The sequence below is a fragment of the Saccharopolyspora sp. NPDC047091 genome, from assembly GCF_040643635.1.
Lineage (GTDB): Bacteria > Actinomycetota > Actinomycetes > Mycobacteriales > Pseudonocardiaceae > Saccharopolyspora_C.
Genome location: NZ_JBEYUS010000018.1, coordinates 1 through 86076 on the forward strand (window position 1 = coordinate 1; position 86076 = coordinate 86076).

Consider the following 86076-nt stretch of genomic DNA (forward strand, 5'->3'; position numbering starts at 1 on the left):
AGAAATCGCTGTCCTCGCGAGGAAGCAGCTGAGAACCCGCTGCGGTGCCGGTGTCTTGGGTGGTCGTTGGCTCAGCGGCTTCGCCGCTGACAGGACACCGACAAGACCCGTCGGGCGGGTTCGGCGACGGGCGGTCGGCGAGAATTCCGCTGGGAACCCGTGGGTGGTCCGGTTGCTCGGGTGGTCGGCGGCTCGGCGGCTTCGCCGCTGACAGGGAAAGCCGAGACCCGGCTGGCGGGTTCGGAGGTGGGTGGTGAGCCGGGTGCTCGGTGGGCGTCAGGCGACGTAGAGGCGTTCGCGGACCTCGCGGACGCGCGGCCACCAGGCGGCGAGGCGTTCCGCATCGGCGAGGGCGGCGCGGGCGGCGGCGTTGTCGCGGCGGGCCATGTGCGCGCGGGCCAGGGTCGCGAAGTCGTCCGCCTTGGACAGCGGCGAGGAGGCGTGGTCCGCCCCGGACGCGGCCAGCCGCGCCGCCTCGTCCGCATCGCCCTCCAGCAGCGCCAGCAGCCCCTTCGTCCCGTTCAGCTGGTGCGCCGGGTAGCCGAGCGAGATCGCGTCCTCCAGCGCCTTCCGCGCGATCGGCAGCACGTCGGCGGCGGGCAGCTGGTCGGATTCCGCGGCGCAGCACCCCAGGCCGGCCAGGCCCGCCAGCGCGTAGGAGAGCTCGCGCGGCGCCAGGTCGACCGCCGCGATGTGCCCGCTGAGCTTCAGCACCGCATCCGCGTACTCGCCGCGCGCCTCGTGCATCGTGATCCGGCAGTTCACCGCCACGTCCAGCTCGGGGTGCAGCGCGGAGAGCCGGTTCACCACCACCTGGGCGCGTTCGACGTCCCCGTCCTGCAGCGCTTCGTGCGCGCGCGCCGCCAGCGGGGCCGCCAGGAACTCGCTGCGCCGCGGCTCCTCCAGCCGCGGCAGGCCGAACAGCAGCCAGCCGGTGGAGGTGCTCAGCGGTTCCCGGCGCGGCCACAACTTGTAGATCATCAGCGGGGTCACGGCGATCAGCAGCCCGCGCCCGAACGAGCCGTCCGCCAGCAGCCAGCACGCCAGCACGGCACCGATCCCGGCCACCGCGGACGTCACGCCCGCCAGCCAGCAGCGCAGGATCACCGGGCTGCGCCACGGGCCGATCTCGGACGCCAGCTCCAGCGGCAGCGCCCGCAGCGTGATCGTGGTCCGCCCGACCCGCCAGCTCGCGATGCCGTGCAGCGAACCGATCACCACGTGCCGGATGCGCAACCCGAAGATCGCGGCCCCGGCCAGCAGCCCCAGCTGCGTGACCATCGGCAGCGCGATGACCCCGGCCAGCGCGCCCAGCACGCCCCGGCCGAACCCGCCGGCACCACCGCCCGCGAGACCTTCCACGACTCCCACGGCCACCAGGCCGGCCAACGCGGCCACCACCCACGGCCGCAGCCACTGACGCAACGTCCCCATGAGCAGGGGACCTTACGGAACGATCCCCGCGCACACCGCCGTTTTCGGTGCAGAGCCCGTCTCGACCGTCCTGCGCGGCAGGGGCTCGACCGTCGTGCGCAGCACGGGATTCCGGGCGCGCCCGCGGAGATCCGGCCCGCACCGGCCACCCGATAGGCTGATCCGCAGCGGCCGGTGGACCGAGCTCGGGGACGCGGTTCCGCCGCCCGCCAACGGATCTTCGAACAGGATGAGGGACTTCTGTGGCACCGGTTTCGGCAGGCGGTCCGCGCGGCACCCGGGTCGGCGGCGCGGTCCTCGCGCTGCTCGCGTGCATCTCGATGGTGAGCGGCTGCTCGCGGGTCATCAGCGGCACCCCCACCACCGCGGGCGGGCCCGCCGTCGACGACGTGGCCGGGCTGCCCGCGAGCAACGGGCCCACCGGTCCCCGCGACGGCGTCGCCGACGCCGACCTGCCGGTGGAGGGCACCGACCACGGCGAGATCGACGGGGTCGCCCGCAACGCCGTCTCCGACGTCCAGGACTACTGGAAGGTCGTGTTCCCCGAGGCCTTCGACGGCAAGCAGTTCGACGCGGTCGGCAAGTTCGTCTCCTACGACTCCACCGCGCTCGGCGGCGAGCTCTGCGGCCAGCAGACCCGCGGGCTGTCCAACGCGTTCTACTGCGGCAAGGAGGACTTCGTCGCCTGGGACCGCGCGGACCTGCTGCCGCGGCTGGAGAACAGCTTCGGGCCGATCGCCGTGGTCACCGTCCTCGCCCACGAGATGGGCCACGCCGTGCAGCAGCGCGCCGGGACGATGGCGGAGAAGGACTCGACGCTGGTCTCCGAGCAGCAGGCCGATTGCTTCACCGGTTCCTTCTTCCGGCACGTGGCCGAAGGCGACGCGAAGCACTTCCAGGTCTCCACCGGCGACGGCCTGAACAAGGTCATGGGCGTGCTCAGCTACATCCGCGACACCCCCGGCGAGAGCGACTTCACCGGCGCCGACGCGCACGGCAGCGCCTTCGACCGGGTCACCGCCTTCCAGTTCGGCTTCAGCGACGGGCCGAAGCGCTGCGCCGAGATGGACGCCGACGACGTCAAGCAGCGCACCACCCAGTTCCGGTTCTGGAAGCAGGCGCAGGAGAGCGACCTGCCGGTCGACGAGAAGAACCTGGCCGCCGTGCAGGAGAGCCTCCGGCAGGTCTTCAAGGACACCGGGGCGCTGCCGCCGCACCTGGTCACCGAACCGCTCGCCTGCACGGGGGTGCGCGGGACGAGCCCCGTCGCCTACTGCCCGGGCACGAACACCGTGTCGCTGAGCCTGGACGACCTGCAGCGCATCGCGACGCCGCCCGCGAAGGACGACGCGAACTCCGGCTACGGCGACTTCGCCGCGTACGCGCAGGTCGCGTCGCGGTACGCGCTGTCCGTGCAGGAGGCCGCCGGGCTGCCGCTGACCGGGCAGAACGCCGGCCTGCGCACCGCCTGCATGGTGGGCGCCTGGAGCGGGCTGCTGGTGGAGGACCCGATCGGGCAGCGCAACCCGGTGGGCGAGCTGCGGATGGCGCCCGGTGACATCGATGAAGGGGTGGCCGCGCTGCTCGGCGACGACAGCCTCATCGCCGCCGACGTCAACGGCGACCAGGTGCCTGCGGGCTTCGCCCGCATCGAGGCGTTCCGGCTCGGGTTCCAGGACGGCTTCGCGCCGTGCAGCACCAAGTACTCGACCTGATCCCCGCCGGGTGAATGGCCCATCGGGCCGATCTTGCGAGGCGAACGGGGCACTCACCCGGTCGCCGGGCCCGGCTCGCCGCGCCGGGTTGGGCCGTTCGGCGTGCAACGGGCGTTCGGGCCGCGCGTCCTCCGGACATGGCTGGATGGCGGGAACTCGGGTGGGACGGGTTGATCAACGGGCGCGAGCTGGGCGGGCTGCCGGTGCGCGACGGATACGTGCGCTGGGGTGCCGTCGTCCGCGCCGGGAACCCGGTGCGGCTCAGCGCCGACGGCTGGGCCGCGCTGTGGGCGCACGGGGTGCGCACCGTCGTCGACCTGACCGACGGCGTCGAGGACGGTCCGGACCGGGCGCCGCGGCCCGCCGGGCTCAGCACGCTGCACCTGCCGCTGGACGACCCGGCGGACACCGAGTTCCAGGACCGCTGGGGCGGCGCGCTGTCCTGCACCCCGCTGTACTACCCGGCGTTCGTGCGCCGCTACCCGCGGCGGCTGGCCGAGGTGGTCGGCGCGATCGCCACCGCCCGGCCGGGCGGGGTGCTGGTGCACTGCGGTAGCGGGCGGGACCGGGCCGGGCTGGTGGTGCTGGTGCTGCTCGGCCTGCTGGGCGCCGCGCCCGAGGTCATCGCCGCCGACCACGCGCTCAGCCACGCCCCGCTAGGCGCGCTCGCCGCCGCCGAGGGCAGGCCGGACGACGCCCCGGAGATCCGGCGGCTGCTCGCCGCGCACGGCAGCAGCACCGCCGACGTGGCCCGCGAGGTCGTCGAAGCCCACGACCTGGCCGCCGAGCTGCGCGCGGCGGGCCTGACCGGCGGTGAGCTCGCCGCGCTGCGCGAACGCGCCCTCGGCCGCGTCCGCCCGGCCCGCCCCGACCGGCCCATCGACACGCCGTTCCTGCACGGCTGAGCGCCACCCCGCGGCGGAGTCCTGCGCTCGGCGCCGAGCGGCTCGCCACCCGTTCCGGCGCGGCCGGACGTGGTTCCGGGGCGGCCGGGCGGGGGACGTCCCGCACGTCACTGCCTGACCGGCGGAAAACCGGTGGCGGCGTTCTCTATCCTGGACCGAAGTATGGGTACGTCACCTGTGAGCTCCCCGCTGGCCGATCTGCGCGACCGCCTGCCCGAGCTGATGTTCAACGACCAGCGCAGGCTCCGCCGCCGCATCGAAGGCGCCCGCAAGATCCGGGACGCCGCGGCGCTGGACTCGGCCACCGGCGAGATCGCCGCCGAGGTCGCCGCCGCCGAGCAGCGGGTCGAACGGCGCCGCGCCGCGGTCCCGCGCATCACCTACCCCGAGCAGCTGCCGGTCAGCGCGCGCCGCGACGACCTGCTGGCGGCGATCCGGGACAACCAGGTGGTGATCGTCGCGGGCGAGACCGGCTCCGGGAAGACGACGCAGCTGCCGAAGATGTGCCTGGAGCTGGGCCGCGGCATCCAGGGCGGCATCGGGCACACCCAGCCGCGCCGGATCGCCGCCCGCACCGTCGCCGAACGCGTCGCCGAGGAGCTCGGCACCGAACTGGGCGAAGCGATCGGCTACCAGGTGCGGTTCACCGAGCGCGCGGGCGAGTCGACGCTGGTGAAGCTGATGACGGACGGCATCCTGCTCGCCGAGATCCAGCGGGACCGGCTGCTGCGCCGCTACGACACGCTCATCATCGACGAGGCGCACGAGCGCAGCCTCAACATCGACTTCATCCTCGGCTACCTCAAGCAGCTGCTGCCGCGCCGCCCCGACCTCAAGGTGATCATCACCTCGGCGACGATCGACCCCGACCGGTTCTCCCGGCACTTCGGCGACGCCCCCGTCGTGGAGGTCTCCGGCCGCACCTACCCGGTCGAGGTCCGCTACCGGCCGCTGGTGGAGGAACCGGACGACCCGGACCTGCCCGCCTACGAGCGGGACCAGACGCAGGCGATCTGCGAGGCCGTGGACGAGCTCGGCGCCGCGGGCGACGGGGACGTGCTGGTGTTCCTCAGCGGCGAGCGGGAGATCCGCGACACCGCCGAGGCGCTGGAGCAGCTGAAGCTGCGCAACACCGAGGTGCTGCCGCTGTACGCGCGGCTCTCCGCCGCCGAGCAGCACCGCGCGTTCCAGCCGCACACCGGCAGGCGCATCGTGCTGGCCACCAACGTCGCCGAGACCTCGCTGACGGTGCCCGGCATCAAGTACGTGATCGACCCGGGCACCGCCCGCATCTCCCGGTACAGCTTCCGCACCAAGGTGCAGCGGCTGCCGATCGAGCCGGTGTCGCAGGCGTCGGCGAACCAGCGCAAGGGCCGCTGCGGCCGCGTGTCCGAGGGCATCTGCATCCGGCTGTACTCCGAGCAGGACTTCGAGTCCCGCCCCGAGTTCACCGATCCGGAGATCCTGCGCACCAACCTCGCCTCGGTGATCCTGCAGATGACCTCGCTGGGGCTGGGCGACGTCGCCGAGTTCCCGTTCCTGGAGCCGCCGGACCGCCGCCAGATCACCGACGGCGTGAACCTGCTGCACGAGCTCGGCGCGCTGGACACCGGCGAGCAGGAGGGGCAGCGCAAGCTCACCCCGGTCGGCCGCACCCTGGCGCAGCTGCCCGTCGATCCGCGGCTGGCCCGGATGGTGCTGGCCGCGGACCGCAACGGCTGCCTGCACGAGACGCTCGTCATCGCCGCCGCCCTGTCCATCCAGGACCCGCGGGAGCGGCCCGCCGAGCACCAGCAGGCGGCGGGGGAGAAGCACGCGCGGTTCACCGACGAGCAGTCGGACTTCCTGGCGTTCGTGAACCTGTGGAACCACCTGCGGGAGCAGCAGCGCGCGCTGTCGTCGAACCAGTTCCGCAAGCAGTGCAAGGCCGACTTCCTCAACCACCTGCGGGTGCGGGAGTGGCAGGACCTGTACTCGCAGCTGCGGCAGATGACCAAGTCGCTGGACATGACGCTCAACGACAACCCGGCGGCGCCGGAGCTGGTGCACCGCTCACTGCTGGCCGGGCTGCTGTCGCACATCGGGCTCAAGGACGTCGACGAGAAGAACGAGAAGAAGCAGAGCGGCCGGCGCCAGCGCGGGGCCACCGAATACCTGGGGGCGCGCAGCGCCAAGTTCGCGATCTTCCCCGGCTCGGCCCTGTTCAAGAAGCCGCCGCGGTTCGTGATGTCCGCCGAGCTCGTCGAGACCTCCCGGCTGTGGGCGCGGGTCAACGCCCGCGTCGAACCCGAGTGGGTGGAGCAGCTCGCCGGGCACCTGGTGAAGCGCAGCTACAGCGAACCGCACTGGGAGAAGAAGCGGGCCGCCGTCGTCGCCGCCGAGAAGGTCACGCTGTACGGGGTGCCGCTGGTCGCGGACCGCAAGGTGAACTACGGGCGGGTCGAACCGGAGCTGTGCCGGGAGCTGTTCATCCGGCACGCGCTGGTGGAGGGCGACTGGGACACGAACCACCGGTTCTTCCACGACAACCGCGCCCTGCTGGCCGAGGTGGAGGGTCTGGAGGAACGCGCCCGCCGCCGGGACATCCTCGTCGACGACGAGACGCTGTTCGAGTTCTACGACCAGCGGGTCGGCGCCGAGGTCGTCTCGGGCAGGCACTTCGACAGCTGGTGGAAGAAGGCCCGCCGCGAGCAACCGGAACTGCTCGACTTCGAGAAGTCCATGCTCATCAACCAGGAGTCGGCGCGGGTCACCGACCACGACTACCCGGACGCCTGGCAGCAGGGCGGCCACCGGCTGGAGCTGACCTACCAGTTCGAGCCGGGGGCCGACGCCGACGGCGTCACCGCGCACGTCCCGCTGGCGGTGCTCAACCAGATCGAACCGGCCGGGTTCGACTGGCAGATCCCGGGCCTGCGCGAGGAGCTCGTCGTCGCGCTGATCAAATCGTTGCCGAAGTCGTTGCGGCGCAACTTCGTCCCGGTCCCCGACCACGCGAAGGCCGCGCTGTCCCGGATGCCCGCGCTGCAGGGCGACCTGGTCGGGGCGCTCAGCGACCAGCTGCGCCGGATGACCGGGGTGACGGTGCCACCGGGCGAGTTCGACGTGGATTCGCTGGCCGACCACTTGTCGATGTCGTTCCGCGTCATCGACGGCGACGGGAAGAAGCTCGCCGAGTCGAAGGACCTGGGGGAGCTGAAGCGGCGGCTGCGGCCGAAGCTGCGCGCCGAGATCTCCGCGGCCGCGGGCACCGTGGAACGCGCCGGGCTGGACTCGTGGAACTTCGGGGAGCTGCCCCGCACCTTCGAGCAGGACCGCGGCGGGAACGCGGTGAAGGCCTACCCGTCGCTGGTGGACGAGGGCGACTCGGTCGCGGTCCGCATGTTCGACACCGAGGCCGAGCAGCGCCGCGCGCTGTGGGACGGCACCCGGCGGTTGCTGCTGCTGAACCTGCCGTCGCCGGTGAAGTCGTTGCAGCGCGGCATGAACGCCCGCACCCGCGTGGTGCTGGGCACCGCCCCGCACGGCGATCTGGGACTGCTGCTGCAGGACTGCGCGAGCTGCGCGGTGGACAAGCTCGTCGCCGACGCGGGCGGTCCGGTGTGGAGCCAGGACGGGTTCGCGGCGCTGCAGGCGAAGGTGCGCGCCGGGCTCGGGCCGGTCACCGCCGACACCGCCGCCAAGGTGGAGAAGGTCCTGGACGCGGCGCAGCGGGCCCGTTCGGCGCTCGCCGACCGGGCGCAGGCGATGCCGGCCGATTCGCGCGCCGACGTCGAGGAGCAGCTGTCCGGGCTGCTGCACCCCGGGTTCGTCACCGAGACCGGGTGGGCGCGGCTGCCGGACGTGGAGCGCTACCTGCGGGCCGTGGAGCAGCGGCTGGAGAAGGTCCAGCACCACCCGCAGCGGGACCGGCAGTGGCTGGCGCAGGTCGACGAGGTGCGGGACCGCTACCTGGACGCGCTGGACGCGGTGCCGGACGGGCACGCGCCCGCGCCGGAACTCCTCGACGTCGGCTGGATGATCGAGGAGTTCCGGGTCTCGCTGTTCGCGCAGTCGATCGGCACCCCGAAGGCGGTGTCGGCCAAGCGGATCCACCGGGCCCTGGACAAGGCGCTGCGCTGATCAGGTGGCGGGGGAGACGGTGAGCCCGAGCGCCCCCGGCCCGGCGTGCGCGCCGATGATGGCGCTGGTCTCGGCGACGACGACGCGGCGGGACTGCGGGAGCTGGGCGCGCAGCTGCTCGGCGATCTCGTGGGCGCGTTCGCCGTACTGGAAGTGCTCGATGCCGATGTCCACCGGCCCGTCTCCCGCGCGGGTGACCGCTTCGCGGATGGCCTTCTTCAGCGCCCGCTCCGGTCCGCGGCCCTTGACCATCGGTTCCAGGATGCCCTCGCGCAGCACCAGCACCGGTTTGATGGACAGCGCCTGCCCGAAGAAGGCCTGGGCGCGGCCCACGCGGCCGCTGCGGCGCAGGTACTCCAGGGTGTCCACGTAGATCATCTGGGTGGTGCTGCGCAGCCTGCGGTCCAGCACGCCGAGCACGCCCTGGATGCTGCCGCCCGCGGCGGCGGCCTCGGCAGCGGCGATCACCGGGAATCCCATGCCGAGCCCGCACAGCCGCGAATCGACCACGAACACCGGCAGGCTGATCTCCTCCGCGGCGGTGCGCGCGGACTGGCAGGTCTGGGAGAGGCCTTCGGAGATGTGCACGGACACGATCGCCTCGGCCCCGGAGGAGGCGGCGTCGTTGTAGTTCCAGAAGAACGCGGGTGGCGGCGGTGGTCCCGTTTCGACGTGGGTGCCGTCGCGCATCGCCTGCGCGAGTTCCGCGTGCGGGATGCGGCGTTCGTCGTTCTCCTGGTCGCCGATCGTGAGTTCCAGCTGGATCACGCAGATCTTCAGCTGCTCGGCGACGTCGGGTGGGATCGAGGCGGTGGAGTCCGTCACGATGGCGACGTGGTGGTTCATGGCGTGCAGGCTAGTCACTTGTGAAAGTTTTCAGATCTTGGCCGGGGGAATTCCCGGGGCGGACTTCCGCGGGACTGGTGGGAAGTCCTGACGGCGACGTGAGTACCGTCACGGGAAACCTCGGTTGCGCAGGGGCTACCGGCAAGTAACATCCGGGGTGGGCGGCGTCACTGTGCCACCACCAGTGCGCCATGGCAAGGTCGAACTTCCCGGTAGCGGTGTCATCGCACCGACCGGAAGCCCCGCGCAACCGCGCGAAACGCAAGCGAAGCCGACGTGAAGTCCGCAGGAGGTCGAAGAGGACCCATGAACATCGTCGTCCTGGTGAAGCAGGTGCCCGACACGTGGTCCGAGCGCAAGCTCAAAGACTCCGACCACACGCTCGACCGCGAGTCGGCGGACGCCGTGCTGGATGAGATCAACGAACGTGCGGTGGAAGAGGCGCTGCTGATCAAGGAGGCGCAGGGTGGTGAGGTGACCGTCGTGGCCATGGGCCCCGACCGCGCCACCGACGCGATCCGCAAGGCGCTGTCGATGGGCGCGGACAAGGCGGTGCACCTCTCCGACGAGGCGCTGGCCGGTTCCGACGCGGTCTCCACCGCGAAGGCCCTCGCGAAGGTCGTCGGCACCGTCGACTCCGTGGACCTGGTGCTCGCGGGCAACGAGGCCACCGACGGCCGCGTGGGCGCGGTCCCGGCGATGCTGGCCGAGCTGCTGGGCCTCCCGCAGCTGACCTACGCGCGCAAGGTCACCACCGACGGCTCGACGATCAGCATCGAGCGCGAGACCGACGCGGGCATCATCAGCCTGGAGGCGAACCTGCCCGCGGTCGTGTCGGTCACCGAGAAGATCAACGAACCGCGCTACCCGTCCTTCAAGGGCATCATGGCCGCCAAGAAGAAGCCGGTCTCCGTGCTGACGCTGGCCGACGCGGGCATCGACGCCTCCGAGGTCGGCCTCGCCGGCGCCGGGTCCAAGGTCGTCGAGTCCGCGCCGAAGCCGCCGAAGCAGGCCGGCCAGCGCGTCAACGACGAGGGCGACGGCGGCACCAAGATCGTCGAGTTCCTGGCCGCCGAGAAGCTGGTCTGAGTCCTAGGTTCGCGAGGAGATAAAGACATGTCTGAAGTTCTGGTCCTCGTCGACCACTCCGGCGGCGAGGTCAAGAAGGTCACCCTGGAGCTGCTGACCGCGGCCCGCCGCCTCGGCGCGCCGTCCGCGGTCGTCGTCGGCGAGCCCGGTGAAGCGGGCAAGCTGGCCGACGTGCTGGCGTCCTACGGGGCCGAGAAGGTGTACGCGGCCGAGTCCGCCGACACCGCGTCCTACCTGGTCACCCCGGCCGTCGACGTGCTCGCGTCGCTGGTCGGCTCGGCCTCCCCGGCCGCGGTGCTGGTACCGGGCTCGATCGACGGCAAGGAGATCGCGGGCCGGCTGGCCGTGCGGCTCGGCTCGGGCCTGCTCTCGGAGGTCGTCGACATCGACGGCGACGGGATCGGCTCGCACTCGCTGTTCGGCGGTACCTACAACGCCAAGGCGCAGGTCACCACGGGCACGCCGGTCGTGACCGTGCTGCCCGGCAGCGTCGAGGCCGAGCAGGCCGCGGGCGCCGGTGCCCAGGAATCGGTCGAGGTGCCCGCGGTCGACGGCGCGAAGAACGCCAAGATCACCGGTGTGCAGCCCGCCGAGGCCGGGGACCGCCCCGAGCTCACCGAGGCCTCCGTGGTCGTCTCCGGTGGCCGCGGTGTCGGTTCGGCCGAGTCGTTCGACGTCGTCGAGAAGCTCGCCGACTCGCTCGGCGCGGCGGTCGGCGCGTCCCGCGCCGCGGTCGACTCCGGCTACTACCCGCACCAGTTCCAGGTCGGGCAGACCGGCAAGACCGTTTCGCCGCAGCTGTACATCGCCCTCGGGATCTCCGGCGCCATCCAGCACCGCGCCGGCATGCAGACCTCGAAGACGATCGTGGCCGTCAACAAGGACGCCGAGGCGCCGATCTTCGAGATCGCCGACTACGGCGTGGTCGGCGACCTGTTCAAGGTCGCCCCGCAGCTGACCGAAGAGGTCGGCAAGCGCAAGGGCTGAGCCCTCCACCGCGCAGCGAACGGGCCGCACCTCCTCGTGGGGTGCGGCCCGTTCGCGTGCGTGCGGCCTCGCGTGTGCGTGCGGCCTCGCGTGTGCGTGCGGCTTCGGGTGCGTCCGGTCTCGCGTGCGTCCGGTTTCGCGCGGGAGCGGCCTCGTGCGCGCCCGGCCTCGCGGGGCTCCGGCTCCGTGTGCGTCCGGCCTGGTGTGCGTCCGGCCTCCCGGGGGTGCGGCGCGTTCGCGGGCCGACGGGCCGCCCGCGCCGCGCCGGTGGTGGGCCGGGCCGCGGGTCAGCGGTGCTCGTCGCGGCCTTGGCAGGCGAGCTTGTCGGCGCGCTCGTTCTCCGGGTGGCCGTTGTGGCCCTTCACCCAGTTCCACCGGACCTCGCCGTGCCGCTGCACCTCGGCGTCCAGGCGCTGCCACAGGTCCGCGTTCTTCACCGGCTTCTTCGCCGACGTGAGCCAGCCGTTGCGCTTCCAGCCGCGCATCCACTCCGAGATGCCCTTGAGCACGTAGGTGCTGTCGCTGAACACGTGGACCTGCGGCACCGGGCGGTTCAGCGCGGCGAGGCCTTCGATGACCGCGGTGAGCTCCATCTTGTTGTTCGTGGTGGCGGGCTCCCCGCCGTGCAGCTCGCGCTCGTGGTCGCCGTAGCGCAGCACCACGCCCCACCCGCCGGGGCCGGGGTTGCCGCTGCACGCGCCGTCGGTGAACAGTTCCACGAGGTTCCGGTCGGGCTCAGCCATCCCGCCAACCTACTTCCCGCCTCGCCGCGGCCCGCGAGCCGCACCGCATCGATCGAGTACCGCGCATTCACCGAAAGTTCCTGCTGCGTGCCCTCGTCCGATCTACTGCACTTCCTGCGCGCGGCGATACACCTGCAGGCATGTCCGAGTCGCAGCTGCTTGCCAGCACCGCGCCCGCAGGATCGCCCGCCACCGACGGCGCCCACTACTCGCTGCTCGTCGCCAGGGACACCGAGGAGGTGCGGGCCGCCCAACGCCTGCGCTACCAGGTGTTCGCCGAGGAGATGGGCGCCACCGTGCACGCCGACCTGCCCGGCGTGGAGACCGATCCGTTCGACGACTTCTGCGATCACCTGATCGTCCGCGACGACCGCTCCGGGGCGGTCGTCGGGACCTACCGGATGCTCCCGCCGGAACGCGCGCACGCCGCCGGGAAGCTGTACTCCGAGGGCGAGTTCGACCTGGGCTCGCTCACCTCGCTGCGCCCGGCCCTGGTCGAGACCGGCCGGTCCTGCGTGCACCGCGACCACCGCTCCGGCGCGGTGGTGAGCCTGGTGTGGGCGGGGATCGCCCGCTACATGCTGCTGTCCGGCCACACCTGGCTCGCCGGGTGCGCCTCGGTGCCGCTGGACGACGGCGGGCCGCTCGCGGCGAAGGTGTGGGACACCGTGTCCGCGAAGCACGCCTCGCCGGCCGAGCTGCAGGTGCGGCCCTACCTGCCGTGGGACCCGGACGGGGTGCCGCGCACCCACCGCGGGCCGATGCCGCCGCTGCTGAAGGGCTACCTGCGGCTCGGGGCCTGGGTGTGCGGGCCGCCCGCGCACGACCCGGAGTTCGGGGTCGCGGACTTCTTCGTGCTGCTCAACTTCACCGAGATCGACCAGCGGTACCTGCGGTTCTTCCTGGGCGCGGCGGCATGACGCACCCGTGGTTCCCGGAGTCCCCGTGCGGGCCCGGGTGCCTGCCGGGGCCGGGCGCTCCGCGGGCGGGCACCCACCTGGTGGTGCTGCGGCTGTCCCGAGCGGTCGTGCTCGTGCTGCTGGGGATCGTGCTCGGGGTGGTGTTCGCGCTGCTGCGCGGACCGCTGCGCACCGCGCTGGTGCGGGCCTGGTTCCGGGCGCTGCTGCGCGCGTTCGGCGTGCGGTTCGTGGTGCGCGGCGAGATCGGCGGCGCGGGCTGCCTGGTCGTCACCGACCACGTGTCCTGGCTGGACGTGGTGGCGCTGATGGCGGTGCGGCCGATGCGGCTGCTGGCGAAGACCGAGCTGCGGGACTGGCCGGTGGTGGGGCCGCTGGCGACGCGCGTCGGCACCCTCTACATCGACCGGGAGCGGCTCTCGGCGCTGCCCGCGGCGGTCGGGGCGATCGCGGGCGCGCTGCGCGGCGGTGCGGTCGTCGGCGCCTTCCCGGAGGGCACCACGTGGTGCGGGCGGGCCGCCGGGCGCTACCGGCCCGCGGTGTTCCAGGCCGCGCTGGACGCGGGCGTGCCGGTGCGGCCGGTGGCGCTGCTGTTCCGCACCAGGGCCGGGGAGCCGACGACGGTGGCCGCGTTCGTCGGGGCGGCGACGCTGCTGGAGTCGGTGCTGGCGGTGGCGCGGGCGCGGGACCTGGTGGTGGAGTTCGACGTGCTGCCGGAGCTCCCGCCCGGCCCCAGAGCGGACCTGGCCCGCCGCGCCCAGCACGCCGTCACCCGAGCCACCTCCGCAGCGGACCACCACCCCGCGAACCAGCCCCACCCCCCACTCCCGACAGCAGCCTGACCACCGACGAAGAAGCGACCTCGAACCGAGCACCGCGAGCAGTGTCCTCCTCCTGTCAGCGGCGCAGCCGCTGAGCCGCCGACCACGCATGCAACCGGCACCGCAGCGGGTTCTCAGCGCTTTCCTCGCGAGGACAGCGTTTTCGCCTGTGGCGGAGCCACCGGTGAAAACGATCCCGCAGCGAGGAAAGCGCTGAGGTTCCGCCACCCGCCCCCGAAGGAAAGCCCCCAGGGGAATTCCTCAGCGGTGGCCGAAGGCTTGGACGAAGGCGGGGGCTAGGTCCCAGAACCCCGGATCCCGCAGCATTCGGTCGAATTCCGCCAGCTCGTCCTCCGCCACCCGCCCGTCGGCGAGCAGCCGCCGCGCGGACATCGCCACGCCGCGCCGCCAGAACTCGGCGAGCTCGGTGCCGCCGCGCAGGTGCCAGGTGCCGGTGCGCGCCCCGACGTCCCGGTAGCCGAGTTCGAGCAGCGATCCGGGCTGGCGCCGGGACCAGCCGCTGTCGGTGCCCACGACCTCCTGCAGCAGGTCGCTCCACTGCTGCAGCACCCGGCGGTACACCGGGTTCGGCGAGCCCTCCAGCGGGAACCAGCCGAACGATTCGACCAGCACCACGCCGCCGGGCCGCAGCCAGTTCCGCATCCGGCGCAGCACCTCGTCGCGTTCGCGGAGGTGGGACAGCACCAGCCGGGCGTGGATCACGTCGAACGACTCCGGCGGGAACGCGTCGCGGACCACGTCGTGGCGCAGCACGGTGAGGCCGGGGCGCTGGTGGCGTTCCAGCAGCGAGGTCTCCACGTCGGTGGCGACCACTTCTCCGTCGGGGAGGTGCTCGCACCACCAGCGGGCGATCGACCCGGAGCCGGCGCCGATCTCCAGGCAGCGGGCGTCGGGCCGGGTGCCGAGTTCGGCGAGCAGGCGGGTGGTCTCGGGGTCGAAGATCCGGCACAGCAGGTCGAGCCGCGCCTCTTCGTCGGCGTCCAGGGCGAACAGGGTGTCGCCGTACTTCTCCATCGTCCTCTTCCTGCCGTCGCGGGCGGCCCGGGTGGTCCCGGTGCGCCGAGGTTCGCTCATTCCTCGCCGGTGTAGGCGGCGAGGGTGCGGTCGGCGGCGGCGCGCGCTTCCGGTTCGGGGGTGCCCGCGGCGACGCTCGCCGCGTACCAGGCTTCGGACCCGGCGCGCAGGAACCGCAGGCCTTCCTCGGACGCGAGCCACTGCGGGCCTTCCTCCGGGGTGATCCCGCCTTCGGGCGCCAGGTGGGAGGCGAGGCCGAGCAGCATCGAGTCCCAGCCGAGGCCGACCGCGCCGGGCCCGTACTGCGCCCAGCGTTCCGCGGACACGTGCGCCACGTGCTCCAGCTCCAGTTCGGTGCCGCCGTCGGCGGCGCGCAACCGCACCTCGATCCAGCTCACCTCGCCGCCGAACTCCCAGGTCGCGGCGAAGGAGTGCGGCGGGTCGCAGCGCTGCACGGTGCCGCCCGCGTGCCCTTCCAGCTGGTAGTGGCCGCCGAGTCGCAGGTCTCCGCTGATCGGCAGGAACCAGCGCGCGATCCGGTCGGCGTTCGTCACCGCGTCCCAGACCTCGTCGAGCGGCGCGTCCAACCGTTCGGTGAGCACCGCGACCCGCGCTGGTCCGGTCGCGAGTTCGCGGGTGCCGACGGTGCGCCGCACCGAGTCCAACTGCTGCTGGGCATCGACCATGACCTGCTCCTCCGTGGTGGCGGCTCGCTCCGGGACCAGCCTAGGAGCGACCGCGGGCGTCCGGCCCGGCGCGCGGGGCGCACCGCCGAACGGTGGACCCGGCTGGACTTCGACCGGGGTGCAGGTTGCAGGCTCACCGGGTGACGATCGACGACGAAGCCACCGAGTCCGCCCGTCCGCCGACCAGCGCGCTGTGGAGCCCGCAGCGGCGGAACTTCACCGCCGGGCTCGTCCTCGTCATCACGCTCGCCGCGTTCGAGGCGATGGGCATCGGGACCGCGCTGCCGACGATCGTGCGCGAGTGGGGCGCCGAGCAGTGGTACTCGTGGCCGTTCACGATCTTCATGGCCGCCAGCGCCATCGGCACCGTCGTCGCGGGCCGGGTGTGCGACCGGCGCGGCCCGGCGGTGCCGCTGCTGGTGGCGATGCCGACGTTCGCGGTGGGCCTGGTCATCGCCGGGTTCGCGCCGGGGATGGCGGTGCTGCTGGTCGCCCGCGCGCTGCAGGGGCTCGGCGCGGGGGCGCAGATCGTCGCGCTGTACGTGCTGATCGCCCGCGTCTACCCGGAGCGGGACCGGCCCGCCGCGTTCGGCGCGCTGTCCGCGGCGTGGGTGGTGCCCGCGCTGCTCGGGCCGGTGGTGGCGGGGGCGTTGACCGAGCACGTGGGCTGGCGGTGGGTGTTCCTCGGGCTGGCGCCGCTGATGGTGCTCGGGGCGCTGCTGCTGGTGCCGACGGTGCGGCGGATCGGTTCCGAGGGCGAACCGGAGGCCGCGCCGGTGCCGGGGCTACCGCTGGCGGCGGTGGGGGCCGCGGCCGGGACCGTCGGGTTGAACTGGGCGGCGCAGGACCTGTCCGGTTCGGCCGGGGGAGTGCGGTGGCCGGTGCTGGTGGCGGGCCTGGCAGGGCTGCTGGTGCTGGTGCCCTCGCTGCGGGTGCTGCTGCCGAGCGGTACCGGGACCGGGCGGCCGGGCATCCCGGTGATGGTGCTCGCGCGGGGGCTGCTCGCCGGGGTGTTCTTCACCGCGCAGGCGTTCGTGCCGTTGACCTTGTCGGTGGTGCACGGGTTCTCGCCGACGGCGGCGGGCGTCCCGTTGACCGTCGGTTCGCTCGGCTGGTCGGTCGGGGCGCTGTGGCAGAGCCGCCGGGCCGGTGCGCGCCGGGAGCACCTGGTGGGAGCGGGTCTGGTGCTGGTGGCGATCGCGGTGGCGGGGTTGGTGCTGATCGCCCCGGCGGGCGGTGCGGCGTGGCCGGTGTTCGTGCTGTGGTCGCTCGGCGGGGTCGGGATGGGGCTCGGCGTGGCGAGCACCTCGGTGCGGGTGCTGGGGCTGTCGGCGCCGGAGCAGCGCGGGTTCCACTCCTCGGCGCTGCAGATCTCGGACATGCTCGGGCAGGCGCTGCTGGTGGGGCTCGGCGGCGTGCTGGTGGCCGCGCTGGCCGTGCCGGGAGCGGCCACCGCGGGGGTGGTGCCGCTGGACCTGGGGCTGGCGGTGATCGCCGCGCTCGGCGCCGTCCGCGTGTTCCGCGCCGGTCGGGCGTGACCGAGCCCCTGGCACGGCGAGTCGGTCGACGAGCCTGCATTACCCTGGTAGGGCGATGACTTACCTCGACCACGCCGCCACCACGCCCATGCGGGCGGAAGCGGTCACGGCGATGAGCGAGGCGTTGGCCCGGCTGGGCAACGCCTCGTCCCTGCACACCTCGGGCCGCCGGGCCCGCCGCGCCGTGGAGGAGTCCCGCGAGACCATCGCGACCGCGCTCGGCGCCCGGCCCTCCGAGGTGCTGTTCACCGGCGGCGGCACCGAGAGCGACAACCTCGCGGTGAAGGGCATCTTCTGGGCCCGCCGCGGCCAGGACCCGGCGCGCAACCGGGTGCTGGCGTCCGCGGTGGAGCACCACGCGGTGCTGGACACCGTGGAGTGGCTCGCCGAGCACGAAGGCGCCGACGTCACCTGGCTGCCCGTCGACGAGCACGGCCGGGTGCGTCCGGAGGCGTTCGAGGAGGCGCTGCGCGCCGACCCCGACCGCGTCGCGCTGGCCACCGTGATGTGGGCGAACAACGAGGTCGGCACCGTGAACCCGATCCCCGAGCTCGCCGCGATCGCCGCCCGCTACGGGGTGCCGCTGCACACCGATGCGGTGCAGGCCGTGGACACCGTGCCGGTCGACTTCGCCGCTTCCGGCGCGGCCGCGCTCACCATGACCGGGCACAAGGTCGGCGGCCCCTACGGCGCGGGCGTGCTGCTGCTGGCGCGCGACGTGCCCTGCACCCCGCTGCAGCACGGCGGTGGCCAGGAGCGGGAGGTGCGCTCCGGGACGCTGGACGTGCCCGGGGTGATCGGCCTGGCCGCCGCGACCCGCGAGGCCGTCGAGCAGCGCGCCGCGCACGTGCCCGCGGTCGCCGCGCTGCGCGACGAACTCCTCGCCGGGGTGCGCGCCGCGGTGCCGGACGTGGTGCTCAACGGCGACCCGGACCTGTCGGTGGCGGGCCCGGTGCCCGCGCGGTTGCCCGGCAACGCGCACCTGACCTTCCTCGGCTGCGAGGGCGACAGCCTGCTGATGCTGCTGGACGCGCACGGCATCGAGTGCTCCACCGGTTCCGCCTGCACCGCGGGCGTCGCCGAACCGAGCCACGTGCTGCTGGCGATGGGGGCCGAACCGCGGGCGGCGCGCAGCTCGCTGCGGTTCTCCTTGGGACACGACTCCACCGGCGCCGACGTGCGGGCGCTGACCGAGGCCATCGGGCCGGTGGTGGAACGAGCGCGCAACGCCGGGCTGACCGGGTTGCGCCGGGCGGCGGCGAAGACGACCGCCACGACGGAGGTGTGAGGCAGTGCGAGTACTTGCTGCGATGAGCGGCGGGGTGGACTCCGCGGTCGCCGCGGCCCGCGCGGTGGAGGCCGGGCACGACGTGACCGGCGTGCACCTGGCGCTGTCGGCGAAACCCGGCACGCTGCGCACCGGCGCCCGCGGCTGCTGCACCATCGAGGACTCGCGGGACGCGCGCCGCGCCGCCGACATCCTCGGCATCCCGTTCTACGTGTGGGACTTCGCCGAGCGGTTCACCGAGGAGGTCATCGAGACCTTCGTCGGCGAGTACGCCGCCGGGCGGACCCCGAACCCGTGCCTCACCTGCAACGAGAAGATCAAGTTCGAGGCGTTGCTGGAGAAGGCGATGGCGCTCGGCTTCGACGCGGTGTGCACCGGGCACTACGCCCGGCTCGTCGTGCAGGACGGCGTGCCGGAGCTGCGGCGCAGCCGCGACGAGGGCAAGGACCAGTCCTACGTGCTGGCCTCGCTGACGGCCGAGCAGCTGCGGCACTCGATGTTCCCGCTGGGAGGCTCGCTGAAGTCCGAGGTGCGGGCCGAGGCCGAACTCCGCGACCTGGCCGTCGCGCAGAAGCCGGACAGCCACGACATCTGCTTCATCCCGGACGGCGACACCCGGTCGTTCCTGGAGTCGAAGCTGGGCCAGGCCCCCGGCGAGCTGGTGGACGCCGAGACGGGCGCGGTGCTGGGCAAGCACACCGGGGTGCACGGGTTCACCGTCGGGCAGCGCAAGGGCCTCGGCATCGAGGCGCCCGCGCCGGACGGGAAGCCGCGCTACGTGCTGTCGCTGGAACCCGTGTCGGGCACCGTGAAGGTCGGTTCGGCCGATCACCTCGGGGTGACCGGGATCGACGCGAAGCGCCCGATCTGGCCGTCGGAGCGGGAGCTCGACGGGTCCACGGAGTGCGTGGTGCAGGTGCGCGCGCACGGCGGCACCGCGGGCGCGGTCGCCGAGGTCGCGGACGGCGGCCTGCGCGTGGAGCTCACCGAACCGCTGCGCGGCGTCGCCCCCGGGCAGGCGATCGTCCTCTACCGCCCGGAGCCCGAGGGCGACCTCGTCCTGGGCAGCGGCCTCATCTCGGCAACCCGCTGATCGCCTGTTCTCGCTGCTTCCGCCGCGTAGTGGTCAGGTGGCGGAACCTCAGCGGCTTCCTCGCTGACGGGAAACCGACATGACCCGCCGGGCAGGTACGGAGACGACCACCTCAGGTGAATGGCCCATTCGCCCCGTCCTCTTGGGCGGGTGGGCCATTCACCTCGGGGTCAGCGGGTCTTGAGGATCGCTTCGAGCTCGTCCAGCGCCGCGACGGCCTGGGAGTAGCCGAAGACGTACAGGTTGTGGAACGGGATGCCGCGCCGCTCGCGAACGGCGGGCAGGTTCTGGAACGCGCCCTGCCCGAGCAGCGCCTCCATCGCCGGTTCCGCGGAGCCGTCCGGGTTCACCTGGTACAGCAGCACATCGGTGTCGTTGAGCACGCCCAGCTGCTCGTAGGAGTGCTCGACGGCGCTGCCGGTCCTGCCTTCCGCGGCGGAGCCGAACCGGGCGCCCGCCTCGGCCAGCACCACGCCGCTCCACGAGTCCGGCAGGCACAGGTTCCAGCTGCCCGAGCTGAACGAGGCCACCAGGTTGAACCGGGTGCGGCCCAGCGCGTCCGCGTACGTCTCGCGGATCTTCTTCGCCCGCGCGAGGTAGTCGTCGCGCAGCCGGTTCATCGGCTCCGGCCGGTTCACGATGTTCGCGGCCTGCAACGCCATCTCCTGCCACTCGCCGGACACCCGGGAGGTGAGGATGACGGTCGGCGCGATGCCGGACAGCTGCTCGTAGGTGCTGCCGCCGGTGAGGGTGAACGCGCTGTTGCCGATGATCAGGTCGGGGTGCATGGAGATCACCCGTTCCATCTCCGGCTGGTAGCCGCCGACGCGGGGCAGCTGGTCGTAGGCCGCCTTGTGCTGCTGCGGCATCCAGTCGTCCAGGCCGTCGACGGTGGCGGCGGGCCGGATGCCCACGTCCAGCAGCGCGATGGTGGCGTACTGGTCGAGGCACACGACGCGCTGCGGGTCGGCCGGGATGGTCACCGGGCCGAGGTGCGAGTCGACGCTGCGGGTCGCCCCTTCGGGCTGGGCGGCACCGCCGCCTCCCGCGCACCCCGCGGCGCCCAGCACGGCGAGCGCCCCCGCGGCTTGCAGCAATCCGCGGCGCGAGAGTGCGGACGTCCCGGACGACAGCGGCATGGAGTACTCCTTCGCAGAACCGGCGCGCCCGAGCGGGTGACACCGAAGGGCGGTAAGCATGGTTAGCCTAACCTAGCGTGCGCATCCCTCCTGCCGGTCCGCCCGTGGACGCCGCCGATAATGGGGGCGTGAGTGACGCAGCGTGGAACCCCGGGATCGCGACCGCCATCGGCTCGATGCCGGGAACCGATCCGCTGGAAGCCGCCCGGACCGTGCTGGGCGAGCTCCCGGACCTGATGCCGTTCCCGGAACTGCCCGCGCGCGGAGTCGGCGCCGACATCCTCGGCCGCACCGCCGGGCTGCTCGTCGACCTGGCCGTCGAGGTGGTGCCCTCCGGTTACCGCGTCGCGGGCCGACCCGGCCGGGACCACCGGCGGGCGCTGGACCTGCTGCGCTGGGACCTGGACGCCGTCGAGCAGGCCGTCGCCGAAGCCGGTGCGCCGCGCGCGGTGAAGGTGCAGGCCGCGGGCCCGTGGACGCTGGCGGCGGGCATCGAGCTGGAGCGCGGGCACCGGGTGCTCACCGATCCCGGCGCGCTGCGGGACTTCGCCGAATCCCTCGGGGAAGGACTCCGGGTGCACGCCGCGCAGGTCGCCGCCCGCACCGGCGCACCCGTCGTGGTGCAGCTGGACGAGCCGTCGTTGCCCGCGGTGCTCGCCGGGAACCTGCCCACCCCGTCCGGCTACGGCCAGGTGCCCGCGGTGCCCGGCCCGGAGGCGCAGCGGCTGCTCGCGGACCTGATCGACGGTCTCGCCGCCGCCACCGGGCAGCCGGTGATCGTGCACTGCTGCGCGGCCCGGCCGCCGGTGCGGCTGCTGCGCGGCGCGGGCGCCGGGACGATCGCGCTGGACGCGACCGGGCTCGGCTCGGTCACCGGGGCGTTCGCCGACGAGCTCGGCGAAGCGTGGGAGGAGGGCACCCGGCTGCTGCTCGGCCTCGTCCCCGGCACCGACCCGGAGCACCGCCCGGATCCGCGGGACCTGGCCCGGCCCGGGCTGGAACTGGCCGCCCGCCTCGGTTTCGCGCCGAAGGCGCTGCTGGAACGCGCCGCGGTGAGCCCGTCCTGCGGGCTGGCCGGCGCCTCGCCCGAGTGGGCTCGGCGGGCGCCCGCGGTGGCGCGACAGGTCAACGAGGTGTTCGCCGAAGCGGCGGAACGCTAGCGGTGGCGCGGAGAATCCTCCTGATGGGCAAGATCGTTCATGCCGTTCACGTCACCTGAATGTCCCAGTGATGGTAAGAAACCAGACGTGTCGAACACCGGGGAAGTCGAGCGGTTCGGATGGGTGCACCGCAGCACCGTCCAGGACGCCGCGTGCCTGACCTTCGTGCGCGGCACCGGTCTCGACGCGATCGCGGGCCGGTTCGGCGCCATCACCGAGCACCGGCGCCCGCTGGACTTCGACGAGTACTGCGAAGAGGCCTTCGCGCACCAGGACCGGTATCCGGTGATCGGGCTGCGCAGCGCCGGGGACTGGACGCTGGTCGCCGAGGACGGCGGATTCCAGGGCAGCAGACCGGAAGTGCTGCGCCGCGTCAGCCGCGGCACCGAGGTGGTCTCGGCGTTCTGGAACGTCAACGGGCTCACCCAGTTCAGCCACGCCGTGGACGGCGAGGTGCGCACCTCCTTCGAAGCGCTGATGCCCGCGTTCCGCCAGGGCACCCGGCCGGACGGCCTGGAGGAGGTCCGCGCCGGGCTCCCGTGGGCGGGCAGCGGACCGGGGGAGCGCGGCGCCGACACGATCGAGCTGATGCTGGCGCTGGCCGCCCGGGTCACCGGGGAACCGCTGACGCCCGAGTGGTTCGAGGGCGACTTCGCCACCTACCCGGTCGCGGCTTGGCCGCTGGACCTGCCGAGCTCCCCGGAGGCGCTGCTCGACGAGGTGGGGCTGGACCAGATCGGCATCCGGCCCGCCGCCGAGGACTTCGAGGTCGACTCCGCCGAACTGCTCGACCTGGTGCGCAACGCCGGTCCCGCCCGGTGCAGGCGGGCCGCGGTGAGCGTGGCGCGGCACGTGCTGGACCTGACCGCGGGCCACGACCAGCTGGTGGTGGCGGCGACGCTGCGCGGTCTGGAGAACGGCGCGGAACCGGACGCCACCGCGATCGGCGAGGTGGTGCGGCTGCGGCGCTGGGAGCTGCACCGGGCGCCGGTGACGAGCGTGGACCGGGCGCGGGTGCGGGCGCTGGAAGTGCTGCGGCAGGCCACGAACCGCGATCCGCTGACCGCGCTGCTCGGCGCGCTGGCCGAGGCGGGGCGGTTGCGGATCGAACGCCGCGACCTGACCGACCTGGTGACCGCGGCGCTGGGGTGAGCCGGTCGCCGGGTCATTCCGGCGGCGATGTTCATCCGACTGCGAGGTCGTTCCGGCTGCGTGGTCGATCGGGCCGCGAGGTTGATCGGGCTGCGTGGTCGATCGGGCCGCGAGGTTGATCGGGCTGCGTGATTGATGCGGCTCCGGGTCGATCCGGGTCCGGCGACGAAGTCGATCCGGCTGTCGGGTCGTTCCGGCTGCGAGGTCGACGCGGGCGTTGAGCCGGTGTTGCCGCCGATCCGCGCATCGGCGGACCGCGGCGCCGGGACGGTCGGGACTCCGGCGCCGCGCGGTCCCGAATTCCCGTTGCGGTACGGGGATCTTCCGGAACGCCCGCGGCGCCCGGGGTCCGGGCGGCACAATGGGGGGATGCTGAGGTTCTTCCGCCGCCGCGCCGACCAGGACGCGCCCGACGAGGTCGACGACGTGGCCGCCGATGCGCGGGCGAAGGCCGCGGAGTTCTGGCGCCGCTGGGACGAACTGCTCCCGGAGCTCGCCGCGGCCCTCGGCGAGGGGAACCCGCAACAGCTGGACGAGGAGCTCGCCGCGGCCGTCACCGCGCTGCACCCCGACCTGGCGTTCTCGGTGGAGCAGGGCGAGCGCACCTCGTACGCGCTCGTCGTCAGCGGCCAGGGCGATCCGCGGGTGCGGCCCTACACCGATGCCTGGCTGGCCGCCGCGCCCCGGGGCGACCTGCTGTTCGAGTACCACGACGCGGTGCCCCCGGTGCCGGACCCGACGCAGGTCACGGTGAACCTGGCGGGCGAGCGCTACCGGTTGGCCGAGGTGCGGGTGTTCGCCCAGGTCGACGAGGCCGGAGGATTGGTGGACGTGGCCGTCCACCACCCGGGTTTCGCCGAGCTGGAGCCCGCGGCCCGCTCGGCGCTGACGTTCCTGCCGCTGGACGCGGCGCTCGGCGAGCGGCTCGCCGCGGACCGGCTCGGCAGGGTGGAGACCGCCGAGCGGGAACCGCAGGGCGCGGTGGGCCTGCTGGAGTTCCGCGAGCTGGTGCGCGGCCTGGCCGCCGCCGCGCCGGACGACGCGGAGTGACCCCGCCCCTCGCCCGGAACGGTGGTCCGGGACGCCCGCCGGTGGCCCGCGGTGATCGCACCGCCCGGGCGCGCCGCGCTGCCGGGTGATCCGCGCGAGGTGTCGGGGCCGCTGGTTAGGCTCAGTGCGTGACCAGCAAGGACCGCGCCGGTAGCGCTTCCGGCGAGAAGACCGGCCCCACGACCGACCCGACCGGGCCTGAGCAGGGCGGAACCGCCGCGAACCCGGATGCGGACCTGCCCGCCGACCCGGTCGCCGACACCGCCGTCGACGAGGCGGAGGGCGTGGAGGACGTGCCCGCCGACGTGCGGGAGCACTACGCGGCGCTGGCCGAGGAGGTCCGCGGTCACCAGTTCCGGTACTACGTGCTCGACTCGCCCACCATCGCCGACTCCGAGTTCGACGAGCGGTTCACGGCACTGCAGCGGCTCGAAGCCGAGCACCCCGCGCTGCGCACCCCCGACTCGCCGACGCAGACCGTCGGCGGCACCTTCTCCACCGAGTTCACCGCCGTGGACCACCTGGAGCGGATGCTCAGCCTGGACAACGCCTTCGACACCGAGGAGCTGCGCGCCTGGGTGGACCGGGTGGAGCGCGAGGTCGGCACCGACGTGCACTACCTGTGCGAGCTGAAGATCGACGGGCTGGCGATCAACCTGCTGTACCGGGACGGGAAGCTGGAGCGCGCGCTCACCCGCGGCGACGGCCGCACCGGCGAGGACGTGACGCTCAACGTGCGCACCATGGGCGACGTGCCCACCGAGCTGCACGGCACCGACGAGTACCCGGTGCCCGCGCTGGTGGAGGTGCGCGGCGAGGTGTTCTTCCGCGTCGAGGAGTTCGCCGAGCTGAACGCGGCGCTGGTCGACGCGGGCAAGTCCCCGTTCGCGAACCCGCGCAACGCGGCCGCCGGTTCGCTGCGGCAGAAGGACCCGCGCGTCACCCGCCGCCGCCCGCTGCGGCTGATCTGCCACGGCCTCGGCAAGCGGGAGGGCTTCGAACCGGGCAGGCAGTCCGAGTCCTACGCCGCGCTGAAGGCCTGGGGCCTGCCGGTGTCCCGGCACACCCGCGTTCTGTCCACTGTGGACGAGATCGTGGAGCACGTCCGGTACTGGGGCGAGAACCGGGACACCGCCGAGCACGAGATCGACGGCGTCGTCATCAAGGTCGACGAGGTGTCGCTGCAACGCCGCCTCGGCACCACCTCCCGCGCCCCGCGCTGGTCCATCGCCTACAAGTACCCGCCGGAGCAGGCCACCACGACGCTGCGCGACATCAAGGTCAACGTCGGCCGCACCGGCCGCGTCACCCCCTACGCCGAGATGGAACCCGTCAAGGTCGCGGGCTCCACCGTCTCCATGGCCACCCTGCACAACTCCGACGAAGTGCGGCGCAAGGGCGTGCTCATCGGCGACCGCGTCGTCATCCGCAAGGCGGGCGACGTCATCCCCGAAGTGCTCGGTCCCGTCGTCGACGTCCGCGACGGCCGCGAACGCGAGTTCGTGATGCCCGCCGAATGCCCCGAATGCGGCGCCACCCTGCACCGGCAGAAGGAAGGCGACGTCGACATCCGGTGCCCCAACTCCCGGTCCTGCCCCGCGCAGCTGCGGGAACGGCTGTTCCACCTCGCCGGGCGCGGCGCCTTCGACATCGAAGCCATGGGCTACGAATCCGCCGTCGCCCTGCTGTCCTCCGGCGTGCTCGTCGACGAAGGCGACGTGTTCGACCTCGGCGAGGACGAGCTGCTGCGCACCGAGCTGTTCCGCACCCAGAAGGGCGAGCTGTCGGCGAACGGCGCCAAGCTCCTCAAGAACCTCGCCGCCGCCAAGGAGAAACCGCTGTGGCGGGTGCTCGTGGCGCTCTCCATCCGGCACGTCGGCCCCACCGCCGCCCAGGCCCTGGCCCGCGAGTTCGGCTCGCTCGAACGCATCGACGACGCCGCCGAGGAGGAGATCGCCGCCGTCGACGGCGTCGGCCCCACCATCGCCACCGCCGTCCGCGAGTGGTTCGAGGTGGACTGGCACCGCGAAGTCGTCCGCAAGTGGCGCGCCGCGGGCGTCCGGATGGCCGACGAGCAGGACGAGAGCGTGCCGCGCACCCTCACCGGCCTGTCCATCGTGGTCACCGGATCGCTCGAAACCTACTCCCGGGACGAGGCCAAGGAGTTCATCATGGCCCGCGGCGGCCGCGCCGCCGGATCCGTGTCGAAGAAGACCGCGTTCGTCGTCGTCGGCGACTCGCCCGGCTCCAAGTATGACAAGGCCGTGCAGCTGAAGGTGCCGGTGCTGGACGAGACCGGATTCCGGGTGCTCCTGGAACAAGGCCCAGAAGCAGCATCTTCCGCGGCGCTCGAGGTTGAGTGATCGGATCGCCCTGCGATAGGGGCGGGTGGCGGAACCTCAGCGCTTTCCTCGCTGCGGGATCGATTTCCCAAGTGGCTCCGCCACGAGGGAAATCGCTGTCCTCGCGAGGAAAGCGCTGAGAACCCGCGGGTGGTCCTTTTGCTCTGGTGGTCGCTGCTCAGCGGCTTCGCCGCTGATAGGAGAAGAGCGAAAGGCTTCGGCGGTGCCGGTTGTTCGGCTCGTTCGCCGTTGGCGGCGAGCGAGCTGGTCAGCCGTCGAGGACCACCGAGACGATGCCGGCGAGGTGGGCGAGCCTGGCGACCTCGGCGGCGCGGAACATGGGGCCGCCGGGGCGGCCGGCGAGCAGGACGCGGTCCGGCTTGCCGATCGGCGTCGCCGCCAGCTCGGTGCCCAGCTCCTGCCACGTCTCCGGCACCCACAGCTCGTCGCCGTCCAGGATCGTGGCCCGCGGCAGCGGTAACCACGGCAGTTCGAGGTAGCCCTCCTGCGGGGCCGACGAGCTCGCGGCCAGCTGCTCGGCGCCGCCCGAGTGGTGGCCGAACACGATGGCCCAGCCCGACCGGATGATCTTCGGGACGCCTTCGGCGAAGATCTGCAGCCCGTTGCCCGGATCCGCGGCGATGTCCTCCACGAGCTCCAGCTCGCGGTGGGTGTCCAGCACGCCCGCGTACGGGCGGACCGCGTCGACCTCCACGCCGTCCACCGACTCCGCGGCGGTGATCAGGATGTCCGGGAGGCGGCCCGACGGCAGTTCGACGACCATGTCGTCGATCGCCACGTCCCCGCCGCGCTCCACCACGTCGACGCTGAGGATGTCGGCGCCGATCTCGCCGAGTGCGGATGCGACCGCCCCCAGCACACCCGGACGGTCCGGTATCTGCACCCGGATCAGGAAGGACACCGGACTCAACGCCTCCAGCTTCGCGCGCGGAACCTCGCCGTCCGCGCTCCCCGCACCGCACACGGCCGCACGCGGAGGCCACCGTGCGCCCGGCGGGCGGGGCAAATTGTGGCAGACACCGCACCCTATCGGTGCGACCGGCGTTCGTGTAGTGGAACGAGCACGGCATTCGCGAGGTTCCCGCCCAGGTCTCCGGCCCCGCGCCCGCTGTCCACGATGTGCGCGCCGACGTCCACGATGCGGGAGGCGGCCGGTAGCCGGCGCGGTCGCCCGATCGCGGGGAGCGAGCGGGTGCCCGGCGCGTCCGATCGCCCCCTGGACGGGCAGGCACGAGCTCCGCCATAGACTGAGGTGCAACCGTGATACCGGACATGACCAGGGAGCCTTCGTAGTGTCCAAGATCTCCCGCGACGAGGTCGCGCACCTCGCCGGCCTCGCCAGGCTGGCGGTCACCGAACAGGAGCTCGACACGTTCGCCGGGCAGCTCGACGTCATCCTGGAATCGGTCGCGAGGGTCGGTGAGGTCGCGGCGGAGGACATCCCGCCGACCTCCCACGCCGTGCCGGTGACGAACGTGTTCCGCGACGACGTGGTGCGGCCGAGCCTGCCGCGCGAGGCGGCGCTGGACGGCGCGCCCGCGGCCGAGGAGAACCGGTTCCGCGTTCCGCGGATCCTGAGTGAGGAGGCGTGATGACGACGACCGCGACCGGAGGTGACCCGGCCCTGACCGGCCTGTCCGCCGCCGACCTCGCCGACCGCCTCGCCGCGGGCGAGGTCACCTCGGTGGAGGCCACCCAGGCCCACCTGGACCGCATCGCCGCCGTGGACGGCGTGGTGCACTCGTTCCTGCACGTCGACGCGGACGGCGCGCTCGCCGCCGCCCGGCAGGCCGACGAGGACCGCGCCGCGGGCAAGGCGGCCTCGCCGCTGGCGGGCGTGCCGCTGGCGCTCAAGGACGTGTTCGCCACCCGCGACATGCCCACCACCTGCGGCTCCAAGATGCTGGAGGGCTGGACGCCGCCGTACGACGCGACGGTGACCCGGCGGCTGCGCGAAGCGGGCGTCGTCGTCCTCGGCAAGACCAACATGGACGAGTTCGCGATGGGCTCCTCCACCGAGAACTCCGCGTACGGCCCCACCCGCAACCCGTGGGACCCGGAGCGCATCCCGGGCGGCTCCGGCGGCGGCTCCGCCGCGGCGCTCGCCGCGTTCGAGGCCCCGCTGGCCATCGGCACCGACACCGGCGGCTCCATCCGCCAGCCCGGCGCGGTCACCGGCACCGTCGGCGTGAAGCCCACCTACGGCGGGGTGTCCCGCTACGGCCTCGTCGCGTTCTCGTCCTCGCTGGACCAGCCGGGGCCGTGCGCGCGCACCGTGCTGGACGCGGCACTGCTGCACGAGGTGATCGCCGGGCACGACCCGATGGACTCCACCTCGATCAGCTCGCCGGTGCCGCAGGTCGTGGCCGCCGCCCGCGAAGGCGCCGCCGGTGACCTGGCCGGGGTGAAGGTCGGCGTGGTCCGCGAATTCGCCGGGGACGGCTACCAGCCCGGCGTGGAGCGCTCGTTCCGCGCCGCCGTCGACCAGCTCGCGAAGCTGGGTGCCGAGGTCGTCGAGGTCTCCTGTCCGCACTTCGAGTACGCGATGGGCGCCTACTACCTGATCGCGCCCAGCGAGTGCTCCTCGAACCTCGCCCGGTTCGACGCGATGCGCTACGGCCTGCGCGTCGGCGACGACGGCGGCCGCAGCGCCGAAGAGGTCATGTCGCTGACCCGCGAAGCCGGGTTCGGGCCCGAGGTGAAGCGGCGCATCATGCTCGGCACCTACGCGCTGTCCTCCGGCTACTACGACGCCTACTACGGGCAGGCGCAGAAGGTGCGGACGCTGATCACCCGCGACTTCGCCGCCGCCTTCGAGCAGGTCGACGTGCTGGTGTCGCCGACGACGCCCACCACGGCGTTCCCGATCGGCGAGCGCACCGACGACCCGCTGGCGATGTACCTGGCCGACCTGTGCACCATCCCGTCGAACCTGGCGGGCAACGCGGCCATGAGCCTCCCCAGTGGACTGTCCGATGAGGACGGTCTGCCGGTGGGGCTGCAGATCATGGCCCCGGCGCTGGCCGACGACCGGCTCTACCGGGTCGGCGCGGCCTACGAGACCGCCCGCGACGCCGCTCAGGGCGGCCCGCTGCTCGACCGTGTCCCCGCCCTGGAGGTGGCGTGATGAACCAGAAACTGAAGGCGGCGTTCCAGCTCGCATCCGTGCTCTCCGCGGCCTACGGCCTGCGCGCGAGCCTCCGCGAGGCCAAGGCGAACGGCGACCGGCTCGCGATGGCCGACTCGATCATCACCGCGCTCGGCCTGATCACCGGCACCGCGCTCGCCGTCCGCACCCTGCGCCAGGGGGAGGACGGCAAGTGACCGCGGTCGCCGAGATCATGGACTACGACGAGGTCCTGGAGCGGTTCGACCCGGTCCTCGGCCTCGAGGTGCACGTGGAGCTGTCCACGGCCACCAAGATGTTCTGCGGCTGCGCCAACGTCTTCGGCGCCGAGCCGAACACGCAGGTGTGCCCGGTGTGCCTGGGCCTGCCGGGCGCGCTGCCCGTCGTCAACGGCAAGGCGGTGGAATCGGCGATCCGCATCGGGCTGGCGCTGAACTGCCAGGTCGCCGAGTGGTGCCGGTTCGCGCGGAAGAACTACTTCTACCCGGACCAGCCGAAGAACTTCCAGACCTCGCAGTACGACGAGCCGATCGTCTTCGACGGTCACCTCGACGTGGTGCTCGACGACGGCGAGACCTTCCGCGTCGACATCGAGCGGGCGCACATGGAAGAGGACACCGGCAAGTCGCTGCACGTCGGCGGCGCCACCGGCCGCATCCACGGCGCCGAGCACTCGCTGCTGGACTACAACCGCGCGGGCGTGCCGCTGGTGGAGATCGTCACCAAGCCGATCGTCGGCGCCGGGGAGCGCGCGCCCGAGGTGGCGCGGGCCTACGTGGCCGCGCTGCGCGACCTGCTGCGCTCGCTGGACGTCTCCGACGTGCGGATGGACCAGGGTTCGCTGCGCTGCGACGCGAACGTCTCGCTGATGCCGAAGGGCACCACCGAGTTCGGCACCCGCACCGAGACGAAGAACGTCAACTCGCTGCGCAGCGTGGAGCGCGCCGTGCGCTACGAGATGCGCAGGCACGCCGCGGTGCTGACCTCCGGCGGCGAGATCCGCCAGGAGACCCGGCACTTCGACGAGTCGACCGCGACGACCTCGGCGGGGCGCAAGAAGGAGACCTCCGAGGACTACCGGTACTTCCCGGAGCCGGACCTGACTCCGATCGCGCCGTCCCGCGAGTGGGTCGAGGAGCTGTCGACGACGCTTCCCGAGCTGCCTTGGGAGCGCCGCAAGCGCATCCAGGACGAGTGGAAGCTCTCCGACGAGGAGCTGCGCGACCTGGTCAACGCCGGGGCGCTCGACCTCGTCGCGGCCACCGTGGACGCCGGGGCACCGCCCGCCGAGGCGCGCTCCTGGTGGGTGGCCTACCTGTCGCAGCAGGCCAACACCCGCGGCGCCGAGCTCACCGAGCTGGCCATCACGCCGGCGCAGCTGGCGCGGGTCATCGCGCTGGTCGCCGAGGGCAAGCTGACGAACAAGCTGGCCCGCCAGGTCGTCGACGGCGTGCTCGACGGGCAGGGCGAACCCGACGAGGTCGTCGCCGCGCAGGGCCTGGAGGTCGTGTCCGACGACTCCGCGCTCCAGGCCGCGATCGACGAGGCCCTGGCCGCGCAGCCCGACGTGGCGGACAAGATCCGCGGCGGCAAGGTGCAGGCCGCGGGCGCCGTCGTCGGCGCCGTCATGAAGGCCACCGGCGGCAAGGCCGACGCCAAGCGGGTCCGCGAGCTCATCCTCGCCGCCTGCGGGCAGTAGCACCGTCTGCCGCAGCGGGCCGCTCGTCCTCCGGGACGGGCGGCCCGTTCGCTTTCCGGCTAGAGCGCGCGGATCACGCGGCAGGGGTTGCCCGCCGCGAAGACCCGGTCCGGGACGTCCCGGGTGACGACGCTGCCCGCGCCGATCACCGCGTCATCGCCGATCGTCACGCCCGGGCAGACGATCACGCCACCGCCCAGCCACGCGTTGTTGCCGATGCCGATCGGCGCCGCCGTCTCCCACCGCTCCCGCCGCGCCCGGTGGTCCGTCATCGGGTGCAGCGCGGTGAGCAGCTGGGCGCGCGGCCCGATGGACACGTCGTCCCCGATGCTGATCGGCGCGCAGTCCAGCAGGATCGCGTCGTAGTTGAGGAAGCTGTTGTCCCCGATGCTGATCAGGTACCCGTAGTCGCACTGGAAGCGCGGCATGATCCACGATCCGGTGCCCAGCCGCCCCAGCAACCGGCCGAGGACCTCCTGCCGCCGCTGCTCCTCGCCGGCCCGCGTCGCGTTGAACTCGTCCAGCAGCTCCTGGCAGCGCCTGCGCTCGGCGAGGAGTTCCGGATCGCCGTCCTGGTACGGCTCCCCGCGCAGCATCCGCTCCTTGTGCTCACCCATCCCGCCATTGTCCGGCCCGCGCGGCCGGGGTTCGCGCGGGCGCCCGGCCGAGGACGATCGGACCACCGGCCGCTCCCGCCCGCGGCGTCCGGTGGCGGGGACGTCAGTCCGGGGCGCCGTCCTCACCGAACCAGTGGGCCAGCCGGCCGCGGCGGCTCACCGCGCGCAACCGGTGCTCGGTGGCGGTGCGCGCCCCCGCGGTGGTCATGATCAGCAGGTCGTCGCCGGTGCGCAGCCGGGTGCCGGGGTCCGGGACGAAGGAGGCGCCCGCCCGGATGATCAGGGTGATGGCGCTGGGGTCGGGCAGCCGCAGCTCCCGCAGCATCACGTAGTGCAGTTGCGACCCGGGCGGCACCGACACGGTCAGCAGCTCCGCGTCGAGCACGTCCAGCGGCGCCACCTCCACCTGGATCTCCCGGGCCGCGTCGGCCCGCACCAGGCCCAGCGCGCGGGCCAGCCCCAGCAGCCCGGGGCCCTGCACCAGGGTGAACACGGCGACCAGCACGAACACCACGTTCAGCACCCGGTCGCTGCCGGGCACGCCCGCCACCACCGGGAAGGTGGCCAGCACGATCGGCACCGCGCCGCGCAGCCCCGCCCAGGACACGAACGCCTGCTCCCGCAGCGGCACCCGGAACGGCAGCAGCGACACCAGCACCGACAGCGGCCGCGCCACCAGCAGCAGCACCAGCCCCACCACCAGCGCGGGCAGCAGCTCCGGCAGCAGCTCGTGCGGGGTGACCAGCAGGCCCAGCAGCACGAACAGCCCGATCTGCGCGAGCCACCCGATCCCTTCGGCGAACGAGCGCACCGAGGCGCGGTGCGGCAGCCCCGAGTTCGCCAGCACCAGCCCGCACAGGAACGCGGCGAGGAACCCGGAGGCGTCCACCGCGCCGGAGGCGGCGAACGCGACGATGCCGAGCCCGAACATCGCCACCGGGTACAGCCCGGACGCGGGCAGCGCCACCCGGTGCAGCACCCACGCGCCGGCCCGGCCGATGAGCAGGCCGATCACGGCGCCCGCGCCCAGCTCGTAGACCACGTCGCCGGCGACCTCCAGCGGGTGGAACTCCATCGGCACGGTGCTGAACAGCAGCACCAGGATCACGGTGGGCGCGTCGTTGAACCCGGACTCGGCCTCCAGCATCCCGGCGACGCGGCGCGGCACCGGCAGGGTGCGCAGCACCGAGAACACCGCGGCCGCGTCGGTGGAGGACACCACCGCGCCGAGCAGCAGCGAGGCCTGCCAGGGGAGTCCGACGAGCAGGTGCGCGCCCGCGGCGGTGACCGCGACGCTGACCGCGACCCCGGCGGTGGCGAGCAGTCCGCTGGGCGCGAGCAGCGGTTTCACGTCCGACCAGCGGGTGGTGAGGCCGCCTTCGACGAGGATGACGGCGAGCGCGGCCGTACCCAGGTCCTGCGCGAGCTGCGCGTCGTCGAAGCGCAGGCCGAACCCGTCCTCGCCGATGACCAGGCCCAGCGCGAGGAACAGCAGCAGCGCGGGCAGCCCGAAGCGCGCCGCCGCGCGGGTGGCGAGGATCGCCGCCAGCAGCACGATCCCACCCGCCAGCAGCGCCGTGTACAGCTGCTCCAAGGTCATCGCTGTTCCGTTCCGCCACCGGCGCGCCGCCGGTACCGGCCCGGGGCGCGTCCTGAGTGGACCATGTCCGCGTTCGTCCTGCTCCGGCCACCCCCTCGTCCCGGCGGTGGCGGGGCGACCGGCCCACCGGCCGGGCCGGTCGAACGGGCCGTCGACCCGGGGTCAGTCCTTGCCGGTGTCGCCGGAGGGAGGTTCGATGCGGATCGCCCGGTCGTCGCTGGGCACGGGGGCGCCGCCGGACTTGTTGGCGGTACCCAGCCACAGCAGGCCGTCCGGGCCGTTCGCGGCGGCGGAGAAGCGCCCGTAGGTCTTCTCCATGACCTTGGTGGGCTGGCCGGTGAACGTGCCGTCCGGTCCGGGGTTGAGCGCGTACAGCGCCGCCGCGTCGGTCAGCGCCACGACCACCGATCCCGGTGTCGCCGCGCACCCGGCCACGCCGGGCCGGTCCGGCCAGCTCCAGGCGGGTTCGCCGAGCGCGGTGCCGAACTCGATGCGGTGCAGCGCGTCCCGGCTCCCGCCGCGGTCGGTCAGCCAGTAGCCGCCGGTCTCGCCCGAGCCGCACAGCCCGCCCGGGTCCGAGACGCCGGAGGCGACCACCCGGGACTTCGGGTCCGGATTGCCCGCGGCGGGCGCGCCGAAGCCGTCGATGCGCAGCACCTTCCCGGCCAGCGAGCCCCGGTTCGCCGCGTTCGCGCGGTCGCCCGCGTCGCCGGTGGCGACCAGCAGCGCGCCGCGCCCGTCGTCCAGCAGCGCGCCCGCGTTGCCCGCCGAGCCCTTCGGGATGCCGGTGAGCACCGGTTTCGGGCTGTCGCCGGGCGCGACCCGCAGCACCTGGTTCTCGCCGCCGACGCTCGCGTACGCGTAGACGAGCTCGTCCTCCTGGTAGCTGGGGGACAGCGCCAGCCCGGTCAGCCCGCCACCGCCGGAGCGGTCCACCGGCACCCGGGCGATCTCGACGGGCTCGGTGTCCGGTTCGACGCGCAGGATGCGGCCGGTGGCGCGTTCGCCGACGAGAGCGCCGCGGCCGTCGGGCAGCACGGTGATGGCGCCGACCGGGTCGAGGCAGGTCGCGACGACCGCCGGGTCCGGGTCGATGCAGCCGGTGGGCACCGCGGGCACTTCGTCGGTGGGCTGTCCCGGTGGTGGCGGGGGAGGCGCGGGCTGCTCGATGGACGGCTGCGGCCCGGCCTGCGGTTCCAGCGAGGGCTGGTCGCGCCAGGCGCCGGGGTGCTCGTCGGGGAACTGCGCGCAGCCGCCGAGCGCGATCGCGGCCAGCAGCGCTCCCGCCGTCCGCGCGCGAGGACGGCGGCCGGTGGGGGAGGTGCGCTGGGCTGCCACGAGTGCCGAGGGTATCGGCCGCGCCGTGAACCCCGGGTGAGCACCCGGCCGCGCCGATCTCCGCGGCCCGCGAATCCCACCCGCCGGGAAGGTCCGTTTCGCGGGAGCCGCCGTGCAGCCGCGCGAGCGCCACCGAATGCAGCAATTCCGGACGAGACGACCGTCGCGAAACCGGATCCGAACCGCGCCACCAGGCCCGTCCCGAGCGCGCGGTCCCGGTCGCGGTGCGGTGCCCGGCCGCCTGCGGAAACGGTGAATTGCGAGTCCTGCGGCGCATTCTGCCGAATGCCGGAACATCGAGATCTCCGTGGAATTCCCGCCGAAAAAGGTTCACCTGAAAGGGTCGCTTCGGCCACTGGTGATGCCTTAGCCTTCTGCGCCGTGAGCATTCACGACGATCGCCCCAGCGGACGCCGAGACGAGCGTGCGCAGCGCGGCGGGAAGAAGTCTGCCGACGGGCCCACCGGAACGCAGGGCCTCGGCGTGCAGGACTACGACGACTACTACGACGACGCCGCGTACAGCGATGCGAACGCGACCGCCGTGGTGGATCGCGGTTCCAGTGCCGACTTCTACGAAGAGATCGACGACCGCAAGCCGTTCGCCTGGAACGCCGGGACCGACCTGGGCCTGCTGGTGCTGCGCCTGGTCGTCGGCGGGGTGTTCGCGGCGCACGGCGCGCAGAAGCTGTTCGGCGTGCTCGGCGGTTCCGGCCCGGAGAAGTTCGCGCAGAGCCTGGCCAAGGCCGGGTTCGAGCAGAGCGCGGTGCTGTCCCTGGTCACCGGCGGAACCGAGCTCGGCGCGGGCGCGCTGCTGGTGCTGGGCCTGTTCACGCCGCTGGCGGCCGCGGGCATCGTCGGCGTGATGGCCAGCGCCATCGTGTCGATGAAGCTGCCCGGCCCGTTCTTCGACCAGGAAGGCGGCTACGAGTACCCGGCGATCCTCATCGCCGTCGCGCTGTGCCTGATGTTCACCGGACCCGGCCGGGTCGCGCTGGACAACGGGCGGTCCTGGTTCCGGCACCCGCTGATCAGCGGCTTCATCTGCCTGGTGATCGCGGCGGGTTCCGCGGCGGCGGTGCTGGTCCTGCTGCGGTCCTGACGTCCGGCGGAGCGCCGGTCCCGGCGGCTCCGCGCCCTCCGACGAACGCGAAGGCCGGGTTCCGCGCAGGAACCCGGCCTTCGTCGCGAGGACCTTACTTGGAGACGTCCCGGACGGCGCCGTGCGAGGCGGAGGTCGCCAGCCGCGCGTAGGCGCGCAGTGCCGAGGTGACCTTGCGGTCGCGGGACACCGGCTGCCACGGGTGCTCGCTGCTCTCCATCTTGGCGCGCCGCTCGGCCAGCACCTCGTCGTCGACGAGCAGCTGCAGCGCGCGCTCGCGCACGTCGATGAGGATCTGGTCGCCCTCTTCGACGAGGCCGATCACGCCACCGTTGCCCGCCTCCGGCGAGATGTGCCCGATGGACAGCCCGGAGGAGCCGCCGGAGAACCGGCCGTCGGTGATCAACGCGCACTTCTTGCCGAGACCGGAGCCCTTGAGGAACGCGGTCGGGTGCAGCATCTCCTGCATCCCCGGCCCGCCGGAGGGGCCTTCGTAGCGGATCACCAGCACGTCACCGGGCTCGATCTTCTTCTGCAGGATCGCGGCCACGGCCTGCTCCTGGCTCTCCATCACCCGGGCCGGGCCCTGGAAGTGCCACAGCTCCTCCTCGACGCCCGCGGTCTTCACGACCGCGCCGTCCTCGGCGAGGTTGCCGCGCAGCACCGCCAGCCCGCCGTCCGCGGTGTAGGCGTGCTCGAAGTCGCGGATGCAGCCGCCCGCGGCGTCGGTGTCCAGCGAGGACCAGCGGTTCTCGGTGGAGAACGCCTTCGTGGTGCGGACCCCGCCTGGCGCGGCGTGGAACAGGTCGAGCGCCTCCTGCGAGGGCGATTCGCCGCGCACGTCCCAGCGGTCCAGCCACTCGGTGAGGCTGCCGCTGTGCACCGAGGACACGTCGCGGTGCAGCAGCTCCGCGCGGTCCAGCTCACCCATGATCGCGGAGATGCCGCCGGCCCGGTGCACGTCCTCCATGTGGTAGTCCGAGTTCGGCGCGACCTTCGACAGGCACGGCACCTGGCGGCTGATCCGCTCGATGTCCGAGAGCTCGAAGTCGATCTCGCCCTCGCGCGCGGCGGCCAGCGTGTGCAGCACCGTGTTCGTGGAGCCGCCCATCGCCATGTCCAGCGCCATCGCGTTCTCGAAGGCCTTCTTGTTCGCCACCGAGCGCGGCAGGACCGAGTCGTCGTCCTCCTGGTACCAGCGCTTCGCGATCCGCACGACGGTGCGCCCGGCCTCCTCGAACAGGGCGCGGCGCGCGGCGTGCGTGGCCAGCGTGGAGCCGTTGCCGGGCAGCGCGAGGCCCAGCGCCTCGGTGAGGCAGTTCATCGAGTTCGCGGTGAACATGCCCGAGCAGGACCCGCAGGTCGGGCAGGCGGAGCGCTCCACCTCGCTGAGCCCGTCGTCGTCCACGCCCTGGTTCGCCGACGCGGAGATCGCGGTGATCAGGTCGGTCGGCGCCTGCGCGACGCCCTCCACGACCACGGCCTTCCCGGCCTCCATCGGACCGCCGGAGACGAACACCGCGGGCACGTTGAGCCGCATCGCGGCGTTGAGCATGCCGGGCGTGATCTTGTCGCAGTTCGAGATGCACACCAGCGCGTCCGCCTGGTGCGCGTTGACCATGTACTCCACCGAGTCGGCGATGATCTCGCGCGAGGGGAGCGAGTAGAGCATCCCGCTGTGGCCCATGGCGATGCCGTCGTCCACCGCGATCGTGTGGAACTCCCGCGGCACGCCGCCCGCCTCGCGGATCGTCTCGGCCACCACGTCGCCGAGGTCGCGGAGGTGCACGTGACCGGGCACGAACTGGGTGTAGGAGTTGGCGATGGCCACGATCGGCTTGCCGAAGTCGTCGTCGGTCATGCCGGTGGCACGCCACAGCGAACGGGCGCCTGCGGCGTTCCGTCCGTGGGTGGTGGTGCGGGAGCGCAACTGGGGCATGGTCCTTCTCGGTTTCTCGCTGAATTCGCGTCGGGGACGGCGAAAGGACGCCCACCTCGTGAGTGGGGACGAACTGCGGTGACCTCGACGCTACTCCTGCCCGGTAGCGCCGGAGGTGACCGGTTCGCGCTCCCCGGGCGTTCGTGACGCAGGCCTCGGCCGGTGGCGGGGAACGGACGGCACCGGCGGTGCCCGGTCCGGGACGGGCGCGGCCGGTGCGAGCGGGGATCAGCCCGCGGACTTGGGGGAGGTGCCGTCGGTGCCGGGCTCGGTGGACGACGCAGTGGTGCTCTCGGTGCCAGTACCAGTACCAGTGCCAGTTCCGGCGTCAGCAGCGGTGCCGGTGGCGACGTCGGTGGTCTCGGTGCCGCTCAGCGTTCCGGCGTCGTCCCCGGTGGTGGCGTCTCCAGCGGTGGCGGCGGTTCCGGCGTCGTCTCCAGCGGTGGCCGCATCCCCAGCGGTGGCGGCGGAGCCGGCGTCAGCCGCGGTCTCGGTGTCCGCGCCCGACGTGTCCCGCCGCTCGGCGGTGTCAGCGGCGTCGTCCCGGGGCTCGGCGTCCGCGGCCGGAGCGCTCGGCGCGGCGTTCGGGTCCGGGATCCGGCCCCCGCTGAGCTCGGCCAGCCGGGCCACGTCCCGCACCCGGATCGCCGGGAGCGCGACCTCCTTGCCGGAGTCGAGCACGGCCCGCACCCAGCGGCGCTCGTCCAGCCGCAGCGAGGCCAGCTCGTCCCAGCCGAAACCGGTGCCGCCGAACACGCGGCGCACGGTGATCCGCTCGGCGGTGACGACGGTGCGCGGCCGCACGATCACGTAGGCCAGCGCCAGCGGGATCAGGTAGGTCGACAGCAGCTGCGGGAACGGCTCGGCGAAGGCGATCGGGGTCACCGACACCGCCACCGCGAACACCGCGAGCAGCGAGGTACGGGTGAGCTGGAACGTCAGCGACTTCGGCAGCGCCTTGGCGCGGCCTGCGGCGCGCGGGGCGGGCTGCGCGGCCGGTGCGGCGGCGCCCGCGTTCTCGGTGGTGCCGGTTCCCTCGGTGGTGCCGGTTCCTTCGGTGGGCTGCTGGGCCGCTGGTGTCTCGCTCACCCCTCGATGCTCTCACCCGGACGCGGGGCGTCCGCAGCGTCCCTGCTGGTGGCGGAACTCCGGCAGTGCCCGGTGCGCCCGCCGGCGCGCGGCGCCCGCGGGAGAGCGGGGCGGTGGAGCGACGTACGCCACACCGGGCTCGGCCGAATGCGAACCAGGCGCCGGTGAACTGCGGAAACGCGCGCCGTCGGCGGAGTTCGAGCGGGCCCGGGGTGTCCACCATGCGGGAGGATCGTCTCGCATGGTTTGACCTCGTGGCGCTCGTGCCGTTAACGTCCTCGACATGCTGCGACTGCACGACATTCTCGTACTTCCCCGGCGCGTCGACGCCTGAGGAAGCTCCGCAGCGACGACGCGCCAACCCTCGTACGGTCCTATCCGGCCCGGCGGGGGTTTTTTCGTGCCCACTCACCGACCACCACCGTTCGGACAGAGGCGAACTCGATGACCAGCGCCCACACCAGGCAGAGCCCGGTCCCGGCACCGCCGCCGGGACACCGTTCCAAACCAGCACCGACCAACGACGCTCCAGTGCAGGTCACCGGCGCGCAGTCGCTCGTCCGGTCGCTGGAGTCCGTCGGCGCCGAGATCGTCTTCGGCATTCCCGGCGGCACCATCCTGCCTGCCTACGACCCGCTGCTCGACTCCACGAAGGTCCGGCACGTGCTGGTCCGCCACGAGCAGGGAGCCGGGCACGCCGCCACCGGGTACGCCCAGGCCACCGGCAAGGTCGGCGTGTGCATGGCGACCTCCGGCCCCGGCGCGACCAACCTGGTCACCGCGCTCGCCGACGCGCAGATGGACTCGGTCCCGATCGTCGCGATCACCGGCCAGCAGTCGACCAGCCTGATCGGCACCGACGCGTTCCAGGAAGCGGACATCTGCGGCATCACGCTGCCGATCACCAAGCACAACTTCCTGGTCACCAAGGCCGAGGACATCCCGCGCACCATCGCCGAGGCCTTCTACATCGCCTCGTCCGGACGCCCCGGCCCGGTGCTGGTGGACATCCCGAAGGACGTCCAGCAGGCCGCGACCACCTTCTCCTGGCCCCCGGAGATGAAGCTGCCCGGCTACCGGCCGACCAGCAAGCCGCACGGCAAGCAGGTCCGGGAAGCCGCGAAGCTGATCACCGCGGCGCAACGGCCCGTGCTCTACGTCGGTGGTGGCGTGCTCAAGGCCGAAGCGACCGAGCAGCTCCGCGAGCTCGCCGAGACCACCGGCATCCCGGTCGTCACGACCCTGATGGCCCGCGGCGCGTTCCCCGACTCCCACCCGCTGCACCTGGGCATGCCCGGCATGCACGGCAAGGTCGCCGCCGTCGCCGCGATGCAGCGCTCCGACCTGCTGATCGCCCTCGGTGCCCGGTTCGACGACCGGGTCACCGGGCAGCTGTCCTCCTTCGCGCCCGAAGCGAAGGTCGTGCACGCCGACATCGACCCGGCCGAGATCTCCAAGAACCGCAACGCCGACGTGCCGATCGTCGGTGACTGCAAGGAGGTCATCACCGAGCTCATCGACGCCGTCGCCACCGCCACCGACACCGGCGGCACCGCCGACCTCGGGCCGTGGTGGACGCAGCTGAGCACCTGGCGCGACACGTTCCCGCTCGGCTACGAGTGGCCCGCCGACGGCAGCCTCGCCCCCGAGTACGTCATCGAGCGGCTCGGCGCGCTCGCCGGCCCGGACGCGGTGTACTGCGCGGGCGTCGGCCAGCACCAGATGTGGGCGGCCCAGTTCGTCCGCTACGAGAAGCCGCGCACCTGGTTGAACTCCGGTGGTCTCGGCACCATGGGCTACTCGGTGCCCGCCGCGATGGGCGCCCAGGTCGGCATGCCCGGCACCCAGGTGTGGGCCATCGACGGCGACGGCTGCTTCCAGATGACCAACCAGGAGCTCGCGACCTGCGCCATCGAAGAACTGCCGATCAAGGTGGCCGTCATCAACAACGGCAACCTCGGTATGGTCCGGCAGTGGCAGAGCCTGTTCTACGCCGAGCGCTACTCACACAGTGACCTCGGCACCCACAAGCACCGCATCCCCGACTTCAAGCTGCTCGCCGAGGCGCTCGGCTGCGCGGGCCTGCGGTGCGAGTCCAGGGAGGACGTCGACAGCGTCATCCAGCAGGCGATGGAGATCAACGACCGACCCGTCGTGATCGACTTCGTGGTGGGCAAGGACGCGCAGGTCTGGCCGATGGTGGCCGCGGGGACCGGCAACGACGAGATCATGGCGGCGCGCGGAATCCGCCCGCTGTTCGACGAAGACGAGGGGTGACCGCACCCATGAGCCGACACACTCTCAGCGTGCTGGTGGAGAACGTGCCGGGCGCGCTCGCCCGCGTCTCCGGGCTGTTCTCCCGCCGCAGCTTCAACATCGAATCCCTGGCCGTCGGCCCGACCGAGCACCCGGAGATCTCCCGGATGACGATCGTGGTCGCGGTCAGCGACCAGCCCCTCGAACAGGTCACCAAGCAGCTCAACAAGCTCGTCAACGTGATCAAGATCGTGGAGCTGGAGCCGGAAGTCGCGGTCCAGCGCGAACTGCTCCTGGTCAAGGTGCGGGCGGACGCCTCCGTGCGCAGCCAGGTGCTGGAGACCGTGCAGCTGTTCCGGGCCAAGGTCGTCGACGTCTCCCCGGAGGCGCTGACCGTCGAGGCCACCGGCGACGGCGAGAAGCTGGGCGCGCTGCTGCGCATGCTGGAGCCCTACGGCATCCGGGAGATGGTGCAGTCCGGGGCGATCGCCATCGGCCGCGGACCCCGCTCCATCACCGCCACCGCGGTGCGCTGACCGCGTTCCCCGGCACCACCGGGAGATCGCCGACGCGCACCGGCGGTCAGCCCTCCCGCCGCGACCGGGACGGCTGCCGCGGGCAGAACAAATCGAGAAGTCCCGAAAGGAACACGGAAACCATCATGGCAACTGAGATCTTCTACGACGCCGACGCCGACCTCAGCATCGTGCAGGGCCGCAAGGTCGCGATCATCGGCTACGGCAGCCAGGGCCACGCGCACGCGCTGAGCCTGCGCGACTCCGGTGTGGACGTCCGCATCGGCCTGCCCGAGGGGTCGAAGTCCCGCGCCAAGGCCGAAGAGGAAGGCCTGCGGGTGCTGACCCCGGCCGAGGCCTCCGCCGAAGCCGACCTGATCATGATCCTGGCGCCGGACACCAAGCAGCGGGAGATCTACGCCAACGACGTCGCTCCCAACCTGAAGAGCGGCGACGCGATCTTCTTCGGCCACGGCTTCAACATCCGCTACGGCCTGATCCAGCCGCCGTCGGACGTCGACGTCGCCATGGTCGCCCCCAAGGGCCCCGGCCACCTGGTGCGCCGCCAGTTCGTCGACGGCAAGGGCGTGCCCTGCCTGATCGCCATCGAGCAGGACGCCTCCGGCAGCGCCCAGGCGCTCGCGCTGTCCTACGCCGCCGGCATCGGCGGTGCCCGCGCCGGCGTCATCAAGACCACCTTCAAGGAGGAGACCGAGACCGACCTGTTCGGTGAGCAGGCCGTCCTCTGCGGTGGCACCAGCGCCCTCGTGCAGACCGGGTTCGAGGTCCTCGTCGAGGCCGGCTACCAGCCCGAGATCGCCTACTTCGAGGTGCTGCACGAGCTCAAGCTGATCGTCGACCTCATGTGGGAGGGCGGCATCGCCGGGCAGCGCTACTCCTGCTCCGACACCGCCGAGTTCGGCGACCTCACCCGCGGGCCGCGCGTCGTCGACGCCCGCGTCAAGGAGTCCATGCAGAAGATCCTGGGCGAGATCCAGGACGGCACCTTCGCGAAGGAATGGGTCGCCGAGGACGAGGCGGGCCGCCCCAACTTCACCAAGCTGCAGCAGGCCGGCAACGACCACCAGATCGAAGAGGTCGGCAAGAAGCTCCGCGCCCTCATGTCCTGGACCGGGAAGTGAGCGTCGGCGCACCGCTGAGCTGAGCAGAACGCGCCGCCCGCCGTCCGATCGGCGGTGGGCCGGTGGTCGGGAAGGCCCGGGATCCCCACAAGGGATCACCGGGCCTTCGGCTTTTCCCCCGGGGGGTCTTTGTGCTTTGGGGTGGGGTGGCGGAACCTCAGCGCTTTCCTCGCTGCGGGATCGTTTTCACCGGTGGCTCCGCCACAGGCGAAAACGCTGTCCTCGCGAGGAGAGCGCTGAGAACCCGCTGCGGTGCCGGTTGCTCTGGTGGTCGTTGCTCGGCGGCTTTGCCGCCGACAGGACGAGGTGTGGTTCGTCAGGGTTTCTTCTCGTAGAGGTCGGTCAGCAGGGCGACCACCGCTCCGGTCGCGGGGTGGGGGTCGTTGCGGGGCCAGATGACCTGGACCGGGACCGGCTCGGCGTCGCGGACCGGGCGGTAGGTGATGCCGTCGCGGCGGTACTGGGCGACCGTGCCGTGCGGCGTGATCCCCACGCAGCGGCCGGTCGCGATCGCCGCCAGCCAGTCGTCGATGTCGTGCGTCTGCTCCAGCACCGGGCGCCGGTCCGGCGGCCACAGGTCCGCCGTCGTCGTGCCCGTGCGCCGGTCCACCACCAGCACCCGCTCCCGGATCTCGCCCAGCGGCACCGAACGCCGCCGCGCCCACGGGTCGTCGCCCGCCAGCGCCACGTACCGCCGCTCGTGCCCCACCGCCGCGTGCCCGTAGCGCGCGGAATCCACCCCGACCCGCACCACCGCCAGATCGCAGGCGCCCTCGGCGAGACCGCCGGTCTGCGTGTTGGTGCGCACCAGGTGCAGCTCCACGTCCGGGTGCTCGGCCGCCCAGCGGCGCTGGAACTCCTTGGTGTGCCGCCCCACCGCCGACCACGCGTGCCCCAGCCGCAGCCGGGCGTGCCCGCCGGTGGCCTCCCGCACCAGCTCCTCCGCCTCCGCCAGCAGGTGCCGGGCGCGGGCCAGGACCCGCAGCCCCGTCGGCGTCGGGACGCAGCTGCGGCTGGTGCGGTCCAGCAACCGGACGCCGAGCGCGCGCTCCAGCGACCGCAGCGTGCGCGACACCGCCGCCTGCGAGACGCCGAGCTCGATCGCCGCGTCGGTGAACGTCCCGGTGTCCGCGATCGCCACCAGGCAGCGCAGCTGCCGCAACTCCACATCCATGACTCCAGCGTATAGATGGTGGTCCCGGCGCATTTTGCGCGGCGCCGCGGCGGTCCGATGCTCGTGGTCATGACGACGACGGAACGCCTCGAACCGGCCACCGGGACCACTCCCGCGGAACCCGGGGCCACCGCCGCGGGGAGCGGGCGGGCGACCGGCGTCGCGCTGATGCTCGGCGGCGGGCTGTCCAACCAGTTCGGCGCCGCCACCGGTGCGCTCGCGTTCCCCGTCATCGGCCCCGCCGGTGTGGTGGCGGTGCGGCAGTGGGTGGCGGCCCTGGTGCTGCTCACCACCGGACGGCCGCGGCTGCGCTCGTTCACCGCTCGGCAGTGGCGGCCGGTGCTGGGGCTGGCCGCCGTGTTCGCCACCATGAACCTCTCGCTCTACACCGCCATCGACCGCGTCGGGCTCGGCCTCGCCGTCACCCTCGAATTCCTGGGGCCGCTGGCCGTGGCGTTGCTGACCTCGCGGCGCGCCGTCGACCTCGGCTGCGCCCTCGCCGCCGGGGCGGCCGTCGTGGTGCTGACCCGGCCGCAGCCCAGCACCGACTACGTCGGCATCGGGATGGCGCTGCTGGCCGCGGTCTGCTGGGGCTGCTACGTGCTGCTGAACCGGACCGTGGGGCGGCGGGTGCCCGGTGCGCAGGGCTCGGCGGCCGCCGCAGGGGTCTCCGGGCTGCTGTACCTGCCGATCGGCATCGCGGTGCTCTGGCAGCACCCGCCGACGGCCGCCGCGCTCGGCTGCGCGGTCGTCGCGGGAGTGCTGTCCTCGGTGGTGCCGTTCGTCGCCGACCTGTTCGCGCTGCGGCGGGTGCCCGCGAACTTCTTCGGCGTCTTCATGAGCGTCAACCCGGTGCTGGCCGCTCTCGTCGGCCTCCTCGTGCTGGGCCAGCGGCCCGGCTGGCCGGAGTGGGCGGCGATCGGGGTGATCGTGGCCGCCAACGCGGTCGCGATGCTCACCGGTTCCCGGGCCGCCCGCCGCGCGGTGGCGGACGCGCGGTGACCCGGCCGCCCCGGCGTCCGGGGGACCGGCCACCCGTTCACGCGATCGAGAAGCACCGCCGGTGAGCGGTATCGTGCCGGGCGTGAGCGAAGAGACCAACACCACCGTGGACGAGCCGGTGGACGACAAGGCGCACATCCGGCACAAGCTGGACTTCACCGACGCGGAGTGGATCACCAGCACCGAGGACGACGACGAACCCGGCGTGGAGATCGCCTTCGTCGACGGCTACATCGGCATGCGCAACGGCGCGGAACCGGAAGGCCCCGTCCTCGTGTTCACTCCCGAGGAATGGGACGCCTTCGTCGCGGGAGCCAAGGACGGCGAATTCGACGAGCCGTGATCCCCGATCGCACGTCCAGCCGCTGAGCTGCTGGTTCATCCTCCCGCCTTCGATCCGGTCGGGCCGCGCACGCGGACGCCCGGGGCGGCCCGCGGTGGGATTGGGATGCGTCACACCCTTGTGAACGAGTTCTCAATCTCCCGTTAAACTCGCTGACCGTCCGGGTACAACGCCGTGCCCAGCTACGACCGTGATCCCTCTCAATGGAGCGCGCCCGTGACCAACCGTCCTGTCGTCCTGATCGCCGAGAAGCTGGCCCCCTCCGTGCTGGACGCCCTCGGAGAAGAGGTCGAGATCCGCCACGTCGACGGCACGGACCGGCCGGCGCTGCTGGAAGCCGTCGCCGACGCCGACGCACTGCTGGTCCGCTCCGCCACCAAGGTGGACGCCGAAGTCCTCGGCGCGACCGGCAAGCTCAAGGTCGTCGCCCGCGCCGGCGTCGGCCTGGACAACGTCGAGGTGCCCGCCGCCACCGAGCGCGGCGTGATGGTCGTCAACGCGCCCACCTCCAACATCGTCTCCGCCGCCGAGCACGCGCTGGCGCTGCTGCTGGCCGTGGCCCGCAACGTGGCCGCCGCGGACGCGAGCCTGCGCGCCGGTGAGTGGAAGCGCAGCTCCTTCAGCGGCATCGAGCTCAACGGCAAGACCATCGGCGTCGTCGGCCTGGGCAAGATCGGCCAGCTGTTCGCGCAGCGCATCGCGGCCTTCGGCACCAAGCTCATCGCCTACGACCCCTACGTCTCCGCCGCGCGCGCCGCGCAGCTGGGCATCGAGCTGGTCAGCCTGGAAGACCTGCTGGCGCGGGCCGACGCGATCTCCATCCACCTGCCGAAGACCGCCGAGACGCTCGGCCTCATCGGCGCGGAGGAGCTCAAGAAGGCCAAGCAGGGCCTGATCGTCATCAACGCCGCCCGCGGTGGCCTGGTGGACGAGGAGGCGCTGGCCGAGGCGATCCGCAGCGGCCACATCGGCGGTGCCGGCATCGACGTCTACAAGACCGAGCCGACCACTTCCAGCCCGCTGTTCGAGCTGACCAACGTGGTCGCCACCCCGCACCTGGGCGCCTCCACCACCGAGGCGCAGGACCGCGCGGGCACCGACGTGGCCCGCTCGGTGCTGCTGGCGCTGCGCGGCGACTTCGTGCCGGACGCGGTGAACGTGCAGGGCGGCGCCGTCGGTGAAGAGGTGCGCCCGTACCTGCCGCTGACCCAGAAGCTGGGCCAGCTGCTGGCCGCCGTGCTCGGCAGCACGCCGACCTCGGTGACGGTGGAGGCCCGCGGCGAGCTCGCGCACGAGGACGTCTCGGTGCTGCAGCTCGCGGCGCTGCGCGGCGTGTTCGCCGGGGCCGTGGACAGCCAGGTGACCTTCGTCAACGCTCCGCAGCTCGCCGAAGACCTCGGGGTGCAGGTCGAGGTCAAGACGACCTCCGAGAGCCCGAACCACCGCAGCGTCGTCTCGCTGCGCGCGACGCTCGCCGACGGCCGTTCGGCGGTCGTGTCCGGTGCGCTGTCCGGCACCGACCTGGTGGAGAAGCTGATCGAGGTCAACGGCCGCCACTTCGACCTGCGGGCCGAGGGCAGCGTGCTGCTGCTGGAGTACCCGGACCGCCCCGGCGTGATGGGCAAGGTCGGCACCCTGCTGGGCGAGGTCGGCGTCAACATCGAGGCCGCCACCGTCAGCCAGACCGCCGAGGGCTCGGACGCGATCATGCTGCTGCGGGTGGACCGCCCGGTCGAGGCGGGCGTGCTGGAGCCGATCGGCGCGGCCGTCGGCGCTCGCACGGTCCGGACCGTGGACTTCGAGTGATCGGCTGATCGGGCGAGGTTGCGGGTTCGCCGTTGCCGGAAAAGGGGCCGTCGCACACCTGTGGGCGGCCCTTTTCGCCACCCCGCTCACCTGCGTCACCCGATCGGGTGTCCCGCCAACCGGGATGCCTCGACCACTTGGTGGGTCCGGCGTGCCTGCCCGCGTGGCCTTGCCGGTAGCCTTCGGCGCAACAGTTCGAGCCCCGCGGGTCGGGGTGGTAGTCGGGAGGTGTGTACATGCGGCTCGCTGTGATCCCCGGTGACGGGATCGGGCCGGAGGTGGTGGCCGAGGCGCTCAAGGTCCTCGGTGAGGTCGTTCCCGATACCGAGATCACTCGATACGACCTGGGAGCCGCCCGCTGGCACGCGACCGGTGAGCTGCTGCCGGAATCGGTGCTGACCGAGCTCCGCCAGCACGACGCGATCCTGCTCGGTGCCGTCGGAGACCCCTCGGTGCCCAGCGGAATCCTGGAGCGCGGGCTGCTGCTGCGGCTGCGCTTCGAGCTCGACCACCACGTCAACCTCCGCCCCGCCCGGCTGTACCCGGGGGTGAAGAGCCCGGTCAACGACCCGGGTGAGATCGACATGGTGGTCGTGCGCGAGGGCACCGAAGGCCCGTACGCGGGCAACGGCGGCCTGCTGCGCAAGGACACGACCCACGAGATCGCCACCGAGGTCAGCCTCAACACGGCGTTCGGCGTGGAGCGGGTGGTCCGCGACGCGTTCGCCCGCGCCGCGTCTCGGCCGCGCAAGCACCTCACGCTGGTGCACAAGACGAACGTCCTCACCCACGCGGGTTCCTTGTGGTCCCGGGTGGTCGAGGAGGTCTCGCTGCAGCACCCCGACGTGACGGTCGCCTACCAGCACGTGGACGCCACGACGATCCACCTGGTGACCGACCCGAGCCGGTTCGACGTGGTGGTCACCGACAACCTGTTCGGCGACATCATCACCGACCTGGCCGGTGCGGTGACCGGTGGGATCGGCCTGGCGGCCAGCGGCAACATCGACGCGACGCGCCGGAACCCGAGCATGTTCGAGCCGGTGCACGGCAGCGCGCCGGACATCGCCGGGCACGGTTCGGCGGACCCGACGGCCGCGGTGCTGTCGGTGGCGCTGCTGCTCGACCACGTCGGGCAGGCCGAGGCGGCGCGCCGGGTGGAGGCGTCGGTGGCCTTCGACCTGGCGACGCGGGACCACTCGGCGCCGGGTGCGACGTTCGCCGTCGGCGACCGGCTGGCCGCGCTGGTGTCCTCCCGCGAGGTGGCCCAGCAGCCCTGATCCACGCGTTCCGGAACGGGCGCCTCCCCACCGGGGGAGGCGCCCGTTCCGCGTTCCGGCCGGTGTTCGCGGCCCGTTCCCGGTTCCGGCCGGGACGGGCGGCCCGTTCGCCCGCCCCGGGGTTCACCTGGAGCGAGCGGCGGGTGGTGTGGCACCATGCGGGCGTGGCCGCCACGACCATGATCATTATCGAGCCGCGCGCCGGGTGACGACTTCCGCACCCCCGGCGCGCAGACCTCTCGCATCCATGCGGGGGGTCTTTTTCGTGTTCCGGGGGTGGTTCGGCACCAGGCGGCTCCGCCGCACGAGACACCGACAGCCCGCAGGAGATCCCAGTGACCCGCACGACCCCGGCCGGCACCCCGCTCGGCGACGACTTCCACGTCTACGACACCACGCTGCGCGACGGAGCTCAGCGGGAAGGCATCTCCTACTCGGTCGCCGACAAGATCGCCGTCGCCCGGCTGCTGGACTCGCTCGGCGTCGGCTTCGTCGAAGGCGGCTGGCCGGGGGCGCTGCCCAAGGACACCGAGTTCTTCGCCCGCGCCGCCGCCGGTGAGCTCGAACTGCGGCACGCCGCGCTCGTCGCGTTCGGCGCCACCCGCCGCGCCGGGGTGTCCGCGCAGGAGGACCCGCAGGTGCGGGCGCTGCTGGACTCCGGTGCCCCCGTCGTCACCCTCGTCGCCAAGGCCGACCGCAGGCACGTCGAGCGCGCCCTGCGCACCAGCGCCGAGGAGAACCGGGCGATGATCGCCGACACCGTCCGGCACCTGGTCGACGCGGGCCGCCGGGTGTTCGTGGACGCCGAGCACTTCTTCGACGGCTACGCGCACGACCCGGACCACGCGCTGCGCGTCCTCGACGCCGCCGTCACCGCGGGCGCCGACCTCGTCGTGCTCTGCGACACCAACGGCGGGCAGCTGCCCACCGGGCTCGCGGGCACCGTGCGGGAGGTGGTGGCGCGCACCGGGTTCCGCGTCGGCATCCACTGCCAGGACGACACCGCCTGCGCGGTCGCGAACTCGGTCGCCGCCGTCCAGGCCGGCGCCAGTCACGTGCAGTGCACCGCCAACGGCTACGGCGAGCGCGCCGGCAACGCGGACCTGTTCGCGGTCGTCGGGAACCTCCAGACCAAGCTCGGCATGCCGGTGCTCCCGGATGGGCGGCTCCCCGAGCTGACCCGGGTGTCGCACGCGCTCGCCGAGATCGCCAACCTCGCCCCCGACACGCACCAGGCGTACGTGGGGACCTCCACGTTCGCGCACAAGGCGGGATTGCACGCCAGCGCGATCAAGGTCGACCCGGAGCTGTACAACCACCTCGACCCGGCCGTCGTCGGCAACGAGATGCGGGTGCTGGTCACGGAGATGGCCGGGCGCGCCAGCATCGAGCTCAAGGGCGCCGAACTGGGCGTGGACCTGTCCGGGGCGCCCGACGCGGTCGGCGGCGCGGTGCGCAGGGTCAAGGAGCTGGAGGCGCACGGCTGGTCCTTCGAAGCCGCCGACGCCTCGCTGGAACTGCTGCTGCGCCGCGAGCTCGACGCTGCGGGGGAGCTGGACGGGGTGGGGGAGCGGGGCGCGGCGCCGGACGCGCCGTTCGAGCTGGAGTCCTACCGGGTGCTGCTGGACCACCGCCCCGACGGCGCCGTCGTCTCCGAGGCCACGGTGAAGGTGCACGTCGCGGGCACCCGCGTGATCGCCACCGCCGAGGGCAACGGCCCGGTGAACGCGCTCGACGCGGCGCTGCGCGAAGCGCTCGTGCCGCACCTGCCGTGGCTGGACGAGGTGGCGCTGGTCGACTACAAGGTGCGCATCCTCACCGATGCCGCGGGCACCGACGCGGTCACGCGGGTGCTGGTGGAATCCCGCGACGACCGGGAGGAGTGGACCACCGTCGGCGTGCACGGCAACATCGTCGAAGCCAGCTGGCTCGCCCTCTGCGACGCCCTCGCGTACAAGGCGTTGCGCCACAAGGCGAACGCGGGCCGACCGGGCTCGGCCGCCGCGACCGCATAGGCTGGTCCGGCCCGCCCCCGGGCGGGACACGTGGAACAACCGGGAACGAAAAGAGGTCCGCCGTGCGCCTGGCCCGAGTCGCTCACTCCGACGGGGTGTCGTTCGTCGCGCTGGAACCCGATCCGTCCGCGCCGAAGGAGAAGGTGCTGGCCATCGAGATCGACCAGCACCCGTTCGGCGACCCCACCTTCACCGGGCGCAAGTGGCCGATGGGCGACGTGCGGCTGCTCGCGCCGATCCTGCCCAGCAAGGTCATCTGCGTCGGCAAGAACTACGCCGACCACGCCAAGGAGATGGGCGGCGAGGCGCCGGCGAACCCGGTGATCTTCATGAAGCCGTCCACCGCGGTCACCAGCCCGAACGCGCCGATCAAGCTGCCGCCGAACTCGGAGCGCGTCGACTTCGAGGGCGAACTGGCCGCCGTCATCGGCCAGCCCTGCAAGGACGTCCCGGAAGCCCGCGGCACCGAGGTGGTCCTCGGCTACACGATCGCCAACGACGTGACCGCGCGCGACCACCAGCAGGCCGACGGGCAGTGGACGCGGGCCAAGGGCTACGACACGTTCTGCCCGCTGGGGCCGTGGATCGACACCGCCGTGGATCCGAAGGACCTGGGGCTGCGCACCGAGCTGGACGGCGAGCTCCACCAGGAGTCGCGGACCTCGCTGATGCTGCACGACGTGGCGGGCCTGGTGTCCTGGGTGTCGCGGATCATGACGCTGCTGCCCGGCGACGTCATCCTCACCGGCACTCCCGCCGGGGTGGGCCCGATGAAGTCCGGGCAGTCGGTCTCCGTCTCGATCGACGGCCTCGGCACCCTCACCAACCCGGTGCAGTGACCCGCGCTGCCCGCCGCCCGACCCGAGCGGCGGGCAGTGCCGTCTTCCCGTCAGGTCCTCCTCCTGGCAGCGGCGAAGCCGCTGAGCCGCCGACCACCTGAGACACCGGCACCGCCGCGGGTTCTCAGCGGTTTCCTCGCGAGGACAGCGTTTTCGCCTGTGGCGGAGCCACCGGTGAAATCGATCCCGCAGCGAGGAAGCACCTGAGGTTCCGCCACTCGCCCACTGCGCGAAACACGTGGAGATCAACGGCGGGAGTACCTCGCCGGCGGCCGTTCGCGCAGGGCTCCGTAGGCCAGCAGGTAGGGCGGGAGCACCCGCAGCGCGGGCAACCGCGTGAGCAACCGGACCGGGCGCGGCAGCCGAGCCCGGCCCCCGAAGTCGATGGCGCCGTGCAGGGCGGGTTCGACCACGTTGCGGTGCAACATCTTCTGCAGCCCCTGGATGAGCACGGTCGTCGGCCAGCGCCGCCGCTGGATCGCCGCCACGTGCCTGCGCCGCAACCGGCCCTCGCGCAGCGGCCGGGCCAGGTGCCGGGCCGCGGCCACCGCGTCCTGCACGGCCAGGTTGATGCCGATGCCGCCGACCGGGGACATGGCGTGCGCCGCGTCCCCGATGCACAGCAGCCCCGGCACGTGCCACTTGCGCAACCGGTCGAGCGTGACGTGCAGCAGCTTCACGTCCGCCCACTCGCCGACCAGCTCGCGGCCGTCGTCGAACCACGGCACGAGGTGGCGCAGCCGCCGGTTGAACTCCTCGATCGGCCCGGACCTGCCGTCGGCATCGGTGTCCTTCGCGATGATCGAGGCCGTCTGGTAGTAGTCGCCGCGGTCGATCAGCGCGGTGAACGTGCGGTCCCGGACCAGCCCGACCAGCCCGGAGGGGTCGCTCTCCCGGCGCGGTACCCGGAACCAGCGCACGTCCATCGGGGTGGGGAAGTCCTGCAGCCCGAGCTCCGGCAGCCGCCGGGCGAGCGAGTCCCGGCCGTCGCAGGCGACGGTGATGTCGGCGCGCAGTTCCCCGGTGGTGCCGTCGGCTTCGCGGTAGTGCACGCCGTTGACCCGGCCGCCCTCCCGGATCAGCCCGGTGACCTCGGTGCGCATCCGCAGCGCGAAGCCGTCCTCCTGCTTCGCCTCCTCGGCGAGCAGGTCCAGCAGGTCCCACTGCGGGACCAGCGCGATGTGGTTGTACTTGATCGGGAGCCGCCGGAAGTCCCCGATGGTGACGAGTTCGCCGTCGTCGCCGACGGGCAGCCGCACCGTCTCCACCCGCCGTTGGGGCAGTTCGGCGAACCGCTCGGCGAGCCCGATGTCGTCCATGAGTTGCAGCGTCGTCGGGTGCACCGTGTCCCCGCGGAAGTCCCGCAGGAAGTCGCCGTGCTTCTCCAGCACGGTCACCCGCACTCCGGAGCGGGCCAGCAGCAGCCCCAGGACCATGCCCGCGGGTCCGCCTCCGATGACGCAGCAGGTGGTGCGTTCCATCCCGATCACTCCCAGCAGGTGCGGTGCTGCACGTACTTCCGACGATATTCAACGTGCGTTGAATAAATACAGGGTGCGCCTCCCGGAGTCGCTGGTCAACCACCCCGCCTCGCCCGATATGGTGGGCGGGTCATGAGCACGCCAGAGTTCGCCACCCCAGCGCCCGGAACCGTCCGCGCCCGGTTCTGCCCGTCGCCCACCGGCACGCCGCACGTCGGGCTGATCCGCACCGCCCTGTTCAACTGGGCCTTCGCCCGGCACCACCGAGGGTCCCTCGTGTTCCGCATCGAGGACACCGACGCCAGCCGGGACAGCCAGGAGTCCTACGACGCGCTGCTCGAAGCGCTCCGCTGGCTCGGCCTCGACTGGGACGAAGGTCCCGGCGTCGGCGGCGAGCACGGCCCCTACCGGCAGAGCGAGCGCAAGGACGTCTACGCCGACATCGCCCAGCGCCTGCTGGCCGCGGGCGAGCTCTACGAGGCGTACTCCACGCCCGAAGAGGTCGAAGCCCGGCACAAGGCCGCGGGCCGCGACCCCAAGCTCGGCTACGACAACTTCGACCGCGACCTCACCGACGAGCAGAAGGCCGCCCTCCGCGCCGAGGGCCGCACCCCCGTGCTGCGGCTGCGGATGCCGGACCACGACATCACCTTCACCGACCTCGTCCGCGGCGAGATCACCTTCCGCCCCGGCACCGTGCCCGACCCGGTGCTCGTCCGCGGCAGCGGCGACGCGCTGTACACCCTCACCAACCCCGTCGACGACGCGCTCATGCGCATCACCCACGTGCTGCGCGGCGAAGACCTGCTCTCCTCCACGCCGCGCCAGATCGCGCTCTACGAAGCGCTCCAGCGCATCGGCGTCACCGACTTCACCCCCGCGTTCGGGCACCTGCCGTTCGTCATGGGCGAGGGCAACAAGAAGCTCTCCAAGCGCGACCCGCAGTCCAACCTGTTCCACCACCGGGACCGCGGCTTCCTGCCCGAAGGCCTGCTCAACTACCTCGCGCTGCTCGGCTGGTCCATCGCCGACGACCGCGACGTGTTCACCCTCGACGAGATGGTCGAAGCCTTCGACATCGGCAACGTCAGCAGCAACCCGGCGCGGTTCGACCAGAAGAAGGCCGACGCCATCAACTCGGCGCACCTGCGCGCCCTCGCGCCCGACGACTTCGTGCAGCGCGTCGTGCCCTACCTCGTCGCGGGCGGCGTCCTCGACGCCGAACCCACCGAGCAGCAGCTCGAGACCGTGCGCGCCGCCGCACCCCTCGTGCAGGAACGGCTCATCGTGCTCTCCGACGCCGTCGGCATGATGCGGTTCCTGTTCGCGGGCGACGAGTTCGAGCCCGAGGAGGCGTCCGCGCAGAAGGCCCTCGGCGACGACGCGCGACCCGTCCTCGAGGCCGCCATCGGTGCCCTCGACGCCCTCGACGGCTGGACCACCGAAGCCATCGAAGCGGCGCTCAAGGAGTCCGTCGTGGACGGACTCGGCATCAAACCGCGCAAGGCCTTCGCGCCCGTCCGCGTCGCCGTCACCGGCCGCACCGTGTCCCCGCCGCTGTACGAATCGATGGAACTCCTCGGGCGGGACGTCTCCCTGCAGCGCCTCCGGCGCGCACTGGGCTGAACAGCAGCACGATTCCGGCGACCGGGTGATGTCCGCAGTGGACGTCACCCGGTACCGGCACGTGCACTAAACCGTGTCAGCCAACGACTATCACCGGCTTGGCCGAGGCGGGCACCGCCGGTGAACACCTAGCCTCTCGGGGTGACATCCGCGCCGCATCCAGAGATCGCACCGCCACCCGGCCACATCAAAGCCGTGTGCCTCGACATCGACGACACCCTGCTCGACAACGCAGGCTCCTCCCGCCTCGGCCTCCGCGCCCTCATCGGCAACGACGCCGCCTGGCCCGTGTGGCGCCACACCACCGAAGAGCACTACGAGCGCTACGTCGCGGGCGAACTCGACTTCGCCACCATGTGCCGCGAACGCACCCGCGCCTTCTTCGCCGCCTTCGGCGAACAGCTCAGCGACGCCGAAGCCGCCGCCCGCGAAGACCACCGCATGGCCGCCATGCAAGCCGCCTGGCGACTCTTCGACGACGCCCTGCCCTGCCTCGAATGGCTGCGCGCCACCGGACTCCGGCTCGCCGTCATCACCAACGCGCCCGGCGCCTACCAGCGCAAGAAGATCAGCCGCACCGGGCTCGCGAGCGCCTTCGACAGCCTCGTCATCTCCGGTGAACTCGGCATCGCCAAACCGGACCCGCGGATCTTCCACGCCGCCTGCGATTCCCTCGACCTCGCCCCGCACGAAGTCGTCCACGTCGGCGACCGGCTCGACACCGACGCCCTCGGCGCCGCCGACGCCGGCCTCCACGGCGTCTGGCTCAACCGCACCGGAACCGAACACGCCCCGCCGGACGGGGTCTCCATGATCACCAGCCTCGCCGAGCTCCCCGAACTCCTCGTCTGCGAACTGCCCTTCGCGCCCGGCATCCCCGCCCAAGCCGACGGCACCGCCCGCGAACCCGGCACCCCGTCCCACCCGGACACCGCCAGACCGCGCCTCGGCGCCCTCAGCAGCTGATCGAGCCCGGCCCGCGACCCCGGCGACGACGCCCACCGGACAGCGCCCCGAAACCCGCGCCCACCAGGGAATTCATCCGAAGAGGGGGGTGCTGTCACGGCCCCGCGGGCCATGCTCTACTATTTTCATCAGCAAGGCGGACAGCGGCGAAAGAGCCGGACTTCCCCCAGAAGCCCGGACCAAGACCGCTGAACGCCGAAGCCGATGGGGTATGGTGTAATCGGCAGCACGACTGATTCTGGTTCAGTTAGTCTAGGTTCGAGTCCTGGTACCCCAGCGGAACGATCAACACAGATCGTTCGTTCTAGGGCCCCGTCGTCTAGCGGCCTAGGACGCCGGCCTCTCACGCCGGTAGCGCGGGTTCGAATCCCGTCGGGGCTACGTTCGCGTGTTCAGTCCTCACTCCCTTCGGGAGTGGGGACTTTTCCGTGTTCGTCCTCTTTCTGGGGGGCGACCCCCCAGACCCCCACGGTGCGGGGGGTGCGGTTGGGGTGGGTTGCGGGTTGCGGGTTGCGGGGCGTGGGGCGTGGGGCGTGGCTTGCGGGGGGCGCGTTGCGCTTCCCGCTTTGGGAGTGGTGTGTGGGGCTGGGTCCTTCGCCTGCCGCCCTTCGCTTGGGGTTTCTCGCCTGCGGCTTCGGGGGTGGGTTGTTGGGGTGCGGGTCTTTGCTCGTTGCTTCGGGGGTTTGTCTTCTGGGGGGATTGCTCCTCGCTTGTTGCTTGCTTCGGGGGGTGGTTGTTCGGTGGTGGTTGGGGTGTTGTAGAGTTCTTTTTGTTGCTCGGTCCCGTCGTCTAGCGGCCTAGGACTCCGGCCTCTCACGCCGGCAGCGCGGGTTCGAATCCCGTCGGGACTACGGAGAAAAGCCCCGCTTCCTTTGGAAGCGGGGCTTTTCTTATTGGGGTGATTGGTCGTGGGGTGTGGTTGGGTTTTCTCGGCCTCGGCCTCGGCCTCGGCCTCGGCCTCGGCCTCGGCCTCGGCCTCGGCCTCGGCCTTCGGCCGTTGGGCGTTGGGCGGGGTGCTTTCCGCTGCCCTGCTTCCCGGTTGCCTGCGTGTCGGGGTCAGAGGCGGTTCTGGAGGCCTTCGGTGGCTGCCAGCAGGTCTTGGGCCCAGCGGGCTCCTGGCCTTCTGCCCATGCGGTCGATGGGGCCGGAGACCGAGATCGCGGCCACCACCGTGCCTTGGGAATCCCGGACGGGAGCCGAGACGCTGGCCACTCCGGACTCGCGTTCCGCGACGCTCTGGGCCCAGCCGCGGCGGCGGACCTCCAGGAGGGTGCGTTCGCCGAACACCGCCTCGGCGAGGACCGCGCGCTGGGTGGCCGGATCCGCCCACGCCGCAAGGACCTTCGCGCCCGAACCCGCCACCATCGGCAACGTGCTCCCCACCGGCACCGTGTCGCGCAGGCCGCTCGGCGGCTCCGCCGACGCGATGCACAAGCGCTGCATGCCGTCCCGGCGGTAGAGCTGCACGCTCTCGCCCGTGATGTCCCGCAATTTGGGCAACACCGTCGAGGCCGCCTCCAGCAGCGGATCCACCGCGCCCCCGGCCAGCTCCGCCAACGCGGCGCCGGGACGCCACCGGCCGTCCGAACCGCGGCGCAGCAAGCGGTGCACCTCCAAGCCCACCGCCAACCGGTGCGCGGTCGCCCGCGGCAAGCCCGTCCGGCCGCACAGCTCCGTCAAACCGCACGGCTCACCGGCCACCGCCTGCAGCACGGCCACCGCCTTGTCCAACACTCCGATACCGCTATGCTGTCCCACGTACCGATATTAACTTCTCGATATCTGAGAAGTCCACTCTTTGGGACAGTGCCCCGGAACCGGGGTGCGACCACCACATCTCGATGGGGAGGAGCGATGGGCAACACGCTCGCGGAGAAGGTCTGGGAAGGCCACATCGTGCGCCGAGGTGAAGGCCACGAACCCGACCTGCTCTACATCGACCTCCACCTCGTGCACGAAGTCACCAGCCCGCAGGCGTTCGAAGGCCTGCGCCTGGCAGGCCGCCCCGTCCGGCGACCCGACCTGACGATCGCCACCGAAGACCACAACGTGCCCACCACCGGCATCGACCTGCCGATCGCGGACCCCGTGTCCCGCACCCAGGTGGACACCTTGCGGCGCAACTGCGAGGAATTCGGCGTCCGCCTGCACCCGATGGGCGACGCGGAGCAGGGCATCGTGCACGTGGTGGGGCCGCAGCTGGGGCTCACCCAGCCCGGCACCACGGTGGTGTGCGGCGACAGCCACACCTCCACCCACGGCGCGTTCGGCGCGCTCGCGTTCGGCATCGGCACCTCCGAGGTGGAGCACGTGCTCGCCACCCAGACGCTGCCGCTGCGCCCGTTCAAGACGATGGCCGTCAACGTCGAGGGCACGCTGCGCCCCGGAGTCACGAGCAAGGACGTCATCCTCGCCGTCATCGCGAAGATCGGCACCGGTGGCGGGCAGGGCTACGTCCTCGAATACCGCGGCGAAGCGATCCGGCAGCTGTCCATGGAAGCCCGCATGACGATCTGCAACATGTCGATCGAAGCGGGCGCCCGCGCCGGGATGATCGCCCCTGACGAAACGACCTTCGAGTACCTCAAGGGACGTCCGCACGCGCCGGAAGGCGCCGACTGGGACGCCGCCGTCGAGTACTGGAAGACGCTGCGGACCGACGACGGCGCCGAATTCGACGCCGAGGTCACCATCGACGCCGACGCGCTCACCCCGTTCGTCACCTGGGGCACCAATCCCGGGCAGGGCCTGCCGCTGGGGGAGCGGATCCCCGATCCCGCGGACATCGGCGACGACGCCGAGCGCTACGCCGTCGAGAAGGCGCTCGACTACATGGGCCTCGAAGGCGGCACCCCGCTGCGCGAAGTCGCCGTGGACACCGTCTTCCTCGGTTCCTGCACCAACGGCCGCATCGAGGACCTGCGGGCCGCAGCGGGCGTCCTGGACGGCCGCAAGGTGGCCCAGGACGTGCGGATGCTCGTCGTCCCCGGCTCGATGAAGGTCCGGCTGCAGGCCGAGACCGAAGGGCTCGACGAGGTCTTCACCGCGGCGGGCGCCGAATGGCGTTCCGCGGGCTGCTCCATGTGCCTGGGCATGAACCCCGACCAGCTCGCCCCCGGCGAGCGCAGCGCCTCCACCTCCAACCGGAACTTCGAAGGGCGGCAGGGCAAAGGCGGGCGCACCCACCTGGTCTCCCCGCTGGTGGCGGCCGCGACCGCCGTCCGCGGCACCCTGTCCTCGCCCGAAGACCTCGACTGAGCCACCACGACCCGAAAGGAGCAACGTTCGATGGAACCGTTCACCGAGCACACCGGCGTCGGCGTTCCGCTGCGGCGGTCCAACGTGGACACTGACCAGATCATCCCCGCGGTGTACCTCAAACGGGTCGCGCGGACCGGGTTCGAGGACGCGTTGTTCGCCGGATGGCGCGGCGACGAGACCTTCGTGCTCAACCACGACGCGTACCGGAACGGCAGCGTGCTGGTCGCCGGGCCGGACTTCGGCACCGGATCGTCTCGCGAGCACGCCGTCTGGGCGCTGAAGGACTACGGCTTCCGGGTGGTCATCTCGTCCCGGTTCGCCGACATCTTCCGCGGCAACTCCGGCAAGCAGGGACTGCTCGCCGCCGAGTGCGCGCAGTCCGATGTGGAACTGCTCTGGAAGTTGCTGGAGAACGAACCCGGCACCGAAGTGACCGTCGACCTGGTCGAGCGGACCGTGCAGGCGAAGGACCTCACGGTGCCGTTCGGCATCGACGACTACACCCGCTGGCGGTTGCTGGAAGGCCTCGACGACATCGGTTTGACGCTGCGCCACGCCGAGACGATCGACACGTACGAAAAAACCCGGCCTGCCTTCAAACCCGCGACGCTGCCCGCTCGCGCGGGCTGATCGGCTCCGGCCGCGAAGCGGATTCTCCTTTCTGCGCAGGGAAGAACCGATTCGCGGCCGGTGTTCACAACCTCACCGGGAAACCGGCGCGACGAGCCCCGAGCCGCCGAAAGCCCCCACGCCCCAACGAAAAAATGGGGCGTGGCGAATGGCATTCGGCAGTTCGGGGCTTTACCGTGGGTTTCGAGTCGGCCCGACGGGGCCGTTGTTGTCCTGGGAGGGACTGAAGTGAACAAGGCCCAACTCATCGAGGCACTCGCGGAACGCCTCGGCGACAAGAAGACCGCCAGTCAGGCGGTGGAAGGCGTCGTGGACCTCATCGTCCGCAACGTCAACAAGGGCGAGAAGGTCAACATCACCGGCTTCGGCGTCTTCGAGAAGCGCGCACGTGCCGCCCGCACCGCGCGCAACCCGCGGACCGGCGAAGCCGTCAAGGTGAAGAAGACCAACGTCCCGGCATTCCGCGCCGGCACCCAGTTCAAGGAAGTCGTCGGCGGCAGCCGGAAACTGCCCCGCGCGACCGCGGCGAAGTCGGCGGGCACCAAGTCCGCGGGCACCCGCGCCACCGCCACCAAGACCGCGGGCACCGGCCGGGCCACGGCCAAGTCCCCGGCCGCCACCAAGGCGCCCGCCACCAAGGCCGCGGGCACCAAGGCGAGCACCGCGAAGACGGCCGCCGCCACCAAGACCGCGCCGAAGAAGGCCGCCGCCACGCGGTCCAGCGCCAAGCCGGCCGCCACCAAGGCCGCGCCGAAGGCCGCAGCGGGCACCAAGGCCGCCGCCGCCAAGTCCACCGCCGCCAAGGCGCCCGCCGCCAAGGCGAGCACCGCCAAGACCGGCACCGCGAAGGCCGCTGCTCCCAAGAGCACCGCGACCAAGAGCACCGCCGCCAAGAGCACGGCCGCCAAGAGCACCGCCACCAAGGCGGCGCCGAAGAAGGCCACCGCCACCAAGGCCGCGCCGAAGGCCGCAGCGGCGAAGTCGACCAAGTCCACCGCCGCGAAGACCTCGGCGGCCAAGACCACCGGTCAGACCTCGACCGCCAAGGCCTCCACCGGCAAGACCACGCGCAAGACCGCCAAGAAGTGAGCGCTCGCCGCCTGAGCGAGCCGAACCACGGCGGGCGCGGGTGGCGGTCACGCACACCGCGCGGCGTCATCCGCGCCAAGCGCGGCGGCGGAGCGGCGGGCGGCCCCGGTACCCGGTCCACGGGCGCCGCGGCCGTGCGCGAGCAGCGCTCCGCGAGCATTCCGCGATGATCCCGGCACGATCGCTACCAGGCGATCGGGCCGGGATCATCGCCGTTCCGGGGGTTTTCCGGGAAGCGGCGGCCGGCGCGGCGAGGACCGTTCCGGTGCGGTTCCGAGATGGTGCGGGATCGGGCAAGGGCGGTGCAGGACGATTCCGGTCGGTTGCGGGACCGTTCCGCGGAAATCCGCCCGGCCACCGGAACATTCCGGTGGGCCGAGCGGAATCCGCCCCGACCGGCCGTCAACGACCGGACGGATCCGCCAAGTAGTCCGCTGACACCAGCCGCAGCAGCGGACCCGAACCGTTGCCCGAATGCGCGTCCCGGCTGAACCGCAGCGTCCACACGCTGCCCTTGGCGCTGGCCGGATCGCCGCCCTCGCCGCGGCCGGTGCTCCGGCTGCGCGAACCGTCCCGCAGCACCCCGTTCCGGACGATGGCGCCCCGCTGGACCAACCCGCCCGGATCGGCGGCGTCCGGCCCTAAACCGCCCGGAGCGCGTTCGGCGGACCGCGCCAGCCGGGCCACCAGGTCCGGGATCACCCCGCCCTGGCTGCACACCACGGCCGTGCCCGCCCCCGCCGCGATGCGCAGGAACCGGTGCACCGCGGCCTCCGGATCGGCCCGGTAGCCCTCCTCGGACAGCAGCGGCTCCGCGGCCACCTCGATGCCCAGGTCCGCGGCGACCGGCCGCACCGTCTCCGCGCAGCGCAGCCGCGGCGCCGAGTACACCCGTTCCGGGCCGAACAGCGGCAGCCACGAGTGCAGCGCGTCCCGCTGCCTGCGGCCGGTGCCCGACAGCGGGCGCATCGTGTCGTCGCCGTCGAACTCCGCTCGCCGTCCCGCTTTCGCGTGCCGCACCAGCAGCAGCGTCACCGGATCCTCCGGCAGCGCCGCGAACTCGTCCAGCACCCGCCGGTCCTGCGGGTAGGTCATCAGCTCCCGCGCCTTCGGCAGCGCCACCCACACCAGCTCGTCGACCTCGTCGTTCGCCGCGAACTCGCCGTGCTCGGCGCGGGCCGTGAAGTAGTCCACCCGCTTGCCGGTGCGGCCACCGCCGGGGGCGGGCACCTCGTAGTGCACCCGGGTCAGGTAACCGGTCAGCACGCAGCCGAACCCGGTCTCCTCCCGCACCTCCCGCACCGCGGCGTGCGCGGAGGTCTCGCCGGGATCGAGCTTCCCCTTCGGCAGCGACCAGTCGTCGTGGCGCGGGCGGTGCACCACGGCCACCTCGGGCGCGCCACCGCTGCCCGGGCGGCACAGCACCGCCCCCGCGGCGCGGACCGTCACCGGCAGGTTCCCGTTCATCGGCCGTCGTTCCGGTTCGTGCCGTGCAGTCATGACACCTTCGCCCCGTGCTGGCGCAACATCTCCGTCTGGTGGTCCCGGACCTGCTCACCGCTGCGCGGCGAGGCTTCCCAATCGCCCTTCGCGTTGAGCACCCAGCAGCGCGTCTGCGCGTCCAGCGCCGAATCCAGCATCGCGTCCAGCTGTTCGGTCAGCTTCGGGTCCACCACCCGCACCTGCGTCTCGATCCGGCGGTCCAGGTTGCGGTGCATCATGTCGGCGCTGCCGATCCAGCGCTCGTCGATGCCGACGAAGTGGAACACCCTGGAGTGCTCCAGGAATCGGCCCAGGATCGAACGGACCTCGATGTTCTCGCTGAGGCCCTCCACCCCGGCCTGCAGCGCGCAGATGCCGCGCACCACGATCCGGATCGGCACGCCCGCCAGCGAAGCGCGGTACAGCGCATCGATGATCTGCTCGTCGACCAGCGAGTTGACCTTCATCCGGATGCCGCAGGGCAGGCCGGTGCGGGCGCGTGCCGCCTCCGCCTCGATGCGCTCCACGATGCCGAGCCGAATCCCGTGCGGCGACACCAGGATCCGCCGGTAGGTGCTGTGCCGGGCGTAGCCGGTGAGCACGTTGAACAGGTCCGTGAGGTCCGCGCCCACCTCCGGCGCGGCCGTCAGCAGCCCCAGGTCCTCGTAGGTGCGCGCCGTCTTCGGGTTGTAGTTGCCGGTGCCCAGGTGGCAGTAGCGGCGGATCGCCGACCCCTCCTGCCGGACCACCAGCGCCGTCTTGCAGTGCGTCTTGAGGCCCACCAGGCCGTAGACCACGTGCACGCCCGCGCGCTCCAGGGTGCGCGCCCACTGGATGTTCGCCTGCTCGTCGAACCGGGCCTTCAGCTCGACCAGCGCCACGACCTGCTTGCCCGCCTCGGCGGCGTCGATCAGCGCGTTCACGATCGGCGAATCACCGGAGGTGCGGTACAGCGTCTGCTTGATCGCCAGCACGTGCGGGTCGGCGGCCGCCTGCTCTATGAACCGCTGCACCGAGGTGGAGAACGCGTCGTACGGGTGGTGCACCAGCACGTCGCCCTCGCGCAGCGTCGCGAAGATGCTCTTCGGCGTCTGCCCCTCGGCGAACGCCGGGTGGGTGGCGGGCACGAACGGCGGGTTCTTCAGCTCGGGGCGCTGCAGCTTGTCCAGCTGGAACAGGCAGGACAGGTCCAGCAGGCCCGGCACCTCCACCACGTCGTGCTCGTCGACCTCCAGCTCGCGCAGCAGCAGTTCGAGCATCGTGTCGCTCATCGTGTCGGTGACCTCGAGGCGCACCGGCGGGCCGAAGCGGCGCCGCGCCAGCTCCCGCTCCATCGCCTGCAGCAGGTCCTCGTCGCGGTCCTCCTCCACCTCCAGGTCCGCGTTGCGCGTCACCCGGAAGATGTGGTGGTCGCTGATGTCCATGCCGGGGAACAACTTGTCCAGGTGCGCGGCGATGAGCTCCTCCAGCGGCAGGAACGTCGCCCGCTCCTGCTCCCGGTCCGCCTCCACCCGGATCAGCCGCGGCACGTTGTCCGGCACCTTCACCCTGGCGAAGCGGCGCAGGCCCTCCTCCGGGTCGCTGACGGTCACCGCGAGGTTCAGCGACAGTCCCGAGATGTACGGGAACGGGTGCGCCGGGTCCACCGCGAGCGGGGTGAGCACCGGGAAGATGTGGTCGTCGAAGTACCGGCCCAGCACCTGCTGCTCGGCCGCCGCCAGCATGCTCCAGCGCTGGATGCGGATGCCGTTGGCCTCCAGCTCCGGCAGCAGCTCGTCCAGGAACGTGCGGCCCAGCTTCTTCGTCAGCTCCTGGTTCCGCGCCGAGATCCGGGTCAGCTGCTCGTGCGGGGTGAGCCCGTCCGCGCTGCGCACCGACAGACCCGTCTCCTCGCGCCGCTTCAGGCCCGCCACGCGCACCATGTAGAACTCGTCCAGGTTGGACGCGAAGATCGCCAGGAACTTGGCGCGCTCCAGCACCGGCTGCGACGGGTCCTCGGCGACCGCCAGCACCCGGGCGTTGAAGTCCAGCCAGGACAGCTCGCGGTTCAGGTAGCGGTCGTCGGGCAGGTCGGTGCTGGCCGCCGCGCGGGTCACCGCCGGGGGAGCGGCGGGCACCCGGGCGCCGTCACCGCCGTCCACGACCTTCGCCGCGCCGCGGACCGGTGGCAGCGCGGTGCGATCGGCCGAGGTGCGGCGCGTGGTGGGCTTGGCCGCTCTGGAACCGGCCGAGGCGGTCTTCGCCGCCGCGGACCTGGTCGCGGCCCGGCCCGTGGTGCGGGGGCCTGCGGTGGGCGGGGAGTCGGCCGAGGCCGGGGACTGCGTCGAGGCCGGGGACCCGGCTGCCGAGGTCTTCGCCGACGACCTCGTCGACTTGGCCGCGGAACCCGACTTGGCCGCGGTCGTCGACTTGGCCGTGGTCGTCGACTTCGCGGCGGACGCCGTGGTCGTCCCGGCCGCCGACTTGGCCGAGCTGCGCGGTTTCGCCGTCGCACCGGACCGGTTCGTGGACCCGGCGGTCCCCTTCTTCGCGGTCGAGGACTTCGCGGTGGTCCGCGAACCGGTCGTCGATCTCGCCGGGGAACGCCGCTTCGCGCCCGCTGCGGTCGCCTCCGACCCGACCGCACCGGATTCGGCGACGCGCTCCGCGGTGCCCGCCGCACCGGCGGAACCGCCCGCCGCGTCCGGCCCGGACACCTCCGGAGCTCCCGCCGTCCGGCTCCCGCGGCCGGACTTCGGCGAATTCCGGCGAGCACCGGCGGACCCGGCGGTCGACGAGGTCCGGCGGCGCGCTGGTGGGGTGGTCTCGTGATCGCTGTTGTCGGTACTCACGAGGCCATTCTCACCCATCCGGCCGCCGCGGCTCGACCTTTGTCAGCGGGAACACCACACAGGTCAGCGCAGGTGTCCGGCCGTCCCCGCCAGCCACGCGGACGTGCGCTCGCCGAGCCCCAGCCCGGTCGCCCGCCGCAAGTCCTCCGCGGTGTCCACATCGCAGCGCAGCGACTCCCAGGCCCCGTCCAGCCGCCGCGCCCCGGACGCCGCGTGCGCCGCCGCCGAACCCGGACCGAACCGCGGATCGAGCGCACCGTCCACCCCGGCCAGCAGCAGCGTCGTCCCGGTGCCCAGGTGGTCCGCGCAGAACGCGCGGTCCGGCCCGGCCAGCTCCAGCGCCGCCGCCAGTTCCGCCGGGCGCAGCGCGGGCAGATCCGCTTGCAGCGCGCCGACCCGCGCACCGCGGTGCCGCAACCACCGCGCGCCGTGCTCCAGCGCCGGGTTCAGACCCGCCGCGGGATCGTCCGGCACCACCTCGACGCCCTCCGCCGCGAACGAACCGGCCAGCCGCGGATCGGAGGACACCACCAGCACCTCCCGCACACCGGGGGTGCGGCGCGCGGCGTCCACCGCGTCGTGCGCGATCGCGCTCACCAGGTCCGCGTGCCGCTCGGCGGGCCGCTCGCCGCGCAACCGCGACTTCGCCAGGTGCAACGGCTTCACCGGCACCAGCAAGGACACTCCGAGGCTCATCCCGCCATCCTCCGCTCCGGCCGTCGATCACCGAGTATGCCCGCCGCGACCGCACCGCCCGCCGGGCGAGAGCGTGCGCCAGGTAACTTGACAGCCGCTCTGAGAGCGGGAGGAGACGCGCGTGGTGGAACCGGCAAGCCTCAAACGGCCGCGCAAGCGGACCAAGGAACGGCCGCCGACGGCGATGGGCCGGTTCTGGCTGCGGCTCGCCGCGATCGTGTTCTACCCGGTGACCACCCTGCTCTCCCGGGTGCGGGTGCACGGGCTGGCGAACATCCCCGCCACCGGGCCCGCGCTGCTGGTGCTCAACCACGTGTCCCACCTGGACCCGCTCTACGACGGCGTCACCGTGCACCGGGCCGCGCGGATTCCGCGGTTCATGGCCAAGAACACGCTGTGGAACGTGCCGGTGCTGCGCAACGTGCTCACCGGCGTCGAGCAGATCCCCGTGTTCCGGCGGACCGCGGACGCGCGCAAGAGCCTCGAAGCCGCGCACGACTCCCTCGAAGCCGGCAAGATCGTGATCATCTACCCGGACGGGACCGTCACCAAGGACCCCGAGGGCTGGCCGATGAACCCGAAGGCCGGCGTCGCCCGCCTCGCCCTGGAGCACGACGTTCCGGTGGTGCCCGCCGCCCGCTGGGGCACCCGCGACATCTACGACCACTACTCGAAGAAGTTCCGGCCGCTGCCGCGCAAGACCGTGCACGTGCGCATCGGCGAACCGCTCGACCTCGGCGAGTACCGGGGTCGCGCCGCCGACCCGCAGGTGCTGCGCGAGATCAGCGAGCTCGCGATGGGCCGGGTGCGCGAGCTGCTCGGCGAGATCCGCGAGCAAGAACCGCCCGCGGACTTCCACTCCCCGGCGCGCCGCCGCGAACCCCGGAACGACGATGACCGCAGCTGAGCCCGCGCAGCGGATCGCGGTGCTCGGGGCCGGTTCCTGGGGCACCACCTTCGCGAAGGTCCTCGCCGACGCGGGCAGCGACGTCACCCTGTGGGCGCGCCGCACCGAGATCGCCGAGCGGATCAACACCGAGCACCACAACCCCGGCTACCTGCCGGGCGTGCCGCTGCCGGAATCGCTGCGCGCCACCGACGACGCGGCCGCGGCCATGCACGGCGCCGACGCCGTGGTGCTCGCGGTGCCCAGCCAGACGCTGCGGGAGAACCTGGCGGGCTGGCAGCCCCTGCTGCCGCCGGACGCGACGCTCGTCAGCCTCGCGAAGGGCGTCGAGCTCAGCACCCTCAAGCGGATGAGCGAGGTCGTCGCGGAGGTCGCCGACGTGCCGATGGCGCAGGTCGCCGTGGTCTCCGGCCCGAACCTCGCCAAGGAGATCGCCGCCGAGCAGCCCACCGCCACCGTCGTCGCCTGCACCGACCACGACCGGGCCGTCGCGCTGCAGGCCGCCTGCTCCACCGGCTACTTCCGGCCCTACACCAACACCGACCTGGTGGGCATCGAGCTCGCCGGGGCCTGCAAGAACGTGATGGCGCTGGCCTGCGGGATGGCCGCCGGGCTCGGGTTCGGACACAACACGATGTCCTCGCTGATCACCCGCGGGCTCGCGGAGACGACGCGGCTGGGCGCGGCGCTCGGGGCGGAGCCGATGACCTTCGCCGGGCTCGCCGGGCTCGGCGACCTGGTCGCCACCTGCACCTCGCCGCTGTCCCGGAACCGGACGTTCGGCGAGCGCCTCGGCCGCGGCGAAACCCTGGAGCAGGCGCAGGACGCCACCCACGGGCAGGTCGCCGAGGGCGTCAAGTCCTGCTCGTCCATCCGGGCGCTCGCCGCCCGGCACGGCGTCGAGATGCCGATCACCGAGGTCGTGCACCGCGTCTGCCACGAAGGACTCGCGCCCGCGCCCGGCGCCGCGATGCTGCTGGGCCGCGAGCCCAAACCGGAGTGATCCACCGCTCCACCGCAGGAGTTCCCGGCCCGGCGCGGCTAGATTGCGGCCCGGGCACCCGTTCGGGTGCGAACGGACGCGAGGAGGTCTGCGGTGGACGAGGGAACCGGATACGGCGACGGCACCCGCTGCGTGCACGGCGGTCACGGTGAACCGGAACCCGGGGCACCGCTCGCGCCCGGCCCGGTGTTCGCCGCGCCCTACCACCTCGGCGATCCGGCGGCCGACTTCTACGGTCGCGCCGGGAACCCCACCTGGCGGGCGCTGGAGAGCGCCATCGGCGAGCTGGACGGCGGCGAGTGCGTGCTGCTGCCGTCCGGGATGGCCGCGATCAGCACCGTGCTGCGCGCGGTCCTGCGCGCCGGGGACGGGCTGCTGGTGCCCAGCGACGGCTACTACGCGACGCGGCAGTTCGTGCACGAGGAGCTCGCCGAGCTCTCGCTGCGGGTGCAGGAGATCCCCACCACCGGGCCGTGGCCGCCGGAGCTGTTCGACGGGGTGCGGCTGGTGCTGCTGGAGACCCCGTCCAACCCGGGCCTCGACGTGTGCGACATCGCCGCGCTCGCCCGGCTCGCGCACCGGGCCGGTGCGCTGCTGGCGGTGGACAACACCACCGCGACCCCGCTCGGGCAGCGGCCGCTCGAACTCGGCGCCGACCTCGCGATCGCCAGCGACACCAAGGCGTTGACCGGGCACAGCGACGTGCTGCTCGGGCACGTGTCCACCGCCGACGGCGAACTCGCGGCGCGGCTGCGGCGGGCGCGCACGCTCTCCGGGTCGATCCCCGGGCCGTTCGAGACCTGGCTGGCGCACCGCAGCCTCGGCACCCTCGACCTGCGGCTCGCCCGGCAGGCGTCGAACGCGGCGGCGCTGGTCGCGGCGCTGCGCGAGCACCCGGCGGTGCGCGGGCTGCGCTGGCCCGGGATGCCGGAGGACCCGGCGCACGAGCTGGCGAGCGCGCAGATGCGGCGCTGGGGCGGGGTGTTCCGCTTCGAGCTCGCCGACGCCGCGGCGGTGGCCGAGTTCGTCCGCCGCAGCGAGCTCGTCGTGGCCGCCACCAGCTTCGGCGGGCTGCACAGCACGGTCGACCGGCGGGCGCAGTGGGGCGATCCGGTGGCACCGGGCTTCGTCCGCTTCTCCGCGGGCTGCGAGGACCCCGACGACCTCGTCGCCGACGTCCTCGCCGCGCTGTCCTGACGCGCTCCGCCGCCCGGCCTGGCGGGGGAGCGGTCCGGCAGGCCGGGCGAGCGGGCCGCTCAGCTCGGGAACTCCGGGAACTCCGGGTGATCACGCTCGGTGTCGTGTCCCCGGTGGTGTGACACGGGCGCAATCGGCTTGACGGGTTCCGCTCGGCGCTGGTTCACTACGCGGCGTGTTGCGAGCCATGAGCGGTGGACGAGGTCACATCGACCTGCGCCGGGTGGCGAGCGCGCTTTGTCTGCAGCGGTGATCGATCCCGCTGCCGTGGTGAATCCCGGACCCCGCGAGACCCTCTGAACCAGGGCCCGCCCGACGAGGTCCGACGCAGCGCCGTCGCCGAGACCGCGCCGCCACATCCGCCCGATCCGCACCACCCCGGAACCCGCCCGCGCGGCGGCACGTCCGGGACGTCCGCCGATCGCGCGCCGCACCGGGACGCGTCACCGCCACCTCCGCAGGCTCCCGACCGCACGAACCCCGAGGACTTCCCGTGTTCGCCGTACCCCCTGAGACCATCGCCGCCGTCGCCGACCGCGCCATCGCGCACCCCGTGCGGATCGCCCGCGAACTCGCCGCCGACCGGCTCGGCTGGGCGCACCAGCTGCGCTACGACCCCGAACAGCGCTGGGCCGGACTGCTGGAGCGCACCGGCACCCACGAGGCCTGGCTGCTGAGCTGGCTGCCCGGCCAGCACACCGAACTGCACGACCACGGCGGCGCCGCCGGGGCGTTCACCCTCGTCTCCGGCAGCGTCACCGAACGAGTCGTGCGCAGCACGCCCACCGGGCCCGTCGAGGAGTGGCACCCGCTGGAGGCCGGGCAGTCCCGCGTGTTCGGCCCCGACCACGTGCACCAGGTCCGCAACGACGGACCGGACCCCGCGGTCACCATCCACGTCTACCGCCCCGGCCGGACCCGGATGACCCCGTACTCGCTGCACCCCGTGGACGGCCTCACCCGGCTCTGACCGGGTCCGATCCGGTCGCGGCACCGGACGGTGGCATCATCGGGAGGCCGAGCGGGGGGAATCCTGAGATGCCACATCCGGTGCCCGCGGCGAGTTCGCCGCTGCTGGAACCGGCCGTCGAGCTGCGCCGCGACGACGCGCGGCCGCTGGCCGTGCAGCTGGCCGACGCGTTGCGCCGCGCCGCCGCGCTCGGCCAGCTCCGCGGGGGCGACCGGCTGCCCTCGACCCGCGCGCTCGCCCGGCACCTCGGTGTCAGCCGCACCGTCACCGCCGCCGCCTACGAGCAGCTGCACGCCGAGGGCTGGATCGTCGGCAGGCACGGCTCCGGCACCTACGTCACCACCGCGCCGCCCGGCGCGCCCGACACCCCGGCGGAGCTCGCCGCGGGACTCGCGGACCGGGGCGGGGCGGGCACGGTGCGGCTGGTGCCCGGAATCCCGTGGACCGGCGGCATCGACCGCGCCGCCTGGCGCCGGGCGTGGCGGGCCGCCGCCGACCGCGAACCGGACGAGATCCGGCGGGTCGCCGGCGTCGACCAGTACCGGGACGCGGTGGTGGAGCACCTGCTGCGCCACCGCGGCATGACCACCGGAGGTCCGCACCTGGGCACCGTGATCGCGACCGGCGGCACCACCGCGGCCCTCGCCGAGCTGGCGGCGACCGCGCTCGGCAGCGGCGCCACCGTCGCCGTGGAGGAACCCGGTTACCAGCGCGCCGTGCAGACCCTGCTCGCGGCCGGGGCGCACGTGGTGCCCGCGCCGGTGGACCACGGCGGGATCGTGGTGGACGCCATCCCGCGCGGCGTGCGGGCCGTGTACTGCTCCCCGGCCCACCAGTACCCGCTCGGCGGCCGGTTGCCCGCGGAACGCCGCGTCGCGCTGGTGGAACGGGCCCGCGCCGAGGGGTGGCTGATCGTGGAGGACGACTACGACGGTGAGCTGCGCTACGACGTGGCGCCGCTGCCGGTGCTCGCCGCGATGGCGCCGGACGTGGTGGTGCACCTGGGCACCACCAGCAAGATCCTCACCCCGACGCTCGGCGTCGGCTGGATGCTCGGTCCCGACCGGCTGGTCGCCGGGGTGCTGGAGCACCGCGAGCGCACCAGCACCGGGCCCGCCCCGGCCGGTCAGCGGGTGCTCGTCGAGTACGCCCGCAACGGTGATCTGGGGCGGCACCTGCGCAGGTTGCGCCGGGAGCTGTCGCAGCGGCGCGCCCTGGTGGTGTCCCGCCTCGCCGGCGCGGGAGTCGGGGTGTCCGGCGACGAGGCGGGCGCGCACGTCGTGCTGCCGCTGCCGTCCGCCGCGGCCGAAAGCCGGGTGGTGGCGCGGGGAAACGAGCACGGCATCGTGCTCGACGGGCTGCGCAGGCACCACCACGGGCCGCAGCGCTGGACCGGGATCGCCCTCGGCTACGCCTCGTGTTCGCGTGCCGACCTGGAGCGGTCGCTGGATTTGGTGGCCCGCTGGTGCGCCGAGGAGGCCGCTGGCGGCCCGCACGCGTGCGGGTAGGGTCCGGCGCATGACTGAGCGCAAGACCAGGGTGGCCGTCGTCTTCGGCGGACGGAGCACCGAGCACGGCGTTTCCTGCCTGTCCGCGGGCAGTGTCCTGAGCCACCTGGATCGGGAGCGCTTCGAGGTCGTCCCCGTCGGCATCACCCGCGAAGGCGCCTGGGTGCTGGGCACCTCGGACCCGTCGGAGCTGGCCATCCGGGACCGGCAGGCGCCGGAAGTGGCGCCGGGGACCGCGGTCGCGCTGCCCGGTGACCCGACGCGGCGCGACCTGATCCTGGTCGAGCCCGGCCGCGGCGGCGAAGTCCTGTCCGAAGTGGACGTCGTGTTCCCGGTGCTGCACGGCGCTTTCGGCGAGGACGGCACCATCCAGGGGCTGCTGGAGATGGCCGACGTGCCCTACGCCGGGCCGGGCGTGCTCTCCAGCGCGGTGTCGATGGACAAGGAGTACACCAAGAAGCTCCTGGCGGCGGAGGGGATCGAGGTCGGCACCTACGAGGTGCTGCGGCACTACCAGTCCACTTTGGATGAAGAGCGCCGGGAGCGGATCGGCCTGCCCGCGTTCGTGAAACCCGCTCGCGCCGGTTCCTCCCTCGGCATCACCAAGATCACCGACTGGGCGCAGCTGGACGAGGCCATCGCCGAGGCCCGCCGCACCGACCCCAAGGTGATCATCGAGAAGGCCGTCGTCGGTCGCGAGGTCGAATGCGGCGTCCTCGAATTCCCCGACGGCCGCGTCGAAGCCTCGCTGCCCGCCGAACTCCGCGTCACCGGCGAGGCCGACTGGTACGACTACGACTCCAAGTACCTCGACGACGTCACCGAGTTCGACATCCCCGCCAAGGTCGGCGACGACACCGTCGAGCAGCTGCGCGCCACCGCGATCACCGCGTTCCGCGCGCTGGAGTGCCAGGGCCTGGCCCGCGTCGACTTCTTCGTCACCGAGGACGGCGGGCTCATCGTCAACGAGGTCAACACCATGCCCGGGTTCACCTCGATCTCGCTGTACCCGCGGATGTGGGCGCAGACCGGGGTGGACTACCCGACGCTGCTGACCACGCTCGTCGACACCGCGCAGGCCCGCGGCACGGGTCTGCGCTGAACCGCTTCTCCCGCTTCTGTCGCTTCTCCCGCTTCTGTTGCGTGGGGGGGTGGGTGGCGGAACCTCAGCGTCCTCCTCGCTGCGGGATCGATTTCACCGGTGGCTCCGCCACAGGAGAAATCGCTGTCCTCGCGAGGAAGACGCTGAGAACCCGCTGCGGTGCCGGTGGCGTGCTTGGTCGGCAGCTCAGCGGCTGCGCCGCTGACAGGACACCGGCACGACCCGCCGGGCAGGTTCAGAGACAGGCAGTCAGCGGTTCCCCCGTCGCGGGATCAGGGGAAGACCGGCTTCGCGGGCAGCGCCCGCAGCCGGTCCGACAGGTCCTGCACCGGCCCGCTGCCCGAGTTCTCCGGGGCGGTCAGCGCCACGTACACCGGCCGGTCCACCGCCAGCCACGACGTGTTCCCGGCCTCGGTGATCCGCAGCCACTGCACCCCGTTGATCTGCACCAGCGGCGAGGTCGGCGTCAGCTCGGCGGGCGCGGGCAGGCCGCAGCGCACCGTGATCGGGTCGTGCTCGGCATCGCCCCACGCCACCGCGCCCGCCGGCGCCGGATCGGCCAGCTCGCGGCGCGGCACGCGGGCGTCGTCCACCGCCAGCTCGGCGGGCAGTCCCGCGAGTACCTGCGCGCACTCCGGGCCGTCGGCGCCGGGGGAGGGGACGGGCGGCAGCGCCAGCGGACCGGTGCGGCGGGCCTGCTGCACCGCCTCCACCGCGTCCTGCTGCCGCTGCTCGGAGAACCGGGACACCAGCCCGAGCGAGATCACGCCCAACGCCAGCAACCCGCTGAGCGCGAGCGCCGTGATCAGCACCGGGCGGGGGAACCTGGGATGTTCGTCGGCCACCGCGCCACTACAGCACGCGCGACCGGAATGCCCGGAAGCGGGCGCTCACAGGTGTACGACCGGACACGTCAGCGTCCGGGTGATGCCTTCCACGTTCTGGATGCCTGCGACGACCATCTTGCCCAGCTGGTCGACATTCTCCGCTTCGGCGCGCACGATCACGTCGTACGGACCGGTCACGTCCTCGGACGTGATCACGCCGGTGGAGCCGGAGATCTCGGCGGCGACGGCGGCGGCCTTGCCGACTTCGGTCTGGATGAGGATGTATGCCTGAACCACGGCGTGCCCCTTCGTCTCGGCCTGGTGCGCGGGGTAGGAAACTGGGAGAAAGCTACCCCATCGGGCCGAGCGGATGCTCAAGAAAGGGAGGTCTGACGTGGGTTCGGACACTTCGGCGCAGGACCAGACCGTGTCCGAGGCCGGTGAGTTCGGCCTCATCCAGCGGGTGACCTCCGGGCGGGTGCAACCCGCCGCGACCCTGCTCGGCCCCGGGGACGACGCCGCGGTGCTCGCCGCGCCGGACGGGCGGATCGTCGCCACCACCGACGTGCTGGTGGAGCAGGTGCACTTCCGGCTCGCGTGGTCGACGCCGCACCAGGTGGGCCGCAAGGCCGTGGCGGTGAACCTCTCCGACGTGGCCGCGATGGGGGCGGTGCCGACCGGGCTGCTGGTGGGGCTGGGCTGCCCGCCGGACACCCCGACCTCGGTGATCGACGAGCTGTCCGCGGGCATGTGGGAAGAGGCGCAGCGCGTCGGTGCCGGGCTCATCGGCGGGGACATGGTGACCGCGCCCGCGCTGACGATCTCCATCACGGCGCTGGGCGATCTGCAGGGTCGCACCCCGGTCACGCGTTCCGGGGCGTGCCCGGGTGATGTGGTGGCCGTGGCGGGGCGGCTCGGCTGGGCCGCGGCGGGATTGGCGGTGCTGGGGCGCGGGTTCCGCTCGCCGGTGGCGGTCGTCGGAGCGCAGCGGGTGCCGGAGCCGCCGTACGCCGCGGGGCCGCTGGCCGCGGACGCGGGCGCCACCTCGATGATCGACGCCTCGGACGGGCTGCTGGCCGACCTGGGGCACATCGCGGCGGCCTCGCAGGTCGGCATCGACCTGCGCGACGAGCTGATCGAAGTGCCGCAGCGGCTGACCGAGGTGGCCTCGGCGCTGGGCGCGGACGCCCGGCACTGGGTGCTCACCGGCGGCGAGGACCACGCCCTGGTGGCGACGTTCCCGCCGGAGCAGCCGCTGCCCGAGGGCTGGCGCGCGGTCGGCGAGGTCGTCGAAGGCGACGGGGTCACCGTGGACGGCGCGACCTACGAGGGCGCCGTCGGCTGGGAGCACTGGCGCTGACCGCCCGAGAGTTCCACCGGACATGAGAAGGCCCGGCGGGGGAGATCCCGCCGGGCCTTCGCACGTCTCCGCTCAGCTCGCCGCCGACGGGGAGGCACCGGGAACGTCGGCCTCCTCCATCAAGGGCTGCCGGGCCGTCTCCTTCATCAGCAGGATCGGGACCAGCGCGACCAACGCGGCGCCCATCAGGTAGAACGCCGGGAAGAACGAGTTCCCGGTGTAGGTCACCGCCCAGTCGTTGATCAGCGGCGCGGTGCCGCCGAACGCCGCCGTGGACAGGTTGTAGCCCACGCTGAACGCCGCGTACCGCACCTTCGTCGGGAACATCGCGGGAAGCGTCGCCGCCAGCGGCCCGATCAGCTGCAGGTGGCCCACGCCGAGCAGCGCCAGCCCCAGCATCGTGGTGAGCATCGTGCCCTGCGAGATCAGCAGGAACGCCGGGTACGGCAGCACGATGAAGCAGATCGCCGCCGAGAGGAACAGCGGCTTCCGCCCGATCCGGTCCGACAGCGCGCCGACCGGCGTGATCGCCGCCATCATCAGCGCCACCACCAGGAGCAGCGGCACCAGCACCTCGTACTCCCGGCCTTCCGGGATCTGCAAGGTGTCGGTCAGGTAGCTCTCCATGTAGGTCAGGATCGTGTAGTTCGCCACGTTGATGAGCACCACGACGCCCATCAGGATCAGCAGCGGCCGCCAGTACTCGCGCACCAGGGACTTCAGCGGTGAACGGGCCAGGTTGTCGCTCTGCTCCAGGTTCTTGAACGCGGGAGTGTCCTCCAGCTTCGACCGCAGGTAAAGCCCGATCAGGCCGAGCGGTCCGGCCAGCAGGAACGGGACTCGCCAACCCCACGAAGCCATCGATTCCGCAGGCAGCGTGAGGATCAGGATGGTCGGCACCAGTGCGCCGAGACCGAATCCCGCAAGCGTGCCGAATTCAAGCCAACTGCCGTAAAAACCGCGTTTCCGGTTCGGTGCGTACTCGGCGATGTAGGTGGCCGCGCCACCGTATTCACCGCCGGTCGAGAACCCTTGCACCATCCGGCACAACAACAGCAGAACAGGTGCGAGAAGTCCGATCGTGTCGTAGTTCGGCAGGCAGCCGAGCACGAATGTCGAACCGGACATCAGCAGGATCGTGATCGCCAGCACCTTTTGGCGCCCGATGCGGTCCCCCAGTGGACCGAAGAACATGCTCCCCAGGGGACGCAGCAGGAACGAGATCGCGAATACGCCGAATGCGGAGACCGTTGCCCACGGTCCGGGGAAGAACTGCTCGCCCACGTAGACGGCGACGTAGGCGTACACGCCGAAGTCGTACCACTCCGTCGTGTTCCCGATTGCCGCGGCGCCGACCGCCCGCCGGAGCAGTGATCGCCGTTCCGGGGTGAGCTCTTCCGTTTCCTGTGCAGTCATGAGGGTGTGTGCCACCTCCGGGTCGTGCCGTCCACGGTGTGTGAACACGTTTGGAGTACTCAGGAACTTAGCCCAGCGGCTCCCTCCTGGCCACCAAAACGGCTACTTGTGTCCGTTTCGATAATTGTCGTCGTGCCTAATGCGGCGCCCCGCAGTCGCTTTGTGGCCTGCCGTGACCGAGGGGGTGGCGGCGGTCGAAACGCTGGTCACAGCCGGTTATGGCGATCGTGGTCGTTGGACCGGAGGAATGGCTCGCGGCCGGATCGATGATGACGCCCCGCAGTGTGGGGCACAACACGTCGGCCCTCCGGCGGCGGAGCCCGCCGGGGCGGCGAGCAGTGGATCAAGGCCGCTCGCTAGAGTGCGCGACCATGGCACGTCCGCTGCACGAGGTCGTCGAAGCCGGTTGGGCCGAGGCGCTGGAACCCGTCGCCGACCGGATCTCCGCGATGGGCGACTTCCTGCGCGCCGAGGTCGCCGCCGGGCGGCAGTACCTGCCCGCGGGCGACGACGTGCTCCGCGCCTTCCGGCAGCCGTTCCGCGACGTGCGGGTGCTCATCGTGGGCCAGGACCCGTACCCGACGCCCGGGCACCCGGTCGGGCTCAGCTTCTCCGTGGCGCCGGGCGTGCGGCCGCCCAAGAGCCTGATCAACATCTTCCGGGAGTACTGCTCCGACCTCGGGCATCCGACGCCCACCAGCGGTGACCTGACGCCGTGGAGCGAGCACGGGGTGCTGCTGCTGAACCGCGCGCTCACCGTGCAGCCCGGCAAGCCCGCCTCGCACCGCGGGAAGGGCTGGGAAGCGGTCACCGAGCAGGCGATCCGGGCGCTCGCCGCCCGCGATCAGCCGATGGTCGCCATCCTCTGGGGCAACGACGCCCGCAGCACCCGGGTGATGATGCCCGGCGTCGAGACCATCGAATCGGTGCATCCGAGCCCGATGTCCGCCGACCGCGGTTTCTTCGGCACCCGGCCGTTCAGCCGGGCCAACGAGATCCTGCAGCGGGCGGGCGCCGAACCGGTCGACTGGAAGCTGCCCTGAGGGGCGGTGTCCGACGTTCGCCGCCCGATGGTCCGCCGCCCGCAGTTCGCCCCCACGGTCCGCCGCCCGTCACGTTCGGCGCCCGATGGTCGGTGCCTGACGGCCGGCCCTCGACGGCCGGCCCCTGACGATCGGCCCCTGACCGTCGGCGCCCGACGATCGCGTCCGGTGGCCGGCCCCCGGTGGTCGGCTCTGCCGGTCGTCCCCGGAGAAGTCGTCGCTGACGGACTGTGACGATCTCGGTCCCGCCCGCCGCGCGGACCTGAGTTCGCGCGTGCGGTCGTCCGTCCCGGCTGGTAGCCCGCCGCACCGCGCGCAGGGCCTTCGCCACCTGCTCCGATCACCCGCCGGGAGCCCCATCGGCTCCCGTGCCGGCGTGCTCCGACGTGCGCCTCGGCGCAACGCACGGTGATCAGGACGCGGCCGCCCCACCTCCCGTTTCGGCGGATGGCCTTCGCCGGACGCCGGTCGTACATTCGATGCCTGCGGTGGACTTGTGCTCGCCGACGGAAGAAGGCTCGTCATGGGTGCCGGCCCGGTCAGTGGAGGAGTCCTGGCGCGGCTGCGGCGCGGAGTGTGGCCCGGTGCCAACCCGCTGCGGCGCCGGACCGACCTGTTCGAACCCGTCGCGCTGCTGGTGCTCTCGGCGGCGGCGATGGTGGTGCTGCTCTGCTCGTTCATCGCGTCCCAGGCGGTGCTGCGGGACCACTTGGCGCAGGTGAACGCCGAACACGTCGATCGGCACCAGGTCACGGCCCGCGTGCTCTCCGCCGTGCCCGGTGATGATGCGGCCGTCGTGCGCTCCGTCGCCGTCGGGTGGGGCGCCGAAGCGGAGCACGTGGCGGTGATCGAGGTGCCCACCGGGACGCAGCTGGCGGACTCGGTGCCGATCTGGGTGGACCCGCAGGACCGGCCGGTACCGCCGCCGCGCACCCGCTCCGAGGCCACCCAGGCGGCGGGGACCGCGGGCGCCGCGGTGCTGCTCGGTTCGGGTGCGGTGCTCGGCGGGCTGTTCGCCGCCGCGCGCTGGTACGTCGTCAAGCGGCGGCTCGCCGCGTGGGAAGAGGAGTGGGCGAAGATCGGCCCGCACTGGCGGCACCACCACCCCTGATCATCTGGTCGCGCGCAGGTGCGGGACCGGCGCGATCAGCGGAGTCCCTCCACCAGCGGAGCCGCCTGACCAGTGGCCCGCTTCATCATGGGAGCCGCCCGCTCAGCGGAGCTGCCAGCGGAACCCCTCCACCAGCGGAGCCGCCCGATCAGTGGCCCGCCCGATCGCCGCAGCTTCCTGATCAGCGGACCCGCCTCAGCGGAGCCGCCCGATCAGCCGAGGCGAGCGACCAGCCGAGCCGGGCGACCCGTGTCGCGGCGCGCAAAAACCCCGGGACGTCGGTGCGTCCCGGGGTTCGGCGCGAGCGGCAGGCTTGTCAGCCGCGCGTGACCTTGCCGGCCTTCAGGCAGGAGGTGCACACGTTCATGCGCTTGCGCTGCGACAGACCGATCTTGGCGTGCACGGTCTGGATGTTCGGGTTCCACCGGCGACGGGTCTTCCGGTGGGAGTGCGAGACCGAGTTACCGAAGCCCGGACCCTTACTGCAGACGTCGCAGACGGCAGCCACGTCAGACACCCCTTAACTTTGCGTTCGACGTCCTCCCACGCCTGCGGCGGGGAAGCCTGAGTTCGGTTGCGGCGATGAGTCCACGCGAGCGCTGCCCGCTTGGGGATCCAGCCCGCTGAGCCGGCCGGACCACGTACCGCTGGGCTTGCTGCTCGCCAGGAACCGGCGATCTCCTCCCGGCGCGAAGCCGGTTCGGACCTGCATGCCTTACGGGTGCCCTGGGTCATCGCCACCCGGGACCCGATAAGCCTACCCCACGCCCCGAACGGCCCCGGCGGCCCCTGACATGCGGTGCAGCCGGGAGCTCGGCCGCGCGTTCCGGCCGGGGGCTCGGGCACCGCCGGGCGGTCCCGGCACCGCGTGTCGGGCGCGGGCTCGGCGCGGGACCGTTGGCCTAGGCTTCGCGATGTGGTGGGAAGTCCGAAGGCGCCGGTGTTCGGCGCGGAGGCGGCCCGGAGCTGGGCACGGGAAGCGGTGGCCGCGCTGGAGCGGGACCGGGCGGCGCTGGACCGGATCAACGTGTACCCGGTGGCCGACGGCGACACCGGGACGAACCTGCTGCACACCATGCGCTCGGCGCTGGCGGAGGTGGCGGACGGCCCCGGCGTGCTGGGCGAGGTGCTCGGCGCGCTCGCCGCGGGCGCGGTCGCCGGGGCGCGCGGGAACTCCGGGATGCTGCTCTCCCAGGTGCTGCGGGGCGTGGCCGCGGAGCTGCGGTCGGCGACCTCGATGGACGGTGCGGCGTTGCGGGCCGCGCTGCACCAGGCGTCCGACCTCGCCGCGGAGGCGATCGCGGAACCGGTGGACGGCACCATGCTCTCGGTGCTGCGCGCCGCCGCGGACGGGACCGGCACCGTCGGCGACGAGCTGGGCGAGGTGGTGCGCGCCGCCACCGCCGCGGCGATCGAGGCGCTGGCGCGAACCCCCGGCCAGCTGCCCGCGCTGGCCGCCGCGGGCGTGGTCGATGCGGGCGGCCGAGGCCTGGTGGTCCTGCTGGACGCGCTGCACGCGGTGGTGCACGACGGACTCCGGCTCGCGCCGGAACCGCCCGCCGGCGACGTCACCGTGCCCGCCGAGCAGGGCGGTTACGCGTACGAGGTGATGTACCTGCTCGCGGAGGCCGAACCGGACGGCGTCGATCGGCTGCGCACCGCGCTCGGCGAGCTCGGCGACTGCGTGTCCGTGGTCGGCGACGGCTCGGGCGCGTGGGCGGTGCACGTGCACTGCGACGACATCGGTGGCGCGATCGAAGCGGGCGTGGAGACCGGCAGGCCCAGCCGCATCCGGGTGCAGCGCTTCGCCGATCAGGCCGTCGCGCATCCGGTCGGTCAGGCGGTGCTGGCCTGCGTCGCGGGCGAGGCGCTCGCCGAGCTGTTCCGCGGCGAAGGGGCCGAGGTGCTCCCGCTGGGGGACGCGGACCCGCAGGTGTCCGACCTGGTCGCGGCGATCGAGCGGACCCGCGCCGCGCACGTGGTGCTGCTGCCCAACGGGGAGACCATCACCGAACGGGCCGAGCTGGCCGCCAAGCGCGCCGTGCGCGACGGCCGGGACGTCGTGGTGGTGCCCACCGCGTCGCCGGTGCAGGGCCTCGCCGCGCTCGCCGTGCACGACCCGGCGCGGCGCAGCGCCGACGACGCGGTGGTGATGGCCGAAGCCGCCGCCGCGACCCGGCGCGGGGAACTCCGCATCGCCGAATCGGAGGCGCTCACCTGGGTGGGCCGCTGCGCGCCCGGTGACGTGCTGGGCCTGGTGGACGGCGAGGTGGTGCTGGTGGGCCGCGATTTCCTCGACGTGGCGCGGGATCTGGTGGACCGGATGCTCACCGCGGGCGGCGAGCTGGTGACGGTGCTGGTGGGCGATCGCGCGCCGGCGGCGGCCGCGGACCGGATCGTCGAGCACCTCGCCCGGAACCGCCCCGAAGTGGAGTGCGCCTGTTACCCGGCGGGTGCGCTGCCCGCCGCGCTGCTGCTCGGCGTCGAGTAGGCCCTGCGTCGACGCACGGGAGCGGTCTTCCGCCCGGTGCGCGGCTCGGCGGGCACCGGGGCGGGCGGAGTTCTCCGTGCCGCAGCGGGAAAACCGGCGCGGCGCGGTGCCCGTTCGGCGCACCGGTCCGCCCGGGTGACGCCCCCGTCCGATAACTTCGGAGCGGGTACGGCGGTGCACGGGCGACACGGGCAGGGCGGCATGACCACTTCGGAGACGGGGCTCGACCGGGTGCTGGGCGCGAAGACGGGGGAGGCGCTCGAATCCTCGCTCGGACTGTCCACTGTGGGCGACCTGCTGCGGCACTACCCGCGCCGCTACGCCGAACGCGGGGAGCTGACCGCCATCGCCGGGCTGGAGCTCGACGAGCACGTGACGGTGCTGGCGAAGGTGGACCGCGTCTCCAAGCGCAGCATGCGTTCCCGCCGCGGCACCATCGTGGAAGCCCGCATCACCGACGGGCACCGCTCGTTGACCTGCACGTTCTTCAACCAGGCCTGGCGGGAGCGGGAACTGCTGCCGGGCAGGCAGGGCATGTTCGCCGGGAAGGTCACCGCCTACCGCGGCTCGTTCCAGCTGTCCCACCCCGAGTACCAGCTGTTCGACTCGGACGACCCGGACCAGGCCGGTTCGGCGGTGGAGGAGTTCGCGGGCGCGCTGATCCCCGTCTACCCGTCCGCGCAGGGACTCCCGTCCTGGTCCCTCGCCCGCTGCGTGCGCCAGGTGCTCGACACCTGGGACGGCGCGGACGATCCGCTGCCGGAGGAGCTGCGCGCCGAGCACCGCCTGCTGGGCCTGGAGACCGCGCTGCGCAAGATCCACCGGCCGAAGGACCACGCCGAGGTCGCCGCCGCGCAGAACCGGCTCAAGTGGGACGAGGCGCTGGCGGTGCAGCTGGTGCTGGCGCGGCTGCGCGAATCGGCGCACGAGAACCCGGCCCCGGCGTGCCCGCGCCGCGAGGACGGGCTGCTCGCCGACTTCGACGGCAGGCTCCCGTTCCAGCTGACCGCCGGGCAGGCCGAGATCGGCACCGAGATCGCCGCCGACCTCGCGGCCGAGCAGCCGATGAACCGGCTGGTGCAGGGGGAAGTGGGTTCCGGCAAGACCGTCGTCGCGCTGCGCGGCATGCTGCAGGTCGTCGACGCCGGACGGCAGGCCGCGATGCTCGCCCCCACCGAGGTGCTCGCCGCCCAGCACGCCCGGTCCCTCGCGGAACTGCTCGGCGACCTGAGCACCGCGGGTGAGCTCGGCGCCCCCGAGCGGGCCACCCGCATCACCCTGCTCACCGGTTCGCTGCCCGCCGCCGCGCGGAAGAAGGCACTGCTGGAGGCCGCGTCCGGCGAAGCGGGCATCGTCGTCGGCACGCACGCGCTGATCCAGGACCGGGTGTCGTTCGCCGACCTGGGCCTCGTCGTCGTCGACGAGCAGCACCGCTTCGGCGTGGAGCAGCGGGACGCGCTGCGGGCCCGCGGCGGCTCCGAATCCGCGCCGCACGTGCTGGTGATGACCGCGACGCCGATCCCGCGGACCGTCGCGATGACCGTGTACGGCGACCTGGAGACCTCCGCGCTGCGCGAACTGCCCAGCGGCCGCTCGCCGATCAGCACCAGCGTGGTGCCGGTGGCGGAGAAACCGGCGTGGCTGGACCGGGCGTGGCAGCGCGTCCGGGAGGAGGTCGCCGCCGGGCACCAGGTGTACGTGGTGTGCCCGCGCATCGGCGACGACGAGCAGAACCCGCCGAAGAAGGGGAAGAAGAAGCCGCGCACCGACGACGGGGTGGAAGAACCGGAGGACGCGGGCGCCGGCACCGACGAGCGCCGCCCGCCGCTGGCGGTGCTAGACGTGGCCGAGCGGCTGAGCACCGGCCCGCTGTCCGGGCTCCGGCTGGGCGTGCTGCACGGCAGGCTCGCCGCCGACGACAAGGACGCGGTGATGCGCGCGTTCGCCGCGGGCGAGCTGGACGTGCTGGTGGCCACCACCGTCGTCGAGGTCGGCGTGAACGTGCCCAACGCGACCGTCATGGTGATCATGGACGCGGACCGGTTCGGGGTGAGCCAGCTGCACCAGCTGCGCGGCCGCGTCGGCCGCGGCTCGGCCCCCGGGCTGTGCCTGCTGGTGAGCGAGGCGATGGCGGGCACCTCCACCCGGGACCGGCTGGACGCGGTCGCGTCCACCACGGACGGTTTCGAATTGGCTCGGTTGGACTTGGAGCTGCGTCGCGAGGGTGATGTGCTCGGTGCTGCGCAGTCCGGTCGTCGTTCGGGGCTCAAGATGTTGTCGTTGCTGCGTGATGAGGACGTCATCGCCGAGGCGAGGGATGCCGCGCAGCGCTACGTCGCCGATGATCCGTCGCTGCGTGCGCACCCGGGCCTGGCGCGGATGGTCGGCGAGGTCGTCGACGAGGGCCGCGCCGGCTACCTCGAGAAGAGCTGACCGGCGCCACCCGGCGGTCCCGGCCGCGGGGTGGTCCAGTGGTGGCGTGGCCCGGCCGGAGCGGTGGATCATGTTCCCGATCTTGCCGGATCGGGAAAATCGAGGATTTTTCTTTTCCGCAGGTCTTGTGCGGCCTCGACGTCCTCGCAGGTCATTACGGTCGGATGACGTGGGTCACCCCATGATTCTCTCGTCAGGCGGAATTTTCGCGGTACCGTTTCGGGACCGTCCGACACCTGTCCAGGAGGTAGCCGGCATGTTTCGCAAGGTCCTCGTCGCCAACCGTGGCGAAATCGCGATCCGAGCCTTCCGCGCGGGCTACGAGCTCGGCGCGGGCACCGTCGCGGTGTTCCCGCACGAAGACCGCAACTCGCTGCACCGCTTGAAAGCCGATGAGTCCTACGAGATCGGCGAACCAGGGCACCCGGTGCGCGCCTACCTCTCCGTGGACGAGGTCATCAAGGCGGCGCAGACCGCGGGCGCCGACGCCGTCTACCCCGGTTACGGGTTCCTCTCCGAGAACCCGGACCTGGCGAAGGCCTGCCACGACGCGGGCATCACCTTCGTGGGGCCGAGCCACGAGATCCTCGAGATGGCCGGGAACAAGGCCACCGCGGTGGCCGCGGCCCGCGAAGCCGGCGTACCGGTGCTCGACTCCTCCGCGCCCTCGTCGGACATCGACGAGCTGATGTCGGTCGGCGAGACGATCCCGTTCCCGGTGTTCGTGAAGGCCGTCGCCGGTGGCGGTGGCCGCGGGATGCGCCGCGTCGCCGAGTTCGACGGGCTCCGCGAAGCCCTGGAAGCCGCGATGCGGGAAGCCGAATCCGCCTTCGGCGACCCCACGGTGTTCCTGGAGCAGGCCGTGGTGAACCCGCGGCACATCGAGGTGCAGATCCTCGCCGACGCGACCGGCGAAGTGATCCACCTGTTCGAGCGGGACTGCTCGGTGCAGCGGCGGCACCAGAAGGTCATCGAGATCGCGCCCGCCCCGAACCTCGACCCCGAACTGCGCGAACGCATCTGCGCCGACGCCGTCGCCTTCGCCCGCAAGATCGGATACGTGAACGCGGGCACCGTCGAATTCCTCGTCGACGAGCAGGGCAGGCACGTGTTCATCGAGATGAACCCGCGCATCCAGGTCGAGCACACCGTCACCGAAGAGGTCACCGACGCCGACCTCGTGCAGTCCCAGATCCGCATCGCCGCGGGCGAGACCCTCGCCGACCTGGGCATGACGCAGGACTCGGTGCGGTTGCGCGGCGCCGCGCTGCAGTGCCGCATCACCACCGAGGACCCCACCAACGGGTTCCGGCCGGACACCGGCATGATCAGCGCCTACCGCTCGCCGGGCGGCGCGGGCATCCGGCTCGACGGCGGCACCGCGTTCGCGGGCACCAGCATCAGCCCGCACTTCGACTCGATGCTGGTGAAGCTGTCCTGCCGCGGCCGCGACTTCGGCACCGCCGTGGCCCGCGCCCGGCGCGCCCTCGCCGAGTTCCGCATCCGCGGCGTGGCCACGAACATCCCGTTCCTGCAGGCGGTCCTGGAGGACGACGACTTCGCGGGCGGCCGGGTCACCACCTCGTTCATCGAGGAACGCCCGCACCTGCTGACCGCGCGGCACTCCGCCGACCGCGGGACGCGGCTGCTGAACTACCTGGCCGACGTGACGGTGAACCAGCCCAACGGGCCGCGCCCCACCGCCGCCGACCCGGTGTTCAAGCTGCCCGAGGTCGACCTGAGCGCCCCGCCGCAGGACGGCTCCAAGCAGCGGCTCACCGAACTCGGCCCGGAGGGCTTCGCCCGCTGGCTGCGGGAGTCCGACGCCGTCGGCGTCACCGACACCACCTTCCGCGACGCCCACCAGTCGCTGCTGGCGACCCGGGTGCGCAGCAAGGACCTGCTGGCCGTCGCCCCGCACGTGGCGCGGATGACGCCGGAGCTGCTGTCCCTGGAGTGCTGGGGCGGCGCCACCTACGACGTGGCGCTGCGGTTCCTCGCCGAGGACCCGTGGGAGCGGCTGGCGAAGCTGCGCGAAGCGGTGCCGAACATCTGCCTGCAGATGCTGCTGCGCGGGCGCAACACCGTCGGCTACACGCCTTACCCGACCGAGGTGACCGAGCACTTCGTGCAGGAGGCCACCGACACCGGTATCGACATCTTCCGCATCTTCGACGCGCTCAACGACGTCGAGCAGATGCGCCCCGCCATCCAGGCGGTCCGGGACACCGGCAGGTCCGTCGCCGAAGTGGCGCTCTGCTACACCGGTGACCTGCTGGACCCGGCCGAGAAGGTCTACACGCTGGACTACTACCTGCGGCTGGCCGAGCGGATCGTGGAGGCCGGGGCGCACGTGCTGGCCATCAAGGACATGGCCGGGCTGCTGCGCGCGCCCGCCGCCGCCGAGCTCGTCACCGCGCTGCGCCGCGAGTTCGACCTGCCGGTGCACCTGCACACCCACGACACGCCGGGCGGGCAGCTGGCCACCTACCTGGCGGCGGTGCAGTCCGGGGTGGACGCGGTCGACGGGGCCGCGGCCTCGCTGGCGGGCACCACCTCGCAGCCCGCGCTGTCCTCGGTGGTCGCCGCCACCGACCACACCGACCGGGCCACCGGGCTCGACCTGCGCTCGGTGTGCGACCTGGAGCCGTACTGGGAGTCGGTGCGCAAGGTCTACCAGCCGTTCGAGGCGGGCCTGGCCGCGCCCACCGGCCGCGTGTACCGGCACGAGATCCCCGGCGGGCAGCTGTCGAACCTGCGCACCCAGGCCGTCGCGCTCGGCCTCGGCGACAAGTTCGAGGAGATCGAGGCCATGTACGAGGCCGCCGACCGGATCCTCGGCAGGCTCGTCAAGGTCACCCCGTCCTCGAAGGTCGTCGGCGATCTCGCGCTGCACCTGGTCGGTGCCGGCGTCGACCCCGCCGACTTCGAGGCGGAGCCGCGCAAGTTCGACATCCCGGACTCCGTCATCGGCTTCCTGCAAGGGGAACTGGGCGAGCCGCCCGCGGGCTGGCCGGAGCCGTTCCGCACCCGCGCGCTGGAGGGGCGCACCGGGGGCCGGAAGGTCGCCGAGCTCACCGCGGAGGACCGCACCGGGCTGGAGGACGACCGCCGCGGCACCCTCAACCGGCTGCTGTTCGCCAAGCCCACCAAGGAGTTCACCGAGCACCGCGAGGCCTACGGGGACACCTCGCTGCTGCGCAGCAAGGACTTCTTCTACGGGCTGCGGCCCGGCGAGGAGTACTCGGTCGACCTCGAACCGGGCGTGCGGCTGCTCATCGGCCTCGAAGCGATCAGCGAGCCCGACGAGCGCGGCATCCGCACCGTGATGGCCATCCTCAACGGCCAGCTGCGGCCCATCCAGGTGCGGGACCGCTCGGTGGCCACCGACCTGCCGGTGGCGGAGAAGGCCGACCGCGGCAACCCCGGCCACGTGCCCGCCCCGTTCGCCGGGGTGGTCACGCTCGCCGTCGCCGAAGGCGACGAGGTCGCCTCCGGGCAGACCATCGCGACGATCGAGGCCATGAAGATGGAGGCCGCGATCACCGCACCGCAGGCGGGCCAGGTCAAGCGGCTCGCCATCGGCCGGGTGCAGCAGGTGGAGGGCGGCGACCTGATCGCCGAGATCGGGTAGTCCGGCACGACCTCCGGTGGGGGGGGGGGGGTGGGCCCCCCGCCCCC

67 protein-coding genes, 3 tRNA genes and 1 pseudogene are annotated in these 86076 nt (G+C 72.7%); 49 read left to right on the forward strand and 22 right to left on the reverse strand.

Going from position 1 to position 86076, the window contains the following annotated elements; translation table 11 throughout:
• Window positions 1-276 precede the first annotated feature (276 nt).
• Entirely contained in the window at window positions 277-1434 is a 1158-nt protein-coding gene (locus ABZ805_RS10860; RefSeq protein WP_358437550.1) for a hypothetical protein, read from the reverse strand.
• Between the two features lie 242 nt (window positions 1435-1676).
• Here ABZ805_RS10860 and ABZ805_RS10865 point away from each other — a divergent pair, with 242 nt between their 5' ends.
• The 3 genes from ABZ805_RS10865 to hrpA all read left to right on the forward strand — a co-directional run bounded on the left by ABZ805_RS10865 (window position 1677) and on the right by hrpA (window position 8176).
• Window positions 1677-3149, forward strand: a complete 1473-nt coding sequence (locus ABZ805_RS10865; RefSeq protein ID WP_358437553.1) for a neutral zinc metallopeptidase — start codon at window positions 1677-1679, stop codon at window positions 3147-3149.
• Between the two features lie 137 nt (window positions 3150-3286).
• Entirely contained in the window at window positions 3287-4054 is a 768-nt protein-coding gene (locus tag ABZ805_RS10870; RefSeq protein ID WP_358437556.1) for a tyrosine-protein phosphatase, read from the forward strand.
• 162 nt (window positions 4055-4216) lie between these two features.
• Complete coding sequence (hrpA, locus tag ABZ805_RS10875; RefSeq protein WP_358437559.1) at window positions 4217-8176, forward strand: ATP-dependent RNA helicase HrpA; 3960 nt, start codon at window positions 4217-4219, stop codon at window positions 8174-8176.
• Here the strand turns inward: hrpA and ABZ805_RS10880 are convergent, their stop codons facing one another.
• The gene (locus ABZ805_RS10880; RefSeq protein WP_358437562.1) at window positions 8177-9022 is read right to left on the reverse strand and encodes a DegV family protein; all 846 of its coding nucleotides are present in this window, start codon (window positions 9020-9022) and stop codon (window positions 8177-8179) included. It lies immediately after the preceding gene.
• Between the two features lie 306 nt (window positions 9023-9328).
• Here ABZ805_RS10880 and ABZ805_RS10885 point away from each other — a divergent pair, with 306 nt between their 5' ends.
• On the forward strand, window positions 9329-10111 hold the full coding sequence (locus ABZ805_RS10885; RefSeq protein WP_358437565.1) for an electron transfer flavoprotein subunit beta/FixA family protein: 783 nt from the start codon (window positions 9329-9331) through the stop codon (window positions 10109-10111).
• A gap of 27 nt (window positions 10112-10138) precedes the next feature.
• Window positions 10139-11098: an electron transfer flavoprotein subunit alpha/FixB family protein gene (locus ABZ805_RS10890; protein ID WP_358437568.1), complete on the forward strand. Its 960-nt coding sequence runs from the start codon at window positions 10139-10141 to the stop codon at window positions 11096-11098.
• A 287-nt stretch (window positions 11099-11385) separates the two neighbouring features.
• Here ABZ805_RS10890 and rnhA read toward each other — a convergent pair whose 3' ends face one another.
• Window positions 11386-11841 carry a ribonuclease HI gene (gene rnhA / locus ABZ805_RS10895; protein WP_358437570.1) on the reverse strand — a complete coding sequence of 152 codons (456 nt, stop codon included), beginning with the start codon at window positions 11839-11841 and terminating at the stop codon, window positions 11386-11388.
• Window positions 11842-11981: 140 nt separating this feature from the next.
• Here rnhA and ABZ805_RS10900 point away from each other — a divergent pair, with 140 nt between their 5' ends.
• Window positions 11982-12761, forward strand: coding sequence for a GNAT family N-acyltransferase (locus ABZ805_RS10900; protein WP_358437573.1), 780 nt, complete (start codon window positions 11982-11984; stop codon window positions 12759-12761).
• Entirely contained in the window at window positions 12758-13600 is an 843-nt protein-coding gene (locus ABZ805_RS10905; RefSeq protein WP_358437576.1) for a lysophospholipid acyltransferase family protein, read from the forward strand. The genes ABZ805_RS10900 and ABZ805_RS10905 overlap by 4 nt, the downstream gene beginning before the upstream one ends.
• A gap of 240 nt (window positions 13601-13840) precedes the next feature.
• Here ABZ805_RS10905 and ABZ805_RS10910 read toward each other — a convergent pair whose 3' ends face one another.
• Both ABZ805_RS10910 and ABZ805_RS10915 read right to left on the reverse strand, forming a co-directional pair.
• Window positions 13841-14674 carry a methyltransferase gene (locus ABZ805_RS10910; protein ID WP_358437579.1) on the reverse strand — a complete coding sequence of 278 codons (834 nt, stop codon included), beginning with the start codon at window positions 14672-14674 and terminating at the stop codon, window positions 13841-13843.
• Window positions 14671-15300, reverse strand: coding sequence for an SRPBCC family protein (locus ABZ805_RS10915; RefSeq protein ID WP_358437581.1), 630 nt, complete (start codon window positions 15298-15300; stop codon window positions 14671-14673). The genes ABZ805_RS10910 and ABZ805_RS10915 overlap by 4 nt, the downstream gene beginning before the upstream one ends.
• A gap of 140 nt (window positions 15301-15440) precedes the next feature.
• On the opposite strand from ABZ805_RS10915, the gene ABZ805_RS10920 reads away from it, so the two are divergent.
• The 3 genes from ABZ805_RS10920 to mnmA are packed head-to-tail and all read left to right on the forward strand — an operon-like array spanning window position 15441 to window position 19219.
• Window positions 15441-16838, forward strand: coding sequence for an MFS transporter (locus tag ABZ805_RS10920; protein ID WP_358437584.1), 1398 nt, complete (start codon window positions 15441-15443; stop codon window positions 16836-16838).
• Window positions 16839-16893: 55 nt separating this feature from the next.
• Window positions 16894-18126 carry a cysteine desulfurase family protein gene (locus ABZ805_RS10925; protein ID WP_358437587.1) on the forward strand — a complete coding sequence of 411 codons (1233 nt, stop codon included), beginning with the start codon at window positions 16894-16896 and terminating at the stop codon, window positions 18124-18126.
• A gap of 4 nt (window positions 18127-18130) precedes the next feature.
• Window positions 18131-19219, forward strand: a complete 1089-nt coding sequence (gene mnmA, locus ABZ805_RS10930; protein ID WP_358437590.1) for a tRNA 2-thiouridine(34) synthase MnmA — start codon at window positions 18131-18133, stop codon at window positions 19217-19219.
• 170 nt (window positions 19220-19389) lie between these two features.
• Here mnmA and ABZ805_RS10935 read toward each other — a convergent pair whose 3' ends face one another.
• A complete protein-coding gene (locus ABZ805_RS10935) occupies window positions 19390-20358 on the reverse strand; it encodes an ABC transporter substrate-binding protein (RefSeq protein ID WP_358437592.1) in 969 nt (322 codons plus the stop codon).
• Between the two features lie 128 nt (window positions 20359-20486).
• Between ABZ805_RS10935 and ABZ805_RS10940 the strand changes: the two genes are divergently transcribed.
• The 4 genes from ABZ805_RS10940 (at window position 20487) to ligA (ending at window position 26083) form a co-directional block, all read left to right on the forward strand.
• Entirely contained in the window at window positions 20487-21518 is a 1032-nt protein-coding gene (locus tag ABZ805_RS10940; RefSeq protein WP_358437595.1) for a methionine synthase, read from the forward strand.
• A gap of 87 nt (window positions 21519-21605) precedes the next feature.
• Window positions 21606-22670, forward strand: a complete 1065-nt coding sequence (locus tag ABZ805_RS10945) for a DUF6461 domain-containing protein (RefSeq protein WP_358437598.1) — start codon at window positions 21606-21608, stop codon at window positions 22668-22670.
• Window positions 22671-23039: 369 nt separating this feature from the next.
• On the forward strand, window positions 23040-23720 hold the full coding sequence (locus ABZ805_RS10950) for a hypothetical protein (protein ID WP_358437601.1): 681 nt from the start codon (window positions 23040-23042) through the stop codon (window positions 23718-23720).
• A 236-nt stretch (window positions 23721-23956) separates the two neighbouring features.
• Window positions 23957-26083 carry an NAD-dependent DNA ligase LigA gene (gene ligA, locus ABZ805_RS10955; protein ID WP_358437701.1) on the forward strand — a complete coding sequence of 709 codons (2127 nt, stop codon included), beginning with the start codon at window positions 23957-23959 and terminating at the stop codon, window positions 26081-26083.
• 247 nt (window positions 26084-26330) lie between these two features.
• On the opposite strand, the gene ABZ805_RS10960 is transcribed toward ligA, so the two are convergent.
• On the reverse strand, window positions 26331-26984 hold the full coding sequence (locus ABZ805_RS10960) for an amino acid-binding protein (protein ID WP_358437704.1): 654 nt from the start codon (window positions 26982-26984) through the stop codon (window positions 26331-26333).
• 391 nt (window positions 26985-27375) lie between these two features.
• On the opposite strand from ABZ805_RS10960, the gene gatC reads away from it, so the two are divergent.
• The 4 genes from gatC to gatB are packed head-to-tail and all read left to right on the forward strand — an operon-like array spanning window position 27376 to window position 30909.
• A complete protein-coding gene (gene gatC, locus ABZ805_RS10965) occupies window positions 27376-27675 on the forward strand; it encodes an Asp-tRNA(Asn)/Glu-tRNA(Gln) amidotransferase subunit GatC (protein ID WP_224956462.1) in 300 nt (99 codons plus the stop codon).
• Complete coding sequence (gene gatA, locus ABZ805_RS10970; protein ID WP_358437604.1) at window positions 27675-29210, forward strand: Asp-tRNA(Asn)/Glu-tRNA(Gln) amidotransferase subunit GatA; 1536 nt, start codon at window positions 27675-27677, stop codon at window positions 29208-29210. Before gatC ends, gatA begins: the two co-directional genes overlap by 1 nt.
• Entirely contained in the window at window positions 29210-29407 is a 198-nt protein-coding gene (locus ABZ805_RS10975; protein ID WP_358437607.1) for a hypothetical protein, read from the forward strand. Before gatA ends, ABZ805_RS10975 begins: the two co-directional genes overlap by 1 nt.
• Window positions 29404-30909 carry an Asp-tRNA(Asn)/Glu-tRNA(Gln) amidotransferase subunit GatB gene (gene gatB / locus ABZ805_RS10980; protein WP_358437609.1) on the forward strand — a complete coding sequence of 502 codons (1506 nt, stop codon included), beginning with the start codon at window positions 29404-29406 and terminating at the stop codon, window positions 30907-30909. Before ABZ805_RS10975 ends, gatB begins: the two co-directional genes overlap by 4 nt.
• 59 nt (window positions 30910-30968) lie before the next feature.
• Here the strand turns inward: gatB and ABZ805_RS10985 are convergent, their stop codons facing one another.
• From ABZ805_RS10985 to ABZ805_RS10995, 3 genes are all read right to left on the reverse strand, one after another.
• A complete protein-coding gene (locus ABZ805_RS10985) occupies window positions 30969-31526 on the reverse strand; it encodes a sugar O-acetyltransferase (RefSeq protein WP_358437611.1) in 558 nt (185 codons plus the stop codon).
• Between the two features lie 103 nt (window positions 31527-31629).
• Window positions 31630-33126, reverse strand: a complete 1497-nt coding sequence (locus ABZ805_RS10990; RefSeq protein ID WP_358437613.1) for a potassium/proton antiporter — start codon at window positions 33124-33126, stop codon at window positions 31630-31632.
• Window positions 33127-33288: 162 nt separating this feature from the next.
• Window positions 33289-34464 carry a PQQ-dependent sugar dehydrogenase gene (locus ABZ805_RS10995; protein WP_358437615.1) on the reverse strand — a complete coding sequence of 392 codons (1176 nt, stop codon included), beginning with the start codon at window positions 34462-34464 and terminating at the stop codon, window positions 33289-33291.
• A gap of 381 nt (window positions 34465-34845) precedes the next feature.
• Between ABZ805_RS10995 and ABZ805_RS11000 the strand changes: the two genes are divergently transcribed.
• A complete protein-coding gene (locus ABZ805_RS11000) occupies window positions 34846-35565 on the forward strand; it encodes a DoxX family protein (RefSeq protein WP_358437617.1) in 720 nt (239 codons plus the stop codon).
• Window positions 35566-35659: 94 nt separating this feature from the next.
• On the opposite strand, the gene ilvD is transcribed toward ABZ805_RS11000, so the two are convergent.
• Both ilvD and ABZ805_RS11010 read right to left on the reverse strand, forming a co-directional pair.
• A complete protein-coding gene (gene ilvD, locus ABZ805_RS11005; RefSeq protein WP_358437619.1) occupies window positions 35660-37504 on the reverse strand; it encodes a dihydroxy-acid dehydratase in 1845 nt (614 codons plus the stop codon).
• 228 nt (window positions 37505-37732) lie between these two features.
• A complete protein-coding gene (locus tag ABZ805_RS11010) occupies window positions 37733-38593 on the reverse strand; it encodes a PH domain-containing protein (protein ID WP_358437621.1) in 861 nt (286 codons plus the stop codon).
• Between the two features lie 444 nt (window positions 38594-39037).
• On the opposite strand from ABZ805_RS11010, the gene ABZ805_RS11015 reads away from it, so the two are divergent.
• From ABZ805_RS11015 to ilvC, 3 genes are all read left to right on the forward strand, one after another.
• A complete protein-coding gene (locus tag ABZ805_RS11015; RefSeq protein WP_358437623.1) occupies window positions 39038-40870 on the forward strand; it encodes an acetolactate synthase large subunit in 1833 nt (610 codons plus the stop codon).
• 8 nt (window positions 40871-40878) lie between these two features.
• Window positions 40879-41385 carry an acetolactate synthase small subunit gene (ilvN, locus tag ABZ805_RS11020; protein ID WP_224956483.1) on the forward strand — a complete coding sequence of 169 codons (507 nt, stop codon included), beginning with the start codon at window positions 40879-40881 and terminating at the stop codon, window positions 41383-41385.
• Window positions 41386-41510: 125 nt separating this feature from the next.
• Window positions 41511-42506 carry a ketol-acid reductoisomerase gene (gene ilvC / locus ABZ805_RS11025; protein WP_358437625.1) on the forward strand — a complete coding sequence of 332 codons (996 nt, stop codon included), beginning with the start codon at window positions 41511-41513 and terminating at the stop codon, window positions 42504-42506.
• Window positions 42507-42822: 316 nt separating this feature from the next.
• Here the strand turns inward: ilvC and ABZ805_RS11030 are convergent, their stop codons facing one another.
• On the reverse strand, window positions 42823-43680 hold the full coding sequence (locus ABZ805_RS11030; protein WP_358437627.1) for a LysR family transcriptional regulator: 858 nt from the start codon (window positions 43678-43680) through the stop codon (window positions 42823-42825).
• A 69-nt stretch (window positions 43681-43749) separates the two neighbouring features.
• Between ABZ805_RS11030 and ABZ805_RS11035 the strand changes: the two genes are divergently transcribed.
• The 6 genes from ABZ805_RS11035 (at window position 43750) to ABZ805_RS11060 (ending at window position 50965) form a co-directional block, all read left to right on the forward strand.
• Complete coding sequence (locus ABZ805_RS11035; protein ID WP_358437629.1) at window positions 43750-44682, forward strand: EamA family transporter; 933 nt, start codon at window positions 43750-43752, stop codon at window positions 44680-44682.
• A gap of 106 nt (window positions 44683-44788) precedes the next feature.
• Window positions 44789-45025: a DUF397 domain-containing protein gene (locus ABZ805_RS11040; protein WP_224956494.1), complete on the forward strand. Its 237-nt coding sequence runs from the start codon at window positions 44789-44791 to the stop codon at window positions 45023-45025.
• A 216-nt stretch (window positions 45026-45241) separates the two neighbouring features.
• On the forward strand, window positions 45242-46831 hold the full coding sequence (gene serA, locus ABZ805_RS11045; protein WP_358437631.1) for a phosphoglycerate dehydrogenase: 1590 nt from the start codon (window positions 45242-45244) through the stop codon (window positions 46829-46831).
• A 236-nt stretch (window positions 46832-47067) separates the two neighbouring features.
• Entirely contained in the window at window positions 47068-48111 is a 1044-nt protein-coding gene (locus tag ABZ805_RS11050) for a 3-isopropylmalate dehydrogenase (protein WP_358437633.1), read from the forward strand.
• Window positions 48112-48446: 335 nt separating this feature from the next.
• Window positions 48447-50126, forward strand: coding sequence for a citramalate synthase (cimA, locus tag ABZ805_RS11055; RefSeq protein ID WP_358437635.1), 1680 nt, complete (start codon window positions 48447-48449; stop codon window positions 50124-50126).
• A 62-nt stretch (window positions 50127-50188) separates the two neighbouring features.
• Complete coding sequence (locus ABZ805_RS11060; RefSeq protein ID WP_358437637.1) at window positions 50189-50965, forward strand: fumarylacetoacetate hydrolase family protein; 777 nt, start codon at window positions 50189-50191, stop codon at window positions 50963-50965.
• Window positions 50966-51210: 245 nt separating this feature from the next.
• Here the strand turns inward: ABZ805_RS11060 and ABZ805_RS11065 are convergent, their stop codons facing one another.
• Window positions 51211-52446: an FAD-dependent oxidoreductase gene (locus tag ABZ805_RS11065; protein ID WP_358437640.1), complete on the reverse strand. Its 1236-nt coding sequence runs from the start codon at window positions 52444-52446 to the stop codon at window positions 51211-51213.
• Between the two features lie 132 nt (window positions 52447-52578).
• Between ABZ805_RS11065 and gltX the strand changes: the two genes are divergently transcribed.
• The 5 genes from gltX to ABZ805_RS11090 all read left to right on the forward strand — a co-directional run bounded on the left by gltX (window position 52579) and on the right by ABZ805_RS11090 (window position 55889).
• Window positions 52579-54072 carry a glutamate--tRNA ligase gene (gltX, locus tag ABZ805_RS11070; RefSeq protein WP_358437642.1) on the forward strand — a complete coding sequence of 498 codons (1494 nt, stop codon included), beginning with the start codon at window positions 52579-52581 and terminating at the stop codon, window positions 54070-54072.
• Between the two features lie 141 nt (window positions 54073-54213).
• Window positions 54214-55038 (forward strand): HAD family hydrolase, encoded by an 825-nt coding sequence (locus ABZ805_RS11075; protein WP_358437645.1) that lies wholly within the window; start codon window positions 54214-54216, stop codon window positions 55036-55038.
• Between the two features lie 205 nt (window positions 55039-55243).
• A tRNA-Gln gene (locus ABZ805_RS11080) sits at window positions 55244-55315 on the forward strand.
• A gap of 31 nt (window positions 55316-55346) precedes the next feature.
• A tRNA-Glu gene (locus tag ABZ805_RS11085) sits at window positions 55347-55419 on the forward strand.
• A gap of 397 nt (window positions 55420-55816) precedes the next feature.
• Window positions 55817-55889 (forward strand) — tRNA-Glu (locus ABZ805_RS11090).
• A gap of 205 nt (window positions 55890-56094) precedes the next feature.
• On the opposite strand, the gene ABZ805_RS11095 is transcribed toward ABZ805_RS11090, so the two are convergent.
• Window positions 56095-56796: an IclR family transcriptional regulator gene (locus tag ABZ805_RS11095; RefSeq protein WP_358437648.1), complete on the reverse strand. Its 702-nt coding sequence runs from the start codon at window positions 56794-56796 to the stop codon at window positions 56095-56097.
• Between the two features lie 96 nt (window positions 56797-56892).
• Here ABZ805_RS11095 and leuC point away from each other — a divergent pair, with 96 nt between their 5' ends.
• The 3 genes from leuC to ABZ805_RS11110 all read left to right on the forward strand — a co-directional run bounded on the left by leuC (window position 56893) and on the right by ABZ805_RS11110 (window position 60018).
• Complete coding sequence (gene leuC, locus ABZ805_RS11100; RefSeq protein WP_358437651.1) at window positions 56893-58296, forward strand: 3-isopropylmalate dehydratase large subunit; 1404 nt, start codon at window positions 56893-56895, stop codon at window positions 58294-58296.
• Window positions 58297-58326: 30 nt separating this feature from the next.
• Entirely contained in the window at window positions 58327-58929 is a 603-nt protein-coding gene (leuD, locus tag ABZ805_RS11105; protein WP_358437653.1) for a 3-isopropylmalate dehydratase small subunit, read from the forward strand.
• A gap of 228 nt (window positions 58930-59157) precedes the next feature.
• Window positions 59158-60018 (forward strand): HU family DNA-binding protein, encoded by an 861-nt coding sequence (locus ABZ805_RS11110; RefSeq protein ID WP_358437656.1) that lies wholly within the window; start codon window positions 59158-59160, stop codon window positions 60016-60018.
• A gap of 402 nt (window positions 60019-60420) precedes the next feature.
• On the opposite strand, the gene ABZ805_RS11115 is transcribed toward ABZ805_RS11110, so the two are convergent.
• Both ABZ805_RS11115 and ABZ805_RS11120 read right to left on the reverse strand, forming a co-directional pair.
• Window positions 60421-61518: an NUDIX hydrolase gene (locus tag ABZ805_RS11115; RefSeq protein WP_358437659.1), complete on the reverse strand. Its 1098-nt coding sequence runs from the start codon at window positions 61516-61518 to the stop codon at window positions 60421-60423.
• A pseudogene (locus ABZ805_RS11120) lies at window positions 61515-63752 on the reverse strand (RNA degradosome polyphosphate kinase); the annotation flags it as partial. The pseudogene ABZ805_RS11120 and the gene ABZ805_RS11115, both read right to left, overlap by 4 nt.
• On the opposite strand from ABZ805_RS11120, the gene ABZ805_RS11125 reads away from it, so the two are divergent.
• Window positions 63700-64311 carry a hypothetical protein gene (locus ABZ805_RS11125; protein WP_358437710.1) on the forward strand — a complete coding sequence of 204 codons (612 nt, stop codon included), beginning with the start codon at window positions 63700-63702 and terminating at the stop codon, window positions 64309-64311. The pseudogene ABZ805_RS11120 and the gene ABZ805_RS11125 overlap by 53 nt on opposite strands.
• An 83-nt stretch (window positions 64312-64394) precedes the next feature.
• On the opposite strand, the gene cofC is transcribed toward ABZ805_RS11125, so the two are convergent.
• A complete protein-coding gene (gene cofC, locus ABZ805_RS11130; RefSeq protein WP_358437662.1) occupies window positions 64395-65027 on the reverse strand; it encodes a 2-phospho-L-lactate guanylyltransferase in 633 nt (210 codons plus the stop codon).
• A gap of 121 nt (window positions 65028-65148) precedes the next feature.
• Here cofC and ABZ805_RS11135 point away from each other — a divergent pair, with 121 nt between their 5' ends.
• From ABZ805_RS11135 to ABZ805_RS11160, 6 genes are all read left to right on the forward strand, one after another.
• Complete coding sequence (locus ABZ805_RS11135) at window positions 65149-65934, forward strand: lysophospholipid acyltransferase family protein (RefSeq protein ID WP_358437665.1); 786 nt, start codon at window positions 65149-65151, stop codon at window positions 65932-65934.
• On the forward strand, window positions 65921-66937 hold the full coding sequence (locus tag ABZ805_RS11140; RefSeq protein ID WP_358437668.1) for an NAD(P)H-dependent glycerol-3-phosphate dehydrogenase: 1017 nt from the start codon (window positions 65921-65923) through the stop codon (window positions 66935-66937). Before ABZ805_RS11135 ends, ABZ805_RS11140 begins: the two co-directional genes overlap by 14 nt.
• Before the next feature lie 93 nt (window positions 66938-67030).
• A complete protein-coding gene (locus ABZ805_RS11145) occupies window positions 67031-68134 on the forward strand; it encodes a cystathionine gamma-lyase (RefSeq protein WP_358437671.1) in 1104 nt (367 codons plus the stop codon).
• Window positions 68135-68627: 493 nt separating this feature from the next.
• Window positions 68628-69104, forward strand: a complete 477-nt coding sequence (locus ABZ805_RS11150) for a cysteine dioxygenase family protein (RefSeq protein ID WP_358437673.1) — start codon at window positions 68628-68630, stop codon at window positions 69102-69104.
• A gap of 68 nt (window positions 69105-69172) precedes the next feature.
• Window positions 69173-70612 (forward strand): PLP-dependent aminotransferase family protein, encoded by a 1440-nt coding sequence (locus tag ABZ805_RS11155; protein WP_358437676.1) that lies wholly within the window; start codon window positions 69173-69175, stop codon window positions 70610-70612.
• Window positions 70613-70622: 10 nt separating this feature from the next.
• A complete protein-coding gene (locus ABZ805_RS11160) occupies window positions 70623-71714 on the forward strand; it encodes a D-alanine--D-alanine ligase family protein (protein WP_358437679.1) in 1092 nt (363 codons plus the stop codon).
• 272 nt (window positions 71715-71986) lie between these two features.
• Here the strand turns inward: ABZ805_RS11160 and ABZ805_RS11165 are convergent, their stop codons facing one another.
• Together ABZ805_RS11165 and ABZ805_RS11170 are read right to left on the reverse strand one after the other, a co-directional pair.
• Window positions 71987-72559: a DUF3515 domain-containing protein gene (locus ABZ805_RS11165; protein ID WP_358437682.1), complete on the reverse strand. Its 573-nt coding sequence runs from the start codon at window positions 72557-72559 to the stop codon at window positions 71987-71989.
• Between the two features lie 45 nt (window positions 72560-72604).
• Complete coding sequence (locus ABZ805_RS11170) at window positions 72605-72838, reverse strand: Lrp/AsnC ligand binding domain-containing protein (protein ID WP_184481871.1); 234 nt, start codon at window positions 72836-72838, stop codon at window positions 72605-72607.
• A gap of 73 nt (window positions 72839-72911) precedes the next feature.
• On the opposite strand from ABZ805_RS11170, the gene ABZ805_RS11175 reads away from it, so the two are divergent.
• Window positions 72912-73901: a thiamine-phosphate kinase gene (locus tag ABZ805_RS11175; protein WP_358437685.1), complete on the forward strand. Its 990-nt coding sequence runs from the start codon at window positions 72912-72914 to the stop codon at window positions 73899-73901.
• Window positions 73902-73973: 72 nt separating this feature from the next.
• Here the strand turns inward: ABZ805_RS11175 and ABZ805_RS11180 are convergent, their stop codons facing one another.
• Window positions 73974-75317, reverse strand: coding sequence for an MFS transporter (locus tag ABZ805_RS11180; protein ID WP_358437687.1), 1344 nt, complete (start codon window positions 75315-75317; stop codon window positions 73974-73976).
• Between the two features lie 371 nt (window positions 75318-75688).
• Between ABZ805_RS11180 and ABZ805_RS11185 the strand changes: the two genes are divergently transcribed.
• Both ABZ805_RS11185 and ABZ805_RS11190 read left to right on the forward strand, forming a co-directional pair.
• On the forward strand, window positions 75689-76360 hold the full coding sequence (locus tag ABZ805_RS11185) for a uracil-DNA glycosylase (protein ID WP_358437689.1): 672 nt from the start codon (window positions 75689-75691) through the stop codon (window positions 76358-76360).
• Between the two features lie 523 nt (window positions 76361-76883).
• Window positions 76884-77471 carry a hypothetical protein gene (locus tag ABZ805_RS11190; protein WP_358437692.1) on the forward strand — a complete coding sequence of 196 codons (588 nt, stop codon included), beginning with the start codon at window positions 76884-76886 and terminating at the stop codon, window positions 77469-77471.
• Window positions 77472-77787: 316 nt separating this feature from the next.
• On the opposite strand, the gene rpmB is transcribed toward ABZ805_RS11190, so the two are convergent.
• The gene (gene rpmB / locus ABZ805_RS11195; RefSeq protein WP_358437708.1) at window positions 77788-77979 is read right to left on the reverse strand and encodes a 50S ribosomal protein L28; all 192 of its coding nucleotides are present in this window, start codon (window positions 77977-77979) and stop codon (window positions 77788-77790) included.
• A gap of 408 nt (window positions 77980-78387) precedes the next feature.
• On the opposite strand from rpmB, the gene ABZ805_RS11200 reads away from it, so the two are divergent.
• The 3 genes from ABZ805_RS11200 to ABZ805_RS11210 all read left to right on the forward strand — a co-directional run bounded on the left by ABZ805_RS11200 (window position 78388) and on the right by ABZ805_RS11210 (window position 86029).
• A complete protein-coding gene (locus ABZ805_RS11200; RefSeq protein WP_358437695.1) occupies window positions 78388-79962 on the forward strand; it encodes a DAK2 domain-containing protein in 1575 nt (524 codons plus the stop codon).
• 201 nt (window positions 79963-80163) lie between these two features.
• On the forward strand, window positions 80164-82395 hold the full coding sequence (gene recG, locus ABZ805_RS11205; protein ID WP_358437697.1) for an ATP-dependent DNA helicase RecG: 2232 nt from the start codon (window positions 80164-80166) through the stop codon (window positions 82393-82395).
• A 256-nt stretch (window positions 82396-82651) separates the two neighbouring features.
• Entirely contained in the window at window positions 82652-86029 is a 3378-nt protein-coding gene (locus ABZ805_RS11210; protein WP_358437699.1) for a pyruvate carboxylase, read from the forward strand.
• The last annotated feature ends 47 nt before the right edge of the window (window positions 86030-86076 follow it).

Excerpts from the sequence above, each read along its gene's own strand:
- ABZ805_RS10870 (WP_358437556.1), top strand. The coding sequence starts at position 3,287 with ATGGCTGGATGGCGGGAACTCGGGTGGGACGGGTTGATCAACGGGCGC.
- ABZ805_RS10925 (WP_358437587.1), top strand. The coding sequence starts at position 16,894 with ATGACTTACCTCGACCACGCCGCCACCACGCCCATGCGGGCGGAAGCG.
- ABZ805_RS11115 (WP_358437659.1), bottom strand. The coding sequence starts at position 61,518 with ATGACTGCACGGCACGAACCGGAACGACGGCCGATGAACGGGAACCTG.
- ABZ805_RS10910 (WP_358437579.1), bottom strand. The coding sequence starts at position 14,674 with ATGAGCGAACCTCGGCGCACCGGGACCACCCGGGCCGCCCGCGACGGC.
- ABZ805_RS10935 (WP_358437592.1), bottom strand. The coding sequence starts at position 20,358 with ATGCCGCTGTCGTCCGGGACGTCCGCACTCTCGCGCCGCGGATTGCTG.
- ABZ805_RS10880 (WP_358437562.1), bottom strand. The coding sequence starts at position 9,022 with ATGAACCACCACGTCGCCATCGTGACGGACTCCACCGCCTCGATCCCA.
- leuD (WP_358437653.1), top strand. The coding sequence starts at position 58,327 with ATGGAACCGTTCACCGAGCACACCGGCGTCGGCGTTCCGCTGCGGCGG.
- ilvN (WP_224956483.1), top strand. The coding sequence starts at position 40,879 with ATGAGCCGACACACTCTCAGCGTGCTGGTGGAGAACGTGCCGGGCGCG.
- ABZ805_RS11185 (WP_358437689.1), top strand. The coding sequence starts at position 75,689 with ATGGCACGTCCGCTGCACGAGGTCGTCGAAGCCGGTTGGGCCGAGGCG.
- ABZ805_RS11140 (WP_358437668.1), top strand. The coding sequence starts at position 65,921 with ATGACCGCAGCTGAGCCCGCGCAGCGGATCGCGGTGCTCGGGGCCGGT.
- ABZ805_RS11065 (WP_358437640.1), bottom strand. The coding sequence starts at position 52,446 with ATGGAACGCACCACCTGCTGCGTCATCGGAGGCGGACCCGCGGGCATG.
- ABZ805_RS11210 (WP_358437699.1), top strand. The coding sequence starts at position 82,652 with ATGTTTCGCAAGGTCCTCGTCGCCAACCGTGGCGAAATCGCGATCCGA.
- ABZ805_RS11175 (WP_358437685.1), top strand. The coding sequence starts at position 72,912 with ATGCTCAAGAAAGGGAGGTCTGACGTGGGTTCGGACACTTCGGCGCAG.
- cofC (WP_358437662.1), bottom strand. The coding sequence starts at position 65,027 with ATGAGCCTCGGAGTGTCCTTGCTGGTGCCGGTGAAGCCGTTGCACCTG.
- ABZ805_RS10985 (WP_358437611.1), bottom strand. The coding sequence starts at position 31,526 with ATGGGTGAGCACAAGGAGCGGATGCTGCGCGGGGAGCCGTACCAGGAC.
- ABZ805_RS11160 (WP_358437679.1), top strand. The coding sequence starts at position 70,623 with ATGACTGAGCGCAAGACCAGGGTGGCCGTCGTCTTCGGCGGACGGAGC.
- hrpA (WP_358437559.1), top strand. The coding sequence starts at position 4,217 with ATGGGTACGTCACCTGTGAGCTCCCCGCTGGCCGATCTGCGCGACCGC.
- leuC (WP_358437651.1), top strand. The coding sequence starts at position 56,893 with ATGGGCAACACGCTCGCGGAGAAGGTCTGGGAAGGCCACATCGTGCGC.
- ABZ805_RS10900 (WP_358437573.1), top strand. The coding sequence starts at position 11,982 with ATGTCCGAGTCGCAGCTGCTTGCCAGCACCGCGCCCGCAGGATCGCCC.
- gltX (WP_358437642.1), top strand. The coding sequence starts at position 52,579 with ATGAGCACGCCAGAGTTCGCCACCCCAGCGCCCGGAACCGTCCGCGCC.
- ABZ805_RS10975 (WP_358437607.1), top strand. The coding sequence starts at position 29,210 with ATGAACCAGAAACTGAAGGCGGCGTTCCAGCTCGCATCCGTGCTCTCC.
- ilvD (WP_358437619.1), bottom strand. The coding sequence starts at position 37,504 with ATGCCCCAGTTGCGCTCCCGCACCACCACCCACGGACGGAACGCCGCA.
- ABZ805_RS11155 (WP_358437676.1), top strand. The coding sequence starts at position 69,173 with ATGCCACATCCGGTGCCCGCGGCGAGTTCGCCGCTGCTGGAACCGGCC.
- ABZ805_RS10915 (WP_358437581.1), bottom strand. The coding sequence starts at position 15,300 with ATGGTCGATGCCCAGCAGCAGTTGGACTCGGTGCGGCGCACCGTCGGC.
- recG (WP_358437697.1), top strand. The coding sequence starts at position 80,164 with ATGACCACTTCGGAGACGGGGCTCGACCGGGTGCTGGGCGCGAAGACG.
- gatA (WP_358437604.1), top strand. The coding sequence starts at position 27,675 with ATGACGACGACCGCGACCGGAGGTGACCCGGCCCTGACCGGCCTGTCC.
- ABZ805_RS11180 (WP_358437687.1), bottom strand. The coding sequence starts at position 75,317 with ATGACTGCACAGGAAACGGAAGAGCTCACCCCGGAACGGCGATCACTG.
- ABZ805_RS11030 (WP_358437627.1), bottom strand. The coding sequence starts at position 43,680 with ATGGATGTGGAGTTGCGGCAGCTGCGCTGCCTGGTGGCGATCGCGGAC.
- ABZ805_RS11190 (WP_358437692.1), top strand. The coding sequence starts at position 76,884 with ATGGGTGCCGGCCCGGTCAGTGGAGGAGTCCTGGCGCGGCTGCGGCGC.
- ilvC (WP_358437625.1), top strand. The coding sequence starts at position 41,511 with ATGGCAACTGAGATCTTCTACGACGCCGACGCCGACCTCAGCATCGTG.
- rnhA (WP_358437570.1), bottom strand. The coding sequence starts at position 11,841 with ATGGCTGAGCCCGACCGGAACCTCGTGGAACTGTTCACCGACGGCGCG.
- ABZ805_RS10905 (WP_358437576.1), top strand. The coding sequence starts at position 12,758 with ATGACGCACCCGTGGTTCCCGGAGTCCCCGTGCGGGCCCGGGTGCCTG.
- ABZ805_RS10885 (WP_358437565.1), top strand. The coding sequence starts at position 9,329 with ATGAACATCGTCGTCCTGGTGAAGCAGGTGCCCGACACGTGGTCCGAG.
- ABZ805_RS10890 (WP_358437568.1), top strand. The coding sequence starts at position 10,139 with ATGTCTGAAGTTCTGGTCCTCGTCGACCACTCCGGCGGCGAGGTCAAG.
- ABZ805_RS11050 (WP_358437633.1), top strand. The coding sequence starts at position 47,068 with ATGCGGCTCGCTGTGATCCCCGGTGACGGGATCGGGCCGGAGGTGGTG.
- ABZ805_RS11035 (WP_358437629.1), top strand. The coding sequence starts at position 43,750 with ATGACGACGACGGAACGCCTCGAACCGGCCACCGGGACCACTCCCGCG.
- ABZ805_RS10990 (WP_358437613.1), bottom strand. The coding sequence starts at position 33,126 with ATGACCTTGGAGCAGCTGTACACGGCGCTGCTGGCGGGTGGGATCGTG.
- ABZ805_RS10950 (WP_358437601.1), top strand. The coding sequence starts at position 23,040 with ATGCTGAGGTTCTTCCGCCGCCGCGCCGACCAGGACGCGCCCGACGAG.
- ABZ805_RS11015 (WP_358437623.1), top strand. The coding sequence starts at position 39,038 with ATGACCAGCGCCCACACCAGGCAGAGCCCGGTCCCGGCACCGCCGCCG.
- ABZ805_RS10860 (WP_358437550.1), bottom strand. The coding sequence starts at position 1,434 with ATGGGGACGTTGCGTCAGTGGCTGCGGCCGTGGGTGGTGGCCGCGTTG.